The organism is Kitasatospora sp. Root107 (assembly GCF_001424875.1).
In the GTDB taxonomy this organism is placed as follows: Bacteria; Actinomycetota; Actinomycetes; order Streptomycetales; family Streptomycetaceae; genus Kitasatospora.
Window position 1 is genome coordinate 397,697 of the sequence record NZ_LMCT01000067.1, and the last position, 81,570, is coordinate 479,266.

An 81,570-nucleotide genomic window follows, 5' to 3' on the forward strand; every position below is an offset into this window, starting at 1 on the left:
CACCCGCTGGGCCAGCGAGGAGCACTTCAAGGCGTGGATGGAGGGCCCGATGCAGGCGGCGCACCGTCAGGGTCCGCCGAACGCCGAGGGCGGTCAGCCGAAGCCCGCGGCCTCCGGGTCGACGCTGTGGTCCTTCGAGGTGGTGCAGTCGACCGGCCCGAAGCAGGGCTGAGCCGGACGGGGACGCCTGGCCTCTGAGGAAAGGTCAGGCGTCCTTGAAGGTGACCGGGGCGTCGAAGGCTGCGCGGCGGACCGAGCGGCGCAGGGCGCGCAGGATCGGGCCGCCGACGGTGAGGCAGAGGGCGGCGGTGAGTACGGCGCGGGGGAGGTCCCAGCCGAGGGAGGTGGCCAGGCAGTAGGCCAGGAAGTGGCCCAGGTTGGTGCCGAGGTCGGCGCCGGGGTCGAAGGACAGGGCCGGGGGGAGGCCGACGCCGAGGTAGGGCCAGAACTGAAGGTTCATCACGGTGCCGTACGCGACCGAGGCGAGGGCGCCGTAGCCGGCCAGCAGCAGGAGTTCGGGGCGGCCGCGCAGCCGGGCGGGGCCTGGCAGCAGGCCGGCGCCGAGGCAGACCCAGCCCATGCTGAGCATCTGGAACGGCAGCCAGGGCCCGATCCCGCCAGTCAGCAGGGCGGAGGCGAACATGGTGACCGAGCCGAGCACGAAGCCGAAGCCCGGGCCGAGCACCCGCCCGGCGAGCACCATCAGGAAGAACATCGGCTCCAGTCCGGCGGTCCCCGCGCCGAGCGGGCGCAGTGCCGCCCCGGCGGCGGCCAGTACGCCGAGCAGCGCCACCGACTTGGCGTCCAGACCGGGGCTGCCGTCCGAACGCCCCTCGGAGATCTGGGCGATGACCACGCCGAGCAGCAGTGGCATCAGCAGGGCGAACAGCCACGGCGCGTCGGTGGAGTGCCCGGCCAGCGCCGAGGACGGGTCGGCGAGCAGTGGCCAGCCGAAGGCGACCGCGCCGATCGCGGTGATCAGCAGGAGCAGGAGGACGGAGCGTCCGCCGAGCGGCACCGGCCGGGTGAGGGGCTTCACGCGGGCTCCCTTCATGCCGGGGTCCGGAGGGCGTCGCTGACCTGGGTGACCGTCAGCCAGGGCAGCGGGGCGAGCACCTTGGCGACCTGCGGGGCGAACACCGGGGAGGAGACCACCACTTCGGCGCTCGGGCCGTCCGCGACGATCTCGCCCTCGGCCAGGATGACGGTGCGGTGGGCGAGTTCGGCGGCCAGCTCGACGTCGTGGGTGGCCAGCAGGACGGCGTGGCCGTCGGCGGCCAGTTCGCGCAGCACGGTGACCAGGCGGGCCTTGGCGGCGTAGTCCAGGCCCCGGGTCGGCTCGTCCAGCAGGATCAGGTCGGGGCGGGTGGTGAGCACCACGGCCAAGGCCAGGGTGAGGCGTTGGCCCTCGGAGAGGTCGCGCGGGTGCAAGGTGTCGTCGATGCCGGGCAGCAGGCGGGCCACCAGTGCGCGGCAACTGCCGGGCGGCGTACCGGAGTCGTGGTCAGCGCCGGCGCACTCGGCGGTCACCGTCTCGGCGTACAGCAGGTCGCGCGGCTCCTGCGGGACCAGGCCGACCCGGCGGATCAGCTCCTTGGGCCTGGACCGGTGCGGGGTCAGCCCGGCGGCGCTGATGGTGCCCGAGTCCGGCTTGTACAGGCCGGCCAGGGCGCCGAGCAGGGTGGACTTGCCCGCGCCGTTGCGGCCCATCAGGGCGGTGATCTCGCCGGGGCGCAGGGCGAGTTCGACCCCGCGCAGCACCGGGTTCGGCCCGCGCTTGAGGGTCAGCCGGGAGACCACTGCGACCGGTTCGGTGGTGACCGGGGGGACGACGGGCGGGGTCCGGCCCTCGAGTGCGGCCCGCAGCGGGGCGGCCCGGCGGCGGGCGTCCCGGACGGACAGTGGCAGTGGTGACCAGCCGGCCGCCCGGCCGAGGCCGACCACCGGCGGGTAGACCGGGGAGAGGGCCATCAGTTCGGCCGGGTCGCCGAACCTGGCCGGTCCGTCCGGGGTGAGCAGCAGCACCCGGTCGGCGTACTGGACCACCCGCTCCAGCCGGTGCTCGGTCATCAGCACGGTGGTGCCGAGGTCGTGCACCAGCCGTTGCAGCACCGCGAGCACCTCCTCGGCGGCGCCGGGGTCGAGCGCCGAGGTGGGCTCGTCCAGCACCAGCACCTTGGGGTGGCTGGTCAGCACCGAGCCGATGGCGACCCGCTGTTGCTGGCCGCCGGAGAGGGTGGAGAGCGCCCGGTCGCGCAGCTCGGCCAGGCCGAGCAGGTCGAGGGTGTCCTCGACCCGGCGGCGCATCACCTCCGGCGCGATGCCCAGCGACTCCATGCCGTAGGCGAGTTCGTCCTCCACGTTGTCGGTGACGAAGTGTGCCACCGGGTCCTGGCCCACCATGCCGACCAGGTCGGCGAGTTCGCGCGGGCGGTGCTCGCGGGTGTCCCGGCCGTCGACGGTGACCCGGCCGTGCAGGACGCCGCCGGTGAAGTGCGGCACCAGGCCGTTGACCGCGCCCAGCAGGGTGGACTTGCCGACCCCGGAGGGGCCGACCACCAGGCAGAGTTCCCCCTCGGGGACGGTCAGGTCGAGGCCGCCGAGCACGGGAGCGGCGGCGTCATGGTACTGGACCGAGACCTGTTCGAAGTGGATCACTTGGGGGCTCCGGGGCGGGGCGGGGCAGGGGCGACGAAGGCGGGCAGCAGACCGAGCAGTACGGCGAGCGCGGGCAGCAGCGGGAGTTCGGGCACGGTGGGTGGCACGGCCGGCGGGTTGAAGGCGGCGGGGTCGCGGCCGGAGAGCCAGATCAGCAGGCCCGCGACGGCCAGGCCCGAGCCCGCCACCAGCCACTCCCGCCAGGCCCAGGGGTCGGGCCGGTAGCGGGTCCTGACGGAGCGTCGGCTGCCGAGCAGCAGCCCGGCGCCGAGCGCGGCCAGGCCGATCAGCAGGACCGGCAGCGCCCAGCGCACGGTGCCCTCGGTGAGCAGGCCGTAGCAGGCCACGCACACCGCGAGCAGGCCGGTCAGGGTGAGCGCGCCGATCGAACGGGCGACCCGGCGCGGGAGGTCGGCGGTGCGGCCGAAGCCCCGGCTGTCCATGGTGGCCGCCAGGCTGACAGAGCGTTCGAGGGCCGACTCCAGCACCGGCAGGCCGACGCTGAGCAGCGAGCGCAGGCCCTTGTCGGAGCGGCCGCGCAGCCTGCGGGCCGACCTGATCCGCTGGACGTCGGCGACCAGGTTGGGGCTGAAGGTGAGCGCCACCACGGCGGCCACCCCGGCCTCGTACAGCGCGCCGGGCAGGGCGCGCAGCAGGCGGGCCGGGTTGGCCAGTGCGTTGGCGGCGCCGACGCAGATCAGCAGGGTGGCCAGCCGCAGGCTCTGGTAGAGCGAGTAGAGCAGTCCCTCCAGGGTGACGGCGCCGCCGATCCGCACCCCCTGCGCCCAGTCCGGCAGCGGGAGTTGGGGCAATGTGAAGAGCACATGGGTGCCGCCGACCCCGGAGCCGAGGAAGACGGTGAAGAGCAGCCGGATGCCGAGCACCGCCAGTGCCACCTTGACGAAGGCGGTGTAGGAGCGGGCCCAGGGCTCGGTGCTGCGCCGGGCCGCGACCACGTAGCCGGAGACCGCGACGATCAGCAGGAGCAGCAGCGGATTGGTGGTGCGGGAGGCCGCCGCGCCGAGCCCGATCGCCCACAGCCACCATGCGCCGGGGTGCAGGTGGCGCGGGCCGATCGCTGAGCGGGTCGAGCGGACGGGGCGGGGCTGCCGGGTGCGGTTGGGCGTGGGCACGGATGACACCTCAGGAGTCGCGGCGGCGCCGGGCCTGCCAGACCGCGCCGGCGGCCAGGACGGCGACCAGTGCGCCGCCCGCCAGCAGACCGACCGACGGGCCCGAACTCTCGCTCCTACCGGCGGAGTTGTCCGCAGCTCCGACGGTGTCGCCGCAGCCGGAGCGGGGGTAGCCGACGATCGCACAGAGGATGCCGTTGGCGTCGTAGCGCAGCGGCGGGGCGACGGCGGCCAGCACCTCGGCCGAGCTGGCGGCGGTGGGGACCGCCGCGCACACCGTCCGGGCGGCGGGCGGGGTCTCGCCGGCCGGGGCGTCGGCGGTGGTGCCGAAGTCCAGCACCACGGCGATCCGCTTCTTCCCGGTCTGCGCCGGGGTGGTGGCGCAGACCGCGCCGAAGTCACCGGCGGCGGTGGGCCGGGCGGCGTCCTTGCCGCCGTCGGGGCTGACCGCGAACCGCCAGCCGTCCACCGCGCCGTCCGGCGGGACGTACACCGCGGGGCCCTGCTGCTGGTACGCCCAGGCGCTGCCCGACCACTTCCAGAACGACCAGTAGCGGTAGCCGGTGGCATGCGCGGGCGCGGCGAGCAGGAACGGCAGCAGCAGCGCGAGCAGCAGCGCCAGGACGGCGGCGACGGCCGGGGCCGCCACCGCCGTCCGGGAGTGAGGGAAGGTCACTTCTGGTCGTCGCCCTCGGACTTGCTGACCGCCGCCTTGCTGCCCGCCGCCTTGTCGCCCGCAGCCTTGCTGGGGGCACCGACGGTGTGGGTGCCGCGCTTGCGCTGGAGGCTGAGCAGCAGGCCGCCGCCGATGCCGACCAGCAGGCCGATGCCGACCAGCCAGACCGGGGAGAAGCCGTTGTCGTCGTCGGCCTCGGTGCCTGCCGGGTCGGCGGAGGCGGAGGCGCCGGCGGCCGGGAGGGACTTGGGCGCCGGGCCCGAGTCGATCAGCAGCTGGACCACGTTGGTGCCGCCGAAGTCGTACGGGTCGCGCTCGGCGGCCTGGGCGGTCAGCAGCAGCAGTGCGGCGGCTGAGGCGTCGGTGCCGGAGGTGCCCTTGGCGGCCCACGGGTAGCCGTTGCCGGCCAGCCAGTCGGCGGCCGGGGCGGCCTGCTGCGGGTGCCCGGACTGGACCAGGCCGAGCACCGTCCAGGCGGTCGCGGTGAAGTCGGGAGTGGCGGTGGCACCGGGCATGGCCTGCATCAGGTGCTGCCCGTTGGCGCCCAGCTGGGCGACCAGGTAGGCCCCGGCCGCCTCGGCGGAGTCCGTGTGCGGCACGGTGGCCGGGGCGGCGGCGCAGTCCAGGGGCTTGGGCGCGGCGTCCACTCGGTTGGTGTTGACGACCGGCAGCTTGCCGCCGGCCGCGGCCAGCAGGGCCTGCGCGGAGGCCAGGTCGTTGGCCTTGAGCGCGCCGTCCGGGGCCGGCTGGTAGGCGAAGGCGCCGCGCTGCTCGGCGGGGGCGGCGCAGCCGAGCTGGAACAGCGCCAAGCCGTCGTAGCCGCTCTTGCCGCTCTTGGCGACGGCGGCCGGGTCGAGACCGGCGGCGATCAGCGCGTTGACGGCCAGTCCGGTGGAGTTGGCGTCACCCGGGTTGCCGGGGTTGAAGGCCCAGCTGCCGTCCGCGTTCTGAACGGTCTTCAGCCAGTCGGTGCCCCGGGTCACCGCGTCCTGGTGCCCGCCGAGCAGCTTGAGCGCCTGGATCGCCATCGCGGTGGCGTTGCTGTCCTCGGTCTTGGCGTCGCAGGCCACGGCGGTGTCGGCCCGGAACGAGGCCCAGCCGCCGTCCGCGCACTGCTGACCGGTCAGCCAGCCCACGGCCGCGTCGGACGGGACGACCTTGACGGCGCCGAGCGCGGTCAAGGCCAGCGACTGCCGCCAGACGCCGTCGTACGTCGGGTCGCCCTTGCCGTAGAGCGCGGCCGGGGCGGCGGCGGGGGAGGGGGTGTCCGCGAGGGCGGGGGCGGCGGCGCCGATCAGCAGCGCGGCGGCGGCCAGCGCGGCGGCGCCCGTGCGGGCGGTGGAGAGCATGAGGGTCGACGTGCCTTTCGGTGAGCGGAGCAGCGACCCGAGGCGGGCCGCCCGTAGACCTCGACGGAGCCGGGAACCCGGCACTGCCGCTCGCTCCCCGGCGGGCATCCCGACTGTGACGGTTGCGTGGTCAGCGCCGGAGTCGCACCGGCTTCCCCCGCACGAGGAGCGGATGAAGTTGTTGATCCTGCGTCCAAGACTCTAACCGGCCGACCGGAGTGCCCCGAGCGGACAGGGGCCGGACACGGCGGGTGCCCCGAGGCTGGAACCGGTATCAGTTCTGGGGGTCGCGACGGGAGCAGGGCGGCCGGCCGAGGTCCTGACGCAGCGTCACCCGAGTGCCGGAGCAGCGCGCGCGGTGCGTCGGCCCGGGCGCCCAGCATGGGGGACATGAAGAGCATCGAACCTCTCCCGATCATGATCGTCGGCGATTCGATCAGCCATGGCAGCAGCGGTGACTGGACCTGGCGCCACCGGTTCTGGAAGCACCTGGCGGCCCACCGGGTCGCGGTGGACCTGGTGGGTCCGAAGAACACCCTGGACAACATCCGCACCGCCGAGTCCGGGGACGACGACGACACGTACGCGGACCCGGAGTTCGACACCGACCACGACGCCCGGTGGGGGCGGCCGTACCTGGCGGAGAAGGACGAGATCGAGGCCAAGGTGGCCGAGCACGGGCCGGAGTACCTGCTGGTGCTGCTCGGGATCAACGACCTGTTCCGGTACGGGGTCGAGCCGGCCGAGTTCGAGGCCAACCTGCGGGAGTTCGTGGCGAACGCGCGGCGGGCCGAGCCCGGGCTGCGGATCGTGCTGGGGCGGATCCTGCCGACCACCAAGGCGGAGGCGGACCGGGAGTTCGCGGCCAGGGTGGCGGCCTGCAACGGGCGGATCGAGACGGTGGCGAAGGACCTCGACCGGGCCGACGCCCGGGTGGTGACGGCCAGGACCGACGCCGAGTTCGTCGCCGCCGCGCACACCTGGGACGGCACGCACCCGAACCCGGCCGGGGAGTTCCGGATCGCGGCCGCCTTCGCCGACGTGCTGGCGGACCGGTTCGGGCTGGGGGCCAGGTACGCTCGCCCGTTCCCGGACGGCGCGGAGATCTCGCAGGCGGCGAAGGCCGCGATCGACTGACGGGCGGACGGACGGAGCGTCAGAGGACGAGCAGCCGGGCCGCGGTGTGCAGGTCGCCGCGGACCTCGGCGAGCGAGGCGCGGCCGGAGAGCCAGGCGAGCAGGGTGGCGTGCCAGGTGTGGCCGATCACCCGCAGGGCGGCCTGCTGGGTCGGCGACGGGGTGGGGCCGAGCTGGGCGGCGTCCAGCACGATGGCCGAGGTGACGGCCGAGACGGCGTCCACCTCGGCGCCGACCGAGCGGTCGGCGAAGGAGAGCGCGCGGACCATCGCCTCGGCGAGCCGGGGTTCGCGCTGGAGCGCGTGGAAGGCCTGGGTCAGGGTCTCGGCCACCCGGCCGGCCGGGTCGTCACCGGTGGGCGGGTGACGGCGGACCTGCTCGTGCAGCTGTTGGAGCTGCTCCTGCATCACCGCGACCAGCAGGTGCACCTTGGACGGGAAGTAGCGGTAGAGGGTGCCGAGCGCGACCTCGGCGCTCTCCGCCACAGCGTGGTGGCGGCCCGCAGGATCCGGCGGCGGCGTTCGGCCTGCCGGGGGGTGAGGCCGGTACCGAGGGCGGCGGTGGTGGTCAAGGGGGCTCCCGGAGCGCGCGCATGGGTGACCGGATCGAGGTGATTCAACCACGGGGTGGGAAGACCGGCCGGTCTAGGTGAGGATATGTCAGCGGTCGGGTGGTCCGAGAGTTATGTCACAGTGAACGCCGGGTGAGCGGGCTTCCCGGACGGGTCAGAATGGATGTCTCCGGTAGTGACGTACTCGTCAGTAGCATTCCCGGGGGTGATCTGCCACCCTCGGACGCGGGCCGGTAATCTTCAAGGTCTCTCATTGTTCGATCAGCCCAATGACGAGCTCCACCATCATGAAACGTGATCTACTTTTCCGCCGCCGCGCAGGCCGGGGAGTAGGGGACAGGAGCCCCGGATGACCGCGCTGCCGCCGCGACCGCTGCGGATCGCCCTGCTGTCCTACCGGGGCGACCCGTACTGCGGCGGCCAGGGCGTCTACGTCCGGCATCTGTCCCGTGAGCTGGCCGGGCTCGGGCACCACGTGGACGTGATCGGAGCCCAGCCCTTCCCGGCGCTCGACCCGGTCGAGGGGCCCGGCAGCGTCCGGCTGGTGGAGCTGCCCAGCCTGGACCTGTACCGCGCCGACGACCCGTTCCGCACCCCGGCGCTCACCGAGTACCGGGGGCTGGTGGACGTGTTGGAGGTGGCCGGGATGCGGACCGGCGGCTTCCCCGAGCCGCTCACCTTCTCGCTCCGGGCCCGGCGGTACCTGGCCGCGCACAAGGGCCGCTACGACGTGGTGCACGACAACCAGACCCTCGGCTACGGCCTGCTCGGCCTGGAGCGGCACGGCTTTCCGCTGGTCACCACCGTGCACCACCCGATCACCGTGGACCGCCGGCTGGAGCTGGCCGCCGCGTCGACCCGGCTGAAGCGGATCTCGCTGCGCCGCTGGTACGCCTTCACCCGGATGCAGCGCCGGGTGGCCGCCCGGCTGGAGCACGTGATCACCGTCTCCGGCAGCTCGAAGACCGAGATCGCCGAGCAGCTCGGCACCCCGCCCGGCAACATCGCGGTGGTCCCGATCGGCGCCGACACCCGGCTCTGGTCGCCCTCGGCTTCGATCGCCCAGGTGCCCGGACGGATCGTCACCACCTCCAGTGCGGACGTACCGCTCAAGGGTCTGGTGTACCTGGTCGAGGCGCTGGCCAAGCTGCGCACCGAGCGGGACGCGCACCTGGTGGTGGTCGGCAAGCCGCAGCGCGGCGAGGGGCCGGTGGCCGAGGCGGTCCGCCGGTTCGGCCTGGAGCGCTGGATCGAGTTCCGCACCGGGCTGACCGACCAGGAGCTGGTGGACCTGTACCGCTCCGCCGAGGTGGCCTGCGTGCCCTCGCTGTACGAGGGCTTCTCGCTGCCCGCCGCCGAGGCGATGGCCACCGGCACCCCGCTGGTCGCCACCACCGGCGGCGCGATCCCCGAGGTGGCGGGCCCGGACGGCGAGACCTGCCTGGCGGTGCCGCCCGGCGACGCCGGTGCGCTGGCCGCCGCGCTCGGCCGGCTGCTGGACGACCCCGAGCTGCGGACCGAGCTCGGTGCGGCCGGCCGGGAGCGGGTGCTCGCCCGGTTCACCTGGCAGCGGGCCGCCGAACTGACCGTGGACCGCTACCGGGCGGCGATCGCCACCGGGGCCGGACAGCGGGCCCGGGCCGGTGCGGGCTGGCGCTACGTCGCCTGACCGGCCTGACGGCCGGTCAACTTTTTTGCCGAGTACCAACGAATGGGAGCCCCGCAGTGCTGACCGTCGATTTCTCCCGCTTCCCGCTCGCCCCTGGCGACCGGGTGCTCGACCTGGGCTGTGGTGGGGGCCGGCACGCCTTCGAGTGTTACCGGCGTGGCGCGAACGTGGTCGCCCTGGACCAGAACGGCGAGGAGATCGCCGAGGTTCGCCGGTGGTTCGCCGCGATGGAGCAGGCCGGGGAGGCCCCGGCCGGTGCCTCGGCGGTGGCGATGGAGGGCGACGCGCTCAACCTGCCGTTCGACGACGACACCTTCGACAAGATCATCATCTCCGAGGTGATGGAGCACATCCCGGACGACAAGGGCGTGCTGGCCGAGATGGTCCGGGTGCTCAAGCCGGGCGGCCTGCTGGCCGTCACCGTGCCGCGCTACCTGCCGGAGAAGATCTGCTGGGCGCTCTCCGACGAGTACCACGAGGTCGAGGGCGGCCACATCCGGATCTACAAGGGCGACGAACTGGTCGAGAAGGTCCGCGAGTCCGGCCTGGAGCCGTACGGCGAGCACCACGCGCACGCGCTGCACTCGCCGTACTGGTGGATCAAGTGCGCGGTCGGCGTCAACAACGACAAGGCGCTGCCGGTCCGCGCCTACCACCAGCTGCTGGTCTGGGACATCGTCGGCACCCCGGTGATCTCCAAGATCACCAAGGCGGCCGAGAAGGCGCTCAACCCGGTGCTCGGCAAGAGCTTCGTGGTGTACGCCAGCAAGCCCAGGCGGGCAGGCTCATGACGGCCGCCATTCCGGAGGCGCTGCTGCTGGACGGGGTGCTGGACGCCCGCCAGGCCGCCGACACGGTGCGCTCGATCCTGGCCGACCAGCAGCCCGACGGCGCCATCCCGTGGTTCGCCGGCGGCCACCTCGACCCCTGGGACCACACCGAGGCCGCGATGGCCCTGGACACGGCGGGCGAGCACGCGGCCGCCGAGGCGGCCTACCGCTGGCTGGCGGCCCGGCAGAACGCCGACGGCTCCTGGTACGCGGCGTACGTGGACGGCGAGGTGACCAACCGCGCCAAGGAGACCAACTTCTGCGCCTACCTGGCGGTCGGCGTCTGGCACCACCACCTCTCCTCGGGCGACGACGCCTTCCTGGACTGGATCTGGCCGACGGTCCGCCGGGCGCTGGACTTCACGGTCGGGCTGCGGCTGCCGGGCGGCCCGATCGCCTGGCGGCAGGACGAGGACGGCAGCGCGCCGCAGGAGGCGCTGCTGACCGGCTCATCCAGCATCCTGCACGCCCTGCGGTGCGGTCTCGCCATCGCGGACTACCTCGAAGAGCCGCAGCCGGATTGGGAGTTGGCGGCCGGACGGCTCCGGCACGCGATCGCCCACCACCCGGAGCGGTTCCTCGACAAGGACCGCTACTCGATGGACTGGTACTACCCCGTGCTCGGCACCGCGCTGCGCGGCCCCGAGGCGGTGGCCCGGATCGAACGGGACTGGGACCGCTTCGTGGTCCCGGGCCTGGGCGTGCGCTGCGTCAGTGACCGGCCCTGGGTGACCGGCGGGGAGAGCGCCGAACTGGCGCTCGCACTCTGGGCGGTGGGCCAGTCCGACCGCGCGGTGGAGATCCTGCGCTGGATCCAGCACCTGCGGCACCAGGACGGCTCGTACTGGACCGGGTACGTCTTCGAGGACGACGCGATCTGGCCCGAGGAGCGCACCACCTGGACGGCCGGGGCACTGCTGCTCGCGGTGGCGGCGCTGGGCGGCGACCACGCGACGGTGTCGGTCTTCGGCGGGGAGCAGCTGCCGGCCGGACTGGTCGTCAGCGACTGCTGCTGAGCGTACGGAAGAGGGCCCGGGGACGTGATGTCCCCGGGCCCTCTTTCCGCTTGTGTCAGCCGCGCTGGATGCCGGAGGCGTCGTTCAGCAGGCCGTGCGAGCCGTCCTGGAGCTGGGCGACCAGCGAGTTGCCGCGCTGCTCGACCGCCAGGTACCAGGTGCCGGGCACCAGTTCGCCGACCGGGGGGCCGACCGGGTTGTCCCTGGGAGCGAGCTGACGCGGCGCCGGGACGGCGAACCAGAACGGCGCGAAGTCCGCGGCCGGAGCGGCCGGGGCCGGCATCGCGACGGCGGGCTGGACCTGGGTCGGCTCCTGGTGCGCGGGGGCGGGCTGGCCGACGGCCTGACCCGGCGTCGGGTAGCCGTAACCGTGCTGCTGCTGCTCCGGCGGGGTGGCGTAGCCGGGCAGGCCGCCCTGGCCGGGCTGGGCCTGGCCCAGGCCCTGGTCGGCCGGGTAGCCGTACTGACCGGGCTGGCCGGGGGCGGGCTGGAAGCCGCCGACCGGGGCGCCGGCGTACGGGGCCTGGGTGACCGGGGGCTTGTCGGTCAGCAGCGGGGCCTGGAGCGCGGGCACCAGCGGACCGGCCGCGGCGGCACCGGCCAGCACCAGCAGGGCGAGCACGCCCAGGTAGGCGCCGTAGCTGTGGCCGTAGCCGGTGGCACTGCCACCGCCGGCCAGCGCCCAGAGGCCGGACCAGAGCGCGGCGACGGCCAGCGCGACGCCCCACTGGTCGAGCCGCAGGCCGAGCACCAGGCGACCGGCGACGGCCTCACCCTGGAAGCGCTGCAGCAGGATCAGTGCCGCGGCGATCAGGCCGAGCAGGTAGACCGAGGGCAGCACCGGGAAGAGCGCGGTGGACCAGGCGCTCTGCGAGCTGGAGCTGCAGGCCTTCGAGGTGATGCAGTACTCGAAGGCGACGTACGGCAGGAAGGAAGAGATGAACAGCAGGACGGCCGCACCTGCGACGGCGGCGTCTCCCCTGGTGAGAGCGCGCAGATTCACTAACGTTCCCCTCGTCGGTGTATGTCGTGGACGGCAGTGTGGTTCGGACGGTGCAAAAGCCTAGGGCCAAGCGGTTCGGTCCTGCACGGCGGGCTCCCGAAACGGGGAGTGTCGTGGCAAATCACCCGCGTTCGGCCCCCGGTCAGTTCGCGGCTGTGGTGAGGTAGGCGGTCAGCGCGTCGGCAATGCCCTGGGCGGCCTGCTGGCGCCACTGAGGGTCCGTCATCCGCTTGGCATCGCCCGAGTTTCGCATGTTGCCGCACTCGATGAACACCTTCGGCACCTTGGAAAGGTTGAGCCCGCCGAGGTCGCTGCGAGTGTCCAGACCCTGTTCACCGATGTAGTCGGCGTACGGCTCGCCGGTGGCCGCCTTGAAGTGCTCGCGCAGCAGCAGGCCGAGCCGGCGGGACGGGGCGACGATCGCGCCGGTGTCCGCCTTCCCGGCCTTCACCTGGGCGGGCATGATCACGTGGAACCCGCTGCCGGTGGCCGGCGCCCCGTCACCGTGCACCGAGATCGCGGCGTCCACCTTGCCCTCGTTGCCGATCCTGGCCCGCTCGTCGATGCACGGCCCCCAGGGGCGGTCGCCGTCTTGGGTGAACAGCACCTTGGCGCCGCGCTCCTCCAGTACGGTGCGGGCCCGCCGGGAGACGTCCAGCGAGTACTCGGCCTCGCTGTAGCCCGCGTTGGTCGAGGTGCCGGTGGTGTCGCACTCCTTGCGGCTGTTGCCGATGTCCACCTGACGGTTGATCTCGGTGGTGTGCTTGCCGTTGCCGGGGTTGTGCCCGGCGTCCAGCAGGACCGTACGGCCCGTCAGGGGGCGTGCGGCGGCGGCGCTCCCGGGGGTGGCGGACGGCGTGGCCGGGGTGGACGGCGCGGCGGTGGGCCAGAAGCTGGGCAGTAGCGGCAGCTCCTCCGCCGGGGAGGCGGAGGCCGGGCGCGCAGCGGCGTCCGCGCCGGAGGATCCCGGGCCCGCGCAGCCCACCGCGCAGAGCGGCAGAGCGGCGCAGGCCAGCGCGGACAGGCGGAGCAGGGGGGAGCGACGCGGGGCGCTGGAGCGCCGGTCGGTGGTGCCGGTCACGGGTGGTTCAGATCCTGTCCCAGGTACGGGCCGTCAGGCCGAAGGTGTTGGCCAGCGAGTTCCACTTCGCCACGAAGTCCTTCTTCGCCTGGGACGCCTGCGGGTTGAGCTCGTTGGCCCGCTTGAGGTCTGCGCCGGTGGGGGCGCTGCCGTTGGTGCAGCCCTGACTGCCGACAGTACGGGCCCAGGCGGCGTAGGCCCGGTCGACGTCGCCGGAGGTCTGCCAGGCGGTCTTCAGCAGTGCGACCGCCTCGACACCGGCGGGCAGGTCGCCGAAGTCCAGCTTGGCCAGGTCGGCCACCAGTTGGTCGCGCTGGGTCGCCCCGGTCTCGAAGATTTCGACGGCGCTGGTGATCTCGGCTTTGCCCGGGCAGCTGTTCACCTTCGCCACCGCGTTGCCGATCGGTGCCTTGGCGTCCTCGCCCCGGGCCAGCAGCGCGTCCAGCGCCTTGGCCTGGGCCTCCGCCTGCGGTCCGTTCGACGAACCGGCGGACGGGGAGGGCGAGTTGCCGCCCGAGGGCGGGGCGGCCGGGGTGCTCTGGGCCGGGGCCGGCTGCGGTGCGGCGGGGGGCGCGGTGGCCGCGGTCGTGGCCTGGTTCGACGGTTCGTCGCCGTTGCGGACCGCCCAGGCCACCCCGACGCCGACCACCACGACCAGCACCACGCCGATCGCGACCAGCAGCGGGACCCGGCGGCGCGGCTCGTGCTGGGGGACTTCCTCGTACTCGGGGTACGGCCGCTGCGGGGCGGGCTGCTGGTAGCCGGGGAAGGTGCCGGTCGGCTGCGGGCCGGGGAACGCGCCGGGCTGCTGATGCGGCAGAGGTGGCTGATGCGGCTGGGGCGGCTGTGCGCCGGGGAAGCCGCCGACCGGGGCGGGCGGCGGGAATCCGTACCCGGAGGGCGGAGCAGGGGGTCCGCCGAACGGCGGTCGCGGCGGGGTGACCGGGCCGGGCGGCGGGAGGTACGGGCGGGCGCCGAGCGGCGGGCCGTGGTCGCCGACGGCGCCGGGCTGGGGCGGCTGCGGGTACCCCTGCTGAGCCTGCGGCGGGTATGCCTGCGGGGCCTGCGGCGGGGCGAGCGGGAAGATCTCGGTGTGCTGGTCGTCGCGGGCCGGCTGCGGTGCGGTCGGCTGCGGTGCGGGCGCCGGGCGGACCCAGCCACCGGCGCCCCCGCGCGCGGTCGGGTCCCACACCGCGGGTGCGGTGTTGTCCTGCTCGGTCATGCCTGGCCTCGCCCCCGCTGTGGTGTGGTGCGTCCTGGGTTCACGTCGCCCGGTCGTTCGGCGACACCGTACCGGCAGTTTCCGGGCGCACCAACGGCGGCCACCCGGTCGACCCGGCACGTGGGATGACGTTAGAGCATCCCGGAAGGTGCCCGCAGGACCATGACGATCTTCGGGTGTCGGCCGGGCGGCAGGTCTCAGCGGCGGCGTAGCACCCGCAGCGAGCCGGTGACCGAGACCTCTTCGAAGCCCTCGGTGAGCGCGCGCAGGTAGACCCGGTACGGGGCCTGGCCGCCGTCGGCGGGGTCGGGGAAGACGTCGTGGATCACCAGCAGGCCCTGCTCGGCCAGGTGCGGGGCCCAGCCCTGGTAGTCGCCGGTGGCGTGCTCGTCGGTGTGGCCGCCGTCGATGAAGACCAGCGCCAGCTGCCCGCCCCAGACGGCGGCGATCTGCGGCGAGCGGCCGACCAGGGCGACCACGTGGTCCTCCAGGCCCGCCCGGAAGAGGGTGCGGCGGAAGGTCGGCAGGGTGTCCATCAGCCCGACCGCCGGGTCGACCAGCTCCGGGTCGTGGTACTCCCAGCCGGGCTGCTGCTCCTCGGAGCCGCGGTGGTGATCCACCGTCAGGGCGACCGTCCCGGTGGCCCGGGCCGCGTCGGCCAGCAGGATCGCCGAGCGTCCGCAGTAGCTGCCGATCTCCAGCAGCGGGAGGCCGGTGGCGGTGGCAGCCCGGTGCGCGGCGGCGTACAGGGCGAGACCCTCGTCCACCGGCATGAAGCCGGTCGCCGACTCGAAGGCCGTGAGCACCCCGGGGGCCGGGCGGGCGTCCGTCATCGTGCTGCTCCTGTTCGCGGGGCCGGTCTGTCCCTGGACCCTACTGGACGGTAGGAGGGGTTCCCGCAGGTCGGGGGATGGGGTATATCTGGACGAGTTTCTGGAACCCGTTCTAGATGAGGGCTCGCGGAGTGGTTCAGTAGGCTGCTCCGATCCACAGGCGAAACCCCCGGGAGCAAGCCACATGCGCGCAGCGATCCTGCACGAGATCGGCCAGGACACACTCGAGGTCCGCGACGACGTCGAGGCGGTCGGCTTCGGTCCCGGCAAGGTCCGGGTCCGGCTCCGGGCCGCCAGCCTGTGCCACTCGGACCTGTCCGCGATGAGCGGCGTGCTGCCGCAGCCCGCGCCGTTCGTGCCCGGACACGAGGGCGCCGGCGACGTGGTCGAGACCGGCGAGGGCGTCACCGGTGTCGCGGTCGGCGACCGGGTGGTGCTCTGCTGGATGCCGCCCTGCGGCAGCTGCCCGCACTGCCGCCGTGGCCAGGGCCAGCTCTGTGTGGCCAGCCTGCGACGGCTCGGCTCGGCCGGCTTCCGGCAGGGCGGCACCGACGTCTTCGGCTTCTACAGCACCGGCACCTTCGCCGAGGAGCTGGTGGTGCCCGCCGACAGCGTGATCGTGCTGCCCGCCGACATGCCGTACGAGCTGGCCGCGCTGATCGGCTGCGGGGTGACCACCGGCCTCGGCGCGGCGATCAACACCGCCCGGGTGGAGCCCGGCAGTTCGGTAGCCGTGATCGGCGCGGGCGGGGTCGGCATCGCGGCCGTCCAGGGTGCCCGGATCTGCGGCGCGGCCCGGATCACCGTGGTCGACCCGGTGGAGTCCCGCCGGACCCGAGCGCTCGGCTTCGGCGCCACCGACGCGGTCGCCCCGGAGGGACTGAAGGGCGCGGCCAAGAGCGTGGAGGGCGGCGGCTACGACTACGTCTTCGAGGCGGTCGGCCGCTCGGCCACCGTGCGGGCGGCGTACGACGCGGCCCGGCGGGGCGGTGCGGTGGTGGTGATCGGCGCCGGTGCGCAGGACGACCTGGTGCAGTTCAGCATGGGCGAGCTGTTCTTCAACGAGAAGCGCCTGCTGCCCTCGATGTACGGCGGCGGGGACGTCCGGCGGACCACCGCCCGGGCGATCGAGCTCTGGCGGGCCGGGCGGCTGGACCTGGCGGGCATGATCACCCACCGGGTCGGGCTGGCCGACGTGAACGAGGCGATCGCCCAGATGCGCAGCGGCGAGGCGCTGCGCACGGTCATCTCGCTGGGCTGACGGCTGACGGGACCGTCAGCCGACGGACTGCTCAGCGGCGGTGACGGCCGTGCGGGTTCGCGTCCGGCCGGTCGTCGGGGGCGGTGTCGCCCCGGTGGCGGCCGTGTAGGGCGCTCTCGGACCGGTCCGTGTCGGAGGCGGGCCCGGTGCCGTCGTGCCGGGTGGTGTCGGTGCGGGTCTCGGACATGTCGTTACTTCTCCGTGCGAGGGTGCGATTCTCAAGGGATACGCGAGTCACCATATCCAGCGATTCAGGTGACTACCCCTTGACACGATCACGGCCCGGGCACGATTGACAGTCCGTCCGGCTGTGGCAGTGTCGCGCCGAGCCAGTGGCCGACCAGCTCGCGGTAGAGCGGGGAGAGCACCTGGAGGTCGCCGTGACGGGCGGTCAGCCCGCGGCCCGCGTCGAGCAGGAGTACCCGGTCGGCCCGCAGGGCGGAGCCGATCCGGTGGGCGATCACCACCAGCGTGCCGGGCCGGACGGCGAAGGCGGCCTCGGCCACCGCCTCGGCCGGGGCGTCCAGGTGGCAGGTCGCCTCGTCCAGCACCACCACGGGCGCGGGGGAGAGGTAGGTCCGGACCAGGGCGAGCAGTTGGCGCTCCCCGGCCGAGAGTGTGGCCGGGTCGGGCAGCTCGGCCGCCGGCCCGCCGAGTCGATCCAGCAGCTCGGACGCGCCCAACAGCTCGGCAGCTTCGGTGAGCTGACGGTCGGTGGCGTCCGGGCGGAGCCAGCGCAGGTTCTCTCCGACGGTGCCGGTGAACAGGTACGCCTCCTGCGGGAGCAGTGCCACCAGCCCGGCCCTGGCCTGGTCCGGCAGGGTGTGTGGGGCGGCGCCGCCGACGGTCACGGTGCCCTGCTGGGGCGGGACCAACCCGGCCAGCAGGGCGGCCAGGGTGGACTTGCCCGCACCGCTCGGGCCGACCACGGCGAGGTGTTCGCCCGGCGCCAGGGCCAGGTCGAGGGCGCTGAACACGGGCTCGGCGGCCGCGCCGTGGGTGTGGTGCAGCCCGTGCACTCGGACCTCCTGTCCCGAGGTGGGCTCCTGCCCCGAGGCCGGCCGGTCGGGCGGGTCGGGCAGCGTGGCCAGCCGGTCGAGCACCACGGCGAGCTCCAGCAGCCAGCTGCCGACCATGCCCGCCAGGCTGCGGACGGCCGGTTCGAGCTGCTGCACCAAGTAGGCTGCCACGCCTAGCAGTTGGCCAGTGGTCAGCTGCCGGTGGTCGACCAGCCACGGCGCGGCCGCGACCACCAGCAGTAGCGGCAGCCGGCCGCCGATCGCCACCGTGAGGGTACGGAGCGCGGCGGCCCGGCCGAGCGCGCGGACCGCCGCGCCCTGGGCCAGTACGGCGGCACCCACCGAACGCTCCACCCGGGCCTGCGCCCCGCAGGCGGTGATGTCCCGGACCCCCGCGAAGGCCAGCCCAGCCTCGGCGGCCACCCGTTCGTCGGCCAGCACCACCGCGCGCTGACGGTCCACCAGCGGGCCGAGCAGCCGGGCGAACAGCAGACCGCCGAGCAGCAGCGGCGGCAGCACCAGCGGCAGGGTGACCGGGGCGAGCACGGCGAGGCCGAGTACGGCCGCCAGTACGGTGATGCCCACGCTGCGCAGCGTACGCAGCAGGGTGGCCGTCAACTGCCGGGCAGACTCCACCTGTTCGGTCAGCCTGGCCACCTCGGCGGGGCCGTCGCCGGTCGGTTCGGCCCGGCCCAGGGCGCTGCGCACCACCCGGCGGACCAGCGCGTCCCGCAGGGGCTCCACCACCGCCGCCACGTACGGGAAGGCGGCCCGGGCCGCGTACGCGCGGACTCCGACGGCGGCGGCGAAGGCGGCCAGCCAGGCGAAGCCGACGGCGGGGCGGCCGGCCAGGAACCCCTGGTCGGTGGCGGCGGCGATCAGCAGGCCGGAGAGCAGTGAGGGCAGTGCCTCAACCGCCGACCAGACCAGCACCCGGACCAAGGCGGGCCGGGTGGTGGTGAGTTGGTCCCGCAGCAGGGTCCAGCCGGGCGAGCGGGTCACGAGGCGCTCCTCGGGGCGGGGACGACGGCGGGGGCGGCTGCCAGGGCAGGCCCTAGGGCGGCGCGGTACTCCGGGTCCTTGACCAGGGTGGTGTGCGGGGCCAGCGCGCGCAGCCGGCCGCCGTCCAGCCAGGCGACCAGGTCGGCGCGGGCGGCGGCGCCCGGGCGGTGGGCGACCACCAGCCTGGTCCGGCCTGCGGTGGCGAGGGCCAGGGCCTCGGTCACCTGGTGTTCGGTGGCCAGGTCCAGGCTGGAGGTGGCGTCGTCCAGGATCATCACCCGGGGCCGCTGGGCGAGCAGTCTGGCCAGCCCAAGCCGCTGCAACTCGCCGCCGGACAGCCGGAGTTCGGTGGTCGGAGTGTCATCGCCGAGCGGCATTCTGGCCAGGAAGCCGTCGGCCCGGGCCGCCCGGGTCTCCGTGGCGGCCGCACCCTCCAGTGCCTCGCCCACGGTGGCGCCGACCAGCACCGGGCGCTCGAAGGCGTACCCGACGGCCAGTCGCCGCTGCCCGGGCGTGAGTTCGGTGAGCGGGACGCCGTCGACCAGCACCAGTCCGCTGTCGGGAGCGCGGAGCCCGCCCGCGACGGCGGCGAGCAGTGACTTGCCGGAGCCCGACCGGCCGACCAGTGCGACCGTCCGGCCGCCCGGGACGGTGAGGTCGAGCGGGCCGAGCAGGCCCTCGACACTCACCCCGATCAGGGTCAACTCGCCTGGCCCGGCCGGGAGATCACGCCCGCCCGGCGGTGGCGCTGGAAGTGCGAGCAGCTCGGCCACCCGATCCCGCCCGGCCCGGGCGTGCGCCACCCCGGCCAGTGCCTCGACCTGCTCGAAGAAGCCCAGACCGAGCGCGGCCCAGCCGGCTGCGGCGGCCAGTTCGCCGGGGCGCAGCGTGCCGTTCGAGAGTTGCAGGCCCGCGGTGCTCAGCACGCTCAGCTCGACCAGCGCGACCAGCAGGGTGGCCTGCCAGACCGTCCGGCGCTGGGTCTGCCAGAGGGCGTGCCCGGCCTCGGCGAGCCGGGGGAGCGGGGCCAGCACCCGTGCGGTCTCAGCCTCCCGGGCTCCGGCGGCGTGGATGCTGCGCAGACCGGCCAGGGCGCCGGTCAGCCGGGCCGCCAGCTCGGACTGCACCTGCTGGTAGCGGGTGAACGCCTGGGCCGCGTCGCGCAGGAACAGCCGGATCAGCACCACCCCGGGCAGCACCCCGGCGAAGAACGCGGCGGCCAGCCAGGGCGAGAGCAGCGCCAGGCCGAGCACGGCCCCCAGCGAGGTGAGCAGCGCGGTGGCGGCGGTGATTCGGGACGGCAGCGCGCCACCTGCGTCGGCGGCCGAGCCGACCAGTCGGGCGGTCAGGTCACCGGTGGCCGGTCCACCCGGGACGGGGCCCCGGTCCAGCACCCGGCGGAGCAGGCGCAGCCGCAGGCCGACCGTGGTGTCGGCGGCCACCGCAGGACCGGCCAGCGTGGCGAAAGCCCCCGCCAGCGCGCCGACCAGCAGCACCGCGGCGAGCGGCAGAGCGGACCCGCCGTCGATCGCGACGCCCACCGCGCCGGGCAGCGCGAGGGTCGCGGCCGCCTCGACCGGTACGGCCACCGAGAGCACGATCACCCAGCCGCGCATGGCACTGCCACCTCCTGAAGGACGACGTGCGGGGACGTGTGTGGGGATTTCTGTGGGGGGACGTACGGCCGGAGCCGTGCCCGCTCCCCCCGGGAGGGAGCGGGCACGGCCCCGTGCGAACTGCCGACCTACTAGCTGATGGTGAAGATCAGGCAGGTCAGGATCAGACAGGTGAACTGGCAGCCGCCGCCGTGTCCGCCCAGCTCGACGGCCTCGGTCTCCGGCAGGTCCTGCAGAGCGGCCAGGTCGGTCTCGAAGTTCTCCATGGTGGGTCCTCCCCTTGATGGTCCGTCACCCGCACAGTGCGGGTGACGTCGCCCCTGGCCCGGTCGGGCCAGGGAAGTCTGTGGGTGCCGCGGTGCGGCACTAGGTGGGCCGGCCGGTGCGCAGGAAGGCGGCCAGCAGCTCGTGCAGCACGGCCGCGCCCTCCTCGGCGAGCACCTCGTGCCCGGCCCCGGCGGCCTCGACGTAGCGGAAGTCCGACCCCTCCGCCCGCCCCAGCCGCAGCAACTCGTGTCGCAGCGCCCGGGACTGACTGACCGGAACCACCTCGTCCCGGTCGCCGTGCACGATCAGCAGCGGCGCGCCGATCCGGTGCGCCAGCTGGAGCACGTCCCGGGGGCCGCGCTGGTCGTCGATCGGATCGCCGCCGCCCAGCCGGGTGGTGAGCGCCCGGACCGGGGCGGCCGCCTCGGCCAGCAGCCGGGCACCGGACAGGAACGGGGCCACCACCGCACACCGGGTGACCTGCCCGGACGGCGCATGGGCGGCGGCCAGCAGAGCCAGGAAGGCGCCGTAGCTGACCCCGAACAGCGCGGGCGGTTCCAGCCCGAGCGCCGCCCGCTGGCCCGCCACGCCCTCCAGCAGGTGCAGCACGTCGGCCAGATCGGGACCGCCCCAGGCACCCCGGACGGCCATCGCGTGCTCCGTCCCGTAGCCGGTGGAGCCGCGCTGATTGGGCGCCAGCACCGCCAGGCCCTCGGCCGCCATCCGCTGCAGCGCCGGGTCGAACTCCAGCCGCCAGGCGTCGGCGGGGCCGCCGTGCAGCGCCAGCACCAGGTGTGGAGCGCTCAGCCAGGCGTCGCCGCCGTAGACCACCGCCTCGATCGGCCCGGCGGGACCGGCCAGTTCGAGACTCTGGGCCGAGTGCCAGGGGCCGCCGTCACCGGGGCCTGTGCTGCCGTCCAGCCGCCAGCCGGCCGGGCCGCCGGTGGCCCAACTGGGCTGCGCAGGACGGTCGCTGCCACTGCCCAGCGGGGCCAGCCGCAGCGGCAGTGGTACGGCCGCCGCGTGGGCCGGCTGCCCGCGTTCCACCAGGACGTCCACGTCGATGGTGGCCAGCGCGGCGGGGTGGTCGGGAGCGGAGTACGGCATCCGCAGGCCCGCCGCCGACCAGTGGCCGACCGCGCCGAGTCGCCCGGGCGGTACGGGAAGCGGGGTGAGCCGGCTGAGCTCCGGGTGCCAGAGGGTGAGGGCGGAGGCGGCGCCGTGGTCGACCTGCAGGACCACCCGCCGGCCGTCAGGCCCGGAGTGCCGGTCGAGCGCGATCGGCCGCAGGAAGACGCCGGGTACGTGCAGGCACTCGGGGAACCGCAGCGGCTCCCGCCCGCCGAGCAGACCCCAGCCGAGCCGGTCGGTGCCGGTGGCATCGCTGCGCACCATCGCGAACCGGGTGTCCGGGTCGTACAGCGCGAGCCGGTCGCTGCTCTGCTCGCCGATCTCCAACAGCGGCGTGACCTGGCCGAGTTCGAGATCGAGGACCACCGTACGGACCTTGCCCTTGTGCACCCGGTCGAGGGCCAGCAGCCGGCCGGTGTGGTCCAGCCAGACCCCGCCACCGTGCAGGCCGGGCAGCTCGGCGACCTCTATCGGCGCCGTGCCGTCGGCCGGGACCAGCCAGACCGTGGTCACCGGCTGGGTATCGGTGCCGAGCGCGACCGCGACCGGGGCACCGGCCGGCCGGTGGCCGCCGGGCATCGCCAGCAGTCGCAGGCCGGGGCGCCGGAGGGTGGCCAACTCCTGTTCGAAGGTGGGGTGTTCGGCGGTCGGCGCGGAGAGCACCAGCAGGGTGTGCCGGTCGCCGTCGTGCCGGCAGACCAGCACCTGGCCGTTCGGCAGGCTGATCAGCTGTGAGTGCAGGCTCTCCGAGCGGTTCCCCGGCAGCGGGAGCGCGGTCGGCACGGCCGGGCCCTCGGCGGGCAGGCGCCAACTCTCCGCGTACCAGCCGCCGTCCGCTCCGGCGGCCAGGCAGGCCGCGTGCGAGCCGTCGAGGGCGAAGGTGAAGCTCAGACGGCGCAGCGCCTGGGCGGTGGTGCGGGTGGCGGTGTTCATCCGGGCTCACCTCCTCGGGTCGTGGGCGGATCAGTCGAATCGGGGCGTGGTCGGTCAGTGCTCGGCGGCGAGCGGCAGCGGGTCGAGCCAGAGCCGGTGGCCGCCGTACTGCAGGCGGAGCAGGAAGGCGAGCGGGCCCGAAGTGCCCGTCCCGTACGCGGGGGTGGAGCTCAGCCCGGTCTCGTCGGGCAGCACCAGCCGCCCGTCCTGCCGCACCGCGCGGGCCGCGATCAGAGCGGCCAACTCCTCGGCCCCGGTACGGAAGCGCTGCTCGCCGGTGGCCTCGGCCAGATCGAGCAGGTACTCCCCGTTCCCGGCCAGGCCGTGACAGGCACTCACCCCGCTGTGCCAGCGGGCGTCCAGCACCGCCTGCCCGGCGGCCAGCGCCAGCCGGTACGCGGTCTCGTCCCCGGTGGCCCGCCAGTACCGGACCAGGAAGCTGCCCACCCCGGAGGACCCGCTGCACCAGTGCGCCAGCCGTACGTGTGGTGGATCGCCCGCGCTCTGCGGCCACCAGGCGGCGGCGCCGTCCTGACGGACCGTCGCGGCCAGCGTCCGGACCGCCTCCGCCGCGCCGTCGAGGGCCTGCTGATCCTCGGCCGCCTCGGCGGTGGCCAGCAGGAAGGCCCCCACCCCGGCCACCCCGTGGGCGTAGCCGAGTTGGCCCGCTCCGGCGAAGACCGAGTCGAAGCCCTTCGGCACCGGCCAGGTCAGCCCGTACGGCTCCCGCTCGGCCGACGCCAGCAGGGTGGCTGCGCAGTCGGCCGCCCGGTCCAGGTAAGTGTCGTCGCCGGTCGCGCGGCGCAGCCGCAGTTGCAGGAAGCCGGCTCCCGCCGCACCGTGGCAGACATCGGGATTGGGCCAGCGGATCGGCACCTCGCGGGCCAACCTGACGGCCCGTTCAGCCAGTGCGCCATCGCCCAGCGCCTCGGCGGCGTCGAGCAACGCCCAGGCGGTACCGGACCGCCCGAAGTGCAGCCCCGGCAACACGGTCGGCTCGGCCGCCACCCGCCGCTCGATCCAGCCGGCCGCCAACGCCGCCGTCTCACCCGCAGGCAGCCCGACCGCCGTGGCCCGAGCCAGGAACGCCAGCACCCCGGCGGCCCCGTGCTGCACATTGCACGGATCGGTCAACTGCCCCCCGGGCACCGTCGGCCACAACCGATCGGCCCGCTCCGGTGTCGCTGTGGCGATCAACTCCGCCAAGCCATCTGCCACCAGGGGCTCAGAGCCTGGCAAGCCAGGCACCACCAGGGGCTCGGGGAACTGCGACGCCGACCTCAGGAGCGTTGCACCAACAGAACTGGTCAGGAACGGCTCCGTAGAGGGTAGTTGCCTACGCGCCGGATCCGCCGAACGAAGCCCGAGGATCACCGCCCCCAACCGCCGAGCCGTCTCCCCCTCCCGCCCCGCAGCCGCCAGCCACCCCTCCAACGACCCTTCCCCCGGCAGCAGCAACGGATCGTGCCCCGTAGCCAACAGGAAGAACAGCCCACCCAACGCATACAGATCAGCACCGAACCCGGCCTGACACACCGCCACTTCCTGCTCCGGCGCCCGATACCCCGGCGTCCCGGCCGTCCCCACCGTCGCGCCCGCCGCCGCAGCCAGCTCCAGATCGACCAGCCGCAACGACCCGTCCGGCCGCACCATCACATTCCCCGGCGACAGATCCCGCAGCACCAACCCCCGCGCATGCACCTGCGCCACCAGCGAGACCAGCCCGAGCGCGACCCCCCGCGCCTCGTCCCACGGCACGTCCGGACTCCCGTCCCGCCGTAGTTGCCCCGCCACCCAGGCCCCGAGCGCCACCCCGGGCACCCGCTCCTGGACCAGGTAGACCGCGTCCCCCTGCTCGATCAGGTCGATCACCGCCGGCGCCAGCTCCGCCCCGGCCAGCAGGCCGAGCAGCTCGGCCTCGTGCCGCAGCGCCGCCCGGGCGTCCGTACCGGACCGGTCCACCTCGATGTGGGCCCGGGCCTGTTTCACCACCACGTCGCTACCGCCCTCGGTGTCCCGCCCGAGGAAGACCCCGCCCTTGGTGCCGTGCCGGATCGCCGCCGTCAGCGCGTACCTGCCCCCCAGCAGTACGCCACCAGCACGTCGTTCACCGGCAGGTGTTGTCGACCCCCTCCCCTCGACGGGGTCGACCAGCCAAGGCGGACATCGGTAGCTCGCGGCCCGGACGTCCTCGACCCGGGTGCCGTCCGGCGCGTGCAGCATCGAGCGGTAGGCCCCGTCGTTGCCCAGCTCGGCGCGGCGGGTGAAGACCCCGTACCGGTAGTGCACCCGGCTGCCGGGGGCGTACGGACGGTCGGAGAGCACCGACGGGCCGGGGAATTCTGCGGTGGCCAGGTGTAATTCGGCGGCCAGCCGACGGAACTGCTCGTCGTCCGCCGGATAGACCGTGATGAATTTCCCGGCCGAGCCGCGCTCGCTGTTCCGGGAATTGACCTGGTGGAGCTTTTCCAGGTCGCCGGCGAACTTGAACACACAGGCGTCCCCGGCGATCACCCCGGCCACTGCGGCGAGCACCGCCGAGGCCGCTTCGCCCGCCGCGCTGATGTGCAGCTTCCACCCCTGCTCGGGAGTGGTGACCCCGGTCGGCCGGGCCGTGCACCAGAGCGCCTCGGCGGTGAACTCCCAGTCGCCGCCGCCTCCCCGGCGCCCGGTGCCGGCCATGGCCGCCCGGGCCACCTCCGTCAGCGAGCCGTCGACAGCCGGCCCGACGTCGACCGACGTCGTCCCCCCGGCCGTGCGCAGTGGTGTGCCCGCCCCCATCTGCTCCACACCCCTTCTCTCTCGCGGCATCGGTTTTCACGGACGTCCGGAAATTCACCCCGACCGCACCGCCGGTGCAATTCGACGGTGCGCCCACAAGTCCCCGGTCGGGGTAACTCCCGTTCGCAACACCGAAGTTACTTTCGGTGGCCGACCGACTCAACGTGGAACGGGTCACTTCACTCGTAAGGGTGATCTCGAATCGTTTTCGAATGCGTGCGACCGGGGCGATGTGACCAGTACCCGCCCGCCGAGGGCGGCTCGTTCCGCTCCCGTTCACCTCGCACTGCCCCCGCACGCCGGTTGACGGGCAGCAGTACGGTCGGCCCGGCCCCGCTCCCACGGCTTCCCCCGCAGCGCCCGGGGCCGGGGGAGCCGCCCGCGCGCGGTAGTCTCGACAGGTGCCGAAACTGTCCGACGTCATCAACGCGCTCGAAGAGCTGTACCCACCGAGGTGGGCCGAGTCCTGGGATGCCGTGGGCCTGGTGTGCGGCGATCCCGAGGCCGAGGTCGGCCGGGTGCTGTTCGCCGTCGACCCGGTGCAGACCGTGGTGGACGAGGCCGTCGAGTGGGGTGCGGACCTGGTGGTCACCCACCACCCCCTCTATCTGCGCGGGGTCACCAGCGTCGCGGCCACCGGTTTCAAGGGCCGGGTGGTGCACGAGCTGATCCGGGCCGGGATCGGGCTGCACGTCGCGCACACCAACGCCGACCACGCCGACCCGGGCGTCTCCGACGCCCTCGCCGAGGCCGTCGGCCTGCGGGTGCTCGGGCCGCTGATCGCCGACCCGACCGACCCGGCGGGCCGCCGGGGCACCGGCCGGATCGGCCTGCTCGAACCGCCGCTCACCCTCACCGCCTTCGCCGCCCGGGTGGCCGCCGGGCTTCCCGCCACGGCCACCGGGGTCCGGGTCGCCGGGGATGGCGACCGGGTGATCACCCGGGTCGCGGTCTGCGGTGGCTCGGGCGACAGCTTCCTCGCCGAGGTCCGGGCCGCCGGGGTGGACGCCTACGTCACCGCCGACCTGCGGCACCACCCGGCCTCGGAGGCCACCGAAGCCGGGCCGGTCGCGCTGCTGGACGCCGCGCACTGGGCCACCGAGTGGCCCTGGCTGCGGCTGGCCGAGCGCGGCCTGACCGAGGCGGCCGCCGCGCACGGCTGGCAGCTGGAGACCAAGGTCTCGCACCGGGTCACCGACCCGTGGACCGCGCACGCCCCGATGAACCCCTAGCTTCGCCAGAAGCCACCGCCGACCGACTTGCTGACAGACAAAAAAACAGGAGCCCCCGCCTTGATTGCCGCGCCCGCCGACCAGATCCGCCTGCTCGACCTCCAGGCCCTCGACTCCCGCCTCGACCAGCTGGCCCACCGGCGCCGCAGCCTGCCCGAGCACGCCGAGATCGACAAGGCCACCGCCGACCACACCGCCCTCAAGGACCTGGTGATCGCCGCTCAGGCCCAGCTCGGTGACACCGAGCGCGAGCTGACCAAGGCCGAGGGCGACGTCGAGCAGGTCCGCGCCAGGACCGCCCGCAACCAGCAGCGGCTGGACTCCGGCGCCGTCGGCTCGCCGCGTGACCTGGAGAACCTCCAGCACGAGGTCGGCTCGCTGGCGAAGCGTCAGTCCGACCTGGAGGACGTCGTCCTGGAGGTCATGGAGCGGCTCGAGTCCGCGCAGACCCGGGTGACCGAGCTGTCGGCCCGACTGGACCACTCCACCGTGGTGCTCAAGGAGGCCGAGGAGCGCCGGGACGCCGCCTTCGCCGAGATCGACGCCGACGCCGAGAAGGTCAAGCGGGACCGCGAGGCCGTCGCCACCGTGCTGCCGGCCGACCTGATCAAGCTCTACACCCGGCTGCGCGAGCAGCAGGGCGGCGTCGGCGCGGCCCGGCTGTTCCAGCGCCGCTGCGAGGGCTGCCGGGTCGAGTTCGCCGCCGCCGACCTGAACAGCATCAAGGCCGAGCCCAAGGACGCCGTGGTCCGCTGCGAGAACTGCGGCCGGATCCTGGTGCGTACCGCCGAGTCGGGCGTCTGATCCGATGGCCGGGCGGAGGTTCATCGTCGAGGCGGACGGGGGCTCCCGGGGCAACCCGGGCCCGGCCGGCTACGGCGCGGTGGTCCGGGACGGGGACACCGGCCAGATCATCGCCGAGGCGGCCGAGTTCATCGGGCGGGCGACCAACAACGTGGCCGAGTACAAGGGCCTGATCGCGGGCCTGCGGGCGGCGCACGGGCTGGACCCCGACGCCCGGGTGGACGTCCGGATGGACTCCAAGCTGGTGGTCGAGCAGATGTCGGGCCGCTGGAAGATCAAGCACCCCGACATGCAGCCGCTGGCCGCCGAGGCGGCCACCGTGCTGCCGCGCTCCCAGGTGAAGTACAGCTGGATCCCGCGCGAGCAGAACAAGGACGCGGACCGGCTGGCCAACGAGGCGATGGACGCGGGCAAGGCCGGCCGCCAGTGGGAGCCCAAGGTCCGCCCGGCCGCGCCGATCGCCCCGGTGGACGAGCCGCTGCCCGCGCCCGCCGCACCCAAGGCGGGCTGGGCGGGCCCGGCCGACCTCGGTACGCCGACCACCTTCGTGCTGCTCCGGCACGGCGAGACCCACCTCACCCCGGAGAAGCGTTTCTCCGGCAGCGGTGGTTCCGACCCGGCGCTCTCCGAGAAGGGCCTCTGGCAGGCCGCCCGGGCCGCCGAGTCACTGGCTGCCCGGGGCACCGTCCAAGCCATCGTCAGTTCGCCGATGCAGCGCACCCGGCAGACCGCCGAGGCGGTCGCCGTCCGGCTCGGCCTGGAGGTCCGGTTCGAGGAGGGCCTGCGCGAACTGGACTTCGGCGACTGGGAGGGGCTGACCTTCGCCGAGGTGCAGGAGCGCCACCCCGACGACCTGGCGGCCTGGCTCGGCTCGGCCAAGGCCAAGCCGACCGGCAGCACCGAGAGCTTCACCACCCTCACCCACCGGGCGGGGGTGGCCCGGGACAAGATCTTGGCCAGGCACTCGGGCAAGACGGTCCTGGTGGTCTCGCACGTCAGCCCGATCAAGACCCTGGTCCGGCTCGCCCTCGGGGCCCCGCCGGACTCGCTCTACCGGATGGAGCTCTCGGCGGCCTCGTTCTGCGCGGTGCAGTACTACGCGGACGGCAACGCCTCGCTCCGGCTGCTGAACGACACCTCGCACCTGCGCTGACGCCCTCCCGGGGAGCCGCTACTCCCCGGTGCTGCCGTCGATCAGCTCGCGGAGCAGGTCGGCGTGGCCGTTGTGCCGGGCGTACTCCTCGATCATGTGGGTGAGCACGTAGCGCAGCGAGTACGGCTGCCCGTCCTCGGCGTACGTCACGGTGTCCAGCGACCCGACCCCGGACACCACCGCGCGGGCCTGCTGGCAGACCTCTCGCCAGACCGCGAAGGCCCGCTCCGGGTCGGCCTCCGCCACCTCGAACTCGGCGCGCGAGCCGTCCGGCGTGCGCCCCCAGTAACTCGACACGCCCTGGTCGGCGACCACGTTGAGGAACCAGCCGCGCTCCACGTCGGCCAGGTGCCTGACCAGCCCGAGCAGCGACATCGCCGACGGCGGCACGGCCCGGGTGCGCAGCTGATCGGGCGTCAGACCCGCGCACTTCATCATCAGGGTCTGCCGCTGGTAGTCCAGGAACTCGGTCAGCGAGGCGCGCTCGTCGGCCACCCGGGACGGTTCGGTCCTGCTCTGCTCATCCATCAGATGATCATCCCAGCACCGGCCCGGCCCGGTGCGGGTATTCCGACCGGTGGACTTCAGTGGATCTCGGTGACCACCACGTCGAGCTGCCACGCCTTGCGCGCGGACCCCTCGGCGGAGACCTCGACCCGGTAGCCGAGCCAGGCCAGCGCATCCACCAGCTCACCCGGCGAGCCGGGCTCGAGACCGGCGTTCAGCAGGTCGCGGACCAGCCGGCCCTTGGTCGCCTTGTTGAAGTGGCTCACCACCGAGCGCTTCAGCTCGCCGTCCACCTCGCGCTCCTGGAGCACCCGCACGGTCGCGGTCCGGGACGCGGTCTCGCCGGCCGGCTTCCAGGCCGCCGCGTACGCCGAGCTCCGCAGGTCCAGCACCAGCCCCCGGCTCGCCACCGCCGGCAGCACCTCGGCCATCTCGCGCCGCCAGTACGCCCCGAGCGCCCCGAGCGGAGGAAGTTTCACACCCATCGAGCACCGGTACGGCGGAATCCGGTCACCGACCCGCACCGCCCCCCACAGCCCGGAGAAGACCAGCAGCGAGCGCTCGGCCAGCGCGTACGCGGCCTCGTCCAGCTTCGCCAGCCCGAGCGCGTCGAACAGCACCCCGGTGTACACCTCGCCCGCAGGCAGCGCCCCGGCCGTCCGCAGCCCGGCGTTCTTCGCCACCTCGCCGCGCAGCCCCTCGCTCAGCCCGAGCACCCCGCGCGCCGTCTCCTCATCCCCGGCACAGAGCCCGACCAGCGCCTCGAACACCGCCCGCCGCCCCGCCGTCAGCCCCGGCAGCGACAGCTCCTCCAGCACCAGCGGCACCCCGGCCTCCGCAGCAGCCTTCCCCTCCGACGGCGGCAACAGCACCAGCACGGCGACACCCCTTCAACACTCTGTGGCAACGAACGCTCCCACTGTACGTGCCGCCCGGTCCGACGGGCCGTCAGCTCCCGGCGGCCGTACGCTGCCAGCATGCCGCGTCAACAGCTGAGGATCAGGGCCGCCGACACCGCTCGGATCAACCGCGAGCTGGCGGAGCTGCGGGAGGGGCTCGGGCTGCGGGCCGACTGGCCCGCCGAGGTCTCGGCCGAGGCGGAGCGGACGGCCGGGGTGCCGAGACTGCCGGAGTTCGACGCCACCGACCTGGCCCTGTTCACCCTGGACCCGCCAGGTTCGACGGACCTGGACCAGGCGATGAGCCTCAGCCGCCGGGGGAGCGGCTACCGGGTGCACTACGCGATCGCCGACGTGGCCGCCTTCGTCCAGCCCGACGGGGCGATCGACACCGAGGCCCGGCGCCGGGTGCAGACCCTCTATTTCCCCGACACCCGCATCCCGCTGCACCCGCCCCGGCTCTCCGAGGCCGCCGCCAGCCTGCTGCCCGGTGAGCTGCGCCCCTCGCTGCTCTGGCAGCTCGACCTGGACGCCGACGGGGCGGTCCTGCTGGCCGACGTCCGCCGGGCGCTGGTCCGGTCCCGCCGCAGGCTCGACTACGAGGGCGTGCAGGGCGCGATCGACTCCGGCGGGGCCGACGAACAGCTCCGGCTGCTGGCCGAGATCGGCCGGCTGCGGGAGGCCAGGGAGGCGGACCGAGGGGGCGTCAGCCTGCCGATCCCCGAGCAGGAGGTGGAGCCGGTGGACGGCGGCTACCGACTGGCGTACCGGGCACCGCGCCCCGCCGACGGCTGGAACGCCCAGATCTCGCTGCTCACCGGCATGGCCGCAGCCGAGCTGATGCTGGACGCCGGGGTCGGCCTGCTGCGCACCCTGCCCGCCGCCCCCTCGGCGGCATACGACCGTCTTCGGCGCAGTGCGACGGCGCTGGAGGTGGACTGGCCGCAGGGCACCCCGTACCCCGACTTGATCCGCTCGCTCGACCCGGGCCGGTCCAACCACGCCGCCTTCCTGAAGGAGTGCGCCGGGCTGCTGCGCGGCGCCGGGTACCACGCCTTCGACACCGCCCAGGGGGTCGCGCCGCCCGCCGACCCCGGGCACGCCGCGCTGGCAGCCCCGTACGCGCACTGCACCGCGCCGCTGCGCCGGCTGGCCGACCGGTACGCGCAGGAGATCTGCGTGGCGATCGCCGGTGGCACCGACATCCCGCACTGGGTGAGCGAGCAACTGCTCGGCGTCCCGGCCCTGATGGCGACCGGTGACCGCCGGGCCCACGAGGTGGAACGGGCCTGCGTCGACCTGGTCGAGGCCGAGCTGCTGCGCGGCCGGGAGGGCGAACGGTTCGACGCGGTGGTGATCGACATCGACGAACGGCGGCCCGCCAGTGGCACCGTCCAGCTCCGGGAGCCGGCCGTGGTCGCCAGGTGCGAGGCGGACGGGGCTGCTGAGCTGCCGCTCGGCGAGCGGATCAAGGTCAGACTCACCCTCGCCGATCCGGCCACCCGGACCGTCCGCTTCGCCGTCGCCTGATGGGTGCTCAGGGGGAGCTGGACCGCCGTGGGCGGCTGCTGGTGTTGGGCATCTGCTGCCTGAGCCTGTTCATCGTCGGGCTGGACAACACGGTGGTGAACATCGCGCTGCCCGCCATCCAGAGCGAGTTCGACGCGTCCGCCTCCGGTCTCCAGTGGATCATCGACGCCTACACCCTGGTGCTCGCCTCGCTGCTGATGCTCTCCGGCTCGGTCGCCGACCGGATCGGGCGGCGCCGGGTGTTCCGGGCCGGGCTGCTGATCTTCGTGCTCGGCTCGCTGCTGTGCAGCCTGGCGCCCTCGCTGGAGTGGCTGGTGGCGTTCCGCGCGGTCCAGGCGGTGGGCGGCTCGATGCTCAACCCGGTGGCCATGTCGATCATCACCAACACCTTCACCGACCCGCGCGAACGGGCCCAGGCGATCGGCGTCTGGGGCGGTGTGGTCGGCATCAGCATGGCGCTCGGCCCGCTGGTCGGCGGCTTCCTGGTGGACAGCGCGGGCTGGCCGTCGATCTTCCTGATCAACGTCCCGATCGGCCTGATCGCCTGTCTGCTGACCTTCCGTCACGTCCCCGAGTCCCGGGCGCCGAAGCCCCGGCGGCTGGACCCGGTCGGGCAGCTGCTGATGGTGCTGCTGCTCGGTGCCGGCACCGCCGTGATCATCGAGGGCCCGGGGCAGGGCTGGACCTCGCCGCTGATCCTCACCTTGGCGTCGGTCGCTGTGGTTTCTCTGCTCGTACTGCCCTGGTGGGAGCGGCGGGTGCCCGAACCGCTGATCGACCTGCGGTTCTTCCGCAGCGCCCCGTTCACCGGCGCCACCGTCACGGCGGTCTGCGCGTTCGCCGCACTCGGCGGCTTCCTCTTCGTCAACACCCTCTACCTGCAGAACGTCCGTGGCTACAGCCCGGTCGAGGCCGGGCTCTGGACCCTCCCGATGGCCGGACTGATGCTGGTCGCCGCCCCGTTCTCCGGCCGGATCGTCGGCCGGTACGGGCCCCGGTACCCGCTGCTCGGCGCGGGCGCGGCGCTGGCCGCCAGCGGGCTGCTGCTCACCCGGCTCGAAGCCGACTCGTCCGCCGGCCTGCTGCTCGCCGCGTACGCGCTGTTCGGTCTCGGCTTCGGCCTGGTCAACGCCCCGATCACGAACGCCGCCGTCTCCGGCATGCCGCTCGCCCAGGCCGGGGTGGCCGCTGCCGTCGCCTCGACCAGCCGTCAGATCGGGCAGTCGCTCGGCGTCGCGGTGATCGGCACCGTGGTGACCACCGCCGTCACCGCCACCGTCGGGCTCCCGGCTGCCAGCCACGCGGGCTGGTGGATCATCACGGGCCTCGGCCTGACCATCCTGCTGCTCGGCTGGGTCACCACCACCCCGTGGGCGGTCGGCACCGCCGCCCGGGTGGCCGCCCGGCTCAACCCGGGCGGCCGGCTGGACGGGGCGGTTTCCCCTACGGTGCGGTCGGGGTGAAGCGCACCGGCAGGCTTTACGGTGCGGTCGGGGTGAAGCGCACCGGCAGGGCGGCCGGGCCGCGGGTGAACACGCCCTGTTCGGGCGGGAGTTCGACGTCCCGCGGTTCGAGCTCGGGCAGGGCGTCCAGCAGTAGGTTGGCGCCCACCTCCACCTCGGCCCTGGCCAGCAGTGCCCCGACGCAGAAGTGCCGGCCGAGCGCGAAGGAGAGGTGGTCGGCGGCGGCCGAGAAGGCGGTGGTCGCCGAGAGATCGGTCCGGAAGACGTCAAAGGTGTCGGGGTCGGCGAACCGCCGGTCGTCCCGGTTGGCCGAGGCGAGCAGCGCGGTCACCACACTGCCCGCCGGGATGGTCCCGCCCGCGATGGCCACGTCCTCGGTCGGGGTGCGCATGATCATGTGGACCGGCGGGGTGAACCGCAGCGTCTCGGCGAGGGCCATCGGGATCAGGTCGCGGTCCGCCCTGACGGCGGCGAACTGCTCCGGGCGGGCCAGCAGATTGCGGAACATGCCGCCGATCGCCTTGTCGGTGGTCTCGCCCCCGGCGGTCAGCAGCAGACTGCAGAACGCCTTGACCTCCTCGTCGGTCATCCGGGTGCCGTCGACCTCCGCCTCGCAGAGCGTGGACAGCAGGTCGTCGCCGGGGTGGGCCCGGCGCTCCTGGATGATCGGAATCAGGTAGGCGGCGAGCTCGTCGTGCGCCCGCAGCCCGGCGGCGGCCACCTCCGGGTCCCGGCTCAGGTTGGCGGCGAAGGCGACGAAGGTGCTGTACCAGGCGTGGAAGCGGTCGTGCTCCCGCTTGTCCAGGCCGAGCATCTCCACGATGACGTTCACCGGGAAGTGGGTGGCGAAGTCGTGCACCAGATCGGCCGAACCGGTCTGGCGGAACCCGTCCACCAGTTCGCGGGCGTTCCGCTCGATCATCGGCATGAACCTGTCCCGGAGTGAGTTGCCCCGGAAGGCGGGCACCACCAGTGCGCGGTGCACCACGTGCTCGCGGCCGCTCATCTGGAGGATCGTCCGGCCGTGCACCGGCTCGGCCTGCCAGATGTAGTTGTCACTGCTGAACACCGGTTCGCGGACGGCTCGTTGGACGTCCTGGTGGCGGGAGAGCAGATAGCTCCCGGTGCCCTCGTGCCAGAGCAGCGGGTAGTCGTCGCGCAGGACGCGATAGGTGGCGTACGGGTCCCGAGCGAAGTCGGGCGAGAGTATGTCGGGGGCCTGTCCGGATCTGGTCATGACGCTCCGTCCGTGGCAGTACGGTGACGGGCTGGCTCGGCAGGCTGCCCACGCTAGCGAGGGTGCGCCGCCGGGCGGTCGGCGCCCGCAGGGGAGCACCGGTGCACCTGACGGCGCGTGGACGTACCGAGCCTGTCCCGAGCGCAGTCCCCGAGCGGCTACGATGACCAGTACGGCGGACGAGCCGGCCGGGCGGTCGCGTCGGGTCCCTTCGGGGGCTCGCCGAGGAACGTCCGGGCTCCACAGAGCAGGGTGGTGGGTAACGCCCACCCGGGGTGACCCGCGGGACAGTGCCACAGAGAACAGACCGCCTCCGGCCTCGGCCGGAGGTAAGGGTGAAACGGTGGTGTAAGAGACCACCAGCGACCGAGGTGACTCGGTCGGCTTGGTAAACCCCACCTGGAGCAAGGTCAAGATCGGCGCCTTCGGGCGCCGTGCGCGGATGCATGAGGGCTGCTCGCCCGAGTCCGCGGGTAGACCGCACGAGGCTGTCGGCAACGGCAGCCCTAGATGGATGGCCGCCTCCCCGGGCCGCGCAAGCACCCCGGGAGACAGAACCCGGCGTACAGGCCGCGCTCGTCCGTCGCTTGGCCAAGAAAGGCCCCCTGATCAGCATTCTTGCTGGTCGGGGGGCTTCTCGGTGGCCTCGCGGGTCCGCGCTGTCGAGCTCGAGCTCAACCGGACGGCGTGGCCGAGGACCGCACACCCATCCACTGCTCGGCGCCCCACTTCTCGAACAGCTTCACCTCGGTGAACCCCAGCTTCGCCGCAAGGCGCATCGAGCGGCCGTTGGCGGTCTGGGTGTAGAGCACCACCGGCTCGCCGGGAAGCGCCTCGGCGAACCAGTCGAGCGCCGCCGCACACGCCTCGGCGGCGTACCCGCGTCCCCAGGCCTCGGGCAGGAAGAGGTAGCCGAGTTCAGCCTTCCGGGCCTCCGGATCGACCTGACCCCGAGGCTCCGCGTCGCGGTGGTTGAGCTCGATGGTGCCGATCATCGCTCCGTCGAGCTCGATCACGAACAGGCCGGGGCGCTTCTCGGGTGTCTCAGGCAACGCGCGCTCGAGCTCATCCCGCGCCCGAGGGCCGCCCAGGTAGGCGTTCACCTCCGGCGAGGCGAACAGCTCGACGAAAGCCGCACGGTCCCGAGCCTCGGACTCGCGGAGCACGAGCCGCTCGGTCCTGATCGGGGCAGGTGGCCAGACGGCGGGTCCGAGCTCGGTCACGGCGGGCAGTTCCTCTCGACGGCAGCGACACCAGGGGACGGTGCCGCAGAGAGGGACGTGTCTGACGAGAGATCCAGTTCCGGTGGCAACCCGGTCACGATGAACCACCCGCGTCCAGCGCTGATACACCGGGTCAGTGGCGCGGGCGGACAGGCCGGGCACGGAATCTTCCGCAGGTCGGGGAGATTCACTGTGGACCTTTACTCTCAGGCCGTCAGATGGCGCTTGCCGGTGACCAGCAGGGTACCGATCCGGCGCTTCCTGTGAGCCGGGGCCGGGAGCACGGTGGCCGTGACGTCCTCGAAGCCGTAGCTGGTGAGCATGGCCGTCCACGTCTCCGGCGGGTAGTCCCATCGCTTGACCACCATGGGGTCCTCGTCGGGGCCGCGTGGGATGAACGAAGCCTGGCAGCCGTAACAGCCCTCAATGGCCGGGTACTGGGACATGGCGAACACTCCGCCGGACGGCAGCCGCTCGAGCACGGCGGGCAGCATCAGATCCGGGTTGGTGAAGTAGGCCGCCCCGAACACCGAGTACACGGCATCGAACGTGCTGGACGACTCTGCCAGGAGGGTCAGCGCTTCGCCCTGGTGCAGCTCCATCCCGGATACATCCGGCCAACGTTCACGGGCTTTGGAGAGTTGACCGGGAGACAGGTCCACGCCGACTGCCCTCATGCCGAGTGTGGCCAGGTGGGCGAGGTTGCCACCAGACCCGCACCCGAGGTCGAGCACCGAGTCACCCGGCTTCAGGGACAGTAGCTCTGCCCCGGGGCCGTGGTCCGGGTGTTGGGTCCAGTTGAACCACGTGGTCTCGCCCTTGGCATTCGTCGGCCGCCGTTGCGGCTTGCTCGCCGAGTACGCGTCCCACGCGGCGCCACGAGTGTCCGGCACTGTTCTTCCGTCCTTGTCCAGGAGATGGAGCACAGCGGCCCGACGCACAGGCCGGGCCGCTGCTCAGAGCTGCCTACCCACCAACCGGGCTGTCGGTGCACCCCGCGTGGCACTGGTTGCAGTCGGCCGCACCCATGCCGGGCCAGAACTCCGGGTCGGTCTGGAACCCGGGCGGACTCGATAGCGGCCACGGTCTTCGCCATGGCGGCACGGCCCTTGGCGGGGTCGACCGTTCCAGCGTCGTCGGGCACGTGGTGGATGAAACCGGCCCCGAGCGCGGCGCAGAACTCCGCGTACGGCTGCGTGCGGAGGATGAACCGGTGCCAGAACTCATCGACCCGCAGGGACGGCGTCAGCGCCTCCGAGGTGCGGGTGCTGGTGACCAGGAAGGCCACCATCTGGTTCACGCCGCGCTCTCCCATGTCGTCGGTGAGGTCGGGCCACCCCTTCCGCACGTCCTCGACGAGCTGGGCTCCGAGACCGGAGCCGATCAAGTCCCGGACGTTCTCCGGGAGTTCGTTCGTGGTCAGGACGCTGGAGGAGGTCCCCGAGAGTGCCTCGAAGCGGGGGTGTTCCAGCAGCACTCCCCGGCCTGACCCGTCAGTTACCGACCGCGCCCACCAACGTGACCATGACCCTGACCGCTTCACGGTCCGTCAGCTCCTGTTCCCGGCAGAGCGAACGCCAGGTCGAGAACGCCGCCGCATGGCCGATCACCGCCCGTCGGACGGGCTCAGCCGCCGTCGGCCACGCATCGGCCAGCACCTCGAGGTAGCGCCCGTCCCTCGCCTCCCAGGCCTCGCGAATCGGGTCGGGCGCCGCGTGCAGGTCACGGCTCACCAGCGTCAGCATCTGCTCGCCCGCGCGGTAGAACCGGTAGAGGTCGGCGAGCCCGGCCGTCAGCCGTTCGACCGGATCCTCGATCGCGCCCCACTCCTCGGGTTGGGGCAGCTTCTGCTGCGACAGCCAGTGCCCCGAGCAGGCCTGGAACAGCGCGGTCTCATCCGGGAAGTGCCGGTAGACGGTCAGCCGGGTGACCCCGGCGCGCTCGGCGATCGCCGCGATGCTGGTCGAGGCCGGTCCTGTGGTGCCGTGCAGATGCACGGCGGCCTCGACGATGCGCTGCCGCGTCCGGCCCATGTCCTCGGCACGTTTGCGCATCTCGTAGCCACGCGCTTTCGATGAACGCTGCTTCTCACTCACCTGTTGACGCCCTGCGATCCGAGGCGGAGACTTTTTAGGAGAACACCAGTGTATCTCCAAATTGCATGGAGGAGTGATCACCATGACAGAGCCGCTGGCCCCGCCGCTCACCATTGTCCGCCCCGGCGAGGGAGGTGAGGGCTACCTCGGCTCGATCGGGGTCGCCTTCAAGCTCTGGGGCGCCGACACCAACGGCGCGGTCTCCGTCGTCGAACACCCCTTCCCGGTTGGGGCGTTGGTGCCGCCGCACCTGCACACCCGGGAAGACGAATACTCGATCGTCACCGAGGGCGAGATCGGCTTCCGTTCCGGCGACCGCGAAGTTGTCCTGGGCGCCGGCGGCTACATCACCAAGCCGCGCGGGGAACTGCACACGATGTGGAACGCCGGTCCTGTCCCGGCTCGGATGATCGAGATCATCAGTCCGGCCGGCTTCGAACACTGCTTCCGCGAAATGGCCGAGATGCTCGCCGACGGGCCGCCGCCGACCGAGGACGCGATACCGGAGCTCGCCGCCAAGTACGGGCTCCAGTTCGGGCAACCCGACTGGCTGCCCGACGTCATCTCGCGGTACGGCCTGACCCCGCCGTTCGGCGCCCGACCGAGCTAGTGACCCGGCCCGGAGACCCTTGCGCAATAGCGTCCGATGGCGTCGATGATCTGGTCGGCGGTCTTGGTCCACTTGAACGGTTTGGCGTTCGCGTTCCAGAACTTCAGCCACTGTTCGAGTGCGAGGGTCAGCTCGTCGGTGGAGCAGAAGACCCCTCGGTCGAGCCGACGACGCTGGAGCTCGGCGAACCACCGCTCGACCTGGTTCAACCATGACGAGTAGGTCGGGGTGAAGTGCATCTCGAAGCGGGGGTGTTCCAGCAGCCACTTCTTGACCACCGGGGCCTTGTGGGTGGAGAGGTTGTCGCAGATCAGATGGACCGCCAGGCCGGGTTCGACCTGGCGATCGATCTCGTCGAGGAACTCCTTGAAGTCCACGGCGGCGTGTCGGGCGGAGGTCTTGCCGATCACCTTGCCGGTAGCGATGTTGAGCGCCGCGACAGGTACAGGCCCACCACATCGCGGACCTTGTCGATCAGGAACGGGTCGGTGGAGACCTTGAACTCCTCCACCATCCAAGGCTTGAGGCCGAACGCCCGCTGGTCGGCGACATCCCGACCGTCTTGGCCAGCTCGCGCTTGGACCAATGGGTGGCACCCTCGGGGACCTCCTCCAGCGTCCTGACCACGATCTCCTCGACCTTCGCGTCTGGTATCGAGCGCGGTACACCGGGTCTCGGCTCGTCGCTCAGCCCAGTGAACCGCTCCCTGACGAAGCGTCCACGCCAGCGCCCGACCGTCTCGCGCGTGATCCGCAGTTCGGCGGCCACCGCCTTATTGGTCATCCCGTCCGCGCACATCAGCACGATGCGCGCCCGCTTGGCAAAGCCCTGCGCAGTCCTGCGCCGACTCGCCCGCCCCTCAAGCGTCCGCCGCTCATCCTCCGTCAGGACGAGCGCCTCCCTGCACTTGCCAGCCATAACCCTATGAGACCGCACAACTACGGACCGGGTCACTAGGAGCTTTCCTGTTCTCGCAAGTACTCGTCCCGGATGCTCTCGACCTTGGCTCGCATCTCGTTCCCGTGGATTGCCACGGCGTCGAACTTGGCGAATGTCGAAAGGTAGACCTCGATGTCCTTCGGGTCTTGGGTGGTCACCTCCGAGTGGAAGGTCTCCACGATCACCAGCCGGTCATCGTGTGCGCTGAAGCAGGTCATCGGGAAGTCCGGCATCCTGCGGTCGAGTGGCACAACTCCGATGGTGACATTGGGAAGTCGGGACAGAGAGACCAGCCTGTCCATCTGAGTAGCCATCAGTGCCGGTTGCCCGATGCGCCACCGCAGCACGTGCTCACAGACCAGGAAATGGAACGACCGGTCAAGGTCGTACAGCGCCGCCTGTCGCTCAAGTCGCGCGGCAATCGTCTTGGCCCTCGACTCCTCGGACAGCTCGGGGCTCAGAGCAAAGATGGCTGCGACGTATTCGGCGCTCTGGAGCAGGCCGGGGATCAACTGGCCCTGAAACAGCCTGAGAAGGGCAGTCCGGGCTTCGACGGCCCGGATGGCTTGCTGATGCTTCCAGTGGCCCAAACGGCGCAGCTCACGCCATGCTGTGGCCTCGGTGACCGCTGCCCGCGCTTGCTCCAGGAACTCAGCCTTGGCGGCCTCGGAGACGCCAAGGGTCGACAGGATCAACTCCACGTCTCGCACCGTCGGAAGGACGCGACCGTCCTCGATCTTCGACAGCTTGCCCGCAGACATGGACGCCCAAAGGGCGACGGTCTCGGCAGTCTTGTCCGAAGCGATCCGAAGCGCCCGTAGGGCAGTACCCAAGCCGCGGTGCTGGTGCTCGCTCAACCGGCCGAGTACTCCGCGAACGACACGGCGTGAGCCAGGGCGGTATCCCGATACTGGCGGTACTCGTTCAGCCGGTCATCCGACAGGAGTTCCCCGCCGATGAACTTGCCGGCTTCCGTGTAGTGCATCCGGTAGACCTTGGCGTCATCGAACAGCCAGAAGTCGTGATCCGGCAGTCCCGTGATGTTCTGCCGAGTCGTGTCGATGATGCCGATGGACTCTCCGGCCGCGATGTTGCCGGGGTACCAAGCGAGTTCGTACCGCAGGTAATCCGAGAGTGGCGAGTTGAGCACGTGGACCCGCGCGACCTGCTTGCCGAGGTCCGTCATGGAACGGACCCATGGGTTGTCTGCGCTCTCCGGCGGCAGCGGTTTGCCCGCGAGGAAGTCGGCGAACTCTTCCTGCTCGTCCTCCACGTTGTACACAGCCAGCGTTTCGAGCCGGAATGCCGTCTGCTCGAACGTCTCGAAGAGGCGGCCGAAGTCCTCACCCTTGAGCACTGACGTACTCCTCCAGTCGAGCGCTGAAGTAGCTTTCCAGTGCCTCGGCCGGGAGTGCACTGGGGGAGGTCCGCGACCGCGAGCTGTACAAGGCCGAGCACGAGACCGTCGAGGCGTTCGTTCTCGCCGAATGGGGTTTCACTCCGGGGTGCGCCCAGTTCCTAGGGCGTGCCGTTGCCCTGCCGACTACCCCTGAATTGGCCCGCCATCATCAGGATGAGGCCGACCATCAGAAGCACGCCACCGGTCAGAGTGCCCCACGGTCGACCGTCGGCGCCGCTGATCATCAGCCCGAAGACCGCTTGCCAGCACAGTGCGAATGCCGCCACCAGTTGGCCGCAGCCGTAGAGGCGAGGGCTGCGGACGTGACGCCGGTTCATGGGGAGTATCCAGCCGCGGGTGACCGCTGCCGCGCCGGATGCAGTGAGGAGCAGCGCCATCAGGACGATCGGTATGGCGAGGTAGAGCTTCATGGTCTCTCTCCTGTGCACCGGACCCACGCCGGACGCCAGCGTGATCATGGCATCTGGCATGCGGGGCGTCCATACGCTTCCCCGCTGATCCCGAAGCCCCTGGCCCCGCTGGGCTTTGCGAGATGCCGACCGGACGGTCCGCCGGGACTGTCTCCGGGGGCCCTGCCCACCCGTGCGGAGCGGTGACCACCATGAACAGCTCGCCGAACGCCCTTCAGCCCTTCGCACCGATCATCTCAGCGACCTGCTCTTCGGGCGGAAAGCGCATCAGACACCGGGGGCAGTGCAACACCTGCGCCCAGCCCGCCCACCGCGCCCGTCGCACCGCCCGTACGGTGCGGACCGCGACCAGTACCGCTCCTGCGAGCAGCAGTGCCCCACCACGAGCTGTGCCTGGGCCAGCATGGTCGCGCCCCAGACCGCGAGGGCGGCGGTGGCGAACATCCGGACGGGTGCACCAGGGATCTGCGGTGCTCCTCGAAGACCCCCTAGCTGGTTGGTGTCCTCGCACTTTGGGCAGGCCGGTTCCCGAGCTCCAGGCCCACACGGTAGACGATCAACTCCCGCGCCATGCAGTACGTTTCCAGGCCCGACTGCCTTGCAGGGGGGAGCAGGGGCGTTCCAACGAACCGTTCATCCGCAAAGACCGTCGGCGGTACTCGGACCTGGCCTCAACGATGAGGCGTGCCCTGGCAGTTGGCTGAGACGGTTCGCCGATACGCTCGCGGGCCGAACTCGCCGCACTGGGGGCTCAGCGGCGCGACGTCGATCAGCTCCTCCAGTACAGCGGGGAGGTGTCCAAGCGCTTCTTGTGCCGCTCCAGTCCGATGGTCGAGCCTCGAAGCTGAACCATCGGATCTCGGCGCTGTCCCGCGCTGCTGACGAAGAGGACGACAGCATGACGAACGAGGACGGCCGCACCTTCCGCGAGGCGTGGATCGCCGGCGTGCTCAAGCACTTCGCTGGAGAGCCGAAGCCCGGCTACATCGCGCCCTGGGACGACACGCCGGAGTGGCAGCAGGAGACCGACGCTGACATCTTCGGGACGATCGAGCAGCAAGCGGCGTAGGTGTCAGGTGGAGGTCTCTGCGTTCACCCAGTCCAGGTACGCCGTGCTGCCGGTGACTACCGGGACGGCGATGACCTCCGGGGTGTCGTAGCTGTGGTGTGCGCTGATGAATGCTGCGAGCGAGTCGGCGAGATCGGCGCGGGTCTTGAAGTCGATGCGCCACTCGGCGGTGGACTGTACCTCGCCGTTCCACCAGTAGACCGAGCTGATCGGGTAGACCTGGGCGCAGGCGGCGAGGCGCTCGCGGACAGCTGCGGTGGCCAGCTCACGGGCCTTGGCCTCTTCGTCGTGGGTGGTGGTCACCACGGCGAGGTCACGGTTCGTCATGTGGGGAACGCTACCCGGCTGTTGCAGGGTGCCCCGGGTGAATCGCTGGCGCGCCTGACAGCTTGTCAGCTAGGGTCCCCTCCGGCACATTGGGAAGATCGTTTGGGGGAGACCGTGTCGGAGCAAGTTCCTGCCCGGAAGGGTGGGTCGGCCGCTGTCGGTTGGGCGCTGACCATCGGGTTCAACATCGTCGCGCCGATCATCACGTACAACCAGCTGGTCGAGCACGGCTACAGCGAGGTGACCGCCGTGCTGCTGTCGGCGCTGTGGCCGGTTGTCGACATGGCGATATACCTGGCCTGGCACCGTCGGGTCGACGAGTTCGCCGCGATGTCGCTGATCTTCCTCGGGCTGACCGCGCTGGTGGCGGTGGTCGGGCCGCAGTCGGCTCAACTGCTGCTGGTGAAGGAGTCGTTGGTCACCGGTCTGTTCGGGGTGGTCTGCCTGGTGACGCTCGCCGCACCGCGTCCGTTGATGTTCTACTTCGGCCGCAAGTTCGGCACCGACGGGACGACGGAGGGCGTCGAGCGCTGGAACGCGCTGTGGGCCCTGCCCGGCTTCCGGAAGGTTCAGCGCAATCTGACCATCGGCTGGGGCGTCGGCTACGTCGTCGAGGCGGCCGTCCGGGTCGCGCTGTCGTACGTGCTCAGCACCGGCGCGATGGTGACGCTCAACTCCGTGCTCTCCTATGCGGTCACGGCTGCGCTGGTCACCTGGACCCTGCTCTACGCCAAGCGCGCCAGGGCCCGTGGCCAGGCAGCAGCGGCAGCCGCAGCGGCGGCGGCAGAAGCCGGAGCGGTGCCGGCTGCGGTGTGACGACAGCCCCTGGGAGGGTCGGGCAGCGGCGGCCCGCCCAGGGGGTTCACGCGCAGCTGCCGATGTTCGGGCCGGTCATGCGGGGTCGACTTCCCGGGACGCGGGCCAGTGCTCCAGCAGGGTGTGCAGGGCGTCGAGAGCGCGGACCCAGGACTGCTGCGACGAACGCTCGTGCGCGAACCCGCCCGAGGCCTCCAGGGCGACGAAGCCGTGGAACGTGCTGCGCAGCAGCCGGACCGCGTCGGTCAGGTCGGGCTCGGCCAGTCCGTAGCCGCGCAGCATGCCGTAGGTCAGTTCGATCGCGCGCCGTGGCCCGGGCGCGTTCGCGGCCAGTTCGGGATCGATCCGGATCGGGGTCTGTGTCGCCAGGTAGCGGCCCGGATGCTCGCGGGCGTAGTCGCGCCAGGTATTCGCGAACGCGACCAGCGCGTCCCCGCTCGCCCGCCCGGCGGTCGCCTCCGCGATGCGGATGGTCTTCTCGTCCGCCGCCAGCAGCGCGATCCGTCCGCGCAGGTCCTCCAGGCCGCGGACGTGCGAGTAGAGACTCGCATCCTTCACGCCGAGCCGTCGCGCCACCTGCGACATGGTCACCCGTTCGAGGCCGACCTCGTCCGCCAGCTCGGCACCCGCGATCGTCACTCGCTCTGCCGTCAGCCCTGCCCGTGCCATGCGCCCTCCTCGTGATCCTAGGGCTATTAGGTATAACCTAGGATTCCTAGGTATGGCAAGCAGGAGGGGCACAGGTCGTGCGGCCCTGGTTCCGATGCGCCCCGGAGTGCCCGGCGAGGTAACGGCGGCTGCCCTGGGGCGGGCTGACGTCCAATCAGTTCGTCTGCCTATGCTGGGGGAGGCCCGATCGACGGGGCACGGCATGGGGGTGGGACGGTGCGGATCGAGCGTCACCGGATTGGCGAGGCTGCGGTGAGCAGCACAGTGGAGAACTTCGCCGAGCGGGTCGGGGGTGAGGTGCACCGGATGCAGAACGACGAATCTCCGGCCTGGGGTTGGGAGATGGTGGCCGAATCGTTCCTGGACTACCTCGGCGCGCGATCGGTCGGCAATCCGGAGCTGGCGGGCAAGGATGCCCGGATCGCCTGCGAGTCGGCTGCCGCTGCCGCCGTGGGTGCGCTGGCGCTGAGTGCCGGCCGGGCCGGTCATCCGCATGTGTTCATCGAGTACACCGGCACCGGAGTCCCGTACGGCGACGGGCGGAAGTCGGAGGATCTGGGCGGGGTGGCCGCGCACTCCTGGCTGGACCCGTTCTTCCTGGCCTTCGTGGCTGAACTGTCGGACGAATACGGCGAGTTGTTCGTCGCGGCGGCCCCCCGGCTACGGGGCCAGGAACAGCGGGCCGACGTGGTGCTGGTGCACGCGCTGCTGGCGTACGTCTACGGCGAGGCGGAGCAGGCCGAGGGATTGTCGGCGGGTGGCCAGGTGGCGGTGATCGACGCGCTGGTCGAGGGCCTGGGGGAGGGTACGGACCAGCCCGGCCACCGGGCTGCCCTGGCCACCCTGCGGGCGGTGGCGGCCGGGGACCGGGCGGGCTTCCATCGGGCGCTGGCCGGGCAGTTGGCGTGGTACCGGCAGCGGTACGCGGTTCCGGTCGACGGCGATCCGGCGCCGCGCACGCTGCTCCCGTTCGACGCGATAGCCCTCGCGGCGATGGCCGAGCGGTGGAACGGGTGGCCGGTGGCGGTCGAGTCGGGCTACCTGCCGGCCGCGCTGGTGGGCGGGTTCCGGTCGGCTGGTCCGCGGGTGCTCGGGTTCGGGCGGGAGAAGCAGGTCGAGGCGGTGGCGGCCCTGGCGGCCGGGCCTGTGGTGGTGGACCGGCCCGCGCATCCGTACGCCGAAGAAGCCGGTCGACTGGTCCATGAGGCCTATGCACAGCGTGAGTTGGCGAAGTTCCGGGATCCGGAGCAGAAGCCGTTGCATGTGATGCGGGCGCTGACCGGTCTGATGCGCGGGCAGGTGCTGCGCTTTCTGGAGCAGTCCGCGCTCGACCCGAGCGGGCGGGATCCCCGGCTGTGGGAGGCGCTGCGGATCGGTGCCGAGGCGGGTGGGGCGGCGTTCCGGCTGGCGCGCGGAGTGCCCGGTACGGAGTACGAGGTGACGGTGGCCGGCACCACCCGGCCGCTGCCTGCCTGTACCGGTTCGTACGGTCCGGGCGCGGGGCACTGGAAGCAGGCGGTGGCCCTGGCGCTGGTCACGGGGGACCGGCAGCAGCTGGCGGACTGTGTGCTGGTGACCCCCGAATTCTTCACCGTGGGCTGCTACTTCGGGCCGGTCGACGCCTACGGTGCGGCGCTGCACGACTACCTGCGCGGGGTGGACCCGGTGCCCGCGGTGACCAAGGCGTTCACGGTCTGCGCGCAGCACGAGCGCGGTCTGTACCTCGCCCCGCCGGTCATGCTGCTCTCGCAGCTGGTGGAGGGCGACCGGGAGGGCTTCGCGCTCGCGCTGGCCGATGCGTTGGAGGCGCACCGCGAGCACTACACGGTGGGCGAGTTGCCCGTCGAGCCGGACGCCCTGGTCGATCTCGACATCCTGGCGCTGGCCTGTCACGCGCACCGGATGGGCTGGCCGGTGCCGGTCCGCTCGCCCTACCTGCCGGAGGGCCTGTTCGGCCGACCGGTCAGGTCGAGGGCGACGTGTGACGTGTGACGTGTGACGTGTGACAGGTGCAACGGATTGCCAAGTCCGGCACCCGTGCGCACTTTCGATCTTGTGCTTTCGTACCTTGGCGGTTCCCGCCCGCCACCGATACCTCTAGTGAATGTGCCCTCGTCAGAGGCACATTGACGATGTTTCGGGGGAAGAAAAATCGTGCGGGGACATGTGTCGCGGCTGGCCGGGCTCGCCTGGCCGGTCTACGTCGAGTTGCTGTCGGGCGTGATCGCGTCGATCATCACCACGTTCTGGGTGGCCCGCCTCGGCGGCCCTGCGGTGGCCGCGGTCACGCTGGCCACGGGCCTCGAGCACCTGCTGCTCGGACTGGTCCTGGTCGTCAGCTCCGGCACCAGCCTCCGACTGTCCCGGGCCCGCGGCGCGGAGGACACCGCCGAGGCGGGCCGGGTCGCCACGACCGCCTGGTGGCTGTGCGGCCTGGGCTCGGCCGTCCTGGCTGTCCCCGGGACGCTGTACCGCGAGTCCGTGGCCCGGCTCTTCCTGGACGGCCCGGCGGCCGAACTGGCCGCCGGCTACCTGGCCGTAGCCTTCCCGGGCCTGATGGTGTTCTTTGCCCAGAAGGTGGCCGACGACCTCTTCAAGGGGTCGGGCGACACCCGGACGCCGATGCGCACCGCACTGCTCGGCAACCTGCTGCTGTTCGCGCTCGACCCCTTGCTCATCTTCGGGGTCGGACCACTGCCCGAACTCGGGGTGACGGGCGCCGCGCTGGCCTTGGTCGTCTCGCGCGCCGTGGCACTGGCCGTCGCCCTGGCGCTGCACCGCAGGGTTCGCCTGTCGGGGCGGCTTTCGGTCCGGACGGCAGGTCAGATCCTGGCCGCAGGCGTCTCGTTCGGTGTCGACTTCACGGCTCGGATGGCGGTCGGCATGGTGCAACTGGGCCTGGTGGCCTCCTTCGGCGTCGCGGCGGTGGCGGGGTACGGCATCGGCTACCGGATCCTGCTGGTGGCGACCATGGCGTTCTACGCCGTCCGGCAGGTCGCCGGGATCGAGGCCGCCCGACGTGCGGGGGCCGGCCGGGCCGGCCAACTGCCCGCGCTGGCCCAGGACACAGCCATCCTGGCCGCACTGGTGGGCACGGTGGCCACCGTCCTGTGTGCCGCCGTCGGCGGGCCCCTCACCGAGCTCTTCACCCGGGATGCGGCGGTGGCGGCGCAGTCCGTCGCGTTCCTCCGTCTGATGTGCCTCTACCTGCTCCCGTACGCGCTGGTGGTCGGGCTCGGCGGCGTACTCCAGGCGGCAGGGCGCGGCCGGGCCCTGGTGCTGGCCACCGCACTGGGCTTCGCGGTCCAACTCCCGGCCGGATACGGGCTTTCCCGCCTGATCGGCGTCAACGGCGTGTGGCTGGCGATGGCTGCGGGGGCGCTCACCCAGCTCGCCGCGTACCACCTGCTGCGGATCGTCCCCCGCAAGGCCCCGGGCGCCCACCGTCGGCCGCGCTCACCGCAGCCGTCCCGCCGGAGGACGGCCCCGCTCACCGCGCACCGGCGGGCGGAACACCCCGGTACCGCCTGACGAACCGCCTGACCGTCCCGGCAGCCGGGTGGCCAGTACGGCAGCGGTCGAAGCGGCCAGGGTGGCGAAGGCCAGCAGGGCGGCGCCGGTGGCCAGGCCGAGGGTGGTCAGGGTGGTCGCGGTGGCGACGCCGAGGGTGGGGCCGAGGTTCATCGCGGTCTGCTGGAGGCCGCCCGCGACCCCGGCGGTGTCCAGGGTGGCGCGGTGCACGACGACGGCGGTCGCGGTGACCATCACGGTGCCGAAGCCCGCCCCCAGCAGAAGAAAGCCGCCACTGGTGTCGTACCAGCCCGAGGACCGGTCGAGCCGGGCCAACAGCAGGATGCCGATGCCGATCAGCAGCATGCCCGAGGTCGCGGTCAGGCGGGCGCCGTGACGGCGCATCAGGACCGCGGCGGCCGGTGCGGCGAGCACCATCAGCACGGCGAGCGGCAGGGCGCGCAGTCCACTGTGCAGCGGGTCCAGGCCGAGCACGTTCTGGAGGAAGTAGGTGGCGAGGAAGAGCGTCCCGAACATCGCGGCCGAGGCGCCCACCAGCACGCCGAGCGCCGGGCCTGCGGCAGTCGGGCGGAGTATGCCGGTGGGCAGCAGGGGGTCGGGGGTACGGCGTTCGTGCCGGACGAAGAGGGTGCCGGCGGCCAGGCTGAGGGCGGCGCTGGGCCAGCTGAGGGTGGGCAGCGTGGTGAGGGTGTGCACCAGGCAGGCCAGGGTCAGGGCGAGCAGGGCGGCGCCGGGCAGGTCCAGACGGATCCGGCGGGTCGGTTCGGGCAGGCGGACGACGAGCGCGAGCAGGCCGACCAGCAAGGCGGGGGCGACGCCGAGGAAGAAGACCGCGCGCCAGCCGAAGTGGGTGGTGAGGGCGCCGCCGACCACTGGTCCGGTGGCGGCCGCCAGACCGATCGCGCTGGTGCGCAGCGCGATCGGCATGCCGAGCCGGTCGGCCGGGTAGGCGGCGCGCAGCATGCCGAGGGTGGCGGGTTGCAGCAGGGCACCGAAGACGCCCTGGACCACCCGCAGGGCGATCACCCAGCCGATACCGGGAGCCAGGCCGATGGCCGCCGAGGTGGTGGCGAAGCCGAGTACCCCGACGGCGAAGACCCGTCGGTGGCCGTACCGGTCGCCGAGGCGGCCCGCGAAGACCAGCAGCGCGGCGACCGCGATCAGATAGCCGGTGCTGGTCCACTGGACCTGGGCGAAGGAGGCGCCCAGGTCGCGCTGCAGAGTGGGCTGGGCGACGGTGAGCACCGTGCCGTCCAGGGCGACCACCATGGCGCCGGTGATGCTCCCGGCCAGGGTCAGCTGCTGTCGGAGGCGGGGGTTCACCGGGGCTCCGGTCCGAGGTGGGCGTCCAGGACGGAACGCAGGATCGATTCGAAGTCGTCGGTGCCGGTGGCGAGTTGGAGGCTGCCCCAGCGCCGGAGCTGTGCCAGGCCGTGCAGGTTGGCCCAGAGCGCGCCCGCGACCACGGCCGGCTCGGGCCGGAGCCGGGAGACCAGCTCCACCAGGACCCCGAACAGCGGCAGGCTGGTGTCGCGCAGACCGAGCTCGCCGCTCTCCAGCAGGTCGTGACGGAACATCAGCTCGTACATGCCCGGGTTGCTCCGGGCGAACTCGAGGTAGACCCGGGCCAGTTCGGTCAGGTGGGCCCGAGGTGTCGGCCGGGTGGCCCCGGCGGCCAGGGTGCCGAGTTGGCGGAAGCCCTCGAGGGCGATCGCGGAGAGCAGCGCCAGGTGGGTCGGGAAGTACCGGCGCGGGGCGCCGTGCGAGACCCCGGCCCGGCGGGCGATCTCCCGGAGGGAGAGGGTCTGCACGCCTTCTTCGGCCAGCAGCTCGACTCCGGCGGTCACCAGGCGGGAGCGCAGGTCCTCTTCTGTCATAGACACTGTCTACCAGGAGGAGTAGACAGTGTCTACTCGGCGCCGGGGCTCGAGGTCGGCGATCCGCCGAAGGGGCGCTGGGAGGGGTTCGGCACCCTCTGGCGAGGTCCGGCCAGGGGTGACGACATGTCCATCATGACAGGTCAGGCGGCCTTTTCGTAGGACCAAGGGCACAGCTCAACGATCTTGTCCGACCTACCCGGTGACCCGCAGACTCGCCGTCATGAATCACAACGGGAACGTCGACCGGGATGCGGTTCTCCGAGCACAGGTGCTGCTGCTCGGGTCCGGCATCGGAATCCACCAGGAGATCGCGGCGTACCGGATACTTGCGGAGATCAGTCCGCTGACTTACCTGGCCCGGCTGGCCAGGGCACTGCTGACACTCGGTCACGAACAGCTCGGGGGTCGGCCGGAACTCCACCTGTCGGTCGTGCTGGACGCGGCCGACGCGGTCCGGCGGCTGGCCGAGGTGGAGCCGCACCGGGACCAGCTGCTGATCGACGCGCTGGGCGAGCAGCACCGCTTGCTGGACGCGCTGGGGCGGCCTGACGAGGCGTCGGCGGCGCGGGAGGAACTGGCCGAGGTCGGCCGCAGGGGCTTCGCGGCGGGCCGGCTGGTGAGTCCGACGGGGGATCCGCGCCCCTTCGGGCGCAGGGGTGCGGCCGGCCGCTGAGGTCGGGTGCCAGGGGTGGCCGCCGCGAAAGGATGGAAACTTTCTTTACCTTTTCCGGCGGCCGCCCGGCCGACCTGCGCAGATGGTCCACCGCGCGGGTAAAGACCGGCTACTGACAGTGGGTCAGTGCGTGCCTGGGCTATTGACGGCCTCATTGGTCCAGTCCAATCTGTCACCTGTCGTGCTCAGGTACGACCCCGAGGGCTCCCCATCCCCCACCGGGCGCCCCGTCTCCCAGCCGGGTCGCTGCACCGCCGGAAACCCCACTCCTCCGGAGGAACGTCACCCATGCTCGAACGAGCCCTGCCCGAGCGCCCTGTCGCGCCCCGGGCCACTTCGCGGCGGAGAGCGGGCGCTCTGGCGCTCGCCGCCGCGCTCTCCACCGGCAGCGTCGCCGTGGTCGCCTCACTGGACTCGGCCTCCGCCGCCACCGTCAACCTGCTGTCCAACGCCGACTTCGAGACCGGCTCGCTGACCGGCTGGAGCTGTGCGGGCGGCACCGGCTCGGTGATCGGCAACCCCGTGCACGGCGGCTCGTACGCGCTGAGCGCGGCGGCCACCGCCAGTGCCACCGCGCAGTGCCAGCAGACCGTCACCGTCCAGCCCAACACCACGTACACGCTGGCCGGTTGGGTGCAGGGCAGCTACGTCTACCTGGGTGCGACCGGCACCGGGGTGAACGCGCAGACCTGGACCCCTTCGGCCACCGGCTGGAGCCAGCTCTCCATCAGCTTCAAGACCGGCGCGAGCACCACCTCGGTTACCGTCTTCACGCACGGCTGGTACGGCCAGGGCACCTACCGGGCCGACGACCTGACGCTGACCGGCCCGGCAGGGTCCAGCCCGTCGCCGAGCGTCAGTGTCACACCGTCCAACAGCACCAGCCCCAGCGCGAGTTCAAGCCCGAGTGCCAGCTCGAGCCCGAGTGCCAGTACCAGCCCGAGCGCCAGCGCCAGTCCGAGCCCGTCGGGCAGTCCGACCGGCCCGGTCGGCGACGGCAAGGTGAGCACGCCCACCGGCCTCAAGGTGGAGCAGACCACGCACAACGCGGTGGTGCTCTCCTGGCAGCCCAGCACCGACCAGACCGACAACGTCCCGGCCTACAAGGTGTACCGCCAGGGCCAGTTGGTGGCCACCTCGATGGGCACCAAGGTCACCGTCAGCTCGCTGCTGCCCGGCACCACCGCGAGCTTCAGCGTGCAGGGCTACGACGCGGCGGGCCACGCCTCCGGCCAGTCCGTGCCGGTCACCGTGACCACGGCGGCGGCCCCGGCCACCAGCCCGTACCGCTCGGCCTACTTCGACCAGTGGGGTGTCTACGAGAACACCTACTTCGCGAAGAACGTCGACACCAGCGGCTCGGCCGCCAAGCTGGACGTGATCACCTATGCGTTCGCCAACATCCACCCCACCTCGCACACCTGCTTCGAGGCCGTGAAGGCCTCCGACGCGGCGCACGAGGACAACCCCAACGCCGGTGACGGCGCGGGCGATGCCTACGCCGACTACCAGATGGACTACACCTCGGCGACCAGCGTGGACGGCTCCACCGACGTCTACGAGCAGCCCATCAAGGGCAACTTCAACCAGCTTCGCCAGCTCAAGGCCAAGTACCCGAACCTCCGGCTGACCATCTCGATCGGCGGTTGGACCTACTCGAAGTACTTCTCCGACGCGGCCTCCACGGACGCCAAGCGGAAGGCCTTCGTCTCCTCCTGCCTGGCCATGTTCCTCAAGGGCGACCTGCCGAAGAACGTCGCGGGCGACCCGTCCGGCGGCGTTGCGGCGGCAGCCGGTCTGTTCGACGGCATCGACCTGGACTGGGAGTACCCGGGATCGGCCGGCGGCCACGTGGGCAACCACACCTCGACCGCCGACAAGCAGAACTTCACCCTGCTGCTCAAGGAGTTCCGCGAGCAGCTGGACGCGTACGGCGCCCCGCTCGGCAAGCGCTTCCTGTTGACCGCCGCGCTGCCGGCCGGGCAGGACAAGATCCAGTACCTGGAGACCGACAAGCTCGGCGCCTACCTGGACTACGCCGACGTGATGACCTACGACATGCACGGCGCCTGGGACGCCAAGGGCCCGACCAACCTGCAGGATCCGCTGCACGACAGCCCGGCCGACCCAGCCACGCCGATCACCCCGGGCAACCGCAAGTACAACGTGGACACCGCGCTCACCGCGTACACCACCGGCCTGCCGGAGTACGGCATCCCGGGCGGCTTCCCGGCCAACAAGCTGGTGCTCGGCATCCCGTTCTACTGGCGGGGCTGGACCGGTGTCCCCGCCGGTGCCAACTTCGGCCTCTACCAGACCGCGACCGGCCCGACCCCGGCCAAGCCGCTCAGCCAGGAGGCCGGTCTGGCCGCCTGGCGGGAGCTCACCCCGAGCGCGGCCAACACCCACTGGGACCCGGTGACCGAGAGCTCCTGGATCTACGACGGAACCAACTTCTGGACCGGTGACACCCCGCAGGCCGTCCAGGCCCGCGGCGCGTACGCCAAGTCCAAGGGGCTGGCCGGAATGTTCGCCTTCGCCCTGGAGAACGACGACAACGCCGGCAGCCTGCTGAGCGCCATGTCGAGCAGTCTGAACTGAGAGCGGCCGCGGCCCGCACCCCCTCCCCGGGGTGCGGGCCGTCGGCGTCCCTGAGCGGTTTTCGGCCATGACCCTCAGAGCGGGTAGGGGACGCGCCCCCCGTCCGGGGGAGACGGGGCTATACCTCGGGGACGAGAGTCACCGGACCTGGGTAGGACGTGCTCGCACCACGCCGGATGTGAGAGTGGAGCAGCCGGAAGGGACTCCGGCCGAACCATTTCGAGGGGAACTGACTGATGCTCAACGGACGCGGGCGCACGGCACTTCGGGCAGCGGCAGTGGCACTGGCCACCGCGACGGTGGTCGCGGTGGTGGCACCGGTCGCTGGGGCGGCCGACGTCCCCCGAGGGGCGGTCACGGTGGCGGCGGGCGTGCCCACCGACCGGGTGGCGCTCGACCGGGCGCTGCACGACGTGGTCGAGGCCGGGGGCGCCAGCGCCGTGCTGGGTCGGGTGGTCCAGGACGGCCGGACGGTCTGGCAGGGCGCGGCCGGGCAGTCCGACCTGGACACCGGGGCACCGGTCCGGGCGGACGGCCGGTTCCGGATCGGCAGTACCACCAAGACCTTCGTCTCCACGGTGGTGCTCCAGCTGGTGGCCGAACAGAAGGTGAAGCTGGACGACCCGATCGAGCGCCACCTGCCGGGTACGGTGCCCAACGGCGCGAACATCACCGTCCGTCAGATCCTCAACCACACCAGCGGGCTGTACAGCTTCACCAGTGACCCGGAGCTCGGCCTGAGCTCGCCGGAGGCGCTGCGGGCCTGGGCGGAGAGCGACCGGGCGACCACCTACCGGCCGCAGGACCTGCTGGCGATGGCCTTCCGGCACGAGCCGCTGTTCGCCCCCGGTACCGACTGGTCCTACTCCAACACCAACTACATCGTGGCCGGGCAGCTGGTCGAGAAGGTCACCGGCCGCAGCTGGGCCAAGGAGGTGGAGCGGCGGATCATCCAGCCGCTCGGCCTGCACAACACCTCTATGCCGAGCACCTCGATGGCGATTCCGGGGCCGCACGCCAAGGGCTACCTGAAGTTCGGCGACACCCGGATCGACGTGACCCGGCTGAACCCGTCGATGGCGGGCTCGGCGGGTGCGGGCATCTCCACCACGGCGGACCTGACCCGGTTCAACGCGGCGCTGCTCGGCGGCCGGCTGCTGCGCCCGGCCGAGTTGGCGGAGATGAAGACGCCCTCGCCGCAGGCACTCGCGCACGGAGTGGGGTACGGCCTCGGGCTGTGGCGGACCGTGCTGCCGTGCGGTGAGTTCTGGGGCCACGACGGGGCCATTCCCGGGTACGCCACCATGCTGATGGGCGATGTGACGGGCCGTCGGCAGATCAGCTACTCGGGCAACCCGTTCAACTCCTCGGCGGAGACCGGCCGGACCGCCGAGGCGCTGACCGCGACGATGGCGTGCGGTCCGATCGCCCCGAGTACCCCCAGCACCAAGCTCGGCTGATCCCGGGAAGGCGGGTGCGTCCAACGGGGGTGCGCACCCGCCCTCTTCGGGTCAGCAGCTCAGGTTCGAGCCGGCCACCGTGCCGAGGATCTGCACGAAGCTCTGGTACGAGTTGATCCGGCTCTGCACCTGGGCGGGGTTACCACCGTTGCACTCCAGCGAGCCGTTGATGCTGCGGATCGTCTCACCGAAGCCGTAGTCGTTGACCATCGCGTTGTGCGGGGTCATCGTGCCGGGGCCGCTCTGGGTGTTCCAGTACCAGAGCGCGGTCTTCCAGGCGACGGCCGCGTCGGTCTGCACCAGGTTGGGGTTGTTCAGCAGGTTGATGCCGAGCGCGTCGCCGGCCGCCTTGTAGTTGAAGTTCCAGCTGAGCTGGATCGGACCGCGACCGTAGTACGCGGCCTGGCCGGCCGGGCAGCCGTACGACTGCGAAGTGTCGCAGTAGTGCGGGTAGTTGGCGGTGTTCTGCTCGACCACGTAGACCAGGCCGCCGGTCTCGTGGTTGACGTTGGCCAGGAAGGCGGCGGCCTCCTGCTTGCGGACGGTGTCGCTGCCGGTGGCCGCGAACGCCGGGTAGGCGCTGAGTGCGGCGGTCAGCCCGCTGTAGGTGTAGAACGAGTTCCGGCTCGGGAACATCTGGTTGAACTGGGCCTCGCTGACCGGGAATCCGCCCGGGGTCGCGGTCGCGGTCGGCGTGGGGGTGCCGCCGCCGGTGCAGTTGTAGGGGTCCCAGTACCAGGTGCTGATCACCGGGTCGTAGCCCGGGTTGTCGTGCTCGGCGACGTAGTACTTGCCGTCGGTGTACTTGACGATGCTGCCGGTGGTGTAGGTCTGGCCGGCCACCCAGGCGGGGTAGTTGCAGCTGCCGGAGGTGGGGGTCGGGGTCGGCGTGGTGCCGCCGCAGACGCCCTGGTCGGCCCAGACACCCGAGCTGCCGCCCGGGGTCTCGTTCTGGGTCCACCACTTGGCGGACCAGTTGTGGCCGCTGTACGAGGCGGTGTTACCGCCCACGTAGACGGCGGAGGAGCTCCAGGCGGTGGTGCAGCTCGCGGCCGAGGCGGCGGCGGGCAGCAGGAAGGCCAGGCCGACCGCGACGACCATCGCGGTGAGCAGGGCCAGGAGTCGTTTTGTCGACACTTCATCACCCCTACGTGCGGTGGGGGCCGCACGATCGACTACAGATACGTCCGGTGGGGGCCCGCCGGGAAGCGGGGCCGGTACGGGACTGTGTGAGGGGACTCAACCGCAGTGGTCTACACCTGTCAAGGGCTCCCGGGCGATTCGCGCACGCCCTGATCGCCGAAGCTGACGGATCGTCAGACTACGTACTACCGAAGCACGGCGGGTGATTCGGCCGCGCGGACCAGCAGTGTGGCGGTGCCCGAACCGTCGGCGGGCGTGGCTCAGACCTCGGGATTCCCGCCGCTGTCCCGGACGGTGTAGGCGAGCGTACGGTCGTCCAGCCAGGCGGCCTGGTCGTCGATGCTCCGGCTCTCCGCCGTGGCGGTCACCTTGAGCGAGGCCAGGTCGAGCACCGACAGCCGCCACCCCTTGCCCGGGTCGGCGTCCACCGCTTCCTTCATCAACCAGCCCCATACGGCAGACGCGAACACTCGCACGTAGCTGTAAACCTGGCCCTTCAGGGCCGGGTAGTTGTTCCTGCACGCCAACAGCTACGACTGGGAGGTCGTGCCCGAGGCGGGCAAGACCTACAACGACAAGGGCACCACGGCCTGCCACTGATGCTCCGTCACCTGAGGCGCGGGAGGCCGGTCGGCGCTCCCGCGCCTCAGTGCTGCTCGGCCGCCAGTTGCTCCAGTGCGGCGACCGCGCGCTCCGCGTCGGCGTCCGCGACGAACAGGTGGTCGTGGTGGAAGCCCGCCACCACGTTGCAGCTGATCCCGTGCTCGGCCAGCCGGGTCGCCACCGCCGCCGTCAGGCCGACCGCCTCCAGTGCCGAGTGGATCCGCAGCGTGATCCAGGCGGCCACGTAGTCGTACGGCAGGCCGAGCGCGTCCGCCTCCTCCTGCGCCACCACCACCGTCGGCCCCTCGGGCTCCGCCACCGTGACGACCGGCTGCAGCCCGACCGGGACCCGGGTCTCCAGGGTGCAGTACACGTACCGCCCGGGGTTGAGCTCCGGGCGCATCCCGCTCAGCAGCTTCCGCAGATCACTCTCACCAGCCATGGCTGCCACGGTAGCCGGTGCGGGTGGCCCGGGTGCCGGGCGACACGGACCGTCCCGTCCCGTCACCTGCTCCCGGAAGAGCGGGGCTTGGCCTGCTGACGCAGCGTCAGGCGGATCAGGCGGCGAGGCCGAGGCCGTAGGCGACGACGGCCGGGGCCAGGTAGACCAGCGGGAATGCGGCGTGGGCGTACGAGCCGGCCCGGATGCAGGTGATCGCGGCACCGAGGTAGTAGAGCACCAGACCGACGGTGGCGGCGATGCCGATGAACGGGATGAACAGGCCGACCAGCAGACCGAGCGCCCCGGCGGCCTTGGCCAGGCCGAGCGGAGTCCACAGACCCTCCGGGACCTTGTACTGGACCATCGACTGGACGACGAAGTCGGCCCGGCTCAGCAGCGAGTAGGCCGAGAAGCCGGTCATGGCGGCGGCGAGCACGGTGACGATGACGTAGGCGGTGTTCATCAGGAGGTCTCCTCAGCGGGCGGTGTCCGGAGCGGGCTCGCTCCGTTGCGTCTCACTGCATTGACCCGGCCGGGTGCGCGAGTGTGACAGGGCTGAGAGAAAACTTTTTCCGGGCCGCCCCGCAGGGTCGGCTGCCGTCAGCCGGCGCTGACCGAGAACGAGTTGGTGATGAAGTCCAGGCCACCGGCGGCGGAGGTGATCTCGTACCCGAACTGGACGTTGCCCAGCGTGATGTCGCCGATCCAGCCCTTGGTGTTCTTCATCCAGTTGAGGAGGGCGAGGACGTTCACGGTGCCGGAGCTGGCGTTGAAGCTGCGGACGAAGGAGAAGACCGCGTTGGAGCCGTTGCTCCCGCGGTAGACGGTCCAGGTGTGCCCGCCGAGGGTGAGCGTGCCCTGTGACGTGCCGAGCGGGCCGACCGGGCCGGTCTTGTTGACCCAGAGCATGATCTCGTAGGCATTGGCCGAGTCCCAGATGTCGTACGCGGTCGTGTACGCGCCGGAGGACGGCACGCTCACATTGAAGCTGGAGCTGACCGAGGACAGGGCGCTGAGCTTCTTGCCGACGTACTTCGTCGCGTTGGGGTACGACTTGATTCCGCCGGTGTTCGGGTGGGCGGCCCAGACACCCCAGTTGGAAGAGGAGTTGGCCCAGATCGTCTGGGAGCCGGCGCCACTGCCCCAGATGTTGTTGTAGAGCGTGTACCCGCCGCTGCTCCAGGTGCCCCACTGGGCGCTGCTGGACCACGTCGCCGCGTACGCGGGCTGGGCAACGAGGCCGAGGCCGGCGGTGACGGCGGCGAACGTGCCGAGGAGTACGGTGCGGCGTTTGGGGGAGCGCGGGATCATGGCGGCTGCCTTCCGTGGGGTCCGGTCCGGATACAACCCGCCGGCGACCCGCGCGGTGGTGAGGAGCCGTCAGCTGCCCGGCTCTCCGTCCACGATAGGAGCGGCCCCGAGATGCGGACAACAGGTCGGAACAGTCCGCTTCCGGCCAGACCGGCGGCCGTTCATGGACGGGCTTCCGTGCGGAGAGTAGTCGCCCCGGTGCTCTTGGTGCATGGCTACCGATCTGATTGGGAGATGACGGGCCGGCTCCAGGAGCAGGTCGATCTGACCCAGGTGCAGTGTCAGGTCCAGGTGAAGCTGGGGCTCGTGACGCTGCTGCGGAGGACGACCACGCTGCCGGAGCTGCTGAAGATGATGGGAGCGGAACTGGAGGGCCACACGCAGGCGCCCGCCGGGGAGTGGAAGCAGACCTGGACCTTCATGCTCCCCCGGGAGATCCCGAAGGGGGACTTCCGGATCTACATCCAGTCGTACACCGGGGACGGGGAGGAGAAGGACTTCATGGACTTCTACCTGCACACCGACTTCCGTCGCCGGTAGGCCGAACGCCCGCCGACCCGGTCCCGAATGCCGCCCGCCACACGCCACGTGTGGCGGGCGGACGCGTGACGGTCCCGTACGGGGTCCGGCGCCGGTTGCAGTCGGAGGCCCGATCTTGTGTCACCGTTCGCAGTGGACTTCTTCGCGTACCCGCTCAGATCGGTCAACGGCGCACCCGATAGCGCAGGTGAAGCACCCGGTTGCCCTGGATCGCCACGTCAGGATCCTCCAACAGGTGCTGCGCGTGGACCGACCCGAAGTAGCGCTTGCCGGACCCGAACACGACGGGTACGACGTCCATGCGCACCTCGTCGATCAGGCCAGCGGCAAGCACCTGGCCACCGACGTCGCCGGCGGCGACCTCGACCATTCGGTCACCCGCAAGCTCCTGCGCCTTGGTCATGGCTGCCTCGACGCCGTCGACGAAGTGAAACGGCGCCTCGGGGTCCCAGCCCTCGGGTTCCGGCCGGTGCGTCACGACAACCACGTGGTCGATCCCGCCCGGCGGCTTCCCGCCCCAGCCGTCCGTCAGGTCGAAGACGTGGCGGCCGACGATCGTGACTCCGATCCGGTCCCAGTACGGCCGGGTGTAGTCGTAGGACGTCTGTGACACCTTCAGCTCGCCGCTCTCGTCCAACGGGACGTCACCGCTGGACAACCAGTCGAACAGCGGTCCGGGCTGGTCATTCTCGTCCGCGACGAAGCCGTCCACCGAAACCGAGCCGTACATGACCACCTTGCCCATGGGGCTCTCCTCTGCTTTGGGGTGCCCCAAATTAGCCCACAGTCCGCGATCGCCGATCCGTTGACGAGCGATAGTCAGCGATATATCGTCGAAGTATCGGGATAATACGACCGAGAGAGTGGTGAGTGAGGTGCGCAGGCGGGAGTGGCGCGAGGAGCGCGAGGCGTTCGGTGGGTTCGGCGGGCCGCCGTTCGGCCATGGCGGGCGGGGCTTTCCCGGGCACGGTCGGCGTGGGGGCAGGGCGCGGCGGGGTGATGTCCGGGCCTCGCTGCTGGCGCTGCTGACGGAGCGGCCGATGCACGGCTACGAGATGATCACCGAGCTGGGCGAGCGGACGGGCGGGGCCTGGCGGCCGAGCCCGGGGTCGGTGTACCCGACGCTGCAGTTGCTCGAGGAGGAAGGCCTGATCAAGGGTCAGGAGGCCTCCGGTAAGCGGCTGTTCGAGCTGACCGAGGCCGGTCGGGCCGAGGCGGCGGGTGGTTCGGCATCGCCCTGGGAGGAGACGGCGGGGCGCGGGGGCCCCGGCTGGGAGTCGATCCAGGAGGTCGGCCAGGCTCTCGGCGCGGTCGACCAGGCGATCCGTCAGGTGATGACCACGGGCACCGAGGAGCAGCGGGCCAAGGGCCTCGCGGTGCTCAACGACGCCCGGAAGAAGCTGTATCTGATCCTCGCCGAGAGCGACTGACCCGGGCAGCTCGAAGGTCGGATCGGCTGCGCACGGAGCGCCGCACGAACGGTGGGCTCAAGGGGGTCGGGCTGAGGGGGCGTCAGGCCTCGGGGGCGTACTCGTAGCGCCAGCGCCAGCGTCCCTTGGGATCGTACTCCTTGGCCCGGTGGTAGACCAGCGTGGTGGCGGGGTTCTCACCGTGGGCCGGGACCGGGACCCGGTAGGTCTTGGGGACGTTGTTGAACGGGGTCAGCGCGATGGGCAGCACCCGCCCGTCCAGCGGTCCGCCGTGGAATTCGGTGTCCGTGCTTCTCACGGCTCCACCCTACGGGGCAGCCGAGGTGGACATGGTGGGCCCGGGGCGTGAAGAAGATCGGGAGCCGGTGTGACCAGCGCAGCACCGCCCCCGGTCGGAACGGCCCCCCCGGCACCCTTATCCTGCTCTGTACGCCCCCGGGGTTTCCCGGGTCGGCGGGCCCTCGTACGGGCCGGGTGGGGTGTGCACGGCGCGTCTGCCCGCCGAGCCTCAACTCTCGTGTCCGTACCGTGCCCCCGGGCGTTCGGCCGTCCGGCAACTCCGGCTCCGGCCTTCGGCAATGCTGCCGGATCAACCCGCGTCCCCGGGAAGTAACGGGGTGGGCTCCGGCGTTGCGTCGGATGTTGCGTCGGTCGCTGTGTCACACCAGGCACGGCAGCTACAGCAGGTGCGGAAGGGGCCCGATGGAAGCCAGCAGCAGCAGGTGGACCAGTTGGTGGCAGCGGCGAGAGCGCGAGCGTGCCACCGTCGCGACCGGGGTGGACGCGGCAGGTCGACTGGATCTGCTGCTCGGTGCGGTGCGCGCGGGCTTCCCGCTGGCGCCGGCCGCGCACCCGGCGGGGCACCGTTGTTCGTGTGACCGGGTCGGCTGTCCGGCGCCGGCCCAGCACCCCGTCTCGTTCGCCTGGCAGTCCCAGGCCACCGTCGATCCGGAGCAGCTGGCGCGCTGGCTGTCCCGCGATCCGCAGGCCAACTTCATCACCGCCACCGGCCGCGCCCACGACGTGCTGGACGTCCCGGCCGAGGCCGGGCGGCTGGCGTTGGAGCGCCTCGACGCGCTCGGCGTGCACGGCCCGGTGGCCGCCGTCGGCGAGGACCGCTACCTCTTCTTCACCGCGACCCGGGGCACCCCGGTGGACGAGGACGAGTGGTGGCCGAGCGTGCTGGACAGCACGCCCGACACCATGTCCGAGCACCCCGGTCTGCGCTGGCACTGCCGCGGCTCGTACACCCTGCTGCCGCCGGCCTCGCTGCCGGACGGCTCCGAGGTGCGCTGGCTGCGCGGCCCCGAGTACGCCCTGCCGGACGCGCTCCGGGTGCTCGACGTGCTGACCGACGCCTGCACCGAGGTGGGCGCGGTCGCCGAGGAGCAGTGGCTGATCGGCTGACCGCGTCCCAGCGAGGGGCTAAGGCAGCGTCAGGATCTCGGCGCCGTCGGCGGTGACCAGCAGCGTGTGCTCGAACTGCGCGGTGCGCTTGCGGTCCTTGGTGACCACGGTCCAGCCGTCGGCCCAGATGTCGTAGTCGTACGTGCCCAGGGTGAGCATCGGCTCGATGGTGAAGGTCATCCCGGTCTTGATCACCTCGGTGGCCCGCTCGCTGTCGTAGTGCGGGACGATCAGGCCGGAGTGGAACGAGGTGTTGATCCCGTGGCCGGTGAAGTCACGGACCACGCCGTAGTCGAACCGCTTGGCGTAGGACTCGATCACCCGGCCGATCACGTTGATCTGACGACCCGGCTTGACGGCCTTGATCGCCCGGTCCAGGGACTCCCGGGTGCGCTCGACCAGCAGCCGGGACTCCTCGTCCACGTCGCCGCAGAGGTAGGTCGCGTTCAGGTCGCCGTGCACGCCGTGGATGAAGGCGGTGGCGTCGATGTTGACGATGTCGCCGTCCTGGAGCACCGTCGAGTCCGGGATGCCGTGGCAGATCACCTCGTTGATCGAGGTGCAGACCGACTTGGGGAAACCCCGGTAGCCGAGGTCCGACGGGTAGGCGTCGTGGTCGCACATGTACTCGTGGGCGACCGCGTCGAGTTCGTCGGTGGTCACGCCGGGGGCGATCAGCTTGGCGGCCTCCGCCATCGCCTGCGCCGCGATCCGCCCGGCGATCCGCATCTTCTCGATGGTCTCCGCGGTCTGCACCTCGGGCCCGGTGTACGGGGTCGGCTTGGGCTTGCCGACGTACTCCGGGCGCGGGATGTGCGCGGGGACCTTGCGGATGGGGGACTGGATGCCGGGTACGAGAGCCATGACCGCGAGTCTATCGGCCGGGTCGTGGGGCATGATCGGCACAGGACGACGGAGGGAGCAGTCGATGGTGTTCGGCAGGAGCAAGCCGACCGGCAAGCCCGGTGAGTGGTTCTACTGCATCAAGCACGCCAAGGTCGAGGAGGGCCCGGAGTGCCCCGCCAAGGACCGGCTCGGCCCGTACGCCAGCCGGGAGGAGGCCGCCCACGCGCTGGAGACCGCCGCCGAGCGCAACCGCGAGTGGCGCAACGATCCCCGGTGGAACAACGGCGACGGCCCCGCGGAGGAGCAGAGCTGACCGCCCGTCAGGCGGCCACCGCGGCCTCGCGGGTGGCCGCCTCGGCCTCGTGCTGGGCCCGGACCAGGGCGACGTTCTCGTCCGTCCGGTCGTCGTAGCGCAGCAGCCGGGGCACCGCGGCGGCCAGCCCGAGCACGCCCACCACGCAGGCCAGACCGCCCATCCAGACCGAGCCGCGGACGCCGACCAGACCGGCCATGCCGCCCGCCCTGACCTGGCCGAGCTGCGGGCCGACCGAGTAGCTGAGCAGCTCCACCCCGGCGAGCCGGCCGCGCAGGTGGTCCGGGATCGACTGGTTCCAGATGGTTGTCCTGGCCACCCCGCTGATCTGGTCGGCGCCACCGGCGACGGCCAGGCAGAACAGCACCAGCCAGATGTTGCCGACCAGTCCGGCCAGCGCGATCGAGATGCCCCAGCCGAGCGCGGCCAGCACCAGCATCCGGCCGTGCCGGTGGATCCCCGAGGTCCACCCGCTGGTCGCCGAGACCACCAGCGCACCGGCCGCGGTCGCGCCGTACATCAGGCCGAGCGCCCAGTCGGCGCGCAGGTCCGAGGCCCAGAAGGCGTAGATCGCCACCGGGTAGGCGAACAGCATCGCGACGGTGTCGATGACGTACGTGTTCAGCAGGTCGCGGCGGCCCCAGGCGTACTTGATGCCGGTGACGATCGCGCTCAGCGAGGGCTTCTCGGCGCCGGTCGACGGCGGGACGGCCCGCATCCGGGCGAGCAGCAGCAGTGAGACGCCGAAGGTGAGCACGTCCAGCGCGTACGCGGTCTGTACCCCCGCCACCGCGACGATCACGCCGGCCAGTGCCGGTCCCGCCACCGAGGCGGCGTTGCGGTAGAGCGAGGTGAGCGCGAAGGCGGCGGTCAGCTGGTCGTGCGGGACGATCCGCGGGGTGAGCGAGTCCAGTGCCGGGCGCTGCAGGCCGTCCAGCGCGGCGACCAGTCCGGCCACCAGGTAGACCGGCCAGAGCACCGGGGTCGGCAGCAGCGCGTTCAGCAGCAGCAGGCCGGAGAGCAGCAGTAGCCCGGCCTCCGACCACAGCACCAGCTTGCGCCGATCCAGCGCGTCGGCGAGCGCGCCGCCCCAGAGGCCGAAGACGATCAGCGGGACGAGCTCGACCGCGCCGACCAGGCCGACCGCGAACGAGGAGTCGGTGAGGTCCTTGATCTGCAGCGGCACCGCGACATAGGTGAGGAAGCTGCCGAAGGCCGAGACGCAGCCCGAGCTCCAGAGCAGCCGGAAGTCCCGGGAGGACCGCCACGGGGAGAGGTCGGGGCGGAGCCGCTGCCAGCGGGAGGGTTGCGTGGTCACGGGGCATGGTGCGGTTTTCGGCCGAACGGCTGCAACCGAATTACCGGTGCGACTACCAGTGCGCGACGGGCGAACCCATGAGGCGCTCGGCCAGCCTGGCCAGCCGGGAGGAGGGGGCCCCGGCGGCCGAACTGACGAGGTGTTGGACCAGGTCGAACGGTTCGGGCTCGGCGGCCGGCACGGTCAGCCGTTCGTGCGCCAGCTCGGCCAGCTCCGGGTCGCCGGTGTCCAGCGCGAGCACGGTGGCCCCGCCGCGCCGGGCGTCCTGCACCCGCTCCAGCAGGCCGGCCTCCGCCGAGGCGGGTGCCACCAGCAGCACGGTCGCGCCCCGCCGTGCCTCCGTCAGACCGCGCAGCCCGTACGAGAGATGAGCGGGGTCACCGGGCTCGACCCGGTGGCGCAGCAGGGTGGGGGCCAGCCGGGGGACCCCCGAGCGAGTGGCCTCCTCGTCCAAGTGCGCGGCCAGGTGCCAGGGTTCGTACGCCTCGGTGCCGACCAGCAGCAGGCCCCGGGCGGTGCGGCGGCCCACCGAACGGCGCAGCGCCCCGGCGAATACCAACGCGGACTCGGGCCAGCCGGTGCCGGCCAGCCGCTCGCGTAGTGCTGAAACTCTCACCGGGTCCATGGACAAAGAGGATGGAGCAGGCCGGGGGGCTTTGGCAGGATCTTCGGCATGACTACCCACGATTCAGTGACCACGCCCGCGCTCCCCGACGTCTCCGGTCTGGTGGTCGGCGTCCTGGGCGGCACCGGCGACCAGGGCCGTGGGCTGGCCTTCCGGCTGGCCAAGGCCGGCCAGCAGGTGGTGATCGGCTCCCGGACGGCCGAGCGCGCGGAGGCGGCGGCCGCCGAGATCGGCCTCGGGGTCCGGGGCGCGGACAACGCGGGCTGCGCCCGGGAGAGCGACATCGTGATCGTCGCGGTGCCCTGGGACGGCCACGCCGCCACCCTCTCGGCGCTGCGCGAGGAGCTGGCCGGGAAGATCGTGGTGGACTGCGTCAACCCGCTCGGCTTCGACAAGCAGGGCGCCTACGCGCTCAAGCCGGAGGAGGGCAGCGCCGCCCAGCAGGCCGCCGCCCTGCTGCCGGACTCCCGGGTGACCGCCGCCTTCCACCACCTCTCGGCGGTGCTGCTGCAGGACGAGTCGATCGAGCAGATCGACACCGACGTGCTGGTGCTCGGTGAGGACCGGGAGGCCACCGAACTGGTCCAGGCCCTGGCCGGCCGGATCCCCGGCATGCGCGGCATCTTCGCGGGCCGGCTGCGCAACGCCCACCAGGTCGAGTCCCTGGTCGCCAACCTGATCTCGGTGAACCGCCGCTACAAGGCCCACGCGGGCATCCGGATCACCGACGTCTGACCCCGTCGGGAGCAGTCGGAACGGTCGGCGAGAATGGGGCCGACCGTTCCCGGCCCTAGGAGTCCCGCGCCATGCCCCGCAACGCCCTCTTCTCGCTGATCATCTGTGTGCTCGCGCTGACCGCCGCCGTGGTCTCGCTGATCCAGGGCCGCTGGCTGGGCCTGATCTGGGTGCTGATGGCCGGGGTCTTCAGCAACATCGCCTGGTACCACCTGCGCCGGGCCCGGCAGGCCAAGGCCTCGGTGCAGCAGGGCTGACCGGTCAGTTCTGCCAGAACCGGAACAGGTAGCTGCCGAGCTGGCTGAGCGCCGGGTTGGCGCCGAACAGGTCCATCACCGAGTAGACCAGGTCGAAGAACCAGCGGTTCACCTCGGACTGCCAGAGCAGGATGAAGACCGCGAGCAGCCCGTACGGGGCGAACGGCTCGACCGCCCGGCGGGTCTTGAGGGAGAGCCACGGCTCGACGATGCCGTAGCCGTCCAGGCCGGGGACCGGCAGCAGGTTGAGCAGGGCGGCGCTGATCTGCAGCATGCCGAGGAAGCCGAACGCGGCGGCCAGCGGTGAGACCGAGAGCTGCCGGCCGTCGAGCTCGACGAAGACCGACGGGTTGTCCAGCCAGCCGGCCCCGATCGGGATCAGCAGGACGGCCGCGCAGAGGACGTTCACCAGCGGGCCCGCCGCCGAGACCAGGCTGTGTTTCAGCCGGCCCTGGATGCGGTGCCGCTCGATGTAGACCGCGCCGCCGGGCAGGCCGATGCCGCCCAGGATCACGAAGATCACCGGGAGTACGAAGCTCAGCAGGGCGTGGGTGTACTTGAACGGATTGAGGGTCAGATAGCCCTTGGCGCCGACCGAGATGTCCCCGCCGTGCAGCGCGGTGCGGGCGTGCCCGTACTCGTGCAGGCAGAGCGAGACCACCCAGCCGGACACCACGAACAGGAAGATCCCGAACCGCGCGCTGCCGTAGCCGGTGGCCACCGCCCAGCCCGCCGTGCCGAGGGTCGCGAGCAGTACCCAGAACACCGGACTGATCCGGCGGTCCTCGCTGCGCGAGCGCTGGGTTTCGGCGAAGGTCATGGCGCGATGGCTCCGATACGTGGGGAAGGGCCGACGGTCGATCATGCCGGGTCCGGCCGGGCCCGGACAAGGCGTGCCGGATGAACGGACCGGACGAGGCAGCAGTTCCGGGCGTACCAAGGGCTCGGCATCACCCAGAATGGCCGGGTGCACTACGGCATCCTCGGAACCACCACGGCCCACCACGACGACGGCACCCCCGTACCGCTCGGCGGCGCCCGGCTGCGCGCGCTGCTCACCGCGCTGGTGCTGCGCCAGGGCCGGCCCGTCCCGGCCGACCTGCTGGTGGACGAGGTCTGGGGCGCCGACCCGCCGCAGGACTCGGCCGCCGCGCTGCAGACCCTGGTCGGCCGGCTGCGCCGCACCGTGGGCCGCGAGCAGGTCGGCTCCGGGCCCGCCGGGTACTGGCTGGCCGCGGGGGCCAGCGATCTGACTGACTTTCAGGGCCTCGCCGCCGAGGGTCGCCGGGCCGCCGAGCAGGGCGACCACGCGCTGGCCGCCGAACGGCTGACCGCCGCGCTGGCGCTCTGGCGCGGCCCGGCGCTGGCCGACCTGCCGGACCGGGGCGGCTCCGCCACCCGGCTGGAGGCCGAACGGGACGAGACCCGCCGGCACCGGATCACCGCCGAGCTCGCGCTCGGCCGGGCCGCCGAGGTGACCGCCGAACTCGCCGAACTCTGCGAGAACCGCCCGCTGGACGAGCCGCTCGCCGCCCTGCTGATCCGGGCACTGCGCGACGGCGGCCGCACCGCCGAGGCCCTCCAGCAGTACGAGCACACCCGGCGCGCGCTGGCCGACCAGCTCGGCACCGACCCGGGCGAGCCACTTCGCGCTCTGCACCGGGACCTGCTGAACGGCGCCGAGCCCGCCCCGGCGGCCCCCCAGCGGACCCGGACGACCGGCAACCTGCGCCCTAGGCTGACCAGTTTCGTCGGCCGGGACGAGGACCTGGCGGCCGTCCGGGCCGCGCTGGCCGGCGGCCGGCTGACCACGCTGACCGGCCCCGGCGGCTCCGGCAAGACAAGACTGTCGGTCGAGGCCGCGCTGGCCGAACAGGCCGCGCAGGCGGCCGGCAGCTGGCCGGACGGCGTCTGGCAGGTCGAGCTGGCCTCGCTCGACGACCCGGCCGCCACCCCCGGCGCGGTGCTCTCCGCCCTCGGCCTGCGGGAGACCGTGCTGCACAACGGCGGCACGGTCGGCGAGGTCGCCCGGGTGCACGACCCGGTCCGCCGGCTGGTCGAACACTGCGCCCAGCGCCGGATGCTGCTGGTGCTGGACAACTGCGAGCACCTGATCCAGGCCGCCGCCGAGCTGGCCGACCAGCTGCTCGCCGAGTGCCCCGGGCTGACCGTGCTGGCCACCAGCCGGGAGCCGCTCGGCGTCCCCGGCGAGGTGCTGCTACCGGTCGAGCCGCTGCCGGGCGAGGTCGCGCTGCGGCTGCTGGCCGAGCGCGGCGCCGCCGCCAGGCCCGGCTTCGACCCGGCCGAGGACCCGGCCGCCTGCGCCGAGATCTGCCGCCGCCTGGACGGCCTGCCGCTGGCCATCGAACTGGCCGCCGCCCGGCTGCGCGGCCTGACCCCGCGTCAGCTCGCCGACCGGCTGGACAGCAGGTTCGCCCTGCTGACGGCCGGCTCGCGCACCCTGCTGCCCCGGCAGCAGACCCTGCGCGCGGTGGTGGACTGGAGCTGGGACCTGCTGGGCAAGCGCGAGCGCGCGGTGCTGCGCCGGCTCGCGGTCTTCGCGGGCGGCTGCACCCTGGAGGACGCCGAGCAGGTCTGCGCCGACGAGGCCGAGGTGCCCCGGGAGGAGGTCGCCGACCTGCTGCTCTCGCTGGTGGACAAGTCGCTGCTGGTGGCCGGTCTCGGCGAGCACCCCCGCTACCGGATGCTGGAGACCATCCTGGAGTACGCGGGGGAGCGGCTGGCCGAGGCCGGCGAGCCGGAGGTGGCCATGCGTCACGTCCGGCACTACCGCGAGCTGGTGCGCGAGGCCGATCTCCGGGTGCACGGTCCCGAGCAGCTGCACTGGCTGGACGTGCTGGAGCGCGAGCAGGACAACATCCGGGCCGCGCTGCGCCGGGCGGTCGACCTGGGCGAGGAGCAGGAGGCGCTGGTCCTGGCGCTCGGGATGAGCTGGTTCTGGCAGCTGCGGGACTACCGGAGCGAGGCCCAGGCCTGGTACGAGGAGATCACCGCGCTCGGCCCCGACGTCTTCGCCGAGGACGCCCGGCCGGCCGTCCCGCTCACCGAGGGACCGCTGGACGCGCCGCTGCCGATGTCCGGGGACATGGTGGACGAGGCCCGGCGACAGCTCCAGCTGTTCAAGCTGGTGACCATCTTCTCCGGCGACATGGAGCAGCTCGTCGAGACCGGCGCGGTCAGGCTCGCCCAGCGGGTGCTGGACGTCTACACCCCGGATCTCCCGCAGGCGTTCCGCTTCCCGGCGCTGATGCGGGTGTTCGCCTCCTTCGTGGCCGGGCAGATGGACAGCCTCAAGGAACTGCTGGACGGCGCGGTGGCGGGGGCCAGGCAGCACGGCCGGCCTGGCGACCTGGCGTTCGTGCTGGGGATCCGGGCCCGGATGCTGAACGACTGGGTCGGCGGTCTGCCGCAGGCCACCCTGGACAGCGCGGAGGCGCTGGAGATCTTCACCCGGATCGGCGACACCTGGGGCCGCTCGGAGGCGCTGGCCGCGCAGGCGGAGGCGCTGGGCAACAACGGTGACTCCGAGGGCGCGGCCGAGACGTACCGGCAGTCGATCCGGCTGGCCGAGGAGCTGGGGGCGCACCACGAGGTGCCGATGCTGAAGGTCCGGCTGGGTGAGGCGGTGCTGCAGAGCGATCCGGAGGGCGGCGAGGCGCTGGTGCGGGCCGCGCTGGACAGCGTGGTGCCGGGCAGTCAGTCGGCGGACGGGGCCCAGCTGTTCGGCAACCTGGTGCTCTGCTCGGTGCTGGCCCGCCGGGGCGAGTACACCGAGGCGCTGGCCAGGCTGGACTACCTGACGGGGAACCGGCAGATGCTCGGCCCCCTGGTGCCCGAGGTGTTCTCCGGTCTGCTGCTCTGCATCCGCAGCTGGGTGGTGGCCAGGGCGGGCGATCCGGAGCAGGCGATGACGCTGCTCCGGGAGGGCCGGCGGAAGATGCGGGCGGTCGACGGCGCGGCCGGGGTCTTCGCCCAGCACATGACGGTGCTGCTGCTGCCGGCGTTCACCGGCACCCTGCTGGCCGTCGGGGTGCTCCGCGGCGACCTGCGGATCGTCCGGTACGCCGCGGTGTTGCTCGGCGCGCACGACCAACTGCACGGCCCCCGGGGCACGTTCATCGAGCGGCAGGAACGGGTGGAGGCCGAGCAGACCGCCCGGGAGCTGCTCGGCGAGGCCGGGTACCTGGCCGCACACGCCGAGGGCGGCGAACTCGGCCTGGCCGAGACCGCCGCCCTGCTGGACGTGGTGGGCGCCCTCTGAGGAGGCGTCAGGTCCGCTTGCGGAACCGGGCCACCGCCAGCGGGGCGGTGACGGCGGTGATGGCCACCGACCAGATCACCACGATCAGCACCGAGTGGCTGAACGCTTCGCCGTTGATCAGGCCGCGGCAGGCGTCGGCCAGTGCGGAGAGTGGGTTGTACTCGGTGAAGGTCTGCAGCCAGCCCGGCATGGTGCCGGTCGGGGCGAAGATCGAGCTGCCGAACTGGAGCGGCATGATGACCAGCATCGAGACGCCCTGGACGGCCTGCGGACTGCTCAGCGACATGCCCAGCAGCATCGAGATCCAGACGATCGACATGCCGAACATCAGCGACAGGCCGACGGCGGCGAGCAGGTGCAGGACGTCGGTCTTGATCTCCAGACCGATGATCATCGCGAAGGTGATCAGGATGGTGAAGGACACCAGCGCGCGCAGCATCTCGGCGGCCATCTTGGAGAGCAGCACCGCGGACCGGCCGATCGGCAGGGTGCGGAAGCGGTCCATCACGCCGGTCTGGAAGTCGCTGTTCAGCCCGGTGCCGACGGCCATCGCCAGATTCAGTCCCGTGGTGCCGAGCAGCCCGGGAACCATGTACTGGATGTACTGCGCCCGGGTGGGGAACATCGCGCCACCGAAGACGTAGATGAACAGCACGGTGAAGATGATCGGCACCAGCACGGCGTCGAGCATCGACTCCGGGTCGGCCTTGATCCGCATCAGGTTGCGGCGGGTCAGTGCGCCGATGTGCCGCAGGGTGGCCCGGGGGCCGATCCGGACGTCGTCGGCGTTCAGGGGCGCGGGCTTCACGGTGGCGGGGCTGAGGGTGGCGGCGCTCATGCGACGGCCTCCTTCTCCAGGGTCGGGACGGCGTCGGTGGGGCCGGACTTGCCGGTGATGGTCAGGAAGACCTCGTCCAGGCTGGGCAGCTTGGTGTCTATCCCGGCGATGCCGAAGCCGCGTGAGCCGAGCACGCCGATCACGGCGGTGAGCTGCTCGTCGTCGGTCAGCTGGACCGAGAGCAGGCCGGTGTCGGCGGAGAAGGTGGCGCCGGTCAGGCCGGTCTCGTGCAGGCAGCGGGCCATCTCGGGCAGCTCGGCCGGGTGCACCGGGCGGACCTGCAGGGTGCGGCCGCCGACCTGGGCCTTGAGCTCGGCGACTCCACCGCTGGCGATCACCTTGCCCTTGTCGATCACGGTCAGCGCGTCGGCGAGCTGCTCCGCCTCCTCCATGTACTGGGTGGTGAGCAGCACGGTGGCCCCCTCGGAGACCATCCGCTGCACCTCGTCCCAGACCTCGTTGCGGGTGCGCGGGTCAAGACCGGTGGTGGGCTCGTCCAGGTAGAGCACCTTGGGGTTGCCGATCATCGAGGCGGCCAGGTCGAGCCGCCGCCGCATCCCGCCGGAGTAGGTCTTGGCCGGGCGCTTGGCGGCGTCGGTGAGCGAGAAGCGCTCCAGCAGCTCGGTGGCCCTGGCCTTGGCCTGCTTGGCGGGCAGGTCGAGCAGCCGGCCGATCAGGTAGAGGTTCTCGTAGCCGGAGAGCAGCTCGTCGACCGAGGCGTACTGGCCGGTCAGGCCGATGGTGCGGCGCAGCTGCTTGGGCTGGCGCAGCACGTCGTAGCCGCCGACGAAGGCGGTGCCCGCGTCCGGCTTGATCAGGGTGGAGAGGATCCGGACCAGGGTGGTCTTGCCCGCGCCGTTCGGGCCGAGCACGCCGAGCACGGTGCCCTGACGGACGGTCAGGTCGACCCCGTCCAGCGCCTTGGTCTCCCCGTAGTGCTTGACGATGCCTCGTACCTCGACGGCGTTCGTGCCGCTGAGCCCCCGGTCGTTCGGGGCGATGTCGTTTCGGTTCATGGCAGCAGCCTGCCCGGGGCCGCTGTCACGGCGCTGTCAGCCCGCTGTCGCCACCGACAGCCCACTGTCAGGGCCAACCAGTTGTTCAATCTGACGACGCCTCAGATTCATGGGTATAGTGCAATATCACATTGCAGCAGTTCTTGGCGTGGGGCCGAGAACGCTGTTCAGAGGGAGGGAACTCTCATGTTCCGCAAGCTTCTCGTCGTCGCCGGTGCGGCCGGTCTGGCGCTCGCCGCCACCCCGGCTTCGGCCACCACCACCGAGACCGTCGTCACCTGCGGCTACTCCGGCCTGCAGTCCGGCCTGCAGACCAAGGTCTGCGCCGAGGTCACCGGCGACCAGGTGCAGCTGTACGGCCAGGTCGGCCTGGCGGGCCCGCCGAGCCCGGGCACGGTGCTCCAGCCGAAGGAGCTCATCGTCGGCCTGACCGGCCAGATCGTCGGCGGAGCCTCGCTCGGCACCGTCCAGGGCTACCGCACCTTCACCGCCTCCACCATCCAGGTGCGCGGCGTGGGCGGCACCGTGCCGTGCGGCTCGACCGTGCACGCCTCGTTCTCGGTCGCGTCCTACCCGTGGGCCCCGAACCCGGTGACGTTGGACCTGCCGATCGCCTGCTGATGACGCGTCAGTGAGATGCGGAAGGGCGGTGCCGGGGCCCCGGCACCGCCCTTCCTTGTTGCGCGGACTACTTGAAGGTGTGCTCCGGAGCCGGGAAGGTGCCCGCGCCGACCTCGGCCGCGAACTCCCGGGCGGCGTCGCCGAGTACGGCCCGCAGGTTCGCGTACTGCTTGACGAACTTCGGCACCCGGCCCGCCGTCATCCCGGCCATGTCGGTCCACACCAGGACCTGGGCGTCGGTGCCCACGCCGGCGCCGATGCCGACGGTGGGGATCGCCAGCTGCTCGGTGACCTGCGCGGCCAGCTCGGCCGGTACGGCCTCCAGTACGACGGCGAAGGCGCCCGCCTGCTGGACCGCCTTGGCGTCCCGGAGCAGCTGGTGCGCGGCCTCGTCGCCGCGCCCCTGCACCGGGTACCCGCCGAAGGCGTGCACCGACTGCGGGGTCAGCCCGATGTGGGCCATCACCGGGATGCCGGCCTCGACCAGCAGCTCGATCGAGCGGGCGCTGCGCTCGCCGCCCTCCAGCTTGACCGCGCCCACCCCCGCCTCCTTCATCAGGCGGGCCGCGTTGTGCATGGCCTGCGCGGGCGACTCCTGGTAGGAGCCGAACGGCATGTCGCCGATCACCAGCGCGCGCTTGGTGCCGCGCACCACGGCGGCCGACAGCATCACCATCTGATCCATCGTCACCGGGACGGTGGTCTCGTAGCCCAGGTGGCAGTTGCCGGCCGAGTCGCCGACCAGCAGCACCGGGATGCCGGCCTCGTCGAAGACCCCGGCGGTGAGCGCGTCGTAGGCGGTGAGCATCGCCCACCGCTCGCCGCGCTGCTTGGCGGCGGCGATGTCGCGGACGGTCACCCGGCGGTTGGTGACCCCGCCGTAGAGGGTGTGACCCTCGCCCTGGGCCTTGCCCTGGCTCTGGCCCTGGGCAGGCTGAAGCGGAGAAGCGTTCATGGAACAGGCTCCTGAAGGTTGTCGTCTCGTGGCGCCGTACGGCGTCCCCGGATCTGCTCCCATGCTTGCACGCCGACCCCGCTTGGCAAAGGGCGGGCGCGCCACGGGTTCTTTGCCGAGAATTTACGATACGGACCCGTCTCGTATCGTAAAGCTCGCTAGTCTGATTCGAGACGCTTCCGACTCGTAATCACTTGCTCTCCGGGGGAGACCCACCTCATGACCACCGCCGCACCGTCCCGGATACCCGAGGCCGTACACCGCCGCCGCTGGGCGATCCTGGGCACGCTGGTGCTCGCCCTGCTCGTCGTCGTCCTCGACAACTCGATCCTCAACGTCGCGATGAAGACCATTGCCTCGCCCGCGCCCACCGGGCTCGGGGCCAGCCAGAGCGATCTGGAATGGTCCATCAACTCGTACACCCTGGTCTTCGCCGGGCTGCTGTTCACCGCCGGGCTGCTCGGCGACCGGCTCGGCCGCAAGTGGGCGCTGCTCGGCGGCATGGTGGTCTTCGGTTTCGGGTCACTGCTCTCCGCCATGGCGAGCTCGCCCGGTGAACTCATCGGCTACCGCGCGGTGATGGGCCTGGGCGGCGCCTTCGTGATGCCCGCCACGCTGGCCATCATCATGAACGTCTTCGAGCGGGACGAGCAGCCCAAGGCGATCGGCATCTGGGCCGGCGCGGTCGGCCTGGCCATCGCGATCGGCCCGATCACCGGCGGCCTGCTGATCGAGCACTTCTGGTGGGGCTCGGTCTTCCTGGTGAACGTCCCGATCGTGCTGATCGCCCTGGTCGCGATGGCCCTGCTGGTGCCCAACTCCAAGGACCCGAACCCGGGCCGGCTCGACCCGGTCGGCGTGCTGCTCTCGATCGTCGGCCTGGTCGCGCTGATCTACGGCATCATCAAGGGCGGCGAGCTGGCCGACTTCACTGCTCCGGCGGCCTGGGTGCCGACCCTCGGCGGTGTGCTGGTGCTGGCCGGCTTCGTCCTGTGGGAGACGCACACCGACCACCCGGCGATGAACGTGGGCTGGTTCCGCAACAAGGTCTTCAGCGCCTCCGTCACGGTGATCGGCCTGGTCTTCTTCGCGCTGATGGGTGTCTCGTTCTTCGGCGTCTTCTACATCCAGAGCGTGCGCGGCTACAGCGCCCTGCAGGCCGGTGTGCTGATGCTCCCGCTGGCCGTCGCCCAGCTGCTCTTCGCCCCGCGCGCCCGGCTGGTGGTGGACCGCTTCGGCGTCCGGGCCACCTGCGCGGCCGGCATGGCCCTGATCGCGGTCGCCTTCCTCGGCTACCTGCTGCTCGGTCAGACCACGCCGATCTGGCTGCTGGTGGTGCTCGGCTTCCTGATGGGCGCCGGCATGGCGCACGTGATGCCGCCGGTCACGGTGGCCATCATGGGCTCGCTGCCGCGCGAGAAGGCGGGCGCAGGATCTGCTCTCAACAACACCTTCCGCCAGGTCGGCGGCTCGCTCGGGGTGGCCGTGCTCGGCGCCGTGCTCTCCACCGTCTACCGGGACGGCGTCTCCGACTCGCTCGGCAACCTGTCGCCCGCGCTGCGCGACAAGGCCGGCGAGTCGCTGGAGGCCACGCTGGCGATCGCCGGTCGGACCGGCGACAGCGCGCTGGTGAGCCAGGCCTCGGAGTCCTTCATCCACGCCATGCACGTGGTCGCCGGGCTCTCCGCCGGGGTGACCGCGGTCGGCGTGCTGCTCGCCTGGTTCCTGCTGCCCGGCAAGGTCGCGGCCCCGGCCGCAGGCCCGGCACCGGCGGCCGAACCGGCGGCCGAACAGACCGCCGAACAGGCCGAGCGGGTCTGAGCAGGCGTCATGGTTGATCAAGGTGGTGCCCGGGGCGGGCAGAATGGCCCCATGCAGACCGAGACCACCACGTCCACCTCCGGCGGCGGGCCCTGTGCCCCCCGCCGGGGGCGGCCGCGCAGCGAAGCGGCCGAGCAGGCGATTGTGGCCGCCGTCGAGCGGCTGATGGAGGAGGGCACCGGGCTGGCCGAGCTCTCCGTCGAACGGATCGCCGCCGCAGCGGGCGTCGGCAAGGCCACCATCTACCGGCGCTGGCCCAACAAGGAGGCCCTGCTGGTCGACGTGGTGGCGCGGCTGGAGGAGCAGCCGGAGCCGGTGCTCAACGGCGTCGGCGTCCGGGACAGCCTGATCGCGATGGTGGACGACATCCGGCGCCGGGGCCTGGCCAAACGCTCCCGCTGGGCGCTCAAGGCCGCACTCGGCCAGCTCGAAGGCTGGCCCGAGCTGCGCCAGCTGTACAAGGAGCGGATCATCCAGCCGCGCCGCGAGCTGGCCCGGGAGATCATCCGGCGCGGGGTCGCGGAGGGCGTGCTCCGGGACGACATCGACATCGAGCTGCTCACCGAGATGGTGATCGGCCCGATCCTGGTCCGCGCCGTGCTCTGGGGCGAAGGCCCGCTGGACGACGACGGCCTGGCCGAGCAGATGGTCGACGCCGTGCTGACCGGCGCGGGCGTGCGGCCGTCCGGTGGCGAATCTCACTGACCGGGGGCGCGCCGCAACCCGGCGCGGCTCCGGTGGCGTCTGTCCCGTCATAGGCTGAGCCGAGAATCCGACTAAATCGGTGGCAGCCCCGACGAAGCGGAACAGCACGGAGGATCGGTTCATGGCACAGACGGACGAGGCAGCGGCACCGGCCGAAGGTGGGCAGCCCGCGGCTCGTCGGTTCTGGCGGACCGACGGCTGGCGGTCCGGCACCTGGCGCCGGGGCTGGATCCTCGCCGTGCTGGCCGCCCTGACGGCCGCCCTGCTCGCCTTCCACTCCTCGGTGCCGAACGCGATCGGCAACCTCGGCAGCCTGCTGGAGACCTTCCTGCCCTGGCTCGGCCTGGCCGTCCCGGTGCTGCTGGTGCTCGCGCTGCTGCGCCGCTCGGCTCTCGCGCTGGTCGCGGTGCTGCTGCCCGCGGCGGTCTGGTTCAACCTGTTCGGCGGCCTGCTGACCGACAAGAGCACCGGCAAGGGCGACTTCACAGTGCTCACCCACAACGTCGCGGCGGGCAACCCCGACCCGGCCGGGACGGTGCGGATGCTGAACAGCTCGGGCGCGCAGATCGTCGCGCTGGAGGAGCTGGCCTCGAACGCCGTCACCACCTACCGCACCGGCCTGGCGGCCAGCTATCCGTACCACGTGGTGGAGGGCACCGTCGGGCTCTGGTCCAAGTACCCGATCACCGACACCCGGGTGGTGGACATCAGGATCGGCTGGACCCGGGCGTTCCGGGCCACCGTGACGACCGGTCAGGGCCCGCTCGCGGTCTACGTCGCGCACCTGCCCTCGGTCCGGGTCAAGTTCGACGGCGGCTTCACGGCCGAGCAGCGCGACGTCAGCGCGCAGGCGCTCGGCGACGCGATCGAGGCCGAGCCGCTGAAGAAGGTCCTGCTGCTCGGCGACCTCAACGGCACCATGAACGACCGCTCGCTGGCGCCGGTCACCTCACAGCTGCGCTCCGCCCAGGGCGCCGCCGGGGACGGCTTCGGTTTCAGCTGGCCGGCCGACTTCCCGATGGCCCGGATCGACCAGATCCTCAGCAAGGGCGGTCTGAAGCCCACCGACTCCCGGGTGCTGCCGGCCGACGGCAGCGACCACCTCGCGGTCGCGGCGGACTTCCGGTACTGACGTCTTCGGTTGAGTGACCGTCAGCCCTGGCGCCAGCGGTTGGTGATGGGGAGGCGGCGGTCCCGGCCGAAGCCCTTGCGGGAGATCTTCGGGCCCGGCGGGTACTGCCGCCGCTTGTACTCGGCGGTGTCCACCAGCCGGACGATCCGGTCCACCACGGCCGCGTCGAAGCCCTGCGCCACGATCGCGTCCCGGCCCTGGTCGCCCTCGACGTAGAGGTCGAGCACGGTGTCCAGCAGGTCGTAGTCCGGCAGCGAGTCGGTGTCCACCTGATCCGGCCTCAGCTCGGCCGACGGCGGCTTGCTGATGGTGTTCGCCGGGATCGGCGGCACCTCGCCGCGCTCCTCGGCCAGCTCGTTGCGCCACCTCGAGAGCCGGAAGATCAGCGACTTGTAGACATCCTTGATCGGCCCGTACGCGCCCACCGAGTCGCCGTACAGGGTCGAGTAACCCACCGCCAGCTCGCTCTTGTTGCCCGGCGCGAGCACCAGGTGCCCCTCCTGGTTGGAGATCGCCATCAGCAGCGTGCCGCGCAGCCGGGACTGCAGGTTCTCCTCCGCCAGCCCGGTCAGCCCGAGCGCCTCCATGTACGCGTCGAACATCGGGGCGATCGGCACCGTACGGAAGTTGAGGCCGGTCCGCTCGGCCAGCTCGGCCGCGTCGTCCCGGGAGTGCTGGGAGGAGTACCGGCTCGGCATCGAGACGCAGTGCACGTTCGCCGCCCCGATCGCGTCCACCGCGATGGCCGCCACCAGGGCGGAGTCGATGCCGCCGGACAGGCCGATCAGCACCGAGCCGAAACCGTTCTTGCGGACGTACGCCCGGGTGCCCTCGACCAGCGCGCCGTAGATCTCCGCCTCGTCGCTCAGCCGGGGCTGCGGCTCGTACACGGACTGCTTGCCGTTTCCGGGCTCGCCTTCAGGCCCGCCGTCGAGCTCGGTGCGGACCAGCCGGAGCCCGTCCACCAGCAGCAGCCCGTCGGTGTGGTTGGCCGACGCGGCCGGCAGCTCCAGGTCCACCAGCAGCAGCGTCTCCTCGAACTGCGGCGCCCGCGCGATCACCTCGCCCTCGGCACTCACCACCAGCGAGTCGCCGTCGAAGACCAGCTCGTCCTGCCCGCCGACCATGTTGAGGTACGCCAGCGGGCAGCCCGCCTCGGCCGCCCGCCGCTGCACCAGCTCCAGCCGGGCGTCGTCCTTGTTCCGCTCGTACGGCGAACCGTTGATCACCAGCAGCAGCCCGGCCCCCGCCTCGCGGGCCGCGCTCACCCGGCCGCCGTCCTGCCAGATGTCCTCGCAGATCGCCAGCGCCACGTCCACGCCGTGCAGCCGCAGCACCGAGAGCTGGTCGCCCGGCACGAAGTAGCGGTGCTCGTCGAAGACGCCGTAGTTGGGCAGGTAGTGCTTGGCGAACCGGTTCACCACCTCGCCCCGGTGCAGCACGGCGGCGCAGTTCTGCGGCGAACCGGCCGGCCGGTTCGGCTTCGCCTGCTCCGACCGCCCCAGATAGCCGACCAGCACCGGCAGCTCGCCCAGCCCCTCGGCCGCCAGTCGCACCGCCAACTCCACCAGCGCCGACCGGGACGCCTCCACGAACGAACCCCGCAGCGCGAGGTCCTCGACCGGATACCCGGTCAGGGCCATCTCGGGAAAGGCGACCAGCTGGGCACCGGCCTCGGCGGCCTGCCGGGTCCAGCGCACCACCTCATCGCAGTTGCGCGCGATGTCACCGACCCAGGGGTCGGTCTGGCTCAGGGCGAGACGGAGATTGGGCATGGCTCCGAGTGTAATCGTCTAACTGACGCTATGTCTGCACGGGTGTAGCCTGAGAATGCAGTCTGGACAGACTAGACGGAGGTTGGGATGAGATGGCAGGTTCAGGAGGCCAAGCAGAAATTCAGCGAGGTGCTCCGGTTGGCGGAGGCGGAAGGGCCGCAGGTGGTGACCCGGCACGGTGACGAGGTCGCCGTGGTCATCGCCATAAGGGAGTACCGGCGGCTGCGAGGAGAGGATCTCTCCTTCGAGGAGTTCCTGCTGCGCCGGGCCGAGCCCCACCTCGACGACGCGGCCATCGCCGAGATCGACGCGATCGTGACGAACCGTGGGATGCCCCGCCCGGTCGAACTCTGGGAGGACTGATGGGCTATCTGCTCGACACCAATGTGCTGTCCGAGCTGCGCAGGCGGAACCCCGATCCGGCGGTGCTGTCCTGGGCAGCCAAAGCCGCCCCACTGTTCACCAGCGCCTTGGTGATCGGCGAGATCCGCCAGGGAGTCGAGTCGCTCCGCCGAAGGGACGCCGCTCAGGCGGACCGACTCGCGGAGTGGCTCTCGACCGTGCGGCATAGCTACGCGGACCGGATTCTGCCGGTCACCGCCGAGATCGCCGAGACGTGGGGGCGGCTCACCGTTCCCGATCCGCTGCCGGTGATCGACGGGCTGCTCGCAGCCACCGCGCAGGTACACGGGCTCACCTTTGTGACCCGCAACGTGAAGGACGTGGCCCGCACCGGAGTGTCGGTGCTCAATCCGTTCGAACCGGCCGACCCGGTCGGCTGAGGGTCGCCCGGGGGTGGACTCCGGACGAAGATCCGACATGATGGGGGCAGTTGTCGTCAGGCCGCCTCGGGCGCGCTTCGGGACGTAACACGAACGTAAAGAGCAGAGGTGAGACTGTCCCCATGGGCAAGCAGCAGGAGTTCGTGCTTCGTACGCTCGAGGAGCGTGACATCCGTTTCGTCCGGCTGTGGTTCACCGACGTGCTCGGGTTCCTCAAGTCGGTCGCCGTCGCTCCGGCCGAGCTGGAGCAGGCGTTCGAGGAGGGGATCGGCTTCGACGGCTCCGCGATCGAGGGCTTCGCCCGGGTCTACGAGTCCGACATGATCGCGAAGCCGGATCCGACCACCTTCCAGATCCTGCCCTGGCGTTCGGAGACCCCCGGCACCGCCCGGATGTTCTGCGACATCCTGATGCCCGACGGCTCGCCCTCGTACGCCGACCCCCGGTTCGTGCTCAAGCGCACCCTGGAGAAGGCGTCCGCTCTCGGTTTCACCTTCTACACCCACCCGGAGATCGAGTTCTTCCTGCTGAAGAACCTCCCGGGTGACGGCACCCCGCCGATCCCCGCCGACCAGTCCGGCTACTTCGACCACACCCCGCGCGGGGTCGGCCACGACTTCCGGCGCCAGGCCATCACCATGCTCGAGTCGATGGGCATCTCGGTGGAGTTCTCCCACCACGAGGGCGCCCCCGGCCAGCAGGAGATCGACCTCCGCTACGCCGACGCACTCTCCACCGCCGACAACATCATGACGTTCCGTCTGGTCATGAAGGAGGTCGCGCTGGAGCAGGGCGTGCACGCCACCTTCATGCCGAAGCCGTTCTCCGACCACCCGGGCTCGGGCATGCACACCCACCTCTCGCTGTTCGAGGGTGACCGGAACGCGTTCCACGAGTCGGGTGCCGAGTACCAGCTTTCGAAGGTGGGCCGCTCCTTCATCGCCGGCCTGCTGCGGCACGCCGCCGAGACCGCCGCCGTCACCAACCAGTGGGTCAACTCCTACAAGCGGATCTGGGGCGGCTCGCAGCGTACGGCCGGTGCGGGTGGCGAAGCGCCGTCGTACATCTGCTGGGGCCACAACAACCGCTCCGCCCTGATCCGGGTCCCGATGTACAAGCCCGGCAAGCAGGGCTCCACCCGCGTCGAGGTCCGCTCCCTGGACACCGGCTGCAACCCGTACCTCGCGTACGCCGTCACCCTGGCCGCTGGGTTGAAGGGCATCGAGGAGGGCTACGAGCTGCCGCCGGGTGCCGACGACGACGTCTGGGCGCTCTCCGACGCGGAGCGTCGGGCGATGGGGATCCAGCCGATGCCGCAGAACCTTGGCGAGGCCATCGACCTGATGCAGCGCAGCGAACTCGTCGCCGAGACGCTGGGCGAGCACGTCTTCGACTTCTTCCTGCGCAACAAGCGCCAGGAGTGGGAGGAGTACCGCTCCGAGGTCACGCCGTTCGAGCTGCGGAAGAACCTGCAGGTGCTGTAACCGCGGGTCATTGGGTTTACCGAACGCGAGAAGGCTCCGGCTCAGCGGATCATCACCGCTGAGCCGGAGCCTTCTAGATCTGCCTGGGCTCCCACGGGCCGTCAGGTGCCCAGCTAGGAGCTGTCCGGTCGATCATGTAACTCGCTAGGCTCGCCTTCTCCTGGAGGGTGGCTGTGGCGGTGATGACTCGTGAGACTGCCGTTGCGGTGGTGCAGAAGATCATGGATGCGGCCTACGCCGATGATGCCGAGGCCGACCGCGCACTGGCGGCGCTGGACAGGGCCTTCGGCTGTCCGAGTGGCTATGTCAGCGACTTGATCTTCTGGCCCAAGGGGCACGAGCCGACGGCGGCCGAGGTCGTCGAACAAGCCCTGGCCTACCGGCCGTTCGCGTTGTGAGAATGCCTCAGGCGCGCAGCCAGATGACCAGGGCCGCCGCAGTGACGGTGCCCAGGAACACATAGCCGCGCTTGTCATACCGAGTGGCAACCGATCGGGCGTTTTTCAGCTTGTTGATGGCCCGTTCGACGGTGTTGCGCTTCTTGTACCGCTCCTCGTCGAAGCCCGGTGGCCGTCCGCCTCGCGATCCTCTGCGCAGGCGGGCGGCCCGGCTGTCGGTCTTCTCCGGGACGGTGTGCCGGATGCCCCGTCGCCGCAGGTACTCACGAGAGAGGCCGTTGCTGTAGGCCTTGTCCGCCGCGACGCTGTCCGGCTTCTTGCGGGGCCTGCCCAGCCCGAGCCGGGGGACCCGGATCTTCTCCAGTACCGGCACAAACTGGGTGCAGTCCGCCCGCTCGCCTGCGGTGACGATCAGGGACAGCGGACGGCAGCGGCCATCGGCGCTCAGGTGAATCTTGCTGGTGAAGCCGCCGCGCGAACGGCCCAGGCCTCTGCCACGGAGTCTCGCCCTGGTGTTCTGCTACCTCCCCCCTTTGGCGCGGGCGGCGGGGCGGCGGGGCGGTGCGGGCGCCTGCCGCGTGCTGGTGGGCGCGCACGGCGGTGGAATCCACCGAGACGTCCCAGTCAATCTCGCCCGCCGCGTCGGCCGCGGCCTGGGCCTGTTGCAGGAGGCGTTCCCAGGTGCCGTCCGCCGACCACAGCCGGTGGCGCTCGTAGACCGTCTTCCACGGGCCGAACCGCTCCGGCAAGTCACGCCACTGCACGCCGGTCCTCACCCGGTGCAGGATCCCGTCGATCACCTGCCGGTGATCACGCCACCGCCCGCACCGCCCATTGCTCACCGGCAGGAACGGCCGCAGCCGCTCCCACTCCGCGTCCGACAGATCACCGCGTTCCCGCCCCATGCCCGGAATAACGAGCAGATCAGGCGACGGTCACATGATCGGCCGGACAGCTCCTAGTAGTGCTTTGTTAGGTCGGGGCTGGTGCGGGTCTGGCTGGTGGTTGGTGGCAGGTCGGGCATGGGCCGTTCCAGGTGGCGAGGAGCTGTTGGA

79 protein-coding genes, 1 other RNA gene, 1 pseudogene and 1 riboswitch (1 of these 82 running past the window's edge) are annotated in these 81,570 nt (G+C 71.9%); of the genes and pseudogenes, 35 read left to right on the forward strand and 46 right to left on the reverse strand.

Translation table 11 applies throughout. The annotated features are described in order from the left end of the window. On the forward strand, nt 1–172 hold the 3' portion of the coding sequence (locus tag ASC99_RS33025; protein ID WP_057239003.1) for an antibiotic biosynthesis monooxygenase. The gene continues 164 nt to the left of window position 1, outside the view; the window shows 172 of its 336 coding nt (coding positions 165–336); its start codon lies beyond the left edge, outside the window; the stop codon is at nt 170–172. Nucleotides 173–205: 33 nt separating this feature from the next. On the opposite strand, the gene ASC99_RS33030 is transcribed toward ASC99_RS33025, so the two are convergent. The 5 genes from ASC99_RS33030 to ASC99_RS33050 are packed head-to-tail and all read right to left on the reverse strand — an operon-like array spanning nt 206 to nt 5,816. Further along, nucleotides 206–1,054, reverse strand: a complete 849-nt coding sequence (locus tag ASC99_RS33030; RefSeq protein WP_057239005.1) for an ECF transporter S component — start codon at nt 1,052–1,054, stop codon at nt 206–208. Beyond that, a complete protein-coding gene (locus ASC99_RS33035; RefSeq protein WP_057239006.1) occupies nt 1,051–2,658 on the reverse strand; it encodes an ABC transporter ATP-binding protein in 1,608 nt (535 codons plus the stop codon). The genes ASC99_RS33030 and ASC99_RS33035 overlap by 4 nt, the downstream gene beginning before the upstream one ends. Next, entirely contained in the window at nt 2,655–3,791 is a 1,137-nt protein-coding gene (locus ASC99_RS38070) for an energy-coupling factor transporter transmembrane component T (protein WP_157531904.1), read from the reverse strand. Before ASC99_RS38070 ends, ASC99_RS33035 begins: the two co-directional genes overlap by 4 nt. A gap of 10 nt (nt 3,792–3,801) precedes the next feature. Continuing rightward, nucleotides 3,802–4,467, reverse strand: coding sequence for an SCO2322 family protein (locus ASC99_RS39195; protein ID WP_200948491.1), 666 nt, complete (start codon nt 4,465–4,467; stop codon nt 3,802–3,804). After that, a complete protein-coding gene (locus ASC99_RS33050; RefSeq protein ID WP_057239008.1) occupies nt 4,464–5,816 on the reverse strand; it encodes a hypothetical protein in 1,353 nt (450 codons plus the stop codon). Before ASC99_RS33050 ends, ASC99_RS39195 begins: the two co-directional genes overlap by 4 nt. Before the next feature lie 81 nt (nt 5,817–5,897). Further along, nucleotides 5,898–6,004: riboswitch (cobalamin riboswitch) on the reverse strand. 202 nt (nt 6,005–6,206) lie between these two features. Here ASC99_RS33050 and ASC99_RS33055 point away from each other — a divergent pair. Next, nucleotides 6,207–6,953, forward strand: coding sequence for a GDSL-type esterase/lipase family protein (locus ASC99_RS33055; RefSeq protein ID WP_162257950.1), 747 nt, complete (start codon nt 6,207–6,209; stop codon nt 6,951–6,953). Nucleotides 6,954–6,972: 19 nt separating this feature from the next. Here ASC99_RS33055 and ASC99_RS33060 read toward each other — a convergent pair whose 3' ends face one another. Further along, nucleotides 6,973–7,437: a TetR family transcriptional regulator gene (locus ASC99_RS33060; protein ID WP_057239012.1), complete on the reverse strand. Its 465-nt coding sequence runs from the start codon at nt 7,435–7,437 to the stop codon at nt 6,973–6,975. A gap of 435 nt (nt 7,438–7,872) precedes the next feature. Between ASC99_RS33060 and ASC99_RS33065 the strand changes: the two genes are divergently transcribed. The 3 genes from ASC99_RS33065 to ASC99_RS33075 are packed head-to-tail and all read left to right on the forward strand — an operon-like array spanning nt 7,873 to nt 11,038. After that, entirely contained in the window at nt 7,873–9,192 is a 1,320-nt protein-coding gene (locus ASC99_RS33065; RefSeq protein ID WP_057239014.1) for a glycosyltransferase family 4 protein, read from the forward strand. A gap of 56 nt (nt 9,193–9,248) precedes the next feature. Continuing rightward, entirely contained in the window at nt 9,249–9,983 is a 735-nt protein-coding gene (locus ASC99_RS33070) for a class I SAM-dependent methyltransferase (RefSeq protein ID WP_057239016.1), read from the forward strand. Beyond that, the gene (locus ASC99_RS33075) at nt 9,980–11,038 is read left to right on the forward strand and encodes a prenyltransferase (RefSeq protein ID WP_057239018.1); all 1,059 of its coding nucleotides are present in this window, start codon (nt 9,980–9,982) and stop codon (nt 11,036–11,038) included. Before ASC99_RS33070 ends, ASC99_RS33075 begins: the two co-directional genes overlap by 4 nt. A 55-nt stretch (nt 11,039–11,093) precedes the next feature. On the opposite strand, the gene ASC99_RS33080 is transcribed toward ASC99_RS33075, so the two are convergent. The 4 genes from ASC99_RS33080 to ASC99_RS33095 all read right to left on the reverse strand — a co-directional run bounded on the left by ASC99_RS33080 (nt 11,094) and on the right by ASC99_RS33095 (nt 15,177). Next, a complete protein-coding gene (locus ASC99_RS33080; RefSeq protein WP_057239020.1) occupies nt 11,094–12,041 on the reverse strand; it encodes a hypothetical protein in 948 nt (315 codons plus the stop codon). A 142-nt stretch (nt 12,042–12,183) separates the two neighbouring features. After that, nucleotides 12,184–13,122 carry an N-acetylmuramoyl-L-alanine amidase gene (locus ASC99_RS33085; RefSeq protein ID WP_057239021.1) on the reverse strand — a complete coding sequence of 313 codons (939 nt, stop codon included), beginning with the start codon at nt 13,120–13,122 and terminating at the stop codon, nt 12,184–12,186. Between the two features lie 7 nt (nt 13,123–13,129). Next, nucleotides 13,130–14,344 carry a hypothetical protein gene (locus tag ASC99_RS33090; RefSeq protein WP_057239023.1) on the reverse strand — a complete coding sequence of 405 codons (1,215 nt, stop codon included), beginning with the start codon at nt 14,342–14,344 and terminating at the stop codon, nt 13,130–13,132. A 197-nt stretch (nt 14,345–14,541) separates the two neighbouring features. Then, entirely contained in the window at nt 14,542–15,177 is a 636-nt protein-coding gene (locus tag ASC99_RS33095) for a class I SAM-dependent methyltransferase (protein ID WP_057239024.1), read from the reverse strand. A gap of 184 nt (nt 15,178–15,361) precedes the next feature. Here ASC99_RS33095 and ASC99_RS33100 point away from each other — a divergent pair, with 184 nt between their 5' ends. Next, entirely contained in the window at nt 15,362–16,438 is a 1,077-nt protein-coding gene (locus ASC99_RS33100; RefSeq protein ID WP_057239026.1) for a Zn-dependent alcohol dehydrogenase, read from the forward strand. Between the two features lie 31 nt (nt 16,439–16,469). Here the strand turns inward: ASC99_RS33100 and ASC99_RS38075 are convergent, their stop codons facing one another. The 6 genes from ASC99_RS38075 to lanL form a co-directional block, all read right to left on the reverse strand. After that, entirely contained in the window at nt 16,470–16,625 is a 156-nt protein-coding gene (locus ASC99_RS38075; RefSeq protein WP_157531905.1) for a hypothetical protein, read from the reverse strand. 88 nt (nt 16,626–16,713) lie between these two features. After that, nucleotides 16,714–18,459, reverse strand: a complete 1,746-nt coding sequence (locus ASC99_RS33105) for an ABC transporter ATP-binding protein (protein ID WP_235502886.1) — start codon at nt 18,457–18,459, stop codon at nt 16,714–16,716. Then, the gene (locus ASC99_RS33110; RefSeq protein ID WP_057239027.1) at nt 18,456–20,075 is read right to left on the reverse strand and encodes an ABC transporter ATP-binding protein; all 1,620 of its coding nucleotides are present in this window, start codon (nt 20,073–20,075) and stop codon (nt 18,456–18,458) included. The genes ASC99_RS33105 and ASC99_RS33110 overlap by 4 nt, the downstream gene beginning before the upstream one ends. Before the next feature lie 131 nt (nt 20,076–20,206). Then, nucleotides 20,207–20,341, reverse strand: a complete 135-nt coding sequence (locus tag ASC99_RS39955; protein ID WP_200948492.1) for a VenA family class IV lanthipeptide — start codon at nt 20,339–20,341, stop codon at nt 20,207–20,209. A 100-nt stretch (nt 20,342–20,441) separates the two neighbouring features. Then, nucleotides 20,442–22,406: an alpha/beta fold hydrolase gene (locus ASC99_RS33115; protein WP_057239029.1), complete on the reverse strand. Its 1,965-nt coding sequence runs from the start codon at nt 22,404–22,406 to the stop codon at nt 20,442–20,444. Between the two features lie 54 nt (nt 22,407–22,460). Continuing rightward, the gene (gene lanL, locus ASC99_RS33120; protein WP_235502898.1) at nt 22,461–25,187 is read right to left on the reverse strand and encodes a class IV lanthionine synthetase LanL; all 2,727 of its coding nucleotides are present in this window, start codon (nt 25,185–25,187) and stop codon (nt 22,461–22,463) included. Between the two features lie 401 nt (nt 25,188–25,588). Here lanL and ASC99_RS33125 point away from each other — a divergent pair, with 401 nt between their 5' ends. From ASC99_RS33125 to ASC99_RS33135, 3 genes are read left to right on the forward strand one after another with little or no spacing between them, the layout of a single operon-like run. Then, entirely contained in the window at nt 25,589–26,419 is an 831-nt protein-coding gene (locus tag ASC99_RS33125) for a Nif3-like dinuclear metal center hexameric protein (RefSeq protein ID WP_057239033.1), read from the forward strand. A gap of 60 nt (nt 26,420–26,479) precedes the next feature. After that, nucleotides 26,480–27,223 (forward strand): zinc ribbon domain-containing protein, encoded by a 744-nt coding sequence (locus tag ASC99_RS33130; RefSeq protein ID WP_057239035.1) that lies wholly within the window; start codon nt 26,480–26,482, stop codon nt 27,221–27,223. Between the two features lie 4 nt (nt 27,224–27,227). Then, nucleotides 27,228–28,376 (forward strand): bifunctional RNase H/acid phosphatase, encoded by a 1,149-nt coding sequence (locus ASC99_RS33135; RefSeq protein ID WP_057239037.1) that lies wholly within the window; start codon nt 27,228–27,230, stop codon nt 28,374–28,376. Between the two features lie 18 nt (nt 28,377–28,394). Here ASC99_RS33135 and ASC99_RS33140 read toward each other — a convergent pair whose 3' ends face one another. After that, nucleotides 28,395–28,904, reverse strand: a complete 510-nt coding sequence (locus ASC99_RS33140) for a DinB family protein (RefSeq protein WP_057239039.1) — start codon at nt 28,902–28,904, stop codon at nt 28,395–28,397. 56 nt (nt 28,905–28,960) lie between these two features. Further along, the gene (yaaA, locus tag ASC99_RS33145) at nt 28,961–29,761 is read right to left on the reverse strand and encodes a peroxide stress protein YaaA (protein ID WP_057239040.1); all 801 of its coding nucleotides are present in this window, start codon (nt 29,759–29,761) and stop codon (nt 28,961–28,963) included. Between the two features lie 99 nt (nt 29,762–29,860). Here yaaA and ASC99_RS33150 point away from each other — a divergent pair, with 99 nt between their 5' ends. Together ASC99_RS33150 and ASC99_RS33155 are read left to right on the forward strand one after the other, a co-directional pair. Continuing rightward, on the forward strand, nt 29,861–31,312 hold the full coding sequence (locus tag ASC99_RS33150; RefSeq protein ID WP_057239042.1) for an RNB domain-containing ribonuclease: 1,452 nt from the start codon (nt 29,861–29,863) through the stop codon (nt 31,310–31,312). Beyond that, on the forward strand, nt 31,312–32,775 hold the full coding sequence (locus ASC99_RS33155) for a DHA2 family efflux MFS transporter permease subunit (RefSeq protein WP_057239044.1): 1,464 nt from the start codon (nt 31,312–31,314) through the stop codon (nt 32,773–32,775). The genes ASC99_RS33150 and ASC99_RS33155 overlap by 1 nt, the downstream gene beginning before the upstream one ends. 16 nt (nt 32,776–32,791) lie before the next feature. Here ASC99_RS33155 and ASC99_RS33160 read toward each other — a convergent pair whose 3' ends face one another. Then, a complete protein-coding gene (locus tag ASC99_RS33160; RefSeq protein WP_057239046.1) occupies nt 32,792–34,012 on the reverse strand; it encodes a cytochrome P450 in 1,221 nt (406 codons plus the stop codon). Nucleotides 34,013–34,192: 180 nt separating this feature from the next. On the opposite strand from ASC99_RS33160, the gene rnpB reads away from it, so the two are divergent. Continuing rightward, an RNA gene (gene rnpB, locus ASC99_RS33415) (RNase P RNA component class A) lies at nt 34,193–34,595 on the forward strand. A gap of 91 nt (nt 34,596–34,686) precedes the next feature. On the opposite strand, the gene ASC99_RS33165 is transcribed toward rnpB, so the two are convergent. The 3 genes from ASC99_RS33165 to ASC99_RS33180 form a co-directional block, all read right to left on the reverse strand. Next, complete coding sequence (locus ASC99_RS33165) at nt 34,687–35,235, reverse strand: GNAT family N-acetyltransferase (RefSeq protein WP_057239048.1); 549 nt, start codon at nt 35,233–35,235, stop codon at nt 34,687–34,689. Between the two features lie 206 nt (nt 35,236–35,441). After that, nucleotides 35,442–36,176, reverse strand: a complete 735-nt coding sequence (locus ASC99_RS33170) for a class I SAM-dependent methyltransferase (protein WP_369825213.1) — start codon at nt 36,174–36,176, stop codon at nt 35,442–35,444. A 552-nt stretch (nt 36,177–36,728) separates the two neighbouring features. Next, nucleotides 36,729–37,415, reverse strand: a complete 687-nt coding sequence (locus ASC99_RS33180; protein WP_235583188.1) for a TetR/AcrR family transcriptional regulator — start codon at nt 37,413–37,415, stop codon at nt 36,729–36,731. Here ASC99_RS33180 and ASC99_RS33185 point away from each other — a divergent pair. Beyond that, nucleotides 37,414–37,941 carry a cupin domain-containing protein gene (locus ASC99_RS33185; RefSeq protein WP_200948493.1) on the forward strand — a complete coding sequence of 176 codons (528 nt, stop codon included), beginning with the start codon at nt 37,414–37,416 and terminating at the stop codon, nt 37,939–37,941. The genes ASC99_RS33180 and ASC99_RS33185 overlap by 2 nt on opposite strands. Here ASC99_RS33185 and ASC99_RS33190 read toward each other — a convergent pair. From ASC99_RS33190 to ASC99_RS33205, 4 genes and pseudogenes are all read right to left on the reverse strand, one after another. Next, a pseudogene (locus tag ASC99_RS33190) lies at nt 37,938–38,859 on the reverse strand (IS630 family transposase). The gene ASC99_RS33185 and the pseudogene ASC99_RS33190 overlap by 4 nt on opposite strands. 35 nt (nt 38,860–38,894) lie before the next feature. Then, complete coding sequence (locus tag ASC99_RS33195) at nt 38,895–39,737, reverse strand: helix-turn-helix transcriptional regulator (RefSeq protein WP_235502887.1); 843 nt, start codon at nt 39,735–39,737, stop codon at nt 38,895–38,897. Beyond that, nucleotides 39,734–40,237: a DUF6879 family protein gene (locus tag ASC99_RS33200; RefSeq protein WP_057239055.1), complete on the reverse strand. Its 504-nt coding sequence runs from the start codon at nt 40,235–40,237 to the stop codon at nt 39,734–39,736. The genes ASC99_RS33195 and ASC99_RS33200 overlap by 4 nt, the downstream gene beginning before the upstream one ends. A gap of 161 nt (nt 40,238–40,398) precedes the next feature. After that, the gene (locus ASC99_RS33205) at nt 40,399–40,710 is read right to left on the reverse strand and encodes a hypothetical protein (RefSeq protein ID WP_057239230.1); all 312 of its coding nucleotides are present in this window, start codon (nt 40,708–40,710) and stop codon (nt 40,399–40,401) included. Between the two features lie 898 nt (nt 40,711–41,608). Here ASC99_RS33205 and ASC99_RS33210 point away from each other — a divergent pair. Further along, on the forward strand, nt 41,609–41,779 hold the full coding sequence (locus ASC99_RS33210) for a hypothetical protein (RefSeq protein WP_157531906.1): 171 nt from the start codon (nt 41,609–41,611) through the stop codon (nt 41,777–41,779). Nucleotides 41,780–41,782: 3 nt separating this feature from the next. Here ASC99_RS33210 and cutA read toward each other — a convergent pair whose 3' ends face one another. Next, nucleotides 41,783–42,106: a divalent-cation tolerance protein CutA gene (cutA, locus tag ASC99_RS33215; protein WP_057239058.1), complete on the reverse strand. Its 324-nt coding sequence runs from the start codon at nt 42,104–42,106 to the stop codon at nt 41,783–41,785. Nucleotides 42,107–42,220: 114 nt separating this feature from the next. Between cutA and ASC99_RS33220 the strand changes: the two genes are divergently transcribed. Further along, nucleotides 42,221–42,922 (forward strand): VC0807 family protein, encoded by a 702-nt coding sequence (locus tag ASC99_RS33220; protein WP_235502888.1) that lies wholly within the window; start codon nt 42,221–42,223, stop codon nt 42,920–42,922. Between the two features lie 75 nt (nt 42,923–42,997). Here the strand turns inward: ASC99_RS33220 and ASC99_RS33225 are convergent, their stop codons facing one another. Further along, a complete protein-coding gene (locus ASC99_RS33225) occupies nt 42,998–43,591 on the reverse strand; it encodes a TetR/AcrR family transcriptional regulator (RefSeq protein ID WP_057239062.1) in 594 nt (197 codons plus the stop codon). 252 nt (nt 43,592–43,843) lie between these two features. On the opposite strand from ASC99_RS33225, the gene ASC99_RS33230 reads away from it, so the two are divergent. Beyond that, nucleotides 43,844–45,583 (forward strand): immunity 49 family protein, encoded by a 1,740-nt coding sequence (locus ASC99_RS33230; protein WP_157531907.1) that lies wholly within the window; start codon nt 43,844–43,846, stop codon nt 45,581–45,583. A 162-nt stretch (nt 45,584–45,745) separates the two neighbouring features. Then, the gene (locus tag ASC99_RS33235) at nt 45,746–47,122 is read left to right on the forward strand and encodes an MATE family efflux transporter (RefSeq protein WP_162257951.1); all 1,377 of its coding nucleotides are present in this window, start codon (nt 45,746–45,748) and stop codon (nt 47,120–47,122) included. Here ASC99_RS33235 and ASC99_RS33240 read toward each other — a convergent pair. Next, on the reverse strand, nt 47,048–48,445 hold the full coding sequence (locus ASC99_RS33240) for an MFS transporter (RefSeq protein WP_063857256.1): 1,398 nt from the start codon (nt 48,443–48,445) through the stop codon (nt 47,048–47,050). The two genes, ASC99_RS33235 and ASC99_RS33240, sit on opposite strands and share 75 nt — an antisense overlap. Then, nucleotides 48,442–48,999 (reverse strand): TetR/AcrR family transcriptional regulator, encoded by a 558-nt coding sequence (locus tag ASC99_RS33245; protein ID WP_057239068.1) that lies wholly within the window; start codon nt 48,997–48,999, stop codon nt 48,442–48,444. Before ASC99_RS33245 ends, ASC99_RS33240 begins: the two co-directional genes overlap by 4 nt. Nucleotides 49,000–49,222: 223 nt before the next feature. On the opposite strand from ASC99_RS33245, the gene ASC99_RS33250 reads away from it, so the two are divergent. From ASC99_RS33250 to ASC99_RS33260, 3 genes are all read left to right on the forward strand, one after another. Next, nucleotides 49,223–49,675, forward strand: a complete 453-nt coding sequence (locus tag ASC99_RS33250) for a hypothetical protein (protein WP_057239070.1) — start codon at nt 49,223–49,225, stop codon at nt 49,673–49,675. 288 nt (nt 49,676–49,963) lie between these two features. Beyond that, the gene (locus ASC99_RS33255) at nt 49,964–52,276 is read left to right on the forward strand and encodes a glycosyl hydrolase family 18 protein (protein WP_057239072.1); all 2,313 of its coding nucleotides are present in this window, start codon (nt 49,964–49,966) and stop codon (nt 52,274–52,276) included. Nucleotides 52,277–52,512: 236 nt separating this feature from the next. Then, the gene (locus tag ASC99_RS33260; protein WP_082598827.1) at nt 52,513–53,736 is read left to right on the forward strand and encodes a serine hydrolase; all 1,224 of its coding nucleotides are present in this window, start codon (nt 52,513–52,515) and stop codon (nt 53,734–53,736) included. 51 nt (nt 53,737–53,787) lie between these two features. Here the strand turns inward: ASC99_RS33260 and ASC99_RS33265 are convergent, their stop codons facing one another. The 5 genes from ASC99_RS33265 to ASC99_RS33280 form a co-directional block, all read right to left on the reverse strand. Further along, the gene (locus ASC99_RS33265) at nt 53,788–54,873 is read right to left on the reverse strand and encodes a glycoside hydrolase family 19 protein (RefSeq protein WP_057239076.1); all 1,086 of its coding nucleotides are present in this window, start codon (nt 54,871–54,873) and stop codon (nt 53,788–53,790) included. Between the two features lie 266 nt (nt 54,874–55,139). Continuing rightward, entirely contained in the window at nt 55,140–55,319 is a 180-nt protein-coding gene (locus tag ASC99_RS38080) for a hypothetical protein (protein ID WP_200948494.1), read from the reverse strand. Nucleotides 55,320–55,525: 206 nt separating this feature from the next. Then, nucleotides 55,526–55,924 carry an ACT domain-containing protein gene (locus ASC99_RS33270; protein WP_057239078.1) on the reverse strand — a complete coding sequence of 133 codons (399 nt, stop codon included), beginning with the start codon at nt 55,922–55,924 and terminating at the stop codon, nt 55,526–55,528. Nucleotides 55,925–56,039: 115 nt separating this feature from the next. Continuing rightward, nucleotides 56,040–56,387, reverse strand: a complete 348-nt coding sequence (locus ASC99_RS33275; RefSeq protein WP_057239080.1) for a DoxX family protein — start codon at nt 56,385–56,387, stop codon at nt 56,040–56,042. A 137-nt stretch (nt 56,388–56,524) separates the two neighbouring features. Next, nucleotides 56,525–57,235, reverse strand: a complete 711-nt coding sequence (locus ASC99_RS33280) for a hypothetical protein (RefSeq protein WP_057239083.1) — start codon at nt 57,233–57,235, stop codon at nt 56,525–56,527. A 234-nt stretch (nt 57,236–57,469) separates the two neighbouring features. On the opposite strand from ASC99_RS33280, the gene ASC99_RS33285 reads away from it, so the two are divergent. After that, complete coding sequence (locus ASC99_RS33285) at nt 57,470–57,775, forward strand: hypothetical protein (RefSeq protein WP_157531908.1); 306 nt, start codon at nt 57,470–57,472, stop codon at nt 57,773–57,775. Between the two features lie 163 nt (nt 57,776–57,938). Here ASC99_RS33285 and ASC99_RS33290 read toward each other — a convergent pair whose 3' ends face one another. Then, the gene (locus ASC99_RS33290) at nt 57,939–58,520 is read right to left on the reverse strand and encodes a dihydrofolate reductase family protein (RefSeq protein WP_057239087.1); all 582 of its coding nucleotides are present in this window, start codon (nt 58,518–58,520) and stop codon (nt 57,939–57,941) included. Nucleotides 58,521–58,650: 130 nt separating this feature from the next. On the opposite strand from ASC99_RS33290, the gene ASC99_RS38085 reads away from it, so the two are divergent. Next, entirely contained in the window at nt 58,651–59,205 is a 555-nt protein-coding gene (locus ASC99_RS38085; RefSeq protein ID WP_235583189.1) for a PadR family transcriptional regulator, read from the forward strand. Between the two features lie 82 nt (nt 59,206–59,287). Here the strand turns inward: ASC99_RS38085 and ASC99_RS33300 are convergent, their stop codons facing one another. Further along, nucleotides 59,288–59,503 (reverse strand): hypothetical protein, encoded by a 216-nt coding sequence (locus ASC99_RS33300; protein WP_063857257.1) that lies wholly within the window; start codon nt 59,501–59,503, stop codon nt 59,288–59,290. A gap of 404 nt (nt 59,504–59,907) precedes the next feature. Between ASC99_RS33300 and ASC99_RS33305 the strand changes: the two genes are divergently transcribed. Beyond that, nucleotides 59,908–60,612: a bifunctional DNA primase/polymerase gene (locus ASC99_RS33305; protein ID WP_057239090.1), complete on the forward strand. Its 705-nt coding sequence runs from the start codon at nt 59,908–59,910 to the stop codon at nt 60,610–60,612. A gap of 18 nt (nt 60,613–60,630) precedes the next feature. On the opposite strand, the gene map is transcribed toward ASC99_RS33305, so the two are convergent. After that, entirely contained in the window at nt 60,631–61,476 is an 846-nt protein-coding gene (gene map, locus ASC99_RS33310; protein WP_057239092.1) for a type I methionyl aminopeptidase, read from the reverse strand. A 64-nt stretch (nt 61,477–61,540) separates the two neighbouring features. On the opposite strand from map, the gene ASC99_RS33315 reads away from it, so the two are divergent. Then, complete coding sequence (locus tag ASC99_RS33315) at nt 61,541–61,771, forward strand: hypothetical protein (RefSeq protein WP_057239094.1); 231 nt, start codon at nt 61,541–61,543, stop codon at nt 61,769–61,771. Nucleotides 61,772–61,778: 7 nt separating this feature from the next. Here the strand turns inward: ASC99_RS33315 and ASC99_RS33320 are convergent, their stop codons facing one another. Together ASC99_RS33320 and ASC99_RS33325 are read right to left on the reverse strand one after the other, a co-directional pair. Next, complete coding sequence (locus ASC99_RS33320) at nt 61,779–63,089, reverse strand: MFS transporter (protein ID WP_057239096.1); 1,311 nt, start codon at nt 63,087–63,089, stop codon at nt 61,779–61,781. 52 nt (nt 63,090–63,141) lie between these two features. Continuing rightward, on the reverse strand, nt 63,142–63,714 hold the full coding sequence (locus ASC99_RS33325) for a hypothetical protein (RefSeq protein WP_057239231.1): 573 nt from the start codon (nt 63,712–63,714) through the stop codon (nt 63,142–63,144). A 48-nt stretch (nt 63,715–63,762) separates the two neighbouring features. On the opposite strand from ASC99_RS33325, the gene npdG reads away from it, so the two are divergent. Then, nucleotides 63,763–64,449, forward strand: a complete 687-nt coding sequence (gene npdG, locus ASC99_RS33330) for an NADPH-dependent F420 reductase (protein WP_057239097.1) — start codon at nt 63,763–63,765, stop codon at nt 64,447–64,449. A gap of 71 nt (nt 64,450–64,520) precedes the next feature. Continuing rightward, a complete protein-coding gene (locus ASC99_RS33335; protein ID WP_057239100.1) occupies nt 64,521–64,706 on the forward strand; it encodes a hypothetical protein in 186 nt (61 codons plus the stop codon). 4 nt (nt 64,707–64,710) lie between these two features. On the opposite strand, the gene ASC99_RS33340 is transcribed toward ASC99_RS33335, so the two are convergent. Then, a complete protein-coding gene (locus ASC99_RS33340; protein ID WP_057239101.1) occupies nt 64,711–65,526 on the reverse strand; it encodes a site-2 protease family protein in 816 nt (271 codons plus the stop codon). A 147-nt stretch (nt 65,527–65,673) separates the two neighbouring features. On the opposite strand from ASC99_RS33340, the gene ASC99_RS33345 reads away from it, so the two are divergent. Next, entirely contained in the window at nt 65,674–68,988 is a 3,315-nt protein-coding gene (locus ASC99_RS33345) for a BTAD domain-containing putative transcriptional regulator (RefSeq protein ID WP_057239103.1), read from the forward strand. A 7-nt stretch (nt 68,989–68,995) separates the two neighbouring features. On the opposite strand, the gene ASC99_RS33350 is transcribed toward ASC99_RS33345, so the two are convergent. Next, on the reverse strand, nt 68,996–69,826 hold the full coding sequence (locus ASC99_RS33350) for an ABC transporter permease (protein WP_057239105.1): 831 nt from the start codon (nt 69,824–69,826) through the stop codon (nt 68,996–68,998). Beyond that, nucleotides 69,823–70,842, reverse strand: a complete 1,020-nt coding sequence (locus tag ASC99_RS33355) for an ATP-binding cassette domain-containing protein (protein WP_057239107.1) — start codon at nt 70,840–70,842, stop codon at nt 69,823–69,825. Before ASC99_RS33355 ends, ASC99_RS33350 begins: the two co-directional genes overlap by 4 nt. Before the next feature lie 186 nt (nt 70,843–71,028). Here ASC99_RS33355 and ASC99_RS33360 point away from each other — a divergent pair, with 186 nt between their 5' ends. Beyond that, nucleotides 71,029–71,463 (forward strand): hypothetical protein, encoded by a 435-nt coding sequence (locus ASC99_RS33360; RefSeq protein ID WP_057239110.1) that lies wholly within the window; start codon nt 71,029–71,031, stop codon nt 71,461–71,463. Between the two features lie 67 nt (nt 71,464–71,530). Here the strand turns inward: ASC99_RS33360 and panB are convergent, their stop codons facing one another. Next, entirely contained in the window at nt 71,531–72,418 is an 888-nt protein-coding gene (gene panB / locus ASC99_RS33365) for a 3-methyl-2-oxobutanoate hydroxymethyltransferase (RefSeq protein WP_057239112.1), read from the reverse strand. A 219-nt stretch (nt 72,419–72,637) separates the two neighbouring features. On the opposite strand from panB, the gene ASC99_RS33370 reads away from it, so the two are divergent. The 3 genes from ASC99_RS33370 to ASC99_RS33380 all read left to right on the forward strand — a co-directional run bounded on the left by ASC99_RS33370 (nt 72,638) and on the right by ASC99_RS33380 (nt 76,076). Further along, complete coding sequence (locus ASC99_RS33370; RefSeq protein WP_057239114.1) at nt 72,638–74,239, forward strand: MFS transporter; 1,602 nt, start codon at nt 72,638–72,640, stop codon at nt 74,237–74,239. Nucleotides 74,240–74,290: 51 nt separating this feature from the next. Beyond that, nucleotides 74,291–74,944: a TetR/AcrR family transcriptional regulator gene (locus ASC99_RS33375; protein ID WP_057239116.1), complete on the forward strand. Its 654-nt coding sequence runs from the start codon at nt 74,291–74,293 to the stop codon at nt 74,942–74,944. A gap of 121 nt (nt 74,945–75,065) precedes the next feature. Then, nucleotides 75,066–76,076, forward strand: a complete 1,011-nt coding sequence (locus ASC99_RS33380; RefSeq protein ID WP_057239118.1) for an endonuclease/exonuclease/phosphatase family protein — start codon at nt 75,066–75,068, stop codon at nt 76,074–76,076. Between the two features lie 20 nt (nt 76,077–76,096). On the opposite strand, the gene ASC99_RS33385 is transcribed toward ASC99_RS33380, so the two are convergent. Next, nucleotides 76,097–77,851 (reverse strand): NAD+ synthase, encoded by a 1,755-nt coding sequence (locus ASC99_RS33385; protein ID WP_057239119.1) that lies wholly within the window; start codon nt 77,849–77,851, stop codon nt 76,097–76,099. Between the two features lie 87 nt (nt 77,852–77,938). Between ASC99_RS33385 and ASC99_RS33390 the strand changes: the two genes are divergently transcribed. From ASC99_RS33390 to ASC99_RS33405, 4 genes are all read left to right on the forward strand, one after another. After that, on the forward strand, nt 77,939–78,214 hold the full coding sequence (locus ASC99_RS33390; protein WP_057239121.1) for a type II toxin-antitoxin system Phd/YefM family antitoxin: 276 nt from the start codon (nt 77,939–77,941) through the stop codon (nt 78,212–78,214). Beyond that, nucleotides 78,214–78,633 carry a type II toxin-antitoxin system VapC family toxin gene (locus ASC99_RS33395; RefSeq protein ID WP_057239123.1) on the forward strand — a complete coding sequence of 140 codons (420 nt, stop codon included), beginning with the start codon at nt 78,214–78,216 and terminating at the stop codon, nt 78,631–78,633. The genes ASC99_RS33390 and ASC99_RS33395 overlap by 1 nt, the downstream gene beginning before the upstream one ends. 122 nt (nt 78,634–78,755) lie before the next feature. After that, on the forward strand, nt 78,756–80,117 hold the full coding sequence (glnA, locus tag ASC99_RS33400; RefSeq protein ID WP_057239125.1) for a type I glutamate--ammonia ligase: 1,362 nt from the start codon (nt 78,756–78,758) through the stop codon (nt 80,115–80,117). A 182-nt stretch (nt 80,118–80,299) separates the two neighbouring features. Beyond that, nucleotides 80,300–80,515, forward strand: coding sequence for a bacteriocin immunity protein (locus ASC99_RS33405; RefSeq protein ID WP_057239234.1), 216 nt, complete (start codon nt 80,300–80,302; stop codon nt 80,513–80,515). A 7-nt stretch (nt 80,516–80,522) separates the two neighbouring features. On the opposite strand, the gene ASC99_RS38090 is transcribed toward ASC99_RS33405, so the two are convergent. Further along, a protein-coding gene (locus tag ASC99_RS38090; protein WP_369824369.1) for an IS5 family transposase occupies nt 80,523–81,420 on the reverse strand; the annotation gives its coding sequence in 2 pieces (ribosomal slippage) (nt 80,523–81,015 and nt 81,014–81,420; 900 coding nt in all). Nucleotides 81,421–81,570: the final 150 nt, after the last annotated feature.

Coding starts and splice junctions, on each gene's coding strand:
- ASC99_RS33135 (WP_057239037.1), top strand. CDS start 27,228: ATGGCCGGGCGGAGGTTCATCGTCGAGGCGGACGGGGGCTCCCGGGGC.
- ASC99_RS33350 (WP_057239105.1), bottom strand. CDS start 69,826: ATGAGCGCCGCCACCCTCAGCCCCGCCACCGTGAAGCCCGCGCCCCTG.
- ASC99_RS38080 (WP_200948494.1), bottom strand. CDS start 55,319: ATGAAGGAAGCGGTGGACGCCGACCCGGGCAAGGGGTGGCGGCTGTCG.
- ASC99_RS33380 (WP_057239118.1), top strand. CDS start 75,066: ATGGCACAGACGGACGAGGCAGCGGCACCGGCCGAAGGTGGGCAGCCC.
- ASC99_RS33030 (WP_057239005.1), bottom strand. CDS start 1,054: ATGAAGGGAGCCCGCGTGAAGCCCCTCACCCGGCCGGTGCCGCTCGGC.
- ASC99_RS33115 (WP_057239029.1), bottom strand. CDS start 22,406: ATGAACACCGCCACCCGCACCACCGCCCAGGCGCTGCGCCGTCTGAGC.
- ASC99_RS39955 (WP_200948492.1), bottom strand. CDS start 20,341: ATGGAGAACTTCGAGACCGACCTGGCCGCTCTGCAGGACCTGCCGGAG.
- ASC99_RS33155 (WP_057239044.1), top strand. CDS start 31,312: ATGGGTGCTCAGGGGGAGCTGGACCGCCGTGGGCGGCTGCTGGTGTTG.
- ASC99_RS33355 (WP_057239107.1), bottom strand. CDS start 70,842: ATGAACCGAAACGACATCGCCCCGAACGACCGGGGGCTCAGCGGCACG.
- ASC99_RS33385 (WP_057239119.1), bottom strand. CDS start 77,851: ATGCCCAATCTCCGTCTCGCCCTGAGCCAGACCGACCCCTGGGTCGGT.
- ASC99_RS33390 (WP_057239121.1), top strand. CDS start 77,939: ATGAGATGGCAGGTTCAGGAGGCCAAGCAGAAATTCAGCGAGGTGCTC.
- ASC99_RS33090 (WP_057239023.1), bottom strand. CDS start 14,344: ATGACCGAGCAGGACAACACCGCACCCGCGGTGTGGGACCCGACCGCG.
- ASC99_RS33110 (WP_057239027.1), bottom strand. CDS start 20,075: ATGCGCGGCTGGGTGATCGTGCTCTCGGTGGCCGTACCGGTCGAGGCG.
- npdG (WP_057239097.1), top strand. CDS start 63,763: ATGACTACCCACGATTCAGTGACCACGCCCGCGCTCCCCGACGTCTCC.
- ASC99_RS33075 (WP_057239018.1), top strand. CDS start 9,980: ATGACGGCCGCCATTCCGGAGGCGCTGCTGCTGGACGGGGTGCTGGAC.
- ASC99_RS33280 (WP_057239083.1), bottom strand. CDS start 57,235: ATGATCCCGCGCTCCCCCAAACGCCGCACCGTACTCCTCGGCACGTTC.
- ASC99_RS33285 (WP_157531908.1), top strand. CDS start 57,470: ATGACGGGCCGGCTCCAGGAGCAGGTCGATCTGACCCAGGTGCAGTGT.
- ASC99_RS33275 (WP_057239080.1), bottom strand. CDS start 56,387: ATGAACACCGCCTACGTCATCGTCACCGTGCTCGCCGCCGCCATGACC.
- ASC99_RS33340 (WP_057239101.1), bottom strand. CDS start 65,526: ATGACCTTCGCCGAAACCCAGCGCTCGCGCAGCGAGGACCGCCGGATC.
- ASC99_RS33210 (WP_157531906.1), top strand. CDS start 41,609: ATGACGAACGAGGACGGCCGCACCTTCCGCGAGGCGTGGATCGCCGGC.
- glnA (WP_057239125.1), top strand. CDS start 78,756: ATGGGCAAGCAGCAGGAGTTCGTGCTTCGTACGCTCGAGGAGCGTGAC.
- ASC99_RS33095 (WP_057239024.1), bottom strand. CDS start 15,177: ATGACGGACGCCCGCCCGGCCCCCGGGGTGCTCACGGCCTTCGAGTCG.
- ASC99_RS33375 (WP_057239116.1), top strand. CDS start 74,291: ATGCAGACCGAGACCACCACGTCCACCTCCGGCGGCGGGCCCTGTGCC.
- ASC99_RS33160 (WP_057239046.1), bottom strand. CDS start 34,012: ATGACCAGATCCGGACAGGCCCCCGACATACTCTCGCCCGACTTCGCT.
- ASC99_RS33065 (WP_057239014.1), top strand. CDS start 7,873: ATGACCGCGCTGCCGCCGCGACCGCTGCGGATCGCCCTGCTGTCCTAC.
- ASC99_RS33150 (WP_057239042.1), top strand. CDS start 29,861: ATGCCGCGTCAACAGCTGAGGATCAGGGCCGCCGACACCGCTCGGATC.
- ASC99_RS33205 (WP_057239230.1), bottom strand. CDS start 40,710: ATGAAGCTCTACCTCGCCATACCGATCGTCCTGATGGCGCTGCTCCTC.
- ASC99_RS33315 (WP_057239094.1), top strand. CDS start 61,541: ATGGTGTTCGGCAGGAGCAAGCCGACCGGCAAGCCCGGTGAGTGGTTC.
- ASC99_RS38075 (WP_157531905.1), bottom strand. CDS start 16,625: ATGTCCGAGACCCGCACCGACACCACCCGGCACGACGGCACCGGGCCC.
- ASC99_RS33405 (WP_057239234.1), top strand. CDS start 80,300: ATGACTCGTGAGACTGCCGTTGCGGTGGTGCAGAAGATCATGGATGCG.
- ASC99_RS33140 (WP_057239039.1), bottom strand. CDS start 28,904: ATGGATGAGCAGAGCAGGACCGAACCGTCCCGGGTGGCCGACGAGCGC.
- ASC99_RS33255 (WP_057239072.1), top strand. CDS start 49,964: ATGCTCGAACGAGCCCTGCCCGAGCGCCCTGTCGCGCCCCGGGCCACT.
- ASC99_RS33290 (WP_057239087.1), bottom strand. CDS start 58,520: ATGGGCAAGGTGGTCATGTACGGCTCGGTTTCGGTGGACGGCTTCGTC.
- ASC99_RS33360 (WP_057239110.1), top strand. CDS start 71,029: ATGTTCCGCAAGCTTCTCGTCGTCGCCGGTGCGGCCGGTCTGGCGCTC.
- map (WP_057239092.1), bottom strand. CDS start 61,476: ATGGCTCTCGTACCCGGCATCCAGTCCCCCATCCGCAAGGTCCCCGCG.
- panB (WP_057239112.1), bottom strand. CDS start 72,418: ATGAACGCTTCTCCGCTTCAGCCTGCCCAGGGCCAGAGCCAGGGCAAG.
- ASC99_RS33395 (WP_057239123.1), top strand. CDS start 78,214: ATGGGCTATCTGCTCGACACCAATGTGCTGTCCGAGCTGCGCAGGCGG.
- ASC99_RS33185 (WP_200948493.1), top strand. CDS start 37,414: ATGACAGAGCCGCTGGCCCCGCCGCTCACCATTGTCCGCCCCGGCGAG.
- ASC99_RS33100 (WP_057239026.1), top strand. CDS start 15,362: ATGCGCGCAGCGATCCTGCACGAGATCGGCCAGGACACACTCGAGGTC.
- ASC99_RS33250 (WP_057239070.1), top strand. CDS start 49,223: ATGAATCACAACGGGAACGTCGACCGGGATGCGGTTCTCCGAGCACAG.
- lanL (WP_235502898.1), bottom strand. CDS start 25,187: ATGGGGGCGGGCACACCACTGCGCACGGCCGGGGGGACGACGTCGGTC.
- ASC99_RS33335 (WP_057239100.1), top strand. CDS start 64,521: ATGCCCCGCAACGCCCTCTTCTCGCTGATCATCTGTGTGCTCGCGCTG.
- ASC99_RS33055 (WP_162257950.1), top strand. CDS start 6,207: ATGAAGAGCATCGAACCTCTCCCGATCATGATCGTCGGCGATTCGATC.
- ASC99_RS33260 (WP_082598827.1), top strand. CDS start 52,513: ATGCTCAACGGACGCGGGCGCACGGCACTTCGGGCAGCGGCAGTGGCA.
- cutA (WP_057239058.1), bottom strand. CDS start 42,106: ATGACGAACCGTGACCTCGCCGTGGTGACCACCACCCACGACGAAGAG.
- ASC99_RS33305 (WP_057239090.1), top strand. CDS start 59,908: ATGGAAGCCAGCAGCAGCAGGTGGACCAGTTGGTGGCAGCGGCGAGAG.
- ASC99_RS33245 (WP_057239068.1), bottom strand. CDS start 48,999: ATGACAGAAGAGGACCTGCGCTCCCGCCTGGTGACCGCCGGAGTCGAG.
- ASC99_RS33225 (WP_057239062.1), bottom strand. CDS start 43,591: ATGGCACGGGCAGGGCTGACGGCAGAGCGAGTGACGATCGCGGGTGCC.
- ASC99_RS33180 (WP_235583188.1), bottom strand. CDS start 37,415: ATGGTGATCACTCCTCCATGCAATTTGGAGATACACTGGTGTTCTCCT.
- ASC99_RS33370 (WP_057239114.1), top strand. CDS start 72,638: ATGACCACCGCCGCACCGTCCCGGATACCCGAGGCCGTACACCGCCGC.
- ASC99_RS33050 (WP_057239008.1), bottom strand. CDS start 5,816: ATGCTCTCCACCGCCCGCACGGGCGCCGCCGCGCTGGCCGCCGCCGCG.
- ASC99_RS33270 (WP_057239078.1), bottom strand. CDS start 55,924: ATGGCTGGTGAGAGTGATCTGCGGAAGCTGCTGAGCGGGATGCGCCCG.
- ASC99_RS33325 (WP_057239231.1), bottom strand. CDS start 63,714: ATGGACCCGGTGAGAGTTTCAGCACTACGCGAGCGGCTGGCCGGCACC.